Below are 115,343 nucleotides of genomic sequence, written 5' to 3' on the forward strand. Positions count from 1 at the left end.
CCCCACCGCGCTCGCCGCGGCTTCGTCGGCGACCCGCTCCACGGCCAGCCGGATGACGTCCCGCACCCGCCCCAGCGCCGGATGGCAGTGGGCGGCGAGCTCGGCCGCCGCGAGGAAGTAATGGTGACCGCCGGCGTTGTGGGCCCGTTCGTGGGCGAACAGCGCCTCCCGCTCGGCCCCGTCCAGGCTGCGCAGCATCCCCGTGGTGACCACGATCCGGTGCGGCCGTCCGGGCAGCGCGTACGCGTCCGCACCCGGCGAGTCGACCACGCACAGGTCACCCGCGGCGGGCCCCCGCCCGGCCGCTGTGCGGGCCGCACGGAACGCACGGATCTGCCGCAGCGCCGACCGCGTGAAGGTCCAGGCGCACACGGCGAGGCCGCCGACCGACACGACCGCCAGCGGCAGCACGAAGCGGTCGGAGGCGGTGTGCAGCGGCCGGATCAGCTCGCCCAGCGCGGCGAAGAAGGGCAGCTGGAGCAGCCCGGTGAGGACGAACGCGCCGAGCGCGGCCAGGGTGCACCCCGCGAGGGCGACGGCCGAGCCGGTGACCGTCCAGAGCGCGACCGCGGGCGTCAGCCGGTCGAGGGCCCGCCGGGCCAGCGCCGGCAGGGCGAACGGCACGAGGAGCGGCAGGATCAGCAGCGCGGTCATCATCCACCGGGTTGCTCGTCGGCTTCGAGCAGCTCGCGCAGGATGCGCTCGTCGTCGGGGCCGAGCTGGGCGACGAAGCGGGCCAGCGCGGTCTCCCGGTCGCTGTCCCGGTCGAGTTCGCTGTGCATCCGCTTCGCGGTCAGGCCCTGTGCGTCCTGGACGGGGACGTAGGCGAAGCCGCGCCCCTGCCGGTGCCGGTGGACCACGCCCTTGTCGTGCAGACGGGTGAGGATCGTCGTCACGGTCGTACGGGCCAGGTCCGTGCCGAGGCTGCGCTGCACCTGTCCGGGGGTCTGGGGCGCGCCGGCGGCCCACAGCGCCGCCATCACGCTCGCCTCGAGTTCGCCGGCGGGCCTGCGTTCGTCCTTCGCGTCGGCCATGGAAGGTTCCTCACCCCTTCTTCGTCGAGTCCGGCAGACCGTCTACGGCAGTGTAGTCAACCGGGTGGCGGCCACCGCCCGTCAGCCCATTATGGAAGGGGCCGCCGTCGCCGGCGGATGAGATGTCCCACCCTGACCGGTACTGGAGACCTAGGGCGCGGGCCCGAGGTGCGGGACGGACCCGGCCGGTAGTTTCGCGGCCATGAAGATCACGGACCCGCCCCGTTCCGCCGAACGGCGCAAGGACGACGTGCTGTCCCGGCTGGAGCGGGAGACCGACATCTGGGTGGCCACGGCCGACGACGCCGGGCTGCCGTGTCTCGTGCCGCTCTGGTTCGTCTGGCACACGGAGGCGGTGTGGCTGTCGACCCGGATCACCAGTCCGACCGGCCGCAATCTGCGGGACGGCGGCCGTGCCCGGCTCGCGCTCGGGGACACCCTCGACGTCGTCCTGCTCGACGGGGAGGTGGCCGTCTTCGCCCCGGCCGACGTGCCGGAGGCGGCGGCCGGGGCGCTGCGGGCGAAGACGGGCTGGGACCCGCGCGGGGACAGCCCGTCGTACGCCTTCTTCCGGATCCGGCCGTATGCGGTGCAGGCCTGGCACGGGGAGCACGAACTGCGCGGCCGGCACCTGATGCGGGACGGGGCGTGGGTGGTGTGATCCAGGCGGTCAGCCCGCCTCGGTGTGCAGGGCGTCGAGCCGGGTCAGCTCCTCGTCGGTGAGCCGGACGGCGCCCGCCGCCACATTCTCGGTCAGATGGTCGGGGTTGCCGGTACCGGGGATGGCGAGGACATGCGCGCCCTGGTGCAGGGTCCAGGCGAGGCGGATCTGGGCGGGGGAGGCGTCGTGCGCCCGGGCTACGGCAAGGACCTCGTCGTCGTGGTCGTCGGTGGCACCGTGCGCTCCGGCGTCGCCCGCGACGGCGAAGAACGGCACGAAGGCGATGCCGCGTTCGCCACAGATGCGGACGACTTCGTCGGTCACCGGGTTCGTCGCGTCGAGTCCCCAGCGGTTCTGCACGCACACCACGGGGGCGATGGCCAGCGCCTCGTCGAGGTGGCGCGGTTCGACGTCGGAGACGCCGAGGTGCCGGATCAGGCCCGCCTCGCGCAGCTCGGCGAGAGCGCCGAAGTGCTCGGCGATCGAGTCCTGCCGCATCCGACGGAGGTTGACGACGTCGAGGTGGTCGCGGCCGAGCTGGCGCAGGTTCTCCTCGACGTGCCCGCGCAGCTGGTCCGGCCGGGCGGGAGTGCCCCACTCCCCCGAGTAGTCCCGGTACGGGCCGACCTTGGTGACGATCACGAGGTCGTCGGAGTACGGGGACAGCGCGGTGTTGATGAGTTCGTTGGCGGAGCGCAGGGCCGAGAAGTAGAAGGCCGCCGTGTCGATGTGGTTCACGCCGAGCTCAACGGCCTTGCGCAGCACGGCGATCGAGCGGTCGCGGTTGCTCGGGGTGCCGTGGTGGAAGGCGGCGCTGCCCGTCAGCCGCATCGCGCCGAAGCCGAGGCGGTGGACGGGCAGGTCGCCGAGTTTCCAGGTGCCGGAGGCGTCCGCGGTGATCGTTTCGGAGGTCATCGGCGGAGTCTGGCACACGACCTCGACGCAGGGGTCAGCAATAGAGGTTGTTGCCGGTCGGAACGCCGAGGATCTGGGTGAACCTCTGGTAGGCGCTGACCCGGCTCTGCACCTGCGCGGGGTTCTTGCCGTCGCACTCCAGGGAGCCGTTGATGCTGCGGATGGTCTGGCCGAAGCCGGCCTGGTTGACCATGGCGTTGTGGCCGGTCATGGTGCCGGGGCCGGTCTGGGTGTGTCAGTACCACAGGCCGGTCTTCCAGGCGACGGCGGAGTTATTCTGCACCTGCCAGGGGTTGTCGAGCAGGCCGATGCCGAGCGCGTCCCCGGCGGCCTTGTAGTTGAAGTTCCAGCTGAGCTGGATGGGGCCGCGCCCGTAGTAGGCGGACTGTCCGGCGGGACAGCCGTACCACTGGCTCCAGTCGCAGTAGTGCGGGTAGTTGGCGGTGTTCTGCTCGACGATGTGGACCAGCCCGCCGGTCTCGTGGCTGACGTTGGCGAGGAAGGCGGCGGCCTCCTGCTTCTTGACGGTGTCGCTGCCGGCGTTGGCGAAGCCCGGGTAGGCGCTGAGCGCGGCGGTGAGACCGCTGTAGCCGTAGAAGGAGTTCCGGTTCGGGAACATCTGGTTGAACTGCGCCTCGCTGACGACGAAGCCGGCGGCGGAGGCCGTGGGGGCCGCCTGGAGCACCAGGACGGAGCTGCCTATGGCGAGCGAGGTCAGGAGTGCGGCGATACGGCGCCTCAACACGGATCAACTCCTTTGCGGAGCACGGCCGCACCCCTGGAAGGGGGAGCGGCCGCGGTGGGGGGTGCGAGGCACACTCAACTGCTTTGGTCTGTACCAGTCAAGGGTGTAGACCAGTCATTCGGGTGCCGGCCCCCGATCCGGGACTCTCTCAATTGCGGTCGGAAACAGAGAAGTCGGACCCGCTCCGGACACCCGTCGGGCCCGGTCGCGTCACAACGCGGCCGGGCCCGGCGGGTGTCGGCAGATCAGCTCAGCGGCTTCGCCAGGACCGCCTTGCGGTGGCTGAACGTCTCGATGGAGTAGCGGCCGTGGTAGCTGCCCATGCCGCTCTCCCCCACCCCGCCGAACGGCAGGTCGGAGACGGTGAGATGGGCGACCGGGAGGCCGTGGCCCAGGCCGCCGGAGGAGGTCTCGGCGGCGATCCGCTCCCGGGTGTCCGCGGACTCGCTGAAGACGTAGAGGGCGAGCGGCTTGTCGCGGTCGTTGATGAACCCGATCGCGTCGTCCAGGTCCGCGACGGTGACGACGGGCAGGATCGGGCCGAAGATCTCCTCCCGCATCACCGGGGACTCGGGGTCGACGTCGGCGAGCACGGTGGGCGCGATGTACTTGGCCGCACGGTCGGTGTCGCCGCCGACGGCCACCCGGCCCGAGCCGAGCAGTCCGCTGAGCCGGTCGAAGTGCCGCTCGTTGACGATCCGCCCGTACTCACCGGACTCCTTCGGCTCGGCTCCGTACAGCGCCTCGATCGCCTTGGCCAGGGCGGGTTCCAGGGCGGCGGCCGTCTCGGGGTCGGTCAGGACGTAGTCGGGGGCCACGCAGGTCTGCCCGGCGTTGAGGAACTTGCCGCGCGCCAGCCGGTCCGCAACCACCGCGAGGTCGGTGTCGCGGTCGACGAACGCCGGGGACTTGCCGCCGAGTTCGAGGGCGACCGGGGTGAGGTGCTCTGCGGCGGCGCGCATGACGATGCGGCCGACCACGCCGTTGCCGGTGTAGAAGATGTGGTCGAAGCGCTCGGCGAGCAGGGCCGTGGTCTCCGGGACACCGCCCTCGACGACGGCGACGACGTCGGTGTCGAGGTAGGCCGGGAGCAGCCGGGCCAGCACGGCCGAGGTCGCCGGGGCCAGCTCGCTGGGCTTGACGACCACCGCATTGCCGGCGGCGAGGGCACCGGCCAGCGGGCAGAGCAGCAGCTGGGCCGGGTAGTTCCACGGCGCGATGACGAGGGCGACGCCGAGCGGGTCGTACTGCGTCCAGGCGGTCGCGTCCGCGCCCAGGTGCGCCGGGACCGGGGCGGGCTCGGGGCGCAGCCACTCCTCCAGGTGGTCCAGGGTGTGGTCGATCTCCCGGACGGTGAAGTCGATCTCCGTGCGGTAGGCCTCGCCGGAACTCTTGCCCAGGTCCGCGTGGAGGGCGGCGGCCAGCTCCTCGCCGCGTTCCGTGAGCATGGCGCGCAGCCGGCGCAGCTGGCCGGTGCGCCACTCGACGGGCTTGGTGCGGCCGGTGCGGAAGGTGGCGCGCAGCCGGGCCACGATGTCGGCGGGCTGCTCGGGGGTGGACTGGTTCACGGATGCCTCGCTGGTGGTGCGCACGGGCCATGCGGCCCGACTGCGGTCTCGACAGTAAGATGCATATTGCAACCATTCTTGGGCCGAAGTAAATTCCGGCGCATCGAAACCACGTCGCTTGACGAAGGTCACATCCGCTCAACCGGTGAGTTCGGACCGCCGCCGGGCGAGGTGTGCCCGTTCGGGCAGGCTGTCCGCGAGGCCGATGGCCGCGTCGTACTCGGCCACCGCCTCGGCGTCCCGGCCGAGGCGGCGCAGCAGATCGGCGCGGACGGCGTGCAGCACGTGGTACCCGTCGAGATCGAGCGCGTCGACCAGCTCCAGGGCCGGGCCCGGGCCCTGCACCTCGGCCACCGCGACCGCCCGGTTCAGCGCGACGACCGGGCTCGGGGCGACGGCCGTGAGCTGGTCGTACAGCCGCAGGATCTGTCCCCAGTCGGTGGCCCCGGCGGTCGGTGCGTCGCTGTGTACGGCGTTGATCGCGGCCTGGATCTGGTACGGGCCGGGGCGGTTGCGGCGCAGACACCGCCGGACCAGGTCCTGCCCCTCCTCGATCAGTTCCCGGTCCCACCGGCCGCGGTCCTGCTCGGGCAGCGCCACCAGATCGCCGTCGGCCGGCTCCCGGGCGGGCCGGCGGGCCTCGACGAGCAGCATCAGCGCGAGCAGCCCGGCGACCTCGGGCTCGTCCGGCATCAGCCCGTACAGCAGCCGTCCCAGCCGGACGGCCTCGGCGCACAGGGCGGGATCACCGCCGTACCCCTCGTTGAAGATCAGGTAGACGACGGCCAGTACTCCGCTCAGCCGGTCGGGCAGGTCGGCGTCCTTCGGTACCCGGTACGGGATGCCCGCGTCACGGATCTTGGCCTTGGCGCGCACCAGGCGCTGCGCGAGGGTGGCCTCGGGGACCAGGAAGGCGCGGGCGATCCGGGCGGTGCTGAGCCCGCCCAGCAGGCGCAGGGTGAGGGCGACCCGGGACTGGAGGGCGAGCGCGGGATGGCAGCAGGTGAAGATCAGACGGAGCCGTTCGTCGCGCACGGGGCCCTCCTCGGCCGGTGGGACGGGCGCGTGCAGCCGGGCGGCCTCGGCGTGCCGGGCGTCCCGGGAGGACTCGCGGCGCAGCCGGTCGAGCGCGCGGTTGCGGGCGGTGGTGATGATCCAGCCGGCCGGACTGGGCGGCACCCCGCTCTCCGGCCACCTGTCCAGTGCCGTGGTGAAGGCGTCCTGGACCGCTTCCTCGGCGAGGTCGATGTCGCCGAGGAAGCGGACCAGGACCGAGACCGCGCGCCCGTACTCGGTACGGAAGACGGCCTCGACGTCGGCGGGGTCCGCCATCAGTGCTGCCCCATGAAGGGCCGCACCTCGATGGGGAGGGTGGTGGCGAGGGCGCACTTGCGGCCCCACTCCAGGGCGGCGTCCAGGTCCTCCGCACGGATCAGGCAGATCCCGCCCAGGTATTCCTTGCCCTCGGCATAGGGCCCGTCGGTGATCAGCACGTCGCCGTCCTTGGGCCGCAGCACGGTGGCCGTCTGCGGGCCGTGCAGACCGTCCGCGAACACCCAGGCGCCGGCGGCGCGCAGCTCGTCGTTGAACGCGTCGACGTCGCGCATGATCTCGGCGAGCCGGGCGGGCGAGGGCGGGGTGCCGTCGGCCGGCTGGACCACACTGAGCAGGTAGTGCTTCATGATGTTCTCCTCGGTCGTCATGGGACGTCATCGGGGGTGTCTTCGCCTTCTACACGAACGGAAGACCCCCGGATCGACACCTCACCCGGGGAAACCGAAAGAATCTTGTCCATGACCGTCACCGCACATCCGCTCGTCACCCGCGCCCGGGAACTCGCCGACGGCCTGCTCTCCCCCGCCGCGGAACGCGTCGACCAGGACGGGGTGCCGGCGAGCCACATCGAGGCGATCAAGCACTCGGGCCTGCTCGGATTGAACGCGCCCGTGGAGTACGGCGGCTCGGCGGCGCCCGTGGCCGTCGTCCGCGAGACCGCGGAGATCCTGGCCGGGGCGTGCTGCTCGACCTGGTTCGTGCAGACGCAGCACCACACGCCGGTGACGACCCTGACGGCGACCGGACTGCCGGTGCGGGAACGCCTGCTGGGCCCGCTGGCGCGCGGTGAGCTGCTTTCCGGGGTGGCGTACGCGCATCTGCGCTCGTATCCGCGGCTCCCCGTGCGGGTGAGGCGGCAGGCGGACGGCTGGCACTTCCGGGGAACGGTCCCCTGGTACACCGGCTGGGGCCTGAACGACGTGATGCTGCTGGCCGGGGTGACCGAGGACGACGAGGCGCTGTTCGCCTTCACCGAGGCACGCAAGCAGCCGGGCCTGGCCGTGTCGGAGCCGATGCGGCTGGCGGCGCTCACCGCCTCCCGGACGGTCTCCCTGCGCCTGGACGGCCTGCGGGTGCCGGAGGAGGCGGTGGCGCTCCGGCTGCCGTTCGGGGACTGGGCGGCGACGGACCGCCCGAAGACCCGCAACGCCAACCCGGCGGTCTTCGGCATCACGTCGGCGGCACTGGAACTGGTGGAGGAGGAGTACGCCGCTCCGCTGCGACTCCGCCTGGAGGGGATCCGGCACCGGGCCTACACGCTGGCCGATCATCCGGTGCCGCATGAGCATACGGAGGAACGCCTGGCGCTCCGGGAAGAGGCGTTCACGCTGATGCGTACGACCACGACGGCGGCCGTGGTCTCCGGAGGCGGCCGCGCCATGTCCGTGGGCAACCGCGCCCAACGCCTCGCCAGGGAGGGCCTTTCCCTCCTGGTCCAGGGCCAGACCGGCGAATCACGCACGGCACATCTGCAGCGACTCGCCGAGCGACCCCGCTGACCCACCGGGGCCAGGACCGCAATCACCGCTTCCCACGTGCTCGTCAACGGCCGCTGCACGGTCGTCTTCCGATCCGCTTCGCCGAGGACCGCCCACATGAGCCGGCTCCCGTGCTGTTCGAAGGCGCGCAGGAGATCAGCCGCCGGATGGGCTGCCCGGGCTGAGACTTCCGCTTTCCGCGGGCGGAGAACGGCGTGGGCTCGGGGCCGTTCTCCGCCAGGGGCGTGCTCAGCGGGTTCGAGCGGGGTCCGCGTTCCTCTCGGCGGCCTCGACGACGTTGGCGAGCAGCATCGCCCGGGTCATGGGGCCCACTCCTCCCGGCATGGGCGCCACCCAGCCCGCGACTTGAGCGGCCTCCGGGTGGACGTCGCCCGCGAGGCCGTGCTCGGTGCGGGTGATGCCGACGTCCAGGACGGCCGCGCCGGGACGCAGCATGTCCTTGGTGATGAGTCCGGGCGAGCCGGCGGCCGCGACGACGATGTCCGCCTCGCGGACATGCCAGGCCAGGCCCTTGGTGCCGGTGTGGCAGAGGGTGACGGTGGCGTTCTCGGAGCGGCGGGTGAGGAGCAGCCCGATCGGCCGCCCGACGGTGATGCCCCGGCCGATCACGCAGACCCGCGCTCCGGCGATCGGCACCTCATGGCGACGGAGCAGTTCGACGATGCCGCGTGGGGTGCAGGGCAGGGGCGCGTCGACGCCGAGGACGAGCCGCCCCAGGTTGACCGGGTGCAGTCCGTCGGCGTCCTTGGCCGGGTCCATGCACTCCAGCACGGCGTTGGCGTCCAGGTGGCGCGGAAGCGGCAGTTGGACGATGTAGCCGGTGCAGTCCGGGTCGGCGTTGAGCGCGTCGACGACGTCCTCGACCTGTTGTTGCGAGGCATCGGCGGGGAGTTCCCGGCGCAGGGAGGCGATACCGACCTGCGCACAGTCCCGGTGCTTGCCGGCGACGTAGGAGTGACTGCCGGGGTCGTCGCCGACGAGCACGGTACCGAGCCCCGGCGGACGCCCGCCGTCGGCGGTCAACTTGGCGACACGTTCAGCGAGTTCACGACGGATGAGGGCGGCGGTCGCCTTCCCGTCCAGCACTTGTGCGGTCACCGACGGTCCTCCTTCCGAGAAGCTGAACCACAGCGCCCCGTCAGGGGCGCGGGGCTGTATCGATGTGCGGCTACCGCCGCGTGGGCGCGACCGGCCACGAAACGGCCGCAGACGAACAACGACAGATCGCGGCACTCTCCTCGAAACACTCACCCACGAAGCCGGGTCATCGCCGGGTCGAACAACGGCTCTTCGGCCACGACCGCCTCCACCCGCTGGTCGAAGTAGCCGATCTGCAGCGCCGTCCCCGGCACCGCCAACTCCGCCGGCAGCCACGCGTAAGCGATCCCCTTGCCGACCGTGTAGCCGTACGCCGCGCTGGTCACGTAGCCGACGGCCCGCTCTCCGTCGTACACCGGCTCCTTGCCCATGACGACGGCCCGCGGGTCGTCGATGGTCAGGCAGCTCAGCCGGCGCCGTACCTCGCCCTTGCGCCGCTCCAGTGCCGCCTTGCCGACGAAGTCGCCCTTGTCGAGCTTGACGGCGAAGCCGACACCGGCCTCGTAGGGGTCGTGCTCGTAGGTCATGTCGGTGCCGAAGGAGCGGTAACCCTTCTCCAGGCGGAGGCTGTTGAAGGCGCCCCGGCCGGCGACGATCCCGCCGAGCGGCTCGGCGGCCTGCCACAGGGTGTCCCAGAGCTTCTGGCCCTGGTCGGCGGTGGTGTACAGCTCCCAGCCGAGTTCGCCGACGTACGACAGCCGCATCGCGGTGACCGGCACCGAGCCGATGTAGGCGCGCTTGGCGCGGAAGTACTTGAGGCCGTCGTTGGAGAAGTCCTCGTCGGTGAGCGGCTGGAGGACCTCGCGTGCAAGGGGGCCCCACAGGCCGATGCAGCAGGTGCCGGGGGTGATGTCGCGGACCTGGACCGTGCCCCCGGCCGGGAGGTGACGGCTGAACCAGTCGAGGTCCAGGTTGCCGTTGGCGCCGACCTGGAAGAGGTCGCGGGCGAGGCGGGCGACGGTGATGTCGCTGCGGATGCCGCCGTCGTGGTCGAGGAGCAGCGTGTACGTCACCGAGCCGACGGACTTGGCGACCTTGCCGGTGACCAGGCCCTCCAGGAAGTCGGCGGCGCCGGGGCCGCTCACCTCCAGGCGTTTGAGGGCAGTCATGTCGTACATCGCGACGGTCTCGCGGGTGGCCTGGGCCTCGGCGCCGACGATCGGGGACCAGTAGCGGGCGGCCCAGTCGTTGGGGGTGGGGATCGAACGGCCCTCGACCAGGCCCGCGTTGGCCTCGTACCACTGCGGGCGCTCCCAGCCGTTCGCCTCCAGGAAGAACGCGCCGTGTTCCTGCTGGCGGGCGTGGAAGGGGCTGGTGCGGATCGGACGCGGCTTCCCGGACGGCTGGAGCGGGTGGAGGATGTCGTAGACCTCGACGAAGTTCTGGCAGTCGCGGGCCAGGACGTACTCCGGGGAGAGCTGGTGCGGCTCGAAGCGGTTGACGTCGCACTCGTGGAGGTCGAAGGAAGAGCAGTGGCCGTCGACCAGCCATTCGGCGACCGCGCGGCCGACGCCCGCGGAGTGGGTGACCCAGACGGCTTCTGCGACCCAGAAGCCCTTGACGTCCGGGGACTCGCCGAGCAGCGGGTAGCCGTCGGTGGTGAAGGAGAACAGGCCGTTGATGCCCTCCTCGACCTTCGCCTCGCGGGTCGCGGGGAGGAGGGACTGCGTCTCGGTCCAGGCGTCCTCGAAGTCCTCCTCGGTGAACTTGAGGACGGAGGGCATCTGTTCGGCCTCGTCGACGGAGAGGATGTCGTCGGCGGAGATCGGCATGGGGCGGTGGCCGTAGTAGCCGATGCCGATGCCGTCGAAGCGGTCGCGGTAGTAGAGGTCGGCGTCCTGGTGGCGCAGGATCGGGCGGACGGCCTCCTCGGTCTGGCCGGCGAGGGCGGGGACCGGGCCGGTCCAGGCGAGTTGGTGGCCGAGCGGGGTGAGCGGGAGGTTCATGCCGACCATGCGGGCGATCCTCGGGCCCCAGATGCCGGCGCAGCACACGACGATGTCGGCGGGGAGCTCGCCCTGGTCGGTCAGCACGCCGGTGACGCGGCCCTCGCTCTGCCGGACGTCGAGGACCTCGTGGCGGGCGAGGAAGCGCACGCCGCGCTCGGTGGCCCGGCGGATCTGGGCCTCGACGGCGAGGACGGCCTTGGCGAGGCCGTCGGTGGGGACCAGGAGGCCGCCGAGGACCCGGTCGCGGTTGACCAGCGGGTGCTGCTCGACGCACTCGTCGGGGGTCAGCAGACGGGCCTCGATGCCCCAGGCGGTGATCCAGCCGTGGCGGCGGTGGAGTTCGGCGAGGCGCTCGGGGCTGGTGGCCACTTCGAGGCCGCCGACCTGGAGGAAGCAGGGCTTGCCGTCGACGTCGAGGGAGCAGAACTTCTCGACGGTGTACCGGGCCAGCTCCGTCATGGTCTTCGAGGGGTTCGTCTGGAAGACCAGGCCCGGGGCGTGCGAAGAGGAGCCCCCGGTGGCCGGGAGGGGGCCCTGGTCGACCACGGTCACCTCGGTCCAGCCGCGTGCGGAGATCTCGTCCGCGAGGGCCGCCCCCACGACACCCGCTCCGATGATGACCACTCGGGGTCCCGCCATCGCCCAACCTCCGAACTTGAGACCGGTGCAGTTGCTGTGTACGCAACTTGATTCAGGTTGCGCAACTCAATGTGCCCGTCCCCGAGGAGAGGTGTCAAGGGGGCGGTGACATCGGAGAACAGCCCTGCGAACGGGCCCTGGAAATGGCAACGCCCGGTGGGCGGCGCACAGCTGCGCGCCGCCCACCGGGCGTGTTCGGCCGTCTGCCGGCTCTCGGCTACTTCAGCCAGGCGTCGACCTTGTCCTTGTTGGCGTCGACCCACTTCTTCGCCGCCGCGTCGTCCGACAGCTTGTCCTGGGCGATGTACTTGGCCACGGTGTTCTGGTCGTCGTTGGTCCAGTTGAAGTTCTTCACCAGCTTGTACGCCGGGCTGTCCGACTTGGCGAAGCTGGTGCTGACGATCTTGTCCAGGTCGTAGACGGGGTAGTCGCAGGCGACCTTCGCCGCGTCGGCGTCGCAACCCGTCGTGTACTTGGGCAGGTTCACCTTCACCAGCGGTACCTCGGACAGGAACCACTGCGGTTCGTAGAAGTAGCCGATCAGCCACTGCTTGTTCTTCTCGGCCGTGCGGAAGGCCTGGATGAGCGCGGTCTCGCTGCCCGCGTACACCACCTTGAAGTTCAGCTTCAGGTTGGTGACCAGGGCGGCGTCGTTGGTGACGTACGACGGGTCGCCGTCGAGGAGTTGACCCTTGCCGCCCGACTCGGACGTCTTGAAGTTGGCGGCGTACTTGTTCAGGCTCTCCCAGTTGGTGATGTCGGGGTGCGCCTTGGCCAGCCACGGCGGCACGTACCAGCCGATGATGCCCTTGTTGCCGGTGGAGCCCGCCTCGACGGCTGTCTTCTGGCCGGTGATGTACTTCTTCTTCAGGTCGTCGTGGCCCCAGTTCTCCAGGACGGCGTCGACCTCGCCGGTCCCGAAGCCCTGCCAGGCGATCTCCTCCTTCAGGTCCTTCTTGTTGACCGTGCAGCCGAGGTCGTGCTGTGCGACGTACGCGACGACCGCCGCGTCCGCCTCGTAGCCGACCCACGGGTTGACGGCCAGGTTGAAAGTGCCGCACTTCCCCCCGGAGCTCTTCGAGCCCGCGGAGGAGCTGTCGCCGACCTTCGCACCGCCGCACGCCGTGAGGGTGAGGCCGAGGACGGCCAGGCCGGCCGCGCCGGCTCGCCAGTGTCTTGACATGGTGTCGCGCTCCTTATGCCCTGGTGCGTCGCGCCGCAGCCTGAGTGATCCGGTCGAACATGACTCCGAGCAGTACGATGGCGAGCCCTGCCGCCAGGCCCTTGCCGTACAGCTCGCCCTGCGAGAAACCGGCCACAACGTCGTAGCCGAGAGCGCCTGCGCCAACCAGGCCGCCCAACACAACCATCGACAGCACGTAGATCAGGCCCTGGTTGGTCGCGAGGGTCAGGGCGCTGCGTGCCATCGGCAGCTGGACCTTGGTGATGATCTGCCAGGAGTTGCACCCGGCCGAGGTGGCCGCCTCCACGGTGGACTCGGACACGTTCCGCACCCCGTCCGCGATGATCTTGATGGCGACGGGGGCCGCGTAGACGACGCCCGCGATGATCGCGGTGAAGCGGGTGGCGCCGAACAGCGCCAGGAACGGCACGAGATAGACGAACGGCGGCATGACCTGCGCGGCGTCCAGAGTGGGCCGGATCAGCCGGTCCGCCAGCGTGCTGCGGCCCATCCACACGCCGAAGACGACGCCGGCCAGCATCGTCAGGATCGTGGCCACGACGGTCGAGGCGAGGGTGGTCATGCTGTCCGACCAGAGTCCGGTACCGACCAGCAGCCCGACACACACGGCCGCCGTCACCCCGGCCCGCCGGCCGCCGAGGACCGCGCCGAGCGCGACCAGGACAGCGCCGACCAGCCACCACGGGGAGTCGGTGAGCAGGGTCTGGAAGGGGTTGAGCAGGCCGTTGGTGACGGCGTCCCGCAGGGCGTTGGTGAGGCCGAAGAGATGGTCCTGCAGCCACGTGGACGTGGTGTCGGCAGCGCTCGCTATGTGGCTGCCGACGGTGCCGTCACCGGGGAACTCGGCCGCCCAGACGTAGGTGTGGGACAGGTAGACCAGGACGAGGGCCGCGACCCCGCCCGCCCCCAGCAGCGGGCGGCGCCACTTGGCGAACCGGCCCTCGCCCGTACGGCGGCTCTCGGTGCGTACGGCAGCCGCCGTGGTGACCCGGTCGAGCACGATGGCCATGACGACGATGGCGAGGCCGGCGTTGAAGGCGGTGCCGACGTCGAGCGACTGGAGAGCCTGGACGACGGTCTTGCCGAGGCCGGGCGCGTCGATCAGGGCCGCGATGGTGACCATGGCCAGGGCGGCCATGATGGTCTGGTTGACCCCCACGACGACCGTGCGCTTCGACATCGGCAGCAGCACCTTCACCAGTTGCTGCGCGCGGGTGGCGCCGAGTGAGTCGGCCGCCTCGACGGTGGTCTCGGGGACCGAGCGGATGGCGTACGCGGTGATGCGGATGGCGGGCGGGGCCGCGTAGATGACCGTGGTGATCACGGCGGAGGCGCCGCCGATGAGGAAGATCAGGGTCAGCGGGGCGAGGTAGACGAAGGTCGGCATCGTCTGCATGAAGTCCAGGAAGGGCGTCATGATCCGGTTGACCCGGTCGGAGAGCCCGGCCCAGACGCCCAGCGGGATGCCGATGACCAGCGCCACGAGCACCGCCGACAGGGTAAGCGCCAGGGTGTCCATGCTCTCCTGCCACAGGCCCTGCAGCCCGAAGAAGGTGAAGCCGGCCACGGCCAGCAGCGCGACCCGCCAGTTGCCCACGGCCCAGGAGACGTAGCCGACGAGTCCGACGACGCCGAGCCAGCCGATCTGCGGGACTGGGCGGGAGCCGCTGGGCTGGGAGATAAGCGACTGGACGAAGGTCACCAGGTTGTCGATGACCAGCCGGATCTCGTTGAAGAAGTACAGGAAGACCGGGTTGGAGTTGCGGTTGGCGCCGATGCTGTCGTTGACGTCGTTCAGCCAGCGGTGCAGACCGGTCAGGTCGGCCGCGGCCAGGGTCAGCGTCTGTCGGCCGCGCAGCACGGCGAAGAGCAGCAGCCAGAGGACCAGGATCGCGGCCACCACCATCGGGCGGCTGACCTTCTGCCGTATGGACGCGACCGGCGCGGTGGCGTCGGCGACGGCGGCCATCAGGCGCCGCCTTCCTGTCCGGCGACGACGGAGAGGATCTCCTCGTCGCCGACGATGCCGAGCAGCTTGCCGTTCTCGACGACCTTGACCGGCTTCTCGGCGGCGAGCACCGCCCGGGTGGCCTCGCGCACGACGACGTCGGGGCCGAGCTCGGGCCCGTCCAGTTCGTCGCCGTCCGCCGGCGGGCGCATGATCCAGCGCAGGGTGAGGACGTCGCCGCGCGGCACGTCCTTGACGAAGTCCCGGACGTAGTCGTCCGCCGGCGCGCCCACGAGTTCGTCGCCGGTGCCGCACTGGACCATCTTGCCGTCCCGCATGATCAGGATGCGGTCGCCCAGCTTGAGGGCCTCGGAGAGGTCGTGGGTGATGAACACCATGGTCTTGCCGACCTCGTGGTGCAGGCGGATGACCTCGCTCTGCATGTCGCGGCGGATCAGCGGGTCGAGCGCGGAGAACGGCTCGTCGAAGAAGAGGACGTCGGGGTCGCCGGCCAGGGCGCGGGCGAGGCCGACGCGCTGCTGCATACCGCCGGAGAGCTGGTCGGGGTAGGAGTTCTCGTAGCCGGCGAGGCCCACCAGTTCGACGGTCTCCATCGCCCGTTTCATGCGTTCGGCCTTGCTCATGCCCCGGATCTCCAGGCCGAACGCCACGTTGTCGACGACCCTGCGGTGCGGCAGCAGGCCGAAGTGCTGGAAGACCATGGAGAACTTGCTGCGCCGCAGCTCGCGCAGCCGCCGGGCGTCGGCGCCCCGGATGTCCTCGCCCTCGAAGACGATCTCGCCGGCGGTGGGTTCGATCAGCCGGGTGAGACATCGCACCAGGGTGGACTTGCCGGACCCGGACAGGCCCATGACGACGAAGACCTCGCCGTTCGACACCTCGAAGTTCACGTCCCGTACGGCGGCGGTGCAGCCGGTGCGGTCCATGAGTTCGCGGCGGGTGAGCCCGCACAGTTCCTCGGATCCCGGCACCTCGTCGGCCTTGGGTCCGAACACCTTCCACAGCCGGCGCACGGAGATGACCGGGGTGCGATCCTGAGGGTCCTGGGACGTGTCGCGCCGCTGCGACACCTCGGTGGCTGGGGTCATGATCGGCCTCTTTTCGGCGTCAGCCGCTGAACCAGCGCTGCGGCCGGGGTTGGATGTTCTGCCAGATGTGTTTGGGCTCTCGGTACTCGTCCAGGCCGGTCGGTCCCAGCTCCCGGCCCACGCCCGAGTGCCCGAAGCCACCCCATTCCGCTTGCGGCACATAGGGGTGGTAGTCGTTGATCCAGACGGTGCCGTGGCGCAGCCTGCGCGCGACCCGCTGCGCCTTGCCCGCGTCCTGTGTCCAGACGGCACCGGCGAGGCCGTACTCCGTGTCGTTGGCGATGCGGACGGCGTCGTCCTCGTCGCGGAAGCGTTCGACGGTGAGCACGGGCCCGAAGGACTCCTCGTGCACCACGCGCATGTCCTGCCGGCACTCGTCGAGGACGGTGGGCGGGTAGTAGAAGCCGTTCGCCAGCGCGGGATCGTCGGGGCGCGTACCGCCGCAGCGCAGTACGGCGCCCTCGGCGATCCCGGCGGCGACGTACGCCTCGACCTTCTCGCGGTGCTGTGCGGAGATCAGCGCGCCGGTCTCGGCCTCGGGGTCGAAGGGGCCGCCGAGACGGATGAGCCGGGCGCGGCGTACGACCTCGTCGACGAAGGCGTCGTGGATCGAGTCCTCGACGATCAGCCGGGCGCCGGCCGAGCAGACCTGCCCGGAGTGCAGGAAGACGGCGGTGAGCGCGAAGTCCACGGCGGTCTCGAAGTCGGCGTCGGCGAAGACCACGTTCGGGTTCTTGCCGCCGAGTTCGAGGGCGACCTTCTTCACCGTGGCGGCGGCGGTGGCCATGATGTGCCGGCCGGTGTGCAGGCCGCCGGTGAAGGACACCATGTCGACCTCCGGGTGGTCGGCCAGCGGTGCGCCCGCCTCGGCTCCGGCGCCCAGCACCAGGTTGGCGGCGCCGGCAGGTAGCCCGGCCTCCTCCAGGGCCTTCATCAGGAGGATCGAGGTGGAGGGGGTGAGCTCGCTGGGCTTGAGGACGATCGTGTTGCCCGCGAGCAGCGCCGGGGCGACCTTCCAGGAGGCTTGCAGCAGCGGGTAGTTCCAGGGGGTGATCAGCCCGCAGACGCCGACGGGTTCGTAGGTGACCCGGCTGAGCGCGTCGTCGCGGCCGGTGTCGACCACGCGTCCTGCGCTGGTGCCGGCGATGCCGCCGTAGTAGCGGAAGCAGGAGACGACGTCGGCGATGTCGTACTCGCTCTCCACCAGGCGCTTGCCCGTGTCCAGGGACTCGGCGCGGGCGAAGTCCTTGGCGTCCCGCTCGATGATGTCGGCGGTGCGCAGCAGCAGTGCGCCGCGCTCACGCTCCGGGGTGTGCGGCCAGGGGCCCTCGTCGAACGCGCGCCGGGCCGCGGCGATCGCGGCCTCGGTGTCGGGGCGGCCGGCCTCCGAGACCGTCGCGACGAGTGCGCCGTCCGCGGGACAGCGGATCTCGCGCTGGCCGCCGGCCACCGCGGCGCGCCATTTTCCATCCATGTACAGATCTGCCACGGCCGCGCCCTTCGAGCCCGAAATCGTTGCGCATTGTGCATTGGATTGCTTGTGGTGGAACACCCTGGCCGAATGGACTGATGCACGTCAAGGGGTTCGCGGGTCCCGATTCGGCCGCGGAATCGGCGCCCCCTCATGGGGTGTCAGCCAGCCGGTCCAGCAGGGCGCGGCGCCATCGCTCCGTCTCGGCGACCTGGTTGAAGGTGAACAGGTGCAGGCCCGCCACGCCCGCCGACGGCCCGGTGAACGCCGCCGCGCCGCGTGCGAGGAGCCGTTCCGGGTCGTAGCCGCCGGGCGCCGCGAAGCGCAGGAACCAGGACGTGTGCCTGGTGAGGAAGCGGGTCGACTCCCCCACCCCGATCTTCGTCGCCATGGCCAGCAGCTTGGCCCGCTGCACGGGCCCGGCGACGCCGATGTATACGGGCAGGACGACGTCACGGGCCCGGATCCGGGTGATCCAGTCGCCGAGCACGCGCGCGTCGAAGCAGAGGTTGCTGACGATGTACGTGGCGTGCGCCCGCTTGTCCCACATCGCCTGGATGGTGAGGTCGTCGTGGATGAGCGGATGGCTCTCCGGGTAGCCGGTGATGCCCGTCCCGGCGAAGGGGCTGCCCAGTTCGGTCAGCCGGCGCAGCACCGGCAGCGCCCCGTCGTACGGCCCGGCGGGCGGATCGGCGTCGCCCGCCGGGACGAAGACGTCGTCGACGCCTGCCGTGAGCAGTCGCTCGGTGACGTCCTTCAGGTGGGTTTCGTCCCGCAGCAGCCGTGCCGGGACGTGCGGGACGACCCGGTACCCGTGCGCGGTGAGCCGTTCGGTGAGTGCGAGGGTCGGTTCCAGGCCCTTGGCCGGCGACGCCGTGACCGTGACCACGACGTCGCGGGGCACCTGGGCCAGGACCTTCTCCTCGGTCGCCCTCGCCGGCAGCACCTCGTAGCGGACGCGGGCGAGCAGCGCCCGCAGGGCCTCGGCCCCCATGTCCGCTACCCGGCCTGTTTCTGGGCGTCGCGGTGCCGGTAGTAGACGGCCTTGGAGGGCTCCAGCGGCTCCTTGCCGAGGATCAGGTCGGCGGCCTTCTCGGCGATCATCATCACCGGTGCGTAGATGTTGCCGTTGGTGACGTACGGCATCACCGACGCGTCGACGACCCGCAGCCCGTCCACGCCGTGCACCCGCATGCTCGTCGGGTCGACTACGGACATCTCGTCGGTGCCCATCTTGCAGGTGCAGGAGGGGTGCAGGGCGGTCTCGCCGTCCTTGGCGACCCAGTCGAGGATCTCCTCGTCCGTGGCCACGGACGGACCGGGCGAGATCTCGCCGTCGTTGTAGGGGGCCAGCGCCGGCTGGTTGAGAAGGTTGCGGGCGACCCGGACCGCCTCGACCCACTCCCGGCGGTCCTGTTCGGTGGAGAGGTAGTTGAAGCGCAGTGCCGGGTGTTCGTTCGGGTCCTTGCTCTTGATCTTCACCGAGCCGAGGGCGTCGGAGTACATGGGGCCGACGTGGACCTGGTAGCCGTGGCCGCCGGCGGGCACGGAGCCGTCGTAGCGGACCGCGATGGGCAGGAAGTGGAACATCAGGTTGGGGTAGTCCACGTCCTCGTTGCTGCGGCAGAAGCCGCCGGCCTCGAAGTGGTTCGTCGCGGCCGGTCCCTTGCGGAAGAGCCACTGCAGGCCGATGAAGGGGGCGCGCCACTTCGCCAGGTACGGCTGCATCGAGACGGGCTGCTTGCAGCCGTACTGGATGTACACCTCCAGGTGGTCCTGGAGGTTCTCGCCGACGCCCGGCAGGTCGTGGACGACGTCGATGCCGAGGGCGCGCAGTTCCTCGGCGTTGCCGACGCCGGAGAGCTGGAGCAGCTGCGGGGAGTTGATCGCGCCGCCGCAGAGGATGACCTCCTTGGCACGGACCTGCTGGAGGGCGCCCTTGCCGCGCCGGTACTCGACGCCGACGGCCTTCTTGCCCTCGAAGAGGACGCGGGTGACCAGGGCGCGGGTCTTCACGGTGAGGTTGGGGCGCTTGCGGGCGGGCTTGAGGTACGCCTTGGACGCCGACAGGCGCCGGCCGCGGTGGACGTTGCGGTCGAACTTGGCGAAGCCCTCCTGCCGGTAGCCGTTGACGTCGTCGGTGGGCGCGTAACCCGCCTCCTCGGTGGCCTTCAGGAAGGCGGAGAAGAGCGGGTTGGCGGCCGGGCCGCGCTCCAGCACGAGGGGGCCGTCGTGGCCGCGGAACTCGTCGTCCGGGTCGGCCGCCAGGCAGTTCTCCATCCGGCGGAAGTACGGCAGGCAGTGGGCGTAGTCCCAGGTCTCCATGCCGGGGTCGGCGGCCCAGCGCTCGTAGTCCATGGGGTTGCCGCGCTGGAAGATCATGCCGTTGATGCTGCTGGAGCCGCCGAGCACCTTGCCGCGGGCGTGGTAGACGCGGCGGCCGCCCATGTGGGGCTCGGGCTCGGACTCGTACTTCCAGTCGTAGAACCGGCTGCCGATGGGATAGGTCAGCGCCGCGGGCATGTGGATGAAGACGTCCCACGGGTAGTCGGGGCGGCCCGCCTCCAGTACCAGGACCCGGTTGCCGGGGTCGGCCGAGAGCCGGTTCGCCAGTGCGCTGCCGGCCGATCCGCCGCCGACGATGACGAAGTCGTACTGCAAGGGAGCCATGGTGCCTCGTCTCGCTCGCGCCGTCGATGTGCGCGGCATGCTAGTACGGGTATCGCTATACGCACCAGGTTGCGAACAACGCAACTTGTAAGATCTTTGTTCACATCGCGTTACTTGGAGTGCGTTGTTTACTGCGCGTATAGTTTCGCTATGAGCAACTACAGTCCGGATACCGAAACGAACGGCTCATCTTCTGGCGGCGTGCAGTCCGTCGACCGCGCCATCAGCGTCCTGGAGATCCTCGCCCAACGCGGCGAGGCGGGCGTCAGCGAGGTGGCCGCCGAGATCGATGTTCACAAGTCGACCGCGTTCCGCCTGCTCGGCGCCCTGGAGGCGCGCGGTCTCGTGGAGCAGTCGGGCGAGCGGGGCAAGTACATGCTCGGCTTCGGCATCGTACGCCTCGCCGGCGCCGTCACAGGACGCATCGACGTCACCCAGCAGGGCCGGCAGGTGTGCGAGCGGCTGGCCGAGGAGATCGGCGAGACGGTCAACATCGCGGTGATGCAGGAGCACTACGCGATCAACCTGTACCAGGTGCGGGGCACGGCCGCCGTCACCGCGCACAACTGGGTCGGCCAGCTGACCCCGCTGCACGCGACCTCCAGCGGCAAGATCATGCTGGCCCATCTGCCCGCCAAGGAGCGCGCCGCGCTGATCTCGGACGGCGGCCTGAAGAAGCTCACCCCGCACACCATCTCCACGAAGGCGAAGCTGGAGAAGAACCTCGCCGAGGCCCGGGAGCGCGGGTACGCCTGGACGCTGGAGGAGCTGGAGATCGGGCTGCACGCCATGGCCGCGCCGATCCGCGACCGGGACGGCGTGGTCATCGCGTCGATCAGCGCCTCCGGGCCCTCCTACCGGTTCACCGAGGAGCGTATGCACGAGCTGGCTCCGGTGCTGGTCAAGGGCGCGGAGGAGATCAGCCACCGCATGGGGTACCTGGGCTGATCAGTACCCGCGCCCAGCAGTACCGGGGCCTGGCGCCCGCAGGACGACCGCCGTAGGGCCCGCGTCCGCATCCCGCGCGGGCCACGGGCGTCCCTCTCCCGCGTCACTCCGGCTGCCGCGTCCCGAGCCGCTCGTGCACCCAGTCGTGGAAGGCGCCGATGTGGTGCTCGCTGGGCACCAGCACCCCGCCCTTGGCGTACAGCCGTGAGCTCATCCCGGGCTGTGTGCGCTCGCAGGCGTCGAAGTCCTGGCGGTTGACCCGGTCGAAGAGCTCCACGGACCGGCTGACGTCCTTGCCGCTCTCCACGACGTGCGGGAGATACAGCCAGTCGCACTCGACAATGGTCCGGTCGACGGCCACCGGGTACATCCGGTGGAAGATCACGTGATCGGGCACCAGGTTGATGAACACCTGCGGTTTGACGGTGATCGCGTAGTAGCGCCGGTCCTGGTCCTCGGAGACTCCGGGGATGCGGTCGAGGCCCTCGGAGCCGTCGACGGTGAAGCCCTGGATGTCCGTGCCGAACTCGGCGCCGTGGCCCACGTAGTACTGGGCGGCGTAGCCGTCGGCGAACTCGGGCAGCACCTCGGTGAGTTCGGGGTGGATGGTGGCGCAGTGGTAGCACTCCATGAAGTTCTCGATGATGAGCTTCCAGTTCGCCTTGACGTCGTAGACGATCCGCTTGCCGACGGAGAGGTTCTCGACGCCGTAGCGCTCGATCGACTCGACGTCGCCGAGGCGTTCGACCGCCGCCCCGATCACGTCCTCCTCGAAGGAGGGCGGGTTCTCGGCGAGGCACACCCACACATAGCCGAGCCATTCGCGCACCGCCACGCCCACCAGGCCGTACTCGGTGCGGCCGACGTCGGGCATCTTGGTGAGGTTGGGGGCCGCGACCAGCTTGCCGTCCAGGTCGTAGGTCCACGCGTGGTAAGGGCACTGGAAGGCGCGTCTGACCTCGCCGGTCTCCTCGGTGCAGAGCTTGGCGCCGCGGTGCCGGCAGACGTTGAAGTAGGCGCGGATCGAGTGGTCCCGGGCCCGGGTGACGAGGATGGACTCGCGGCCGACGTCGACCGTGCGGAACGCGCCGGGCTTCGGCAGGTCGGCGGCGCGGGCGACGCAGAACCACATCGTCTCGAAGATGCGCTCCTGCTCCTGGGCGAAGATCCCGGGGTCCGTGTAGGCGGAACCGGGGAGGGTGGCGATCAGGCTGTCCGGCAGGCTGGTCGAGGTCACGGTGCACTCCTCGGAGAACGTCGTGGATCGGTGGGGTGGCGCGGACGCCGGGTCAGGACGCGGCGGTGCCGAACTGCTTGCGCGCGCGGGTGAACAGCCGCGGCTGGTTCATGCCGAGCACGGCGACCTGCCGGCCCGCCCGCCGGTAGACGGCGAGGAAGCTGCGGTCGTCGGTGGAGCCCTCCTCGACCGTCACGCTGTCGGCCCCGGCGGCCTGGCCGACGAACTGGATCTTCACGCCGTACTGGTCGGACCAGAAGTACGGGGCCCTGGGGACGCCGGGTTCGGTCGCGCCGTGGGCGAGCAGGGCGGCGACGGCGGCGGCCGGCCGTTCCAGCGCGCCGGTCCAGTGCTCGACCCTGCGGTGGGTGCCGGTGTGCGGGTCGTACCAGTTGGCGCAGTCGCCGACGGCGACCACCCCGGCCAGGCTGGTGCGTCCGTCGGCGCCGCACTTCACGCCGTTGTCGAGCGTGATGCCGGAGCCTTCGAGCCAGTCGACGCAGGGGCGTGCGCCCACGCCGACGACGACGGTGTCGGCGGGCACGCTGCGCCCGTCCTCCAGCAGTACGGCCTCCACCTGGCGCTCGCCGCTCAGCCCCTTGACCCCCACCCCGCACAGCAGCCGTACGCCGTGGTCGGTGTGGAGGGCGGAGACGACGGCGCCCATGGTCTCGCCGAGCGGTCCGGCCAGCGGGGTCGGCGCCGCCTCGATCACGGTCACGTCGAGGCCGAGTGCGTACGCCGTGGAGGCGACCTCGGCGCCGACGAACCCGCCGCCGATCACCACCAGGCGGCCGCCCCGGGCGAGGTCGTCGCGCAGGGCGCGGGCGTCGTCGAGGGTGCGCAGCACATGGACCCCGGCGAGGCCCTCGGCGCCGGGCAGGGTGCGGGCGGCGGCGCCGGTCGCGATGACCACGCCGTCGGCGCGGACCTCCCGGCCGTCGGCGAGCCGGATCGCCCTCGCGGTGCGGTCGAGCCCGGTGGCGCGGGCCCCGAGCAGCCACTCCGCGTGGAGTTCCTCGTCGTCCCGCTCCAGCGCGAGGTCCGCCTCGCCGATGGTGCCGGCCAGGAACTCCTTGGACAACGGCGGCCTGTCGTAAGGGCGGTGGGACTCCTCGCCGATGACGACCAGCCGGCCGTCGTACCCGCGCTGCCGCAGCGAGCGCGCGGCCGACAGCCCTGCCAGCGAGGCGCCCACCACGGCCACGGTCCTCACGCGGCGCCTCCGGCGAGGCGGGCGCTGATGCACGGCGGCAGGTTGGGGGCGTCGGCGGAGAGCCGGACGTGGACCATGCCGTCCTCGACGACGACCTCGTGGGTGCGGACCGGGAGCTTGGCCGGGGGTGCGTCCACGGCACCGGTCCTGAGGTCGAACTTGGAGGCGTGCAGGGGGCATTCCACCTCGCAGCCCTCCAGCCAGCCGTCGGCGAGCGAGGCGTCCTGGTGGGTGCAGGTGTCGTCGATGGCGAAGAGCTCGCCGTCGTCGGTGTGGAACACCGACACGGGCGGCTCGATGTCGAGCCGATGGGCCTCGCCTCGCGGCAGATCCGCGAGACGGCACGCGGGAATCATCATGACACCTCGGTGCGTATAGCGAAACGGATTGCGATTAGCGCAACGCCAGTTTGAGGGCCGCTCCGAAGCGTTGTCAAGGAGTTCATCCGCCGGTTTACGCGGGCTGCGGCGGGGGTCGCCCGGGCACGCCGAACTGCCCTCTACAGCTCCGGTGAACAGGGGAAACGGCGTCTCTTCGGATGCCGCAGCGGCCCTGCCGCGGTGGTGTCACCGGGGCAGGGCCGCTGCGTCGCGGGGCGGTCAGAAACCGCGGTCGAGCCATTCCTGGAGATGCGGCGCCTCGGCGCCGATGGTGGTGGTCTCCCCGTGTCCGGTGTGCACGAAGGTGTCGTCCGGGAGTGTGAGGAGGCGTTCCCGGATCGACTCGACGATGGTGGGGAAGTCGCTGTACGAGCGCCCCGTCGCCCCCGGCCCGCCGGCGAACAGCGTGTCGCCGCTGAAGAGCGCGGAGAGGTGCGGGGCGTGCAGGCAGACGGCTCCGGGGGCATGGCCCGGGGTGTGCAGCACGGTCAGCTCGGTGCCCGCCACCTCGATGCGCTGCCCGTCGGCCAGTTCGGCGTCGGGCAGCCGGTCGGGATGGGTCTGCTTCCACAGCGGCAGGTCGTCGGGGTGCAGCAGGATCGGGGCGCCGGTGCGGGCGGCGAGATCGGGCGCGGCGTCGATGTGGTCGTTGTGCGCATGGGTGCACACGATGGCGCGCAGGGTGCGTCCGCCGAGGGCCCCGAGGATCGCTTCGGCGTCGTGGGCGGCGTCGATGACGACCGCCTCGTCGTCGTCCCCCACGATCCACACGTTGTTGTCGACGTCCCAGGTGCCGCCGTCCAGCGAGAACGTCCCCGAGGTGACGAGGTGTTCGATGCGGGCGCCACCCGTCACAGGATCACCACCGAGCGCAGGACGTCTCCGTGGTGCATGCGTTCGAAGGCCTTCTCGACCTCGTCCAGGGCGATGGTCTCGGTGACGAAGGCGTCCAGGTCGAGGCGGCCCTGCAGATAGAGGTCGATGAGCATCGGGAAGTCGCGGGAGGGCAGACAGTCGCCGTACCAGGAGGACTTGAGCGCCCCGCCCCGGCCGAAGACGTCCAGGAGCGGCAGTTCCAGCTTCATCTCGGGGGTCGGAACGCCGACCAGGACGACCGTGCCGGCGAGGTCCCGGGCGTAGAAGGCCTGCTTGTACGTCTCCGGACGGCCCACCGCCTCGATGACGACGTCGGCGCCGAAGCCGCCGGTGAGTTCGCGCACCGCGTCGACCGCGTCGGTCTCCTTGGAGTTGACCGTGTGCGTCGCGCCGAGCCTGCGTGCCGTCTCCAGCTTGCGGTCGTCGATGTCCACGGCGACGATCTTCGCCGCGCCGGCCAGGCTCGAGCCGAGGATCGCCGCGGCGCCCACGCCTCCGCAGCCGATGACGGCGACACTGTCCCCGCGCCCGACGTTGCCGGTGTTGATGGCGGCGCCCAGGCCGGCCATCACCCCGCAGCCCAGCAGTCCGGCGGCGGCCGCGGACGCGGCACGGTCGACCTTGGTGCACTGCCCGGCGGCGACCAGCGTCTTCTCCGCGAAGGCGCCGATCCCGAGGGCCGGGGAGAGTTCCGTGCCGTCGGTCAGGGTCATCTTCTGCTTGGCGTTGTGGGTGTTGAAGCAGTACCACGGCCGTCCACGCAGACAGGCCCGGCAGTTCCCGCACACGGCACGCCAGTTGAGGATCACGAAGTCGCCGGGTGCCACATCGGTGACCCCGTCGCCGACCGCCTCGACCACTCCCGCGGCCTCATGCCCCAGCAGGAAGGGGAAGTCGTCGCTGATCCCGCCCTCGCGGTAGTGCAGATCGGTGTGGCAGACCCCGCAGGCCTCGATCTTGACCAGCGCCTCGCCCGGCCCGGGATCGGGCACGACGATCGTTTCCAGACTGACGGGGGCGCCCTTGCTCCGCGCGACGACAGCACGGACCTGCTGAGACATGGCCACTCCTCGGCTGACAGAGGGCGAGATGTTGCCCAATACGGCACGCATCTCGTGTAACGCAACACAGCATCGCCGAGGCCGAAGCGGCGGTCAAGAATCCGTCGCGCTGTCGATCCTCACTCGGGGCCGGGCAGTCGCCCGGTGCGCCGGAGCGGTCACCGGGTCCGCGGGTATCATTTGTTACGAAAATGACATATACATCCCACATCCCTAGTCCGGCACGGATGTGCTCGAGGTGAGGATGCGCGACATCACCTTCCGCGGCGGCGGTGAGCTCCCGGATCCCGGGGGCGAGGCGGAGGCGCTGCTGGATGCCCACGCCCGGGTGGTCGCCTGGGGACCGGGCGCCCGGCGGCTGCTCGGCCGTCCGGCGCGCGACGTCCTCGGCCGGCGCGCGGACGAACTGCTCCACGGCACCGCCGACGCGGCGGACCTCCTGCGGCGATGGAAGGAGGGTGCGCGCCAGGCGTCGGTGAGACTACGGCGGCGTGACGGACAACCGCTGGACGCCGAGGTCTGGGCGCGCCCGCTCACCTCGGTGAACGGTGAACGCCAGTGGCTCGTCCAGGCGGCCGGCGCGCGGACGTTCCGCACCTACGAGTTCGGGCGTGCCCTGCTCAAGGGGCTGTTCACCGACACCCCTTTCCACATCGACCTCTTCGACACACGGCAGCGGTTCATCGCCCAGAACCTCACGGAGCGCCGTGCCGGGGTGTTCCGGCGGACCGGGTACGCCGGGCACACGATGCGTGAGATGGCGCCGCCCGGACTGCTGGACTTCGACGCCCTGGAGGCACGGCAGCGGCAGGTACTGGAGACGGGCGAGGCGCTCCTCGGGACCGAGGTCGACGGGCACCCCGTACCGGGATCGCCGCTCGAGTACGTGTGGTCGGAGTCCATCCTGCCCCTCAGGGACCCGTCCGGAACACTGATCGCCCTGGCCCATGTGGTCTCCGACGTGACCAAGCAGGTGCGCTCGCGCGAGCGGCTGGTCCTGGCGAACGAGGCCGGTGCGCGTATCGGCACCTCCCTGGACCTCTGGCAGACGGCCCGGGAACTGGCCGAGGTCGCGGTGCCGCGGTTCGCCGACGTCTGCCGGGTCGACCTGCTGGACTCCGTGTTCGCCACCGGCGAGCCGAGCGAGGACGGGCAGCCGGCGACCCCGCTGCTCCGCCGGGCCGCCGCCAGCGGGCCGGACCCGGGTCCGGCCGGGGCGGTGACCGTGCCGGTCGGCGACCTCGACACGGCGGCGACGGCGCCCGGCTCACCGTTCCTCGAAGCCCTGGAGAAGGGCGAGCCCCTCCTCCTCGCGGACGAGCGGCTGTCCGCCTGTCCGGACGCCCTGCGCGACGGCGGGCCGGACGTCCACTCCTGGCTTCTCGTCCCCATGCTCGCCCGGGGTGCCGTGCTCGGCACCGCGGTCTTCATGCGCTCGCGCACGCCCCGCCGGTTCGAGCCCGACGACGTGCTGCTGGCCGAGCAGATCGTGAACCGCACGGCGGCGTGCGTCGACAACGCCAGCCGGTACCACCGGGAGCGGACGACGGCACGGACCCTGCGGCGCAGTCTGCTCCCCCAGCGACTGCCGTCGCCGTCGGCGGTCCGGACGGCGTCCAGCTATCAGCCGGCCAGCGAGCACACCGGGCTGGGCGGGGACTGGTTCGACGTGATCCCGCTGTCCGGTACCCGGGTGGCACTGGTGGTGGGCGACGTGGTCGGACACGGTCTGCAGTCGGCCGTGGTCATGGGCCGGCTGCGCGGCGCCGTACGCACCCTCGCGGATCTCGATCTCTCCCCCGGCGAGCTCCTGACCCACCTGGACGACCAGATGAACCGCGCCCTCGACGAGCGCGGCGACGAGGTGTCCCTGGTGACGGGAGCTACCTGTCTGTACGCGGTGTACGACCCGGTGTCGCGCCGCTGCCGGCTGGCCCGCGCCGGTCATCCGCCCCTGGCGGTGGTGTCGGCGGACGGCGCTGTCGACTTCGTCGACCTGGCCGGCGGTCCCCCCCTGGGCCTGGGCGGTGTCATGTTCGAGGAGCGTGAGATCGCCCTGGACGACGGGGATCTGCTGGTCCTCTACACCGACGGACTGCTGGAGTCACGCACGCAGGACGTCGACACCGGGCTGCGCCGGCTGCGCGGCGCCCTCTCCCGCACCCCCGCGTCGGCCGCACCGCAGGAGGTGTGCGACATGCTGGTCCGTGAGCTGCTGCCGCCGGGACACCAGGACGACGTGGCCGTGCTGGTGGCCCGGGTGAGCGGCCTGGCCCCGGACTCGTATGTGACCTGGGAGATCGAGACGCAGGACCGGATGGTCGGCCGGGCGCGGGAGCTGACGGCACGGCAGCTGGCGTCGTGGGGGCTGGCGGAGGAGTCCTTCACCACCGAGCTGATCGTCAGCGAGCTGGTGACGAACGCGCTGCGCTACGGCGGCGAGCCGATCACCCTGCGCCTGATCCGGGACCGGAACCTGATCTGCGAGGTGTCGGACGGCAGCAGCACCTCTCCGCACGTGCGGCGGGCCCAGGACACGGACGAGGGCGGACGCGGCCTCTACCTCATCACCCAGCTCGCCCAGAACTGGGGGACGCGGTACGGCGAACGGGGCAAGACCATCTGGGCCGAGCAGCCGCTGTCCGGCTGACGCGCGTACGACCGGGCCTACGGGGGGGTCAGTCGTCGTCCGGGCCCGAGACCACGACCAGGAAGGCGTCCGTGTTCAGGTCCATCACCACGGTCGCCGGCTCGCCCTCGGCACGGCGCTTCGCCGCGTACTCCTCGGCAGGCCAGGACCCCCGGGGAGCCCCGGCGGGAAATCGCTCCAGCACCCTCGCGCCCATAGTGGCCCGTCACCTCCCGGGTCGGTGTCCGTCGTATCCTGCGGCTGCCCCGGATCGACGCGGACATGCCCGAAACGCGGGAAGAGCGCCGGTGGCCGGTCCGTGGCACGGACCCGGCGGAGTGGGAGCGTGGGGGTTCGTACCCCTCCGTACCGCTCCCGGAGTCGCACCATGAACGCCTCGGTCGTCCTGTTCACCGCCGATCTGCGCCTGCACGACCATCCGCCGCTGCGGGCGGCCCTCGACGGCTCGCGCGAGATCGTGCCGCTGTTCGTACGGGACCCTGCGGTGGACCGGGCCGGATTCGCCGTGCCGAACCGGCTGGCGTTCCTCGCCGACTGCCTGCGCGACCTGGACGCGGGGCTGCGCGAGCGCGGCGGCCGGCTGGTGGTGCGCTCCGGCGGCCTGGTGGAGGAGGTGTGCAAGGTGGCCGCCGAGGCGGACGCCGAGGCGGTGCATGTGGCGGCGGACGTCAGCGGGCATGCGCAGCGCCGGGAGGAGCGGCTGCGGCGGGCCCTGGAGGCGGACGGCCGGCGGCTGCAGGTGCACGACGCGGTGACCGCGGCGGTCCCGGCGGGTGCGGTGACGCCTGCCGCGTCGGACCACTACGCGGTGTTCACGCCGTACTTCCGGCAGTGGTCGCGGCAGCCGCTGCGGGATGCGGTGGCCGCGCCACGCACGGTACGGGTACCGGACGGCGTCGGATCCGAGCCGCTGCCCGGCCGCGACCGGCTGTCCGGGGTCTCGCGGGGCCTGGCCGCCGGGGGCGAGACGGAGGGCCGCAGGCGGCTCGCGGCCTGGCTGCGGGCGTGCATCGCCTCGTACGAGGAGCGCCATGACGATCTGGCCGGGGACGCGACCTCCCGGCTCTCGCCGCATCTGCACTTCGGCACGCTCTCCCCCGTCGAGCTGGTGCACAGGGCCCGGCGGGCGGGCGGCCCGGGTGCCGAGGCGTTCGTACGGCAGCTCGCCTGGCGGGACTTCCACCGGCAGGTGCTCGCCGCACGGCCGGCGGCGGCCACGGCCGACTACCGTACGAAACACGACCGTTGGCGCACCGAGCAGACCGCCGCCGAGGACATCGAAGCGTGGCGCACGGGCCGTACCGGCTATCCGGTCGTCGACGCGGCGATGCGCCAGCTGCTCCACGAGGGCTGGATGCACAACCGCGGCCGGCTGCTGACGGCGAGCTTCCTGGCCAAGACGCTGTACGTCGACTGGCGGGTGGGCGCCCGGCACTTCCTGGAGCTGCTGGTCGACGGGGACGTGGCCAACAACCAGCTGAACTGGCAGTGGGTGGCGGGCACCGGCACGGACACCCGCCCCAACCGCGTCCTCAATCCGCTCGCCCAGGCGAAGCGGTACGACCCCGACGGTGCGTATGTGCGGCGCTGGGTACCCGAGCTGGAGCGGCTGGCGGGCTCGGCGGTCCATGAGCCGTGGAAGGCGCCCGCCCCGGACCGGGCGACGCTCGGATACCCGGAGCCGATCATCGACCTGGCCGACGGTCTGGACCGCTTCCGACGGGCTCGGGAGCGCGGCTGAGCGCACCTGAGAGCCACGCGCAGAGCTACACATAAAGAGGAAATAAGAGCAGAATGATAGTAAGCGGCGCATACCGCACGCTTCAGACGCGGTCAGGCCTGCAAGTCAAAGGAGACGAGTCATGGCCAACGTCTCGCACGGCAGAAGTGACATAACAAGCCACCCTGATGTCACCGAAATGCGGGAACGCTACGCCCGCATGCTCGGCGGTCGCGATGTGGCACTCGTGGACGGACCGGTGTTCCTGCTCGGTCTGTACTGCGCGGCGTCCCCGTGGATCGTCCACTACGCGGCGAGCCAGCCCGCACTCACGACCCACAACCTGATCATGGGCATAGCCATCGGCCTGCTGGCACTCGGATTCACCAGGGCCCCGGAGCGCATGTACGGCCTGAGCTGGGCCATGTGCGCCATGGGTGTCTGGCTGATCATCGCGCCCTGGATCGTCGGCAGCAGCCCGGACAAGGGCGTCATCATCAACAACATCGTCATCGGCGCCATCGCCCTCTGCCTCGGGCTGCTGTGCGCCGTCACGACGGCCAGGCGAACGCCCATGACGTAGGCACACCGAGCGCCCCCCTGAAGGGAGGACGCGGGGCCGGTCCGGTGACGGCGGACCGGCCCCGTCGCACGGTCAGCGGCCGGGCACCAGCCAGGGCTCCTGCGGAAGCGGGCTGCCGGTCTCGATGAGGGACTTCAGGTTGGACAGCACAGCCGGCCAGCCGGACGACACGTCGCGCAGTTCGCCCTCGTCGTTGAGGTCCTCGTGGGTGACGGTGAGCTTGACGATGTCGGCGTGCGGCCGGATGTCGAAGGTGACCCGGGAGTGCCTTTCCCGGTCGCCCTCGTTCTCGGGCGCGGCCCAGGTGGCGACCAGGCGCGTCGGGCGCTCGCTCTCGACGACGGTGCCGACCACGTCGGCGATGCCGGAGCCGTCGGTGCGCCGGTGCTCCCAGCGGGATCCGGGCCGCCAGTCGGAGACATTGGCGTGGCCCCAGTAGACGGCGGTCAGGTCGGCGTCCGTGAGAGCGTCCCAGACCTTCTCCGGGGTGCTGGCGATATAGGTGACGTAGACATAGCTGGGCTGGTCGGCCATGGCTTCCTCGGCTCGTCGCTTCAGGTCGCCGAGCGCACGCAGGCGCGGGCGCTCGAACTTGTCGATCCACCGCTCCTGGATCTCGTGGAGCGGCACGGGGTTCAGGTAGTGCAGCTTCTCCCGCCCTCGCCGCACGGTGCTGATCAGATTGGCGGCCTCCAGGACGGCCAGGTGCTGGGTCACCGACTGCCGGGTCATCGCGATGTGCTCGCACAGCTCGCCCAGCGTCTGCCCGTTCAGCTCGTGCAGCCGGTCGAGCAGCCGTCTGCGCGTGTCGTCGGCCAGCGCCTTGAAGACCCTGTCCGTCCCACTGTCGTCCTCTGATCCCACACTCAAAGTTATGCAGGTATCTGCCTGCATGTCAAGGAGTGCCCGGCCCCGGGAGCAGTACGGCGATGGACAGGCCGCCTTCGGGGCGGGCGCCGGTGATGAGGGTGGCGTGGTGGGCCCGGGCGACGGCGTCGACTATGGCGAGACCGAGGCCGTAGCCCTCGCCGTGCCGGTCGGGGGCCAGTTTCCGGAAGGGCTGGAAGAGCCGCTGGACTTGGTCGTCGGGGATGACCGGCCCGCTGTTGGTGATCGTGAACGCCACCTGTGTGCCCGCGTTCCGAGTGGTGATCTCCACCTGCCCGCCCGGGTGGTTGTGGCGGATGGCGTTGTCGACGAGGTTGGTGACGAGACTTTCGATCAGTCCCCGGTCGCCGACCGTCACCGCGGGCGTCAGCTGTTCGGCGAGGTCGATACCGCGCTGCGCCGCCCGGTCGCGGCGGGCCGCGAGCACTCCTTCGGCCACCTGGGCGAGATCCAGCGGGTCCTGGCGGGAGAGCCCGCGCTCGCTGGTGGCGAGGGTCAGCAGCGCCTTGACGAGCCGTTCCTGGTGTCCGCCGAGGGCGAGGGCCTCCTGGCAGACCGAGCGCAGTGTGCCGGCGTCGGCATCGGGGTCGGCGAGGGCGACTTCGAGGAGGGTGCGCAGGCCGGCGAGCGGGGTGCGCAGCTCGTGGGAGGCGTTGGCGACGAAGTGGCGCTGGGCGTCGAAGGAGGCTTGAAGGCGGGCGAACAGGTCGTCGAGGGTCTGGCCGAGCTCGGTCAGTTCGTCCGCGGGCCCGCCGAGGTCGAGGCGCCGGTGGAGGTCGCCGGCCGAGATGATCCTGGCGGTGGCGGTGATGGCGCGCAGCGGGCGCAGGAACCGGCCGGCGACGAACCAGCCGAGAGCCAGGGCGACGGGAACCAGTACGACCAGGGCCACGGCGGATCCCGTGAGGAGCAGGGCCGGGCTGATCCCGTTCCCGGTTCCGGTGATCCCGCCCGGTGCCGGGGCGCCGCTGGGTTTCGCCGACCGGACGCCGGCGAGCGGGACGGCGACGCAGAGGAGCACGAAGACCCCGGCGGCGTAGATGCCTGTCGCGTAGGCGAGGGCGAGCCGGGTCTGCAGGGACCTTCTGGCGGGCTGCCGGCGGAAGGAGAGTTGCCGGAGGACGGTCATGACGGTCCGATCCGGTAGCCGCCTTCGCGGACGGTCTCGATCACGGGCGGGTCGCCGAGCTTGGCCCGCAGCCGGTGCATGGTGTGCTTCACGGCGCTGCTGAAGGGGTCCGCGGCCTCGTCCCAGACGCGTTCGAGCAACTCCTCGGCGGAGACGACCAGTCCGGGTGCGGCGAGCAGGCATTCGAGGAGGGCGAACTCCTTGGGGCTCAACTCCAGGCGCCGGCCGGCCCGGAACACGGTGCGCCGGGCCGGATCGAGGGTGATGTCCCCGTAGGCCAGGATGGGCGGCAGCGGCGGGGTGGCGCGGCGAGCCAACGCCCGGACGCGGGCGACCAGTTCGGCGAACGCGAAGGGCTTGGGCAGGTAGTCGTCGGCGCCGAGGCCGAGCCCGTGGACCCGGTCCTCGACGGTGTCGGCGGCGGTGAGCATCAGTACGCGGGTCTCGCACCGGCCGTGGGCGAGTCGCCGGCAGATCTCGTCGCCGTGGACACCGGGCAGGTCGCGGTCGAGGATCACCACCTCGTAGCGGGTGACGGCCAGCCGGTCGAGGGCGGCGGTGCCGTCCAGGACGACGTCGACGGCCATGCCTTCACGGCGCAGGCCGGTTCCGAGGGAGCGGGCGAGGATCTCGAAGTCCTCGGCGACGAGCACCCTCACCGCCGCTCACCGCGGGTCGTCGTACGGACAGGGCGGCCGGACCGGCCGTCGGGTCGAGATGCCATGCCCCGACGATGCCAGATCCCCGGTCGCAGCCGGGTCGCGGCCGCCGGGGCGCGGACAGGCCGCGGACGCCGGGTCGCGGGCGCTGAGTCGCAACCGGACAACGGATGTTGCGCCGCGGGCCATGGGTCGCAGCCGGGTCGCGAGCACTGCGACCGGGCCGGAACCGGGTGCCGCGTACAACCGTCGGCATGAGTCCATTTCGAACAGTCGGCTCACCGCGGTGAGCGCCCCGGGGATCGTCGTCGCGGGACTGCACAAGCGGTACGGCGCGACCCTGGCCCTCGACGGCATGTCCTTCTCCGTCCGTCCCGGGGTGGTGACCGGCTTCGTGGGGCCGAACGGGGCCGGAAAGTCCACCACCATGCGGGTGATCCTCGGCCTGGACGCGGTGGCGGAGGGCACCGCGCTCATCGAGGGGAAGCCCTACCGCAGTCTTCGGCACCCGCTGAACCATGTCGGTTCCCTGCTGGACGCGTCGGCACTGCACCCCGGCCGCAGTGGCCGCAACCACCTGCTGTGGCTGGCGCATTCGCAGGGCCTGGCCGCGCGCCGGGTGGACCAGGTGCTCGAACGGACCGGCCTGGCCCCGGCGGCCCGGCGCAAGGCCGGCGGCTACTCGCTCGGTATGCGGCAGCGGCTCGGGATCGCCGCGGCCCTGCTGGGCGACCCTCCGGTCGTCATGCTCGACGAGCCGTTCAACGGCATGGACCCCGACGGCATCATCTGGATGCGCGGCTTCCTGCGGTCGCTGGCCGCCGAGGGCCGCGCCGTGCTGGTGTCCAGCCACCTGATGAGCGAGGTGCAGGACACGGCCGATCATCTCGTCGTCGTCGGGCGGGGCAGGGCCGTCGCCGACGCGGGTGTGGCCGAGCTGATCGCGGCCGTGTCCGGGAACCGGGTGAACCTGCGGACCACGGCCGGGACGGCAGCGACCAGGGTGCTCACACAGGCCGGCGCGACCGTGACCCGCGCCGGCGGCCGCGACACCCTGGTCGTCTCCGGCCTTCCCGCGGACCGGATCGTGACGCTGCTCGGTGAGAGCGCGGTTCCGTTCTCCGAGGTGTCGGCGCACCGTGCCGGACTGGAGGAGGTCTACCTGGAACTCACCCGCGATGCGGTCGAGTTCCGCGCCATGACGCCCACGGAGGCGGCGCGGTGACCGCCGGTGTCGCGACGTCCCGTTCCGGCAGGTGGGCCGGGCCGAACGGCTTCGCCCGACTGGTGCACGCGGAGTGGACCAAGTTCCGGACCGTCCGCGGCTGGGTGATCGGCACGGTGGTCGCGGCGCTGTTGCCGGTGCTGGTGGCCGTGCTGGCCGGGGTCAGCAGCGATCAGAGAGGATCGCAGACCGTTCCGGTCGGACCGGGCGGCGAGCCGGTCACCGACAGCTTCTACTTCGTGCACCGGCCGCTGGCGGGAGACGGCGGTATGACCGTCTCCGTCTCCGCGCTCAGCAGCAGCATCCCCAGCGGACCGGCGGACCTGGAACCCGGCACCGTGCCATGGGCGAAGGCCGGGCTCGTCATCAAGCAGAGCACCCGTCAGGGATCGCCCTATGCGGCGATCATGGTGACCGGCGGCCACGGCATACGGATGCAGAACGACTACGTCGACGACACGGCCGGCCCTCCCGGCCCCGCCTCCGCCGCGACCGTCCGCCGGCTGCGGCTGGACCGCTCGGGAGACGCGATCACCGGCTACGCATCCGCCGACGGCACGCACTGGACCAAGGTGGGCACCGTGCACACGAGCGGGCTCGGACCGGCCGTGCAGGGCGGGCTGTTCGTCGCGTCCCCGCCCGCCGTGGACGGCAGGGGCACCCGCGGCAGTGTGTCCACGGCCGTCCTCGGGGATCTCCGGGGCCAGGGGAACTGGGCCGGTGGTGACTGGACGGGCACTCAGGTGGGGCCCGAATCCCCCACCTTCGCCGGGTACCCGCGCAACACATCGGGTTCGTTCACGGGAGCCGCCGGCCGTCTCACGGTGACCGGCGCCGGCGACATGGCACCCGCCGTTCGCGAGACCCTGCCCACCGGTGGCACCCTCGGCGACCTCCTCACCGGCACGTTCGCCGCGCTGATCGTGGTGGTCGTCGTCGGGACGCTGTTCATCGCCACGGAATACCGGGAGAACCTGATCCGCGTGACGCTCGCCGCCGCCCCCGCACGGAGCCGGGTGCTGCTGGCCAAGGCGGCGGTGCTGGGAGGCGTCACCTTCGTCGCCGGGCTGGCGGGAGCGGCCGTCGCGGTCCCGCTCGGCGAGCGGCTCGCCCGGTCCCACGGCGTGTACGTCTTCCCGGTGACGGCTTCGGCCGAACTGCGGGTGGAGTTCGGGATGGCGGCGCTGCTCGCGACCGCCTCGGTGCTGGCCCTCTCCGTCGGAACTCTCTTCCGGCACAGCGCCGGCGCGGTGACCACGGTGACCGTGGCCGTCGTACTGCCCTACGTCCTGATCGCCAACCCGTTCATGCCCGCGAGCGTGGCGAACTGGCTGGCCCGGGTGACCCCGGTCGCGGCCTTCGCCGTACAGCAGACGCTTGTGCGGTATCACCAGGTCACGAGCAACTACACGCCGTACGACGGCTATTACCCGCTGGCCCCGTGGGCCGGGTTCACGGTCCTGGCCGGCTACGCGGTGGCGGGCCTGGCCACCGCCGCCCTCCTTCTGCGGCGGAGGGACGCATGAGACAGGCCCTGCGCGCGGAATGGACGAAGACACGGACCGTCAGCGGCCCGCTGTGGCTGCTGCTCGGTACGGTCGCGCTGACCGTGGCCCTGAGCGCCTGCGCGTGCTCGGTGGTGAGCTGCGGGTCCGCCGGCTGCGGTGACATGACCAGGCTCAGCCTGGTCGGCGTCCAACTGGGCCAGGCGCCGGTCGTCGTCCTGGCCGTACTGGTCGTCGCGGGTGAGTACGGCACGGGCATGATCCGCACGACCCTGACGGCGATGCCGCGTCGCGCCACCGTCCTGGCGGTCAAAGCCGTCACGCTCACCGGGATCGTGGCCGCGGCCGGGACCGTCGCGGTTCTCGGCTCGCTGGCGTCCGGGCGGCTTCTCCTGCCCGGCCGTGCCTTCATGGCCGCCCCCGGCCATCCGCCCCTGTCCCCGACCGAGGGCCCCACGCTCCGTGCGGCCCTCGGATCGGTCCTCTACCTGACCCTGATCGCCCTGCTCAGCCTCGGCGTCGCCACCGTCGTACGGGATTCGGCGGCCGGTATCGGAATCGTCCTCGGCCTGCTCTACCTGCTCCCCGTCGTCTCCGCGACGATCGGCGATCCGCACTGGCAGCGCCTGCTCCAGCGGATCGGGCCGATGGACGCCGGGCTGGCCGTCCAGGCCACCACCGACATCCACAGCCTGCCCATCGGCCCCTGGCCCGGCCTCGGCGTGACCGCCGGATGGGCCACCGCGGCACTCCTGACCGGCGGGCTGACGCTGCGCATCCGTGACACCTAGCACTGCCGGCCTCCACTTCGACGCCCGGCCCTCGGCCCGCCGCCTCACCCGGTCTCCGGCCCGTCGCCTCACCCGGTCTCCGGCCCCTCGCCTCACCCGGTCTCCGGCCCCTCGCCTCAAAGTAGCTCCACACGTCCGGCGGCAACTCCGGCCGGTCCGGTGCCCGGATGCCGGACGAGGACCTCGCGGAGCCAGATGCACTGGTCCCGGTCATGCACAAAGCCTCATCCGGCGGGAGTCGACCGCGCCGGATGAGGCTGACGTGCGTACCGCCGGATTCACCCCGCCACGGCGCTCTCGGGTGTCAGATAGTCCTCCTCGATCTCCCTCTCCCCGAACGGCCACACCTTCTCCAGCCGCGCCCAGACGAGGAACGCCACGCAGCCGAGGGCGAGCCAGGCCAGGGACCACTCGATGGGATGGCGGCCCGGGGAGTTCCTGTCGGCGTAGCCGTAGATCACGCACCAGCCGGCGAAGGCGAGGATGCTCGGCACGGGGTAGAGCCACATCCGGTAGGGCCGTTTCAGCTCCGGCTGCCGGTGGCGCAGCACCGTGAGCGCCACGATCTGGGCCAGCGCCTGGACGATCACCATCACGGTGGTGAGGAGTTGGATGAGCGTGGCGAGGTCGGTGTGACGGCCGATCAGGAAGCCGACGGCGGTGATCACGCCCATGGTCGCGAGGCCCAGCATGGGGAAGCGGTGCTTGGGGTGTAGCTTCTCGTACGGCCGGAAGAAGACCCGGTCGCGGGCCGCGTCGTAGGGCACCCGGGAGCCGCCGAGCAGGCCGGTGAAGACCGAGGCGAAGGCCGTGATCAGGATCAGGACGGTGACCGTGTCGGCGGCCCCCTTGCCCCAGGTCTTCTCGAGGACCGCCGAGGCCACGGAGGTCGACGCGATGTCGGCCGGGTTCGTCATGCGGTGCCAGTCGATGACACCGAGGGTGCCGATCTGGAGCAGCAGGTAGATCGCCATGATGCCGAGGATCGAGAAGAGGATGGAACGCGGCAGGACGCGGCCGGGGTCCTTGATCTCGGCGCCCATGTAGGCGGTGGTGTTGTAGCCGAGGTAGTCGTAGATGCCGATGGTCAGGCCCGCGGCGAAGCCGAGCCAGAAGTGGTCGCTGGTCAGGTCGAAGGCGCGCGCAGGGTAGGTGAAGGCCAGGTGCGGGCTGAAGTCGCTCGCCGCGGCGACGATCACCAGCAGCACCGAGGCGATCATCACCGCCCACATCACGGCGGTGATCCGGGCGATGTGCTCGATACCGCGCCAGAGCAGGAGCACCACCAGGGCGATGACGCCGAGCCCGATCAGGTCGCCGGAGGTCTGGCCGAGGCCGGGGGCGAGGTAGCCGAGGTACTGGACGAAGCCGACCACGCCGGTGGACATGATCAGCGGGATGAAGAGCATCGCCGTCCATACGAACAAGAACGGCATCAGGCGTCCGGTGCGGTACTGGAAGGCCTGGCGCAGATAGACGTAACTGCCGCCGGACCCGGGCATCGCGGCGCCGAGTTCGGCCCAGACCAGGCCGTCGCAGAGGGCGAGCACCGCGCCCGCGACGAAACCGATCACCGCCTGGGGGCCGCCGAACGCGGCGACCATCAACGGGATGGTCACGAACGGGCCGATGCCGCACATCTGGCTCATGTTGATGGCGGTGGCCTGGAACAGGCCGACGCGCCGGACGAAGCCGCCTTCGGACGGCGGACTACCGGGACCGAGGGGACTACCGGGACTACCAGGGCTACCGGACATGGCGGGGCTCCTGAGGCAGGGACGGGGCGAGCAGGACGAGGAGGACGAAAAAGACAAGAAGGACAAGGAGAACGAGGAGGAGCAGGCGTCGGCCGACAGGGCGGGATGGCCGATAAAGTTAAGGAGCCTTACTAGATGCGTCAAGTATGCGACGGGAATCGGTGAGAATGGTCCGATGGCCGCCAGCGATGTCGTAGAGCAGCAGGAACAGCCCTGGAGCCGGCAGCGCCTGCGCAGCACCAACGAGCGGCTGCTGCTGGACCGGCTGCGCGCGCTCGGCTCCGCGTCCCGGGCCCAACTGGCCCGCGAGACAGGGCTGTCGAAGCCGACCGTGTCGAGTGCGCTGGCGTCGCTGGAGTCGGCGGGGCTGGTCCACGAGGTCGGCACCCATGCCCCGGAGCGCGGCCGCACGGCCGTGCTGTACGCACCCGACCCGGCGGCGGGATACGCGCTCGGCATCGACGTCGGGCGCGGCTGGCTGCGGGTGGCGGTCGCCGACCTGGACGGCACCCTGGTCGCCCGCTCCGACGTGCGCAACCGGGCCCGCGGCTCGGGTGCCATGGCCGACCTGCTGGTCGGCACCGCACGACAGGTCGTCGCGAACTCGGGGGTGGACCCGGCCGCGGTGGTGCACGGGGTGGTGGGCACGCCCGGGGTGTACGACGAGCGGCAGCGGCGGGTGCGGTACGCCATGCATCTGCCGGGCTGGGGCCGGGCGGGGCTGTTCGACCGGATGCGCGCGGAGCTGGGCGTTCCGCTGGAGGTGCACAACGACGCCAATCTCGCGGCGCTGGGCGAGTACACGTACGGCGTCGGTGCGGGCAGCCGGCTGTTCGCGTACATCATGATCGGCACCGGCCTGGGGATGGGGGTGGTCAGCGAGGGCCGGCCGTTCACCGGGGCTCATGGGCTCGCCGGGGAGATCGGGTTCCTGCCCTGGCCCGGACAGCAGCGGAAACCGGAGCGGCTGGAGGACGCCGTGTCGGGGGTGGCCGTGGTGGAGACGGCGCGGCGGCTCGGGATGACCGGGCAGCTCACCGCGAAGTCCGTGTTCGACGCGGCGCGTCAAGGTGACCAGGCGGCTGTCGAGGCGGTACGCCTCGAGGGCGAGCGGATCGCGCACACGGTGGCGGCGGCCGCGGCCGTGCTCGACCCCGACCTGGTGGTTCTGGGCGGCGGGGTCGGCCACAGCGTCGATCTGCTGCTGCGCCCGGTACGGGATCACCTGCGCACTCTCACCCCGTTGCGCCCGAAGCTCGCGCCCAGCCGGCTGGGTGAGGACGCGGTGCTGCTCGGCGCGGTGGCCACGGCCCTGGGGACCGCCCGTGACCTGGTCTTCGAGCGCCGGTCGGTCGCCTCCTGATTCCGGCGCCGCCAACTCGCCCGGGCGCCACGGTGATTGACACGTCCCTCTCGGGACCCTAGCTTGAGCCAGGTTAGTAAAGTTTCCTAACTTTACGAGCCTGGAGACCATCGTGTTCCCTCGCCCCGCCCCCGGATACCGCCTCGGCGCGGCCGCCGTGACCCTCGGCCTGCTCGGTTCACTCAACACCAGCGCCTGGGCCGGTGCCCGCGACCCGGCCCACGGGCACGCCCGGGTCACCCGTGTGCCGTCGGTCGCCGGGTCCGAGACCCCGCTGTCGGGCTTCGCGATCCAGTCGACGGCGAAGGTGGGCGACTCCGCGTCGGCGGTCTCCTCCCCCGGCTATCCGGCGAAGGGCTGGTATCAGGCCGGGTCCCGCTCCACGGTCCTGGCCGCGCTCCTCGCCGACGGGGTGTACGACGACCCGTTCGTCTCCACCAATCTGCAGAAGATCCCCAAGTCCCCCTTCCAGGTGCCGTGGTGGTACCGCAGCGACTTCACGGTGCAGGACACCGCGCAGCGCACCTACCTGGACTTCAGCGGGGTGATCTCGGCGGCCGACGTGTACGTCAACGGCCACCGGGTCGCGACGGCCGCCGACGTCACCGGCGGCTACACCCACCACGAACTGGACGTCACCTCACTGGTGAGGTCCGGGACGAACACGGTCGCCTTCCGTATCCAGCCGAACGATCCGAACAAGAACTTCACCATGGGCTGGCTCGACTGGCTCCAGCCGCCGCCCGACCAGAACATGGGCATCGTCCGTGACGTCCTGGTCCGGCGCGGCGGCCCGGTCGCGCTGCGCGACGCGCACGTGGTGACGAAACTCGCGGTGCCGTCCCTGGCGACGGCCGACCTGACGGTGAAGGCGCAGGTCCGCAACGACTCGGACACGGCAGTCACCGCCGGGGTCACCGGCACGGTCGCCGGAGTGACGCTCACCAGGTCCGTCCCGCTCGCCGCCCACCAGACGAGGACCGTCGCCTTCACCCCCGCCGACACACCCGGTCTGCACCTCACCTCCCCGAAGGTGTGGTGGCCGGCGGGCATGGGCGGCCAGCCGCTCTACGACCTCGACCTCACCGCGTCCGTCGCCGGCACGGCCTCGGACACCACCCAGGAGAGCTTCGGCGTCCGGGACGTCCGGGCCCCCTTGAACTCCGACGGCGCCCGCCAGTACTCGATCAACGGCCGCCGGCTGCTGATCAAGGGCGGCGGCTGGTCACCGGACGAGTTCCTGCGCTGGGACCGCACCTATGCCGAGGACCGCCTGAAGTACGCCCTCGACCTGGGCCTGAACGCCATCCGGCTGGAAGGCCACATCGAGCCCGACGAGTTCTTCGACCTCGCCGACCGCCTCGGCGTCCTCACCCTGCCCGGCTGGGAGTGCTGCGACAAGTGGGAAGGGCAGGTCAACACGAGCGAGAGCGGACAGAAGTGGACCGCCGCCGACTATCCGGTCGCCCAGGCCTCGATGGCCGCCGAGGCCGCCCGGCTGCGTGACCACCCGAGCGTGGTCTCCTTCCTGATCGGCAGCGACGCCGCGCCCGACGCGAAGATCGAGAAGAACTATCTGGACGCCCTGGGCGCCGCCGACTGGGCCGTCCCGGTGGTTCCCGCCGCCTCCGACAAATCCGCTCCCCAGCTGGGCAGTTCGGGCATGAAGATGACCGGCCCCTACGACTGGGTGCCGCCGGGCTACTGGTACGCCAAGCGCGAGGGCGGCGCCGCCGGCTTCAACTCCGAGACCAGCGCGGGCCCGGACATCCCCACCCTCGACACCCTGCGCCGGATGATGACCCCGGCCGAACTCGACACCCTCTGGAAGGACCCGGACGCCAAGCAGTACCACCGCTCTCCGTCCGCGACCTTCGGCACCCTGAAGATCTACGACGCCGCGCTCACCGGCCGCTACGGCGCCCCGACGGGCCTGACCGACTACGTCCGCAAGGCGCAGCTCGCCCAGTACGAGAACGTCCGCGCCCAGTACGAGGCGTACGGACGCAACCAGACCGACGCCTCCAAGCCGTCCACCGGGGTCGTCTACTGGATGTTCAACAGCGGCTGGACATCCCTGCACTGGCAGCTGATGGACCGTTACCTCGACCAGGGCGGCGCCTACTTCGGCGCGAAGAAGGCCAACGAGCCCCTGCACATCCAGTACTCCTACGACAACCGCGCGGTCGAGGTGGTCGGCAACCGGCCCGCCCCGGCGTCCGGGCTCACCGCACGGGCGACGTTGTTCAACCCGGACGGCACCCAGCTGTACGACAGGACCGTCCCGGGCCTCTCCGTCACCGGCGGCGGAGCGCACACCACCGCTCTCACCCTGCCGGCGTCGGTGAGCGGGCTGTCGTCGACGTATCTGGCGCGGCTGGTCCTGACCGACGCGGACGGCAGGGAGGTGAGCCGCAACGTCTACTGGCTCTCCACCAGGCCCGACACCCTCGACTGGGCGAAGTCCGACTGGTACCACACACCTACGACGGGCTACGCGGACCTGACGGGGCTGTCGTCGATGGCCGAGGTCCCGGTGACGGCGTCGGCGTCGACGACGGACTCGGACGGCACCTCCACGACCACGGTCACGATCCGCAACACGGGCACGGGCAGGACCCCGTCCCTGCTGACGGACGTCCATCTCGTCGACGCGCAGGGCAGGCCGGTGCTGCCGGTGCGCTGGTCGGACAACGAGGTCAGCCTGTGGCCGGGCGAGTCCGCGACCCTGACGGCCACCTACCGGACCGCCGACCTGCACGGCTCAGTGCCCCAAGTGCGGGTCTCCGGCTGGAACGCGCGGGAGCGGACGTACGCGGCACGATGAGCGGACGGCCCGGCCGAGAGATCCGGCCGGGCCCCGGTCCCTCAGCTCACGTTGAGGGCCGTGTCGTCGATCACGAAGGACGTCTGCAGGGTGGATCCCTCGGCGCCGGTGAACTTGAGCGTCACGGTCTGGCCCGCGTAGCTCGCCAGGCTGAAGCTGCGCTGGGTGTAGCCGCTGGCGGCGTTGAGGTTGGAGTAGGTCGCCAGGGTGCTCAGTACGGTGCCCGAGCTGTTGAGGACCTGGACCTTGAGCGTGTCGTACGCCGTGCTGGTGGAGGTCTCCGCCGTGTCGATGTGCAGATAGAAGCTCAGTGCGGCGGTGGTGCAGGCGGACGGGATGGTCACCGACTGGGAGAGCGTGTCGGTGTGGGAGGAGCCGTAGCCGTCCAGCCAGGCGTAGTACGAGCCGGTACGGGCCGACTCGCTGCTGGAGTTGGTGATGACACCGCTGGTGGCGCTCCAGGTGGTGTTGCCGGACTCGAAGCCGTTGTTGCCGAGGAGCTGGGCGGCGGTGCAGGTGCCGGTGCCGCCACCGCCGCCGCCTCCGCTGCTGCCGCTGCTCGCGCCGGTCAGCCAGGCGGTGGCGTTCAGGGCGAGGGCCGCGTTGGTGGCGCCGGAGTCGTTCCAGCCGTCGTACAGGGTGTTGCCGGACTGGCCGGTGCCGTCGTCGATCGGCGAGCTGTCGCCCCAGAAGGCGACGCGGCCGCTACCGAAGGTGCTGGTGAGGAAGAAGGCGCCGGTGTTGCCGGAGTAGCCGCTGCGGTACACCAGACCCTTGACGTTGGAGTTGTCGGAGGGCTTGAGGGTGGCGGTCGTGCCGTCGGCGATCAGGCTCTTGGTGACGGTGCCGAAGGAGCCGTTCAGCACCGGGTCGGTGCTGTCGCTGATCGCGGCCGGGTAGCCGGAGCTGATGTCGAGCGAGTCGATGGAGAAGCCGAACGGGTCGGACGAGTCCACGCTGTTGTTCGTCATCAGGTCGTTGAGGATCTTGACCGCGTCGTAGCCGTCGTTGTTGCGGTCGGCGCCGGTGTGGTCGGAGATCATGAACAGCCCGCCGCCGTTGTTCACGAAGTTCATGATGGCCGTCTTCTCGGCGGTCGTGAACAGCGTGTTGGGCTCGGGCAGGACCAGTGCGTCGAAGTTCGACAGGTCGGTCGTCGACGAACCGCCGTATGTGAGGGCGCTGGTGGCGGTCTTGAGGCTGTAGCTGCCCGTCTTCTGCAGGTCCACGCCCCACGACGACAGCGCGCCCGTCCAGTCCGTCTCCGAGGACGGGGAGGAGTCCTCGGCCAGCGGATCGGGCTTGCTGGTGGAGATGATCCAGTCCGCGTTGCCTGCCTCCTCGGCGTGGCCGTCGTCGAACAGGACGCGGTAGGTGGTGGCGGCGTGGGCGGGGGCGGCCCCGGTGCCGACCTGGAGGGCGGCTCCGGTGGCGAGCAGTGCGAACCCGGCGAGGGCGGTGGTGAGTCTGTGGCGGGATCTGCTGGATCCAAGCATCCGGCGAACCTCCATGAGGGGTGGGGTAGAGGCGGTGCGGGCGCCAACTCTGCGCGCGTAGAACCTGCTTGAGATTTCTACACGCGTCAACTCATTGAAAGGTACATGGCATGTCCGGTCGGTGAACAGAAAACCGCCGTAACAACCGGACGGGACTGGCTCCGGTCTCAGCGGGCAGATTGGACAGCAGTGGGGTACCGACGAAGAGGGGCGGACATGGAGATCTCGGGCATCATCAGTGCCATTGTCATCGGCGCCATCATCGGTGTCCTGGGGCGCCTGGTCGTCCCCGGCCGCCAGCACATCGGCCTGCTGTGGACGATCGTCGTCGGCATCGTGGCGGCGCTGCTGGGCTCGGCGATCGCGGCGGGCTTCGGCGTGGCTGACACGAAGGGCCCGGACTGGATCGAGTGGTTCATCCAGATCGCACTGGCGGCGGTGGGCGTGTCGGCCCTGGACCGCGCCAAATCACGCCGGTGACTTCACAGCGCCCCGTCAGGGGCGCTGGGGGTACCCCCGGCCGAAGGCTGAGGGAGGAACTGCGGGACCAGCCACAACCGGCCCGCAGCCGGCCTACGGCGCGTAGACGTACGGCGTAGTCGTACTCAGCGCATGGAAACCGAGCCGTTCCAGGATCGGCCGGCTCATCGGCAACGCATCCACCTGCAGATACCGGTACCCGTGGTCCGCGGCGACACGCGCACGGTGAGCGACCAGGGCGCGGTACACCCCGCGCCCCCGCCACCCCTCCACCGTGCCGCCGCCCCACAGGCCGGCGAACCGCGTCCCCGGCACCAGCTCCATACGCGCGGCGCTCACCGGCTCGTCCCCGGCCAGCGCCACGACGGCCACGACGGTGTCGGGCCGCTCGGCCAGCTGCGCCAGCAACCGGTGCCGCAGCCGGGACCCGTCCGTGCCGAAGGCCTTCTCGTGGACGTCCACCACGAGATCGACGCCTGCCGCGTCCGTGGCGGGTACCACCCGTACGCCGTCCGGAAGTTCGGCCCTGTCGACGGTCTGCCCGGCGGCCTCGGCGATCATCAGCGTCTCCTTGGGCTCCGGCCGCAGCCCGGCCGCGACGAGCCGCGCCCCGAGGTCGCACGGGAGATCATGACCGTAGAGCTTCCACTCGAACTCGAGGCCCAGCCCGCCGAAGTGGTCGATCTGCTCGGCGATCGCGCCATCCGCGGTCGTCTCGTCCAGGTCCGACCAGAGGACCGCGTTCCACCCTTCGGCGCCCGCGACCTGTCGCACCACCCCGCCGACACGTTCCACCCGGGCACCGGGGCCGTCGGGCCGGGCGCCCTCGCGCATGTCACGGTCGTACAGGGCGAGCACTGCTTGATGATCCATACCGGCACTTCAGCATCCCCGCCCCATGGCGGCAACGCATTTACGAAGGGTCAGCCGAGTTCGAGTGTCGTGACCCCGAAGACCCGCTCGCGGGCGTGGTCGCGGACCGGGCCGGTGTACATGCGGGCGGTCTCGAACGAGGCGGTGAATCCGGCCTCTTCGGCGAGGGCGACACCCGCCGCGCTGGTCTCGGGCACGTCGATGGCGACCTGACCGCCGGCCGCCTCGGCGGTGAGGGCGGCGAACAGGGCGCGGGCGTCCTCGGCGGTGTCGGCGAAGAGGGGGCCGATGCGCAGGGTGTCGCGGCCGGGGCGGAGCACGCCGTAGCCGGTGAGGCGGTCGCCGTCGTGGCGTACGAACGCCTGGTGACCGGTGCCGGTCAGCCAGGCGGCGAGAAAGCGCGGCCGGTCGGCCGGGTAGCAGGCGCTGTCGTACGCCGTGATGTCCGCGACGTCGGCGGGATGCACCGGGCGGATGCCCGACGGGGGCTCGACGGCCGGCGCGGCGCCCGTGAACCGTATCGTGCGGTAGGCGAGTTCGAAGCCGGACTGGCGGTAGTTGTCCTGCTGGGCCACCACGCCGTCCAGGCCCACGGTGCGGTTGCCGGCGTGGGCGAGGGCGGTCTTCCAGGTGGTCAGCCCGTGGCCGCGGCCGCGCAGGTCGGGGCGGACCAGGTAGCAGCCCAGGAAGGCGTAGTCGGCGCCGTAGTTGACGACGGAGATCGCCGAGACCGGTTCCCCGTTGACACGGCCGATGAAGAACCCGTCGGGGTCCTGCGCGAAGAAGGCGGGGCCGTCCGACACGCCCGGATTCCAGCCCTCGTCCGCGGCCCAGCCGCTGATCACCGGCCAGTCGTCGAGCGTGGCCCGGGTGACGACGAGGTCCGCGGGGGCCGGAGAGGTCATCGATGCGCTCCCTTGCGTGGCTGGGTCGGGCGGCGCGGCGACCGGCACCGCGCCCGCAGCATCCTTCCCGATCACCGGGCGCGGCGCCACGCCTGGATCAAGCCGCCGGCGTGCTCAACAAGCCGTTTCCGGGAACTCGTTGACCCGACACGGCCCGGGTCTGCCGGAACCGGACATGGCGAAGGCCCCACCGGTCGGGGTCCGGTGGGGCCTTGTCCATGAGAACGGCGGCGCCCCGCCTCGGCTATCACGGCTGCCGGTCAGCGCTTCCGGCCGGGCCGGAAGCGCCGGTGCAGGGCGGTCCCGGTGAGCAGGAGTGCCGCGCTGCCCGCGACGGCGGGACCCGCGAGGTCCGTGCCGGTGTGGGCGAGGGTGGACGTGGTGGGCGGTTCGGCGGGGGGCCGGGTCTTCGGCCCGGGGTGGGTCTTGACCGGGGCCGGCGGCTCGGGAGCGGGCGGCTGGGAGGGGGGCGGCTGCACGGGGGGCGGCTGCGGGACATGGGTCTCCGGCGGACTCGGGTGGTCGCCGGAGGTGTTCACACAGGTGTTGCCGGCCGCCGGGTTGAGGAGCCCCGCCGCGTTCACGGTGTTCCCGCACACGTTCACCGGGACCTGTACCGGCAACTGGATGCCGTTGCCGGAGAGCACCCCGGGCGAGTCCTTCTCGACGCCCTGCGCGGACGCGCCACCGGACGTGGCCGAGCCATCGGACACGGCCGAGTCGCCGTGCGCGGACCCGTCGCCGTACGTGTCGTGAGCAGCGCCGCCGCCCTTGTTCACACAGGTGTTGCCGGCCGCCGGGTTGAGCAGCCCCACCACGTTCACGGTGTTCCCGCACACGTTCACCGGGACGTGCACCGGCAACTGGATGCCGTTGCCGGAGATCACCCCGGGCGAACCCGCCGCGATGCCGTTCGCGCCGGAGTCGGCCCAGGCCGGGACCGCCACGGCCATCGCCCCGGAGGCGGCGGCTACGGCGATCACACCGTTTCGGGTAACCCGTTTCATAGGTTCCCTGCCTTCCAGACATGATTGCGGGCGCTCGCCCGCAACGGTTAAAACGCAGACGAACCATCTGAGTTATGGCTTGTCCCTCTTTCACCCCATCGAGTGACACCGTTGTCGAACCGGGAGCAAAACTGTGCAAGGGATCCGAAGCAGGTGACCGAGCGGGGGCCGGCGGCACAGTACGGCGCCCCGGTCCGGTCCGCTCGCCGGGAGGCGTGCTCCCCGGGGCCCGCTTATGGTGATCGAAAGCCCCGGTCACGGAGCGTCCCTGGAGGCCCTCGATGCCGGCCAATCCCCGAACCCGGCCCGCCGTGCGACGCTGTGCCGGAGCCGGAGCCGTCGCCCTGACCCTGCTCGGCGCGGGGCTGCCGCCGGCCGCGGCGGCCGGCGGCGGTGAGCCGGACCTGACCCGGTTCTACCGGCAGAAGGCCCGGTGGGCGGTGTGCAAGGACGTGGAGCTGCCCAAGGACATGCAGTGCGCCGAGGTGACCGTCCCGCTCGACTACGCGAGACCCGCCGAGGGCACCATCGACCTCGCGCTGTCCCGCTACCGGGCGACCGGCAAGTCACGGGGCTCGGTGCTGCTGAACTTCGGCGGCCCCGGCGGCTCGGGCGTCAGCCAGCTCGGGCTGGCCGGCAAGGACTTCATGAGCCTGACCAACGGCTACGACGTGGTCGGCTTCGATCCGCGCGGGGTCGGCCGCTCCTCCCCCGTCAGCTGCGGAGAGGGCACCGGCGGGGCCGCGGACGACGCCGGGAGCACGGACGACGGAAGCACGGACGACATCCCCGACGCCGGCCGTCCGCAGGCCCTGCTGAAGGCGCTGAAGCAGCTGACGGTCCGGTGCGCCGCGCACTCCGGCCCCGTGCTCTCCCACATAGGCACCGTGAACGCCTCCCGGGACCTGGACGTCATCCGCCAGGCCCTCGGTGACGAGAAGCTGAACTACCTGGGTTTCTCCTACGGCACCAGGCTCGGCGCGGTGTACGCGGCGCAGTTCCCCGACAAGGTGGGCCGGATGGCGCTGGACGGCGTGGACACGCTGACCGAGTCGGCGGCCGAGCAGGGGATGGCGGGTGCCCGCGGACAGCAGACGGCGCTGGACGACTTCCTGGACTGGTGTGTCACCGACGTGGCATGTCCGTTCGGGCAGGACCGGCGCAAGGCCGGGGACGCCGTCGTCCGGCTGGTGCGCTCGCTGGACGGGCACCCGGTCCTGTCGGACTTCGGCGGCCCCTTCTCCGGTCAGGACCTGGTGGGTGCCCTCGGGCAGGGCCTGTACGGCAAGGAGCTGTGGCCCCGGCTGGAACGGGCGCTGGCCTCGCTGATCGAGGACGGGGACACGCGGGGGGTGCAGAACTTCGCGTCCGGCGGCTACGCCGTCCCGCTCGGGCCGCCACGGCACGGCGGCCTGGTCGGCAGCGCGGACATCCCCGCGGACAACCTGTCGGCGGCGCTGATGGCGATCAACTGCGCCGACGACCCGGACCGGCCGAGTGCCGAGCAGCTCACCCGGGACGTCGCCCGGCTGGACGAGGCGTACCAGCGGGCGTCGCCGGTCTTCGGCCGGTTCCGGCTCACCCAGGTGATGCTCTGCTACGGCCGGCCGCGCGGCACGGACTTCATCCGCGACAAGGTGAAGGACGTGGACTCCGCGCGGATGCTCCTTGTGGGCACGCGCGGCGACCCTGCGACGCCGTACGCCTGGACGATCGAGACGGCGAAGCGGCTCGGGCCGTCGGCCGTGGTGCTGGACAACAGGGGCGACGGCCACACCGGGTACTCGTCCTCCAGGTGCGTGCACGGCAAGGTCGACGACTTCCTGTTGTACGGCACGCTGCCGGCCGACGGCAGCTCCTGTCCGGCGGACGACGACCGCGGCGCCGTCACCGACTCGCCGGACTGAGGTTCAGGCGAGGGTCAGTTCGGGGGTGTAGAGGTCGAGCCAGTGGGCCAGGTCGAGGGTGCGTTCCAGGCCGCGCCGGGCGGCCTGGGTGCTCAGCCCGGTCCGGTGGGCGGCCCGATTCACCTTCTCCCGGTCGACGATGTCGAAGACCCGGTGGTCCGGCCGGGCCAGCAGGTCCTTGACCTGCACTTGGAGGGCGCGGCCGTACTCCGGGTCCTGGGTGGACGGGTAGGGGCTCTTGACCCGGTCGTACACGGACCGCGGGAGGACGTCCTTGGCGGCCTCCCGCAGCAGGGTCTTCTCGCGGCCGTCGAAGGACTTGAGGGCCCAGGGGGCGTTGTAGACGTACTCGACGAGCCGGTGGTCGCAGAACGGCACCCGGACCTCCAGGCCGACGGCCATGCTCGTCCGGTCCTTGCGGTCGAGCAGGATGCGTACGAACCGGGTGAGGTGCAGATAGCTCATGCGGCGCATGCGGTACTCGAAGTCGCTCTCGCCGTCGAGGCGCCGGATGCCGGTGAGGGCGGAGCGGTAGGACTCTGAGATGTACGACTCCAGGTCGAGGCTCTTGGCGAGGTCCGCGCGCAGTACGTCGGCGTCGTCGCCGAAGTGCCGGGCGAACTGGACCAGCCAGGGAAAGGTGTCGGCGTTGCGGGCCTGTTCGTCGAAGAACTGCAGGTAGCCGCCGAACACTTCGTCGGCGGACTCGCCGGAGAGCGCGACGGTGGACTGGTCGCGGACGGCCCGGAACAGCAGCAGGAGCGAGGCGTCCATGTCGCCGAACCCGGTCGGCAGGTCGCGGGCCCGGATCACCCGCTCGCGGACGGCGGGGTCGGCGAGGCTGCCCGAGTCGAGGACGATGTCCTGGTGGTCGGTGCGGGCGAGCCGCGCCACGTCGTGCACGAAGGGCGTGTCGGGGGTGCCGCGCAGTTCGTCGGCGACGAAGTTGTCGGTCTGGCCGACGAAGTCGACGGCGAAGCTGCGGACCTTCTCGCCCTGTGCGGCCAGCTGCCGGGCGGCCAGGGCGGTCATCGCGGAGGAGTCGAGGCCGCCGGAGAGCAGGGTGCAGCGGGGCACGTCGGCGACCAGCTGGCGGCGCACGATGTCGTCGAGGAGCTCACGGACGGTGGCGACGGTGGTGTCGCGGTCGTCGGGGTGCGGGCGGGTCTCCAGGCGCCAGTAGACGCGGGTGTGCAGACCGGAGCGGTCGACGGTGACGACCGTGCCGGGCTCGACCTCGCGCATGCCCTCCCATACGGCGCTGCCGGGGGTCTTGACCATGGTGAACAGCTCGCGCAGGCCGTCCAGGCCGACCCTGGGACGGACCAGCGGGTTCGCCAGGATCGCCTTGGGTTCGGAGCCGAACAGGACGCCGTCGGGGGTCGGGTACATGTAGAAGGGCTTGATGCCCATGCGGTCGCGGATCATCACGAGCTTGTCGTGGCGGCCGTCCCAGACGGCGAAGGCGTACATGCCGTTGAGCCGCTCGGCGACGGTGTCGCCCCACTCCAGATAGCCGTGCAGCACCACCTCGGTGTCGGAGTCGGTGGTGAACTCATGGCCGCGGTCGGCGAGTTGGCGGCGCAGTTCGGTGAAGTTGTACGCCTCGCCGGAGTAGACCATCGCGACGGAGCCGTCCGGGGTGCGCACGCTCATGGGCTGGCGGCCGCCGGGCAGGTCGATGATCGCGAGCCGGCGGTGCCCGAGGGCGGCGGGCCCCTCGCTCCAGGTGCCCCGGTCGTCGGGGCCGCGGTAGGCCATGGTCTCGGTCATCGCATCCAATGCGCGCGTCTCGGTGGTGAGATCACGGTCGAAGGAGACCCAGCCGGTGATGCCACACATGCGTTACCTCCTGCTGCCGGTCGGCCGGGCGCGGACGTCACCTGGGCTTCCATCGGGAGTTCGATTGCCCGAGCTAACCACTTGTATTCGGCACCTATATAACGAGCGTGCGCCCGGGACTCCGGCGGGTCAACCTGGACGTAACACGGACGGTCGATCCCCCTCACTCTTTCGGCCGCGCTTTGCATGCGCGAGGGCCATGGCCGCGCTCCGCATCGGGCCCGGCCCGCCCGGAACCGGCCAAGCGCAAAAAGTTCCCCAAGCAAACCGGCGCCGGGCTTTCCGCCCGGCGCCGGTCACCAGCCGCTGTCGCCGCCTCGCACCACGCTTTCGCCGGCGCTTCGCCGTCACTTCACCGACACGAACCGGTCGATCGTCGCCGTCAGCTCGGCCGGCCGCTCCACCGGGAGCTCGTGTCCCGCGTCGATGATCCGGACCTCCGCGTCCGGGTAGGCCTTGGCCATCCGCAGCATCTGCCCCACCGGCAGCTGGATGTCGTGGTAACCGTGCACCATCAGGGTCGGGGCGGTGATCTCAGCGGCCCTGTCGAGGACGTCGAAGGCCCGCATGGCGCCGTACAGCGTCATGACGACCTCGCGCGGGGTGGCGGCGGAGGCGCGGATGTACTCGCGTATCTCCTCGCGGGGATGTCCGGGGGCGAAGGCCCGCTGGATGTTGGTGGCGACGAACATCTTGTACGGCACCAGGGTCGAGGCGGCCATCAGCAGACCGCGGCCGCGGCTGTATGTCATCCGGCCGATGGAGTTGACCAGCACCATCCGCTCGACCCGCTCGGGGTGGGCGAGCGCGAGGGTCTGGGAGATCATGCCGCCCATGGAGTGACCGACGGGGACGAAACGATCCACCTCCAGATGGCCGAGGAGGGCGACCACGTCCTGGGCCAGCTCGGCGACCGTCCGCACGCCGGCCCCGGTGCTCTCGCCGTGGCCGCGCAGGTCGAGGCGGATCACCCGGCGATGCCCGGCGAAGTGTGCGATCTGGTGGTCCCAGCGGTGCCGGTTCGCGGTCCAGCCGTGGATGAACACCAGGGGCGCGGCAGCACCGTCACGGGGCCCCTCGTCGTCGTACGTCAGCGCCGCTCCGTCGACTTCGAGCTGCGGCATGGGGGCCTCCTGGGGCACGATCCGGTTACTGCCGGGTACGGTAACCGGCCGCATCGCCCGCCGTCACCGGGAAGTCGGCCTCAACAGGGTTACAGAGTGCGCCGGATGGCCTGTACGGCGGCCTCGGCGTCGTCGTCGGACACCGCGAGCCGCGCGAAGGGCGCGGACCTCGCCAGGTCGACCAGGACGACGGGGCCGTGTTCGTGGACGGCGACGAAGTCCCGGCCGCCGGGGTACTCCCACGCGCCGACGCAGAACCGGTCGGGGAGCCAGTGGCCGTGGTGCGGCTCGCCGCGCAGCACCCGCCACCAGTCGGGCTCCACCGAGGCCGAGCGCACCTGCGCGAGCGGCACCCGCACCCGGCGGCGGTGGGCGAGCAGCATCTCCGGCCCGCTCAGACGGACGACGACCTCGCCGTCGTCCACGGTCAGCCGGGCCATCGCAGCCACCTCCTCCACTCGCAAGAGAATTACCCCAAATGCCCCCGTCGCGAATCGGCCCTATGGTGCTGATATGGAGCACGCACTCAGTCCAACGTCCCTCGCCGAGCTGCGCCGCCCGCGTCCCTACCCGGCCGTCTCCGTGCTGACGCCGACGCACCGCCGCGAGCCGGACAACGCCCAGGATCCCGTCCGGCTGCGCAATGTCGTGGCCGAGGCGAAGAAGCAACTGGAAGCCGATCCCTCGGTCACCCGGGAGCGGCGTTCCGATGTCGTCGACCAGCTCGACCGGGCCCTTGCCGAGGTCGATCTGGCCCATGCCGAGGACGGTCTGGTGATCTTCGCCGCGCCGGGCGAGCACCAGGTGTGGTCACTGGCCCGCAGCGTGCCCGAGCGCGTGGTGCTCTCGGACACCTTCCTGACCCGGAACCTGGTCTCGGCGCACGCGGCCGAGCGGCCGTTCTGGGTGCTGTCGGTGTCGGCCGACCGCATCACGCTGTGGAACGGCGGTGTCGACCGGGTCACCGAGAGCCGGGCCGGCGGGTTCCCGCTGACGCGCAGCCAGCAGAACTTCGACGCCGAGCGCCGGGAACAGATCGGCGACATGCCCAGCACCTTCCGCGACGAGGACACCAAGCACTTCCTGCGGGACGCCGACACCGCGATGGCCGCGCTGCTGCGCGAGGATCCACGGCCGCTCTACGTCACGGGCGAGCAGGCGGCCCTGGCCCTGTGGGACGAACTCGGCAACGTCGCCAGGGAGAGCACTCCCGTGCGGCACGGCGGGCTCGCGCAGGCCGGTCCGGAGGCCGTGTGGCAGGCGATCCGGCCGCATCTCGACGCGGAGTCCCGCCGGAGTACCTCGTCGGTGACCCGCGAGCTCGAATCCGCGCGCGGTCACAAGACGTTCGCGGCCGGTGTGGACGAGGTCTGGCAGAACGCCCGTGAGGGCCGCGTCCGGCTGCTGGCCGTCGAGGAGAACTACCGCACCACGGTCCGCGACGACGGCGACCACCTGGTCCCGGCCGTGAGCGGCGACCTCGACTCCCGCGACGACATCGTGGACGAGATCGTCGAGCAGTGCCTGGAGACCGGGGCCGAGGTCCGCTTCGTCCCGGACGGCACCCTGGGCGACGAGAACGGCATCGCCGGCGTGCTGCGCTACTGATGAGCCCGCTCTCGGCCGACGTCTACGCTACTCAGTGATCGTCGGCGTCGGCTGAGAGGGAGTGCGAGCGTGGCTGAGCTGCTGGGCGTTGCGGTACTGGGTGCCGGACACATGGGCGCCGACCACATACGACGGCTCGACCAGGTGGTGAGCGGTGCGCGGGTGGCTGCCGTGGCCGACCCCGACCTCGACCGTGCCAAGGAGGCGGTGGCGGGGCTGGACGGCGTCACCGTCCACGCCGATCCGTCGGCCGCGCTGGACGCGCCCGGTGTCGAGGCCGTGCTGATCGCCTCCCCCGGCCCGGCGCACGAGGAGCCGCTGCTCGCGGCCTTCGAGCGCGGGCTGCCGGTGCTGTGCGAGAAGCCCATGGTGCCGGACTCCGCCGGTGCGCTCCGGGTGGTGGAGGCCGAGGCCCGGCTCGGGCGGCGGCTGGCCCAGATCGGTTTCATGCGCCGCTACGACGCCGAGTACCGGCGTCTGAAGTCCCTGCTGGACGGCGGCGGCCTGGGCCGCCCGCTGATGCTGCACTGCGTCCACCGCAACGTCTCCTCACCGCCCGGCTTCACCAGTGCCATGCTGGTGAACAGCTCGGTCTCGCACGAGATCGACGCGGCCCGCTGGCTGCTCGGCCAGGAGCTGACCGCGGTCACCGTGCTGCGGCCGCAGCCGTCCTCGGGCGCTCCCGAGGGGCTGCTCGACCCCCAGCTCGTGCTCTTCGAGACCGACGGCGGCGCCCTCGTCGACGTCGAGGTCTTCGTCAACTGCGGCTTCGGCTACCAGGTGCGCTGCGAGGCCGTCTGCGAACGGGGCAGCGCCCGGATCGGCGAGGACCGCGGCATGCTGGTCACCACGGCCGGCGGCGCCCGCGAGGAGGTGGCCCAGGACTATCTGGTGCGGTTCGCCGACGCCTACGACCGCGAGGTGCAGTCCTGGGTCGACGCCACCCGGCAGGGCCGGGTCACCGGGCCCAGCGTCTGGGACGGCTACGCGTCCTCCGTCGTCGCCGAGGCCGGGGTCCGGGCGCTGGAGTCCGGCGGCCGTACGACCGTCGGACTCGCCCCGCGCCCGGACCTGTACGCGGACGTCAGCCGCTGATGCTCGCGGCGCCCGTCTCCAGATGGCCGGTGAACCGGCGCGACCAGGTCGCGTCGGAGTCCACCGTCACCGTGAAGTCGTACCAGCCGTCCTGGTGGGCCACGGCGTTGAAGTAGTCCTCGGTGGCGGCACCGGCCGCGACGGTGTACGTCCAGGGCCCGTCGGTGCGGTAGTTGTTCGAGGCGATGGTGAACTTCACGGACGCCGAGCCCGAGTTGGTCATCCTGAACCAGACGGCGAGCTTGCCGGTACCGGGCTCCACGGCGTAACGGGTGCTCACCTCGGCCGACTTGCCGGCCTTGGTGGCGTCGCCCTGGAAGCGGCGCAGGAAGCGGTTGGGGCCGACCATGGTGAGGTCGTACTTCCCGGCGCCGTACCCGGTGCCGATGTCGAAGTAGTCGGAGACCGTGCCCCCGGCGTCGACCGTGTACTGCCAGGGGGTGGTGTCCCGGTAGGCGCCCGGGTGGATGGAGAGGTGCGCCGCCCGGGTCGCCGGGGTGCCCTGGTTGGCCATGGTGAACCAGGCGCGGATCGCGCCGGCCGTCCCGAACTCCAGGTGGTCCAGGTAGCCGTTGGGCTGGTAGGGCAACGCGCGGGCCGGGCGGGTGCCGGTCTCCTGGGCGGGCAGGGTGTTGGTGGTGGGCACCGGGTTGGGCAGCGGGGCACAGGTGGCGATGCCGATGACGCCGGTGGCGGGCAGCGGGACGGCGCCGCGGACCGGGTTGGCGAAGTCGAAGACACCGGTCAGGTCGCCGCTGACCCTGCGCCGCCAGTCGCTGATGTTGGGGCACTTCGCGGGCGTGCCCAGCGCCGCGGTCCAGGTCTCCAGGAAGCGCAGCACCGAGGTGTGCTCGAAGACCTCCGAGGAGACCCAGCCGCCGCGTGTCCAGGGCGAGACGACGATCATCGGGACGCGGAAGCCGAAGCCGTAGGGCACACCGTTCAGGAACTCCCCGGCCGTGCCGGCGGGCGGGGCGGGAGGCGGGACGTGGTCGAAGTAGCCGTCGTTCTCGTCATAGTTGAGGAACAGGACGGTGGAGTCGAAGACGTGGGGGTCGGCGGCGAGGGCCTGGTAGACCAGGTTGACGAAGTGCGCGCCGTCGCCGGGCGGGGCGTAGGGGTGTTCGGAGAAGGCCTGGTTGGGGACCACCCAGGAGACCTGCGGGAGGGTGCCGGCGACGACGTCGGCCCTGATGGCGGCGGCGATGTCGTCGGGGGTGGAGCCGGTCACCGCCGGGACGGAGGACATGCCCCGGTCGTGGAGGGGGTTGCCCGCCTTGGCGCCGGCGAAGTTCTTGAAGTAGGCGCAGCCGTTGTCCCCATAGTTGTCCTGGGCGTTCTGGTAGACCTTCCAGGTCACTCCGGCGTTCTGCAGCGCCTCGGCGTAGTTCTGCCAGGTGAGGCCGGACTCGTCACCGCCGTCGTAGCTGGCGGGGTCGACCTTGCCGCTCCACAGATAGGTGCGGTTGGGGCCCGTGGCGCTGAGGGTGGAGCAGAAGTAGGCGTCGCAGATCGTGTAGTTGTCGGCGAGCGCGAAGTGGAAGGGGATGTCGGTGCGGTCCAGGTAGCCGAGGGACCGGACGTTGCCGACGCCCGCGACCCAGTTGTCGAGGCGGCCCTTGTTCCAGGCGGAGTGCTGGGAGGACCAGGAGTGCGGCAGGTCGCCGTTGCACTGGGCGAGGGTCTCGCCGTCCTTGCCTGCCGCGCCGGGGGTGGCGCTGAGCTTCCACGGGTACTGCCGGCCGGAGCCGTTGGGCTGGTTGAAGACCGGGTACCCGCCGCCGAGGGTGATTCCGCTGCGGTCGGCGAAGCCGCGGACGCCCTTGAGGCGCCCGAAGTAGTGGTCGAAACTCCGGTTCTCCTGCATGAGGATCACCACGTGCCTGACGTCCGAGATCGTGCCGGTCGCCGTGCTCTGCACCGCGGCTGCCGTGCTCTGCACCGCGGCTGCCGTGCTCCGGACCGCGGCCACCGGCCGTGGGCCGGCGGCGCCCACCGCCATGCCCGCCGCCACGGAAGCGCCCAGTCCCACAAAGCCTCTTCGGCTGATCGGTGTCATTCGCCCCGTCCTCGTCACCGGTGTGCCGCTGTGACACACCGCGCGAGAGGGTGCCCAGGACTGTCATCGGAGTCCGGGCCGAAGCGATGAGGCGGGAGTGAACAAAGGCCGAAGTTCGGGCAGGTCGCCCCGCCTGCCTCACACGCCCCCGAACAGCGCGCTCAGGCCACGCTCCACGACCGCCTCGACGTCCTCCTCCCCGGGGGAGACGACTTCGTAGGTGCGCTGCAGAAAGCGGAACAGCGCCTGGGTGTCGAACTGGAGCAGCGCCAGCCCGTGCGGCGAGTGGAACTCAACGGCCGTACGGCCCCGGCCGCAGGGCCAGATGTGCACGTCCCCGCGCCCGGCCGGGGCACCGATACCCTGATCCAGCAGGGAGCGGGCGAAGGTCCAGGTGACCTCCTCCCCGCCCAGGGTGACCTCGGCAGGGAAGTCGACGAACACGGCCAACGGATCGCCGGACGTGTAGCGGAGCGTGGCGGGGACCGGGACCTCCTGGTCCTCGGCGGTGATCAGCCGCGCGCGTGCGGGTTGCTCGAAGGTGATGTCCATGCCTGTAGGACTCCGTTCGGCCGCTTCGCATGACGCGAAATCCGGACAGAGTTGCCACGGTTGGCCGAGACCACCACACTGCGAACACGAGCACGTCGAACAGTCGCCCGAGCGCGACACGAATAGCTCGAAAAGTAAGCCAAGTCGCGTAGTCCGCCTACGACTTGCCACACCCGGCCGCGTACGTCTTTCATAGCGGTCGACCAGCCCGTGAAGACTCTGGCATATGCCAGAAGCACCACCGTATCGTGTGTTGCCAAATCCCTTACAGGGCGTCGCGGGCTGTGCAACAGTCGTAACCGGTCCCACCGTCCGCCTTGGCCGTACAGTCCCCATCGGAGTGCGTCATGCCGTCCCATGTCTCCGCGGACCGCCCCGCGGCCCAGCCGCCCGGACGCGGCTCGGTCGAGGCGTTGATATCGCAGACGCGACGGCTCAAGGGCGACGTGGACGCCGTACGACGGGACACCCGGAGCGACGGTTCGGACCCTCAGGAACGGTGGCAGCGGGCGCTGTACGACCTGGCGCTGCATCAACTCAACGACCTCGACGAGCACTTGGCCCAGCTTCGGGACGGACCGGCGCCGCTGTCGGCCGCGGCCGACGACGGTGGGTCCCCGGCGGAGCTCCGCCCGGAGCCGGCCGGCGTCCCGCACGGCTCGCTGCTCAGCCGGGTCGGCAGCGCGGAGTGGAACCTCCTGACGGACGAGGCGGGTTGGTCCGGTGAGCTGTACCAGATCCTCGGCCGCGACCCGGCCACTCCCGCGCTCACGCTCGACGAACTGCCTTCCCTGGTACTGGACGAGGACCGGCCCGGGCTGACCGCGATGGTCACCGACTGCCTGGTCGACGCCAGACCGATCGACGGCGAGTTCCGCGTCGTACGGCCCGACGGGCGGGTACGGACCGTGCACATGATGGGCGAGCCCGTGCTCGGCGGCGACGGCAGCACCGCGTCGATGTGGGCCGTGCTGCGGGACGTCAGCGAACTGCGGCGCAGCCAGCGCACGGTGCGCGAGAGCCGTGACTCGCTGCAGCTCCACCGCCGGCAGACCCGGGCCGAGCAACGGCTCGCCGTCGAGCTGCAGGAGGCCGTGCTCCCGTCGGGGCGGGGTGCGCTACGGCTCCCGCACCGGGGCCCGGGCACGCTCGAGCTCGCCGCCCGCCATCTCCCGTCCGGGAACGACACCCTGCTCGGCGGCGGCTGGTACGACGCGCTGGAGCTGTCCGACGGTGACACGCTGCTGAGCGTCGGCGATCTCACCGGGCACGGTGTCGGCGTCACCTCGGGCATGACGATGCTGCTGGGCGCCGTACGCGGGATGGCGATGGCCGGTGCCCAGCCGGGGCATCTCATGTCCCTGCTCAACCAGTTACTCGACGCCACCGTGCAACCCGCGCTGGGCAGCGCCGTCTGCTGCCGCTACCGGCCCGCCACCCGCACCCTGACCTGGGCACAGGCAGGACACCCCGCCCCGCTGCTGTACCGCGACGGGACGGGGTGCGTGCTGAGCGCGCCGGACGGTGTACTGCTCGGCGCCACCTCGGGAGCCGGCTACGGGCAGGTCGAAGTGACCCTGGAACCTGGCGACCTGCTCCTGCTGCACACCGACGGACTGGTGCCCGGGCGGTGGGGGTACCCCCGCTCGGGCGAAACCGAGAGTGGGGAAGGAGCGGACTCCCTGGACTGCCTCCTCGGCCTGGCCCCGCGGTTCGGGACGGCAGGCACCGCTCAGGACTGCGTACGGGCGGTGGTCGAGGAGTTCGGCGAGAACGGGCGCGAGGACGCGGCCTGCGTGCTCATCGCCAGGGTGAGTGCCCAGGTGAGTGAATAAGGGCAGCCGGAATCGCCGGACGGCCGGCACGACCGGAACGTTTGCCGGGCGGTTCAGCGCTTGTCGAGCGCACGGGCCCCCTATGCCTGTGCGCTGTTGCTGCCGCCCCTGCTCTTGGGCTTGGGCAGGGCGAGCTGGATCTCCTCCCGCAGTTCCTGGATCCTCGGATAGCTGGAGTATTCGGCGGTGAGCCGGTACATCTCGCGCAGCCGGTCCCAGGTGCGGTGGGACGAGTTCGACCCCATTGACATCAGGGCCAACCGAGCGTATCGGTCCGCCTGTTCGGGGTCGTCCGCGATGAAGCAGGCGGACGCCATGGACAGGAAGTCGAAGATCTTCGACCGCTGCCGGCCGTCGACCCGCAGCGCCAGGGCCTTCTCCGCGTAGTGCTGGGCGTGCGTGGCCGCGCTCGGGTCGTGCTCGGCCAGGGTGCGGTAGGCCAGGGCCTGCATGCCGTACAGATCCTCTTCCTTGAACATCTGCATCCAGCTCGGCGGCGGCACGTCGCCCCGGTCGGAGACGAAGAGGTCCTCCGCCTGGCCGAGGGTGCGGCGCATCGCCTGGCCCCTGCCCATCGACGCCTGTGCCCAGGCCTCGATGGTGTGCAGCATCGCCCTGGTGCGCGGCAGCACCTCGTCGCCCGAACCGGACTTGGCGAGCTTCATCAGATCGAGCGCGTCGTCGGGCCGGCCGAGGTGCACCATCTGGCGAGCCGCCCGTGAGAGCGCCTCCCCGGCACGCGGCCGGTCACCGCCCTCACGGGCCGCGTGGGCGGCGATGACGAAGTACTTCTGGGCCGTGGGCTCCAGGCCGACGTCGTGCGACATCCAGCCCGCGAGGACGGCGAGGTTGGCGGCGACGCCCCACAGGCGCCGCTGGAGGTGGTCGGGGTGGCGGTAGGCGAGCATGCCGCCCACTTCGTTGAGCTGTCCCACCACGGCCTTGCGCTGCAGCCCACCGCCGCGGGCCGCGTCCCAGGCGCGGAACACCTCGACGGAGCGCTCCAGTTCCTCGATCTCCTCGGACCCGATGGGGGCGGCCTCATAGCGGTCGAACCCAGCGGGGTCGGCGTGCAGAGGGTCGTCGAGGACGGGGGCGTCGGCCTTGAGCGTGGGGTCGGTGTGCAGCCAGTCGTACATGGCGCTGCTGAGTACGGATCCCGCGGTGAGCGCGGCACCCGCGCCCACCAAGCCGCGTCGGTTGAGCATGAGGTCCATTCCCGTGAATTCGGTGAGGACCGCGGCGGTTCGTTCGGGCGCCCACGGCATGCCGTCGGGATGTTCCACGTTCCCGTCGTCCGGCCGTTTTCCCGTACGCCCGTGCCGTACCAGACCGAGGTCCTCGATGGTCACGACACGGCCGAGACGCTCGGTGAACAGGGCCGCCAGCACCCGCGGCACCGGATCGCGCGGGATCTCTCCCGTGTCGATCCAACGCCGCACCCGAGAGGTGTCGGTCGACAGCTGGGGGTGGCCCATGGCCGCCGCCTGCCGGTTGACCAGCCTCGCGAGTTCGCCTTTGGACCAGCCGGCCAGGCCGAACAGGTCCGAGAGGCGGGTGTTGGGTTGTCCGCTCACGTCAAGCCCCCAGGTTCTCGGCTGAGTTGACAGTAGACCCGTGACGGTTGCCGGGCGACTATTCGCCACGGTTCGCCAGGGTGCGCCAGATGGTGTGCCACTGGGCGACGGGTGTCAGGTAGGAACGCGCCACCCCGACCCGGTCGCCACCGAACGGGCACACTCCCCAGGGTGTGCCCGGGCGGCCGGGACGGGTTGGCCACGAGAGCCTCTCCACAGGACTTCTCAGGCAGGCACCGCAGGTACACGAAGGGATCTGTATCGCCCATGTACGCAGCATCGTCCTCCGTGTCCGCCCCGCCCCGGCCGCTGCGCCCCCGTCCGGCGGGCAGCGGACCCTATCTCGACCCCGCCCGTACGGGGGCCGCCGTTCCGGTCGTGGGCCGGCAGCGGCGCGGCGCGGGTCTCGGCACCCAGCCCCTCAGCGGGAGACTCGACCTGTCCGGCCCCCAGGGCGCGCAGTTGCGCACCGCCATCGCGTCGGTGCACCGGATCTGCCCGGAGTTCGCTCCGGTGCAGGTGCTGCGCCGCACCGGGCGGTCCGTGATCCTCGTCGGGACGACGGGGCGCAGCACGGCCGTGGCGAAGTGTCTACTGGACCACTCCCCCGCCTGGGCGGAGCGGACCCGCCACGAAATAGCCGCATACCGCTCGTTCGTCCGGCACCGGCCGCCGATCCGGGTGCCGAGGCTGATCGCGGCGGATCCGGACAACTGCACACTGGTGATCGAGCGGATGCCCGGCCGGGTGGCGGCGATGCAGCGCCATCCGGTGGAGGCCCCGCCCCGGGCGGACATCCGGGCCGCCCTGGGCGCGATCTGCCGGCTGAACGCATGGCGGCCACCGGCGGGCACCTTCGACGCCCCGGTCGACTACGCGGCCCGGATCTCCCGCTACCACGAGCTGGGTCTGCTCACCGACCGGGACATGGGTGACCTGCAGAAGCTGCTGCACGGCATCGCGGTCGCGGCGGGACGCCAGGGGATGGGCCAGTTCTGTCACGGCGACGCCCTGCTCTCGAACATCCTGTTGTCACCGGCCGGTCCAGTGCTGGTGGACTGGGAGCACGCGGGCTGGTATCTGCCGGGGTACGACCTGGCGACGCTCTGGTCGGTCCTCGGCGACGCCCCGGTGGCGCGCCGTCAGATCAGCCAGATCGCGCAGTCGGCGGGGCCCGCGTCACGTGACGCCTTCCTGGTGAACCTGATGCTGGTCCTCACCCGGGAGATCCGGACGTACGAGACCGCCGTGCAGCGTTCGATGCACGACGCGACCCCGGCGGCACCGGGTACGGCCCACCCGGGCGCCGCGCCGACCGGCGAGGAACAGCGGCTGCTGCTCCGGCGGCTGCACGACGACTGCCAGCTGGCCCGCCGGGCCGTACGTGCGGCGGTCGGCACTCGCTGACGGGGACAGAGAATCCGCGGTGCGCTCCGGGCATGAGCGCCCCGCGGATTTCTTGTGTGGCCACGCGGGCCCGACGCCTACGGCGCGAAACTCCCACGATCATCGTATGACATAGGAAATCACCCTCCTCTGGGCATGATTGACGGATCGTCGGCAAGCCGGTACCACTGAGCCACGCTCAGCCCCGCACGCCCCGCCGCGCTCAAAACGCCCCAGGAGGCCGCATTGCGAGGACCCGTCACCGAGCCAGCATTCGCCCACCGCGGCAGACGTACGCGCAGGACGGCCGGTGCCGTCGCCTCCGCGGCCCTGTTGCTGCCGTTGCTGGGCGCGGCTCCGCCCCCGAACGCCACCGAGTCCGCCGCCGGGCTGCTCCAGCGCGCGTTCGCGTCCGCCGCCACCGAGTACCACGTGCCGCAGAGCGTTCTGCTGGCCGTCTCCTATCTCCAGTCCCGCTGGGACACGCACGGCGGCGCGCCGAGCGTCTCCGGCGGCTACGGCCCGATGCACCTGACCGACGCGCGCACCGCGCTGGCCACCGCGACCGAGCACTTCGCCGACGGCACCGAGGACGCCCGCGGCGACGGCGCCCGCCCCGCCCTGCACCCCCGTGTCGAGGTGCCGGCGGAGTCCGCGCTCCCGGCCCGTCTCAGGACGCTTCCGAAGGCCGCCGAGCTGACCGGCATCACGGCCGCGGAGCTGCGCACCGACGCGACGGCCAACGTCGCCGGCGGCGCCGCCCTGCTCGCGGCAGCGCAGAAGAGCCTGGGCGAGCCCCTCAGCGCCGATCCGGCCAACTGGTACGGCGCGATCGCCCGCTTCTCCGGCGCCGACGACGCGGCGACCGCGGCGGCGTACGCGAACGACGTGTTCGACGTCCTCCACACGGGCGAGGAGCGCACCACCGACGAGGGACAGTTGGTCGCGCTCGCCGCCCAGCCGGGCCTGAAGGCCGACACCGCGCAGCTGAAGCTCACCGGGCTGCACACGGTGGCGGCAAACGACACCGAATGCCCGACAACGGTGTCGTGCGAGTGGATCCCGGCACCGTACTCACAGTTCGGAACCAACGACTACGGCAACCACGACCTCGGCGACCGGCCGGCCTCCCAGAGCATCAAGTACATCGTCATCCATGACACGGAGGGCTCCTGGGACACGACGATCAAGCTGGTCCAGGACCCGACCTATGTGTCCTGGAACTACACCATCCGCTCGACCGACGGCCTGATCGCCCAGCATGTCAAGGCGAAGGACGTGGCCTGGCATGCCGGCAACTGGTACATCAACTCCAAGTCGATCGGCATCGAGCACGAGGGCTTCCTCGCCTCGCCGGACGCCTGGTACACGGAGGCGATGTACCGGTCCTCGGCCCGGCTGGTGAAGTACCTCTCCGAGCAGTACGGCATCCCGCTGGACCGGCAGCACATCCTCGGCCACGACACCGTGCCCGGCCCGACCACCTCCACGATCCCCGGGATGCACACCGATCCGGGCCCGTACTGGGACTGGCGGCACTACTTCGAGCTGCTGGACCACCCCCTCAAGCGCACGGCCGGCAAGAAGGGCGGCCTGGTCACGATCCTGCCGGACTACGCCACGAACCAGCCGGCGTACACCGGCTGTGTCACGAAGGGGCAGCCGTGTGCCGCGCACGGTTCCGACGAGGTACGGCTGTACTCCGACCACGACGAGAGCTCGGCCCTGATCAAGGACATCGGCCTCGGTACGGCCCCGACGACCGACGTGAACGATCTCTCCTCGCGGGCCTCCACCGGTCAGCAGTACGCGGTGGCGGACACCTGGGGCGACTGGACGGCGATCTGGTACCTGGGGCAGAAGGCCTGGTTCAAGAACCCGGCGACGGCACCGACGGCGGTGAGCGCGGCCGGGCTGGTGATCACGCCCAAGGCGGGCCTGACCGGCATTTTGGTGTACGGCCGCGCCTATCCCGAGGCGGCCGCCTACCCCTCCGGAGTACCGGCGCAGTCGATCTCCCCGCTGCCGTACACGATCCCCGCGGGCCAGCAGTACGTGGTCGGTGACGAGGTGCCGGGCGAGTACTTCTACGCGGTCACCTTCGACACCGGCTCGCACCGGGTCGTGGTCGGCAAGGACATGTACTACGAGATCCAGTACGGCCACCGGGTCGAGTTCGTCCGCGCGGCGGACGTGGATGTGGTGCCGTCCTCGAAGGCCGGACGGCACCACCGGAGGTAGCCCTTCTCAGCCCTGCTGGAAAAGCTCCGCCGGGAGCGGCTTCAGCAGGGCGTACAGGTCGTCGGTGATGGGGCGGTCCCAGGCGGCGATGGTCACGAGGACGCCGTCGCTGCGGTCGAACTGGACGCAGGAGATCCGGCTCTCGGAGAGCTTGAGCCGGCGCACGATCAGCAGGTTGTCGCCCTGCAGGACCGGCATGTCCTCGGTGCCCACGACGGTGACGTCCTCGTCGTTCTCCAGCGCGAGGAGGAGCTGGCCGACCTCGAACGGGATCTCGCCCTCCTCCACCTCGCGGGCCGGGGAGCCCTCGGGGAGATTACCGATGATCATCGCGGGGCCGCGGCCGCCGAAGAGGTCGTAGCGCAGGAAAACGCCCTGGCAGGTGCCGTCGGGGGCGGGCAACAGCCCGGCGCCGAGGTTGCCGGGCCAGTCACCCGGGTCCATGGCCAGTACGTCGAATTCGGGGCCGGCGGGAGTGGCACTGCGGCGACGGAGGAACGACATGCGGTCCATGGTACGGGGCCGGGGTGGTGGGGCGGGGATCAGTGCCGGTGTGGGTGAGCGCCGGGTGTGGGTGGGCCCGCCCGCTTCCACCGCCATCCCCCTTCTCCACCAGCGCTCCCTTTTCTACCGGCGCCCCCCTCTTCTCCACCGCCGCTCTCTTCTCCACGCCCCCTCTTCTCCACGCCCCCCTCTTCTCCACCGCCGCTCTCTTCCGCACCAGCGCCCCCCTTCTCCACCGGCGCTCCCTTCCCCACCGCCGTCCCCTTTTCCTCCGCCGCAACGGTGCTCGGCCACGACGGTGGAGTTCGGCGGTGCCGTGCCGGGCGGATGTCGCCGTGGTGGGTGACGGTTGTTCGAGAGGTGCGGGCCGTGGGGGCTGGTCGCGCGGTTCTCCGCGCCTCTGGGGTGTCGGTGCCGGCGCCCGCTACAACGACGCCCTTTCCATCTCCGCCAGTTCGGCGCGAGCCTGGGCCGCCAGGCCGTCCGCCGCGCACTTCTCGGCCGTTTCGAGGCCCCTGCGGAGGTGGGCGGTGTCGTGGAGTTCCGTGCCCAGGGCCACCAGCGCGCATGCCAGTTCGTAGGCCGCGGGGGAACGGTCCAGGTGGGCCACGGCCTCCTCCAGGTACGACACGCGTGCCGAACCCGTCGAGACCTCGGCCGCCGCGCGCAGCGCCTGGCCGATGGTCGACGGGGCTCCGAACTGGCGGGCGCGGGTCACCGCTTCCAGGGCCGTCGTCAGGGCGCGTTCCGGTGCGTCGTGGGCTTCGGCCCGGGCCAGGTGGAGCTGCCAGGGGCACCACGCGGGGTTGCGGATGCCGCGTGGTTCGAGGCGGCGGCCGGCCGCGGAGAGCTCGGCCGCCGCGGCCTTGGTGAGCCCACGGGAGAGGAGCAGTTCACCGTAGACCGTCTGGGCGTCCGGGAAGACGACTGCCGCCGGGAAGGGCTCCCGGAAGGAGTGGTCCTCGGCCAGCCTGGTGGCCTCCTCGGTGCGGCCGCGGGCGATGAGGGTCTGGATGAGGGTGCCGAGGGCGTACCAGTGGGCGGGGGTGCCGGGTCCGACGCGTTCGGCAAGGCGCAGTCCGGAGCGGACCAGGTCCTCCGCCTCGGCGAGCCGGCCGCGCCGGTAGCGGACGTAGCCGAGGAGCGTGTAGGCGAAGGAGAGGTGCCCACCGCGCCAGCCCTGGCGTTCGTAGTCGGCGATCCCGGCGGCGAAGAGTTCCTCGGTGCGGTCGGGCCGGTCGGCGTACATGAACGCAAGGGAGACCAGGACGGGCACCTCGAAGCCGCGGTCGGCCTCGGCCCAGCCGAGCCCGCCGGCGAGGGCGCGTTCGGCGTGGTGGAGGGCGACGTCGGCGGGTTCGCCGCGCTGGATCGCGTCCCAGGTGCGCAGGCCGATGATGTACCGCTCGGTGAGGTCGCGGCCGTGCAGGCGGTCGGCGAGCCTGGCCAGCCGGCGGGAGCGGGAGGGGTGGTCGGGTTCGTCGGCGCGGAACGCGTCCCACATGAACTGCTCCGAGAGCATCCGCAGCCGGACCCGGGCGTCGCCGGTCACCCGGATCTCGTGGGCGAGGGTCTCGGAAGCCTCGGCGAGGCGGTCGCTGTGGGCCAGGACCTGGGAGAGCCGGTAGACGATGTGGTGGCGCAGGGCGGGCTCGGCGATGGGCTCCTGGAGGGCCGCGCGGAGATGGTTGACGGTGGTGGCGGGTTCGGTGAGCAGGGAGGCGCTGCCGAGTTCGTGGAGGACGGCGGCGCGTTCCCTGGCGGGCGGGGGTTCGCGCAGGGCGCGGGCGAGGTAGCTGCGGGCGGTGTCGGGGGCGCCGGCCCGGAGGGTCTCGCCGGCCGCGGCGCGCAGCTGCTGTACGACCCAGGCGTCGCCCTCGGGGTGGGTCTCCAGGAGGTGGCGGGCGGCGGCCGTGGCGCCCTGCCCGTCGTCGATCACGCACCAGGCGGCCTGGCCGTGCAGGGCGACGCGGGTGGCGGGCGGGATGGCCCGGTAGACGGCGGTGGCGATCAGGGGGTGGACGAACTCCAGGGTCTCGGCCCCGGTGAGGATGCGGGCGCCGCGCAGGGCGTCAGCGGCGTCGGCGGCCTCCTCGTGGCCGAGACCGGCGACGGCGGCGGCGAGCGCGGGATGGATCTCGGTGCCGAGGACGGCGCAGGCCCAGGCGAACCGTACGGCGGAGGGGCCGAGGCGTTCGAGCCGGGCGATCAGTCCGCTGCCCTTGACGGCGGCGGCGAGGTCGCGCAGCAGGGGTGCGCCGGCCTCGGTGGGGTCCAGGCCCCGGTCGTGGACCTTGGCGGTCAGTTCGACGATCTCGAAGGGGTTGCCGGAGGTGACGGCCCAGGACTCGTGGCAGAAGGCGTCGTCGGCGTGTTCGCCGAGGCTCTCGCGTACCAGGCCGGCGACGGCGTCGGCGCTGAGCGGTTCGAGGTCGTGCGGGCGGCCGCCGGCCCGGCCGGGCAGTCCGCGCAACGACTCGGCGTGGTCCGGGAGTTCGTCGGGACGGTACGCGACGACGATGAGCAGCGGGAGTTGCTCGGCGCGGGGTGCGAACGCGGCGAGCCAGCCGAGGGATTCGGGGTCGGCCCAGTGGGCGTCGTCGAGGGCGAGGACCATCGGGGCGCGGCGCACGGCGAGGTGGGTGAGTACCCAGTCGAGGCCGTCGCGCAGGCCCTGCTGGTCGGGCGGGGCGCCCTCGGTGGGGGCGCACAGGCCGAGGGCGGGGCCGACGATGTCGTACCAACTGCCCAGTGAGGCGCGGAGTTCGGCCTCGGGTGCGCCGGCGAGGCGGGGTTGCAGGAGCTGGCGGGCAACGTGGAAGGCGACGCGCTGTTCCTGGTCGCCGCCGCGTGCGGAGAGCACCGTGCAGCCCAGGGCGGCGGCCCGGCGTCGGACCTCGGCGAGCAGGGTGGTCTTGCCGATTCCGGCGCGGCCGGCGAAGGCGAGCAGCGCGCCCAGCGGCCGGTCGGCCGGTGCCGTCCCGTCCGCGCTCAGGCCGGTGAGTTCCTCCAACGCCTCGTCGACGGCGGTGAGTTCACTCTCGCGTTCGTACAGTGTCCGTCGGTTCCGCAGGACCCGCTGTCCCATGACCACCCCCTGCCACGGTGATGCGCGAGCGCGGGGGGCGGGCGCGCACCGTGGCTTGCAGGCAGCTCAGCGTACGCCCCACGCGGGTGATCCGCTCCCTACTGTCGGTTACTGGCCCAAGGGCCTTGACATCACTCCTCGGACGGTGTCGGCGGGACCACCGCGATCGGGGCGGCCGCGTGCAGCAGTACGGCGTGGGTGACGGAGCCCAGCATGCGGGCGGGGGCGAGCAGGCTCCGGCGGTGTCGGCCGACGACGACCAGCTCGGCGCCTTTGGAGGCGGCGACCAGCAGACCGGCCGCGTCGCCGGGCAGCGCGAGGGCGTCGGCTCGCACGTTCGGGTGATCCTTCAGATGCGGGGCCAGGAAGCCCTCGGCGAGGGTGCGGGTCTCCTGCTCGACCTCGTCCTGGTCGATGACCGGCGGGACCGTCTCCCCGGCCGCGACCCAGGACTGCAGCGGCCAGGGGTAGGCCGCGATCGCCTGGAGCCGGGCACCGCGCGACGCGGCCTGCGCGAAGGCGAAGGTGAGGGTCGCCTCGTCGGGGCTGTCCACGTCCAGCCCGACGACGACCCGCGGCCCGGGCCCGGCGGGAAACCCGTCGTCGACCTGGCGGCCGGGCCGGGGTACGACGACCACCGGGCAGCGGGCGTCGCGGGCGGCGGTCATCCCGTTGGACCCGAGCAGGAGGCTGGCGAAGCCGCCGCGGCCCCTGGAGCCGAGCACCAGCAGCTGGGCGTCGGAGCCCAGTTCGGGCAGGAGCGCGGCCGGAGCGCCCTCCAGGGCGACGTACTCGACGGTCAGTCCGCCGGCGCCGGCGTGCAGCCGGTCGCGGACCTCGTCGAGCACGGGGTCGCCCGCGGGGGTGTCTTCACTGGCGACCAGGACGTCCGGCTGTCCCCAGGCGGCGTACTGGCGTACATGCACCACGCGCAGCGGCGCGGCCCTGCGCCGGGCCGCGTCGGCGGCCCAGTCCAGGGCGCGCAGGCTGTCGTCCGAACCGTCCACCGCGGCGATGACCGGCGCAGTGCTCATCGTTGCTCACCTCCGGAATACGACCTTCCCTGTCCGGGGCCAGCCTGTCTCAGGCGGCGGCCCCGGAAGGGCGCTGCTGGTCACGTGTCCGGAAATCCTTGTGGAACACCCCCCGGTTCACCACTCTGCCGCGGAACCGGGGAAACACTCAGGTCAGATCGAACTCGCCCTCCCGGGCCCCCGACACGAAGGCACCCCATTCGGCGGGGGTGAAGATCAGGGAAGGGCTCTCCGCGCGGCCGCTGTTGCGCATCGCGATGAATCCCTCGACAAAGGCGATCTGGACATCCCCCAGGCCACGGCTGCTGGACTGCCACTCGGCCCCGCTGAGGTCCAGCTCCGGCTTGTCCCAGCCCAGTACCGGCTGCTGCTGGATGGTGCTCTCGGCCACGTCCGTGCTCCTCCCGACTCGTCGTCCGCGGCCAGCCTAGCGATCGGTTCCGGCACTCGACAGGCCACGTGAAGCGGTCCTTTCAGGAGTCCGGGGCCGCGGCGCCGACGAGCCACATCGAGAAGAACTGGGAACCGCCGCCGTAGGCGTGTCCGAGGACCTTCCTGGCCCTGTCCACCTGGTGTTCTCCGGCTTGGCCGCGCACCTGGAGGGCCGCCTCGGCGAAGCGGATCATCCCGGAGGCGCCGATCGGATTGGTGGAGAGCACTCCGCCCGACATGTTGACGGGGAGGTCCCCGTCCAGTTCGGTGACACCCGATTCGGTGAGTTTCCAGCCCTCGCCCTCCTCGGCGAAGCCGAGGTTCTCCAGCCACATGGGCTCGTACCAGGAGAACGGCACATACATCTCGACGGCGTCGATGTCGCGGCGCGGGTCGGCTATTGCGGCCTGCCGGTAGACGTCCGCCGCGCAGTCCTTGCCGGCCTGCGGTGACACGGCGTCCTTGCCGGCGAACAGGGTGGGCTCGCTGCGCATGGCACCGCCCAGCATCCAGGCCGGTGGCCTCGGGGAGCGCGCGGCTCCCGCCCGGTCGGTGAGGACCATGGCGCAGGCGCCGTCGGAGGAGGGGCAGGTCTCCGAGTAGCGGATGGGGTCCCACAGCATGGGGGACGCCTGGACCTTCTCCAGGGTGATGCCGTGCTCGTGGAGGTGGGCGTACGGGTTCTTCAGCGCGTTGCGCCGGTCCTTGTAGGCGACGAGCGAGCCGACCGTGTCGGGGGCGCCGCTGCGCCGCATGTAGGCCCGCACGTGGGGCGCGAAGAAGCCGCCCGCGCCCGCCAGCAGCGGCTGCTGGAAGGGGATGGGCAGGGACAGCCCCCACATGGCGTTGGACTCGGACTGCTTTTCGAAGGCGAGGGTCAGCACGGTGGAGTGGACCCGGGAGGCGACGAGGTTGGCGGCGACCAGTGCGGTCGACCCGCCCACCGAGCCCGCCGTGTGGACCCGCAACATGGGTTTGCCCACCGCCCCCAGCGCATCCGCCAGGTACAGCTCGGGCATCATCACGCCCTCGAAGAAGTCGGGCGCCTTGCCGATGACGACGGCGTCGATGTCGGCCCAGCCCAACTCTGCGTCGTCGAGGGCGCGTCGCGCGGCCTCGCGGACGAGCCCCGCGATGGACACGTCCCGCCGGGCCGCCACGTGTTTGGTCTGGCCGATCCCTACGACGGCCACGGGCTCCTTGCTCATCGCGGATCCCCTTCGAGTACGGCGACCAGGTTCTGCTGCAGACAGGGCCCGGAGGTGGCGTGGGCGAGGGCTCGGTCGGACTCGCCCCGGTGGATACGGGCGGCGGCCTCGCCGATGCGGATGAGTCCGGCGGCCATGATCGGGTTGGCGGCGAGGGCCCCGCCGGACGGGTTCACGCGGACCTCGTCGCCGAGCCGGAGCGCCTTGCGCAGCACGACCTCCTGGGAGCTGAACGGCGCGTGCAACTCGGCGGTGTCGACGGGCCGATCGAAGGCACCGGCCTTCTCGGCGGCGAGCCGGGTCGACGGCGAGTCGGTGAGGTCCCGGACGCCCAGGCTGTGCGCCTCGATGCGGTGGTCGATGCCCCGGATCCAGGCCGGGCGGCCGCACAGTTCCCTGGCCCGCTCCCCCGCCGCGAGGATCACGGCGGCGGCGCCGTCCCCGATGGGCGGGCAGTCACCGGTACGGAGCGGACGTACGACGTAGTCCCCCTGCGCCACCGAACCCCTGAGCTGGGCATGGGGGTTGGAGCCGGCGTCCGCTCTGCTGCGGGCGCCGACGGCGGCCAGCGCGGGTTCGTCGGTCTCGCCCGCGTCGACGAGGGCCTGCGCCTGGAGCGCGGCGAGGGCGACGGAGTCCGGCCAGAGAGGGGCCACGTAGTAGGGGTCGAGCTGCCGCGTCAGCACGTCCCGCACCGAGCCGGGTGAGGACTTGCCGTAGGAGTAGACGAGCGCGGTGTCGGCGTCCCCGGTGAGCAGCTTGGTCCAGGCCTCGTACAGCGCCCAGGCGCCGTCCATCTCGACATGCGACTCGGAGATCGGCGGCCAGGCGCCGACGCCGTCGAGGGCGAGGGTGAAGGAGAAGGCGCGGCCGGCCAGGTAGTCGCTGGAGCCGGAGCAGGTGAAGCCGATGTCGGCGGTCTTCAGGCCGGTCTGTCCGAGCACGTCGTGCAGCACCGGCATGAGCATCTCCACCTCGGAGAGCTCCTCGCTGGTGCGCCGGTGGTCGGTCTGCGCGAAGGCGACCAGTGCTATGTCACGCATCACAGCAGCTCCTTGTACATGTCGTAGTCCGCATCGGGTTCGCCGGTGGGCCGGTAGTGGTCGGGGTAGCGGGCCCCCTCGGTCCACACCGGCTCCACCCGCAGCCCCATCCGCACCTGGTCGTAGGGGATGCCGCCGATCCGGCCGTGCAGGGCGAGGCCTGCGCCGTCGAGGGCGATGTGGGCGTAGACGTACGGCACCTCGATGTCGAGGTTCTTCGCCTTGATGTTGACGATGCAGAAGGTGGTGACCGTGCCCGCGGGTCCCACCTCGACCTGTTCGGATGTGGCCACCCCGCATGTGGGGCACGCACCCCTCGGCGGGACGTACACCTTCCGGCAGGAGGGGCAGCGCTCGCCGAACGTCCGCTGGGACGAAAGGGCGTTGATGTACGCGGTCTGGGCGCGGCCGGGCGAGTAGGTGTAGTCGAGACGGGCGTGGGCGACGATGCCGTGGACGGCGTCCTCGAACGCGCCGTCGTGCCCGCCGGGTTCGACCGCCTCACCCTCGTAGGGCTCGAAGCAGGCGATGTCGGTGATGGCGCCGGTGCGCTCCTCGGCCCAGCGGATGCGGACCCGCATGCCGGTGTGCACGGCATCGGGTGCGGGTGCGTCGAGGGCATGCAGCAGGGCGGTGTCGGCACCGTCGAGGCGGACCAGGACCCAGGCGAACGGGGTGTCGAGGGGCTGGCCGCGGCGGGGTTCGTGGTTCCAGGCCCAGGTGGTGACCGTGCCGGTGGGGGCGACCTCGACGAGGTCGCGGATCTCGTCGGCGGTGACCGGGTCGTACTCGACGGGCGGGACGAGGGTACGGCCGTCGCCGGTCTTCACCCCGAGGACGACGCGTTCGCGCAGCCCGGTGAGAAAGGCGCTCTGGACGGGGCCGAGGGAACGGGTGAAGGGGAACTCGACGACAAGAGGGGCTTTGAGGACTTCGGGCATAGCGGGCTGGCCTCCTTAAGGTCGGTGAGGGTGGCGCCCCGCCTTCAGGGGCGCGGGGCTGTGACATATGCGGCTCCGCCGCGTGGGCGCGACCAGCCACATGCGGCCCGCAGCCTCCGACGCACCCCGGTCATCACTCGCGCTCGTACACAGCAGGTCGTTTCTCCGCGAAGGCACGGGCTCCTTCCCTCGCGTCCGCCGTGTCGAAGATCGGCCACCCCCGCTTCAGCTCAGCAGCGAGCCCGTCGGCCTCCGTCATCTCCGCCGTCTCGTACACCGACGCCTTGACCGCCTCGACCGCCAGCGGCCCGCACGCGTTGATCTGCTCGGCGATCTCCAGCGCCTTGTCGAGCGCACCACCGTCGGGGACGACATGCCCGACCAGCCCGATGTCGGCGGCCTCGCGCGCGCTGTACGGCCGTCCGGTCAGCAGCATCTCCAGCGCATGGGTGCGCGGGATCTGGCGTTGCAGTCGGACCGTGGAGCCGCCGATCGGGAACAGCCCCCGCCGGACCTCGAACAGGCCGAACGTCGCGGACTCGCCCGCGACCCGGATGTCGGTGCCCTGGAGGATCTCGGTGCCGCCCGCGACGCAGTACCCCTCGACGGCGGCGATCACCGGTTTGCGCGGGCGATGGTGGCGGAGCATCGCCTTCCAGTGCAGATCCGGGTCGGCCTTCAGCCGGTCGCGCAGGTGCTCCCCCTCCATGCCCTTCCCGGCCAGCGCCTTGAGGTCCATCCCGGCGCAGAAGGCACCCCCGGCCCCGGTGAGCACGATCGAGCGGATGCCGTCGTCCTCGTCGGCCTCGATCCAGCCGTCGTACAGACCGACGAGCATGGAGATCGAGAGCGCGTTCTTGGCCTCGGGCCTGTTGAGCGTGAGCACCAGTGTGGCGCCCTCGCGCCGCACGGTGAGGTGTTCCGTCCCACCCATGGACCGTCTCCCCTCTGAAAGAACGAGAACAGGTTGCAGTAGGGCGGGAGGCACTTCAAGGGTTTTCTGACAGACAGTCAGATTTCTTCGCGCGAACCCTTCCCACTTGCCGCGCCCTTTGCTCTGATGACCGGCGAACCGACAGTTGCGCCTTTCTTCGTCATGGTTGCCGGGGTCAGGAGGAGCGGTGGAGTACAACCTTGCCGATCTGTTCGAGTCGGTCGTCGACGTGGCCTCGGACCGCGAGGCGCTCGTGTACATCGACCACCCCGGCACGGGTGCGGAGCGCCGGCTGACCTACGCGGAGCTGGACGCCGCCGCCAACCGCATCGGCCATCACCTGATCGACAGCGGGATCCGCCCCGGCGAGCATCTCGGGCTGCACCTCTACAACGGGGTCGAGTACCTCCAGACCGTGTTCGGTTGCCTGAAGGCGCGGGTCGTGCCGGTTAACGTCAACTACCGCTATGTCGAAGAGGAGTTGGTGTACCTCTACCGGGACGCGGACCTGGTCGCGCTGGTCTTCGACGCGGAGTTCGACGACCGGGTGGCGGCGGCGCTGCCCAGGGCGCCGAAGTTGCGGCACCTGGTGCGGGTGGGTGAGCCGGCTTCGGGACTCAAGGCCCTGCCCTTCGCGGAGGCCGAGGCCGCCGGGTCGCCCGGGCGCGGGTTCCCGGCGCGCTCGGGCGACGACCAGTTCATCATCTACACCGGCGGCACCACGGGAATGCCCAAGGGTGTGATGTGGCGTCAGGAGGACCTGTTCTTCGCCGGGCTGGGCGGCGGCGCACCGACCGGTGAGCCGGTGAAACGGCCGGAGGAGCTGGCCGAGCGGGTGGCGGCGGGCGGGACCGGGATCACCTTCTTCCCCACTCCCCCGCTGATGCACGGCACGTCGACGCTCACCTCCTTCATCGGCTTCAACTTCGGGCAACGGGTGGTGATCCACCGCAAGTTCGTGCCCGAGGAAGTGCTGCGGACCGTCGAGAAGGAGAGGGTCACCAGCATGTCGCTGGTCGGCGACGCGATGCTGCGTCCGTTGATCGACGCCCTGAGGGGGCCGCTGAAGGGCACCGACTGCTCCGCCATGTTCAGTGTCTCCTCCTCGGGCGCGATCCTCTCCGAGACCGTCCGCCGCGAGTTCAGCGAACTCGTCCCGAACGCCATGCTGCTGAACAACTTCGGGTCCTCCGAGTCCGGCTTCAACGGCACCGCGACCGACGACTCCGGGGCCGGCAGCGGGTTCCGGGTCCGGGTCAACTCCCGCACCCAGGTGGTCGATCCGGCCAGCCATGAACCGGTGACGACGGGCGAGATCGGCCGGGTCGCGCAGAGCGGACACGTACCGCTCGGCTACTACAACGACCCGGGGAAAACCGCCGAGACCTTCTTCGAGAAGGACGGCCGCCGCTGGGTCCTTCTCGGCGACATGGCGACCGTCGACGAGGACGGCGTGGTGACCGTGCTCGGGCGGGGCTCGCAGTGCATCAACACCGGGGGCGAGAAGGTGTATCCGGAGGAGGTCGAGCAGGCGCTGAAGTCGCACCCGGACGTCTACGACGCACTGGTGGCCGGGGTGCCGGACGCCAAGTGGGGCAACCATGTGGCGGCCGTGGTGCAGTTGCGCGAGGGCGCGGCACCGCTCTCCCTCTCCGACGTCCAGACGCACTGCCGTACCCGGCTGGCCGGGTACAAGGTCCCCCGTCAACTGGTGATCACCGAGGCCGTCCAGCGGTCGCCGAGCGGGAAGGCGGACTACCGGTGGGCGCGGGCGGTGGCGGTGGCCGCTGACCGGTAGGGGCGGCCGCGCGAGCAGCACGGGACCGGCCGGGCGTACTCTTTGCGCGCGGTTGACCTGGGCTGTTGAACGCGGGGTTACGCGGGGCCGTACGCGAGGTTGGCGGTCCTGGCCTGCGGGTCCGGTCTGCCGTGCCATCACCGGGCTTCGCATGGAAGGACGTACGGGTGTCGCACCTCCCGCCCCCTCGCCAACTGCTGGACACGGACGCGGACGCGCCGGCCGCGGACCGGACGGAGGGAGCATCGGCCGCAACAGCGGAACCCGGCGCCGGGTCGAACACCGAGGCGGAGGCACGCCCGACGGTCGACGAGGCCGGGACGAACGAGCCGGGGAGAGGTCCCGAGGCGGCCGAAGAGGCCGGCTCGGGCACGAACTCCGGCGCGGAGGAGCCGGCGGACGAGGCGACCGGCGACGAAGAACGCGGCCCGGCGGCCGAGGAGTCCACCGCCCCGCACAGCGCTGCCGCCGACAACGAAGGCACCCCAGAGGCCGCCGCCCCACACACAGCCCCGGCTCCCGCGTCAGCAGGGGCCCGCCCCCAGGACACCGACGCCGAGACCGACGCCGACGCCAAGCCCGAGGCCGAGAACGACTCCGACGCCGACGCTGATGCCAAGGCCGACACCGGGAACGACACCGGTGCCAAGGCCGGGGCCAAGGCCGACACCGGGAACGACCCCGCCCCTGAGGCCGAGGCCGAGAACGACGCCGATGTGAAGGCCGAGACCGACGCCAAGGCCGACGCGAAGGCCGACACCGGCACAGACGCCGAGGCCGACGCGAAGGCCGACACCGACACGGACGCCGAGGCCGACCCCGAGGCCGGCGAGGCGACCGAGTCGCACGCGGACCCCGCCGCGGTCGGGGACGAGACCGGGCCCGCCGCCGACGCCGTCATATCCGGCCGGCCCGGCTGGTTCGGCTGGCGCCGTCGTTACCCCCGCACCGCAGCCGCCGTGCGGGTGGGCACCAGTGTCCTGGCCGGTGCGTTCGTGATCGTCGCGATCGTCGTGCCCGACCGCCTCGACCGGCTCACCGTGCAGTCGGTCCTCCGCCTTCCCGTCGAGGCGATCTTCCTCGCGATCGTGCTGCTCGCACTGCCGATGAAGGCGCGGCGGATCGCGGCCGTCGTCGCGGGCGCGTTCCTCGGGCTGTCCACCGTCCTGAAGCTCGTCGACATGGGCTTCTACCAGACCCTGGCCCGGCCGTTCGACCTGGTCTTCGACTGGCCCCTGCTGACCGACGCGGCGGACTGGATGAAGGACTCCTTCGGGCGCGCCGGCGAGGTGCTCGCGGTGGTCGGGGTGCTCGTCCTGCTCGTCGCCGTGATCGCGGTGAGCGCGCTCGCGGTGCTGCGGCTGGCCGACCTCATGGCCCGGCACCGCCCCGTGGCGGCGGGCACCACGCTCGCCCTCGGCACCGTGTGGATCACCTGCTTCTCGCTGAGCCTGCAGTTCGCCAGTGTCCCGTTCGCGACCAAGGGCTACAGCGACTTCCTCGCCCACCGCGTGCAGTACGTCCGTGACGGGCTGGGGGACGCCAAGGTCTTCGCCCAGCAGATGCACGTCGACAAGTTCGCCCAGACCCCGTCCGACCAACTGCTGACCGGGCTGCGCGGCAAGGACGTGATGTTCACCTTCATCGAGAGCTACGGCCGGGTGGCGATCGACGATCCGGCGATGGCACCGGAGATCGACGCGACGCTCGCCGAGGGGAACGCCCGGCTCAAGGCGGCCGGTTTCGCGGCGCGCAGCGGCTGGCTCAGGTCGCCCGTGACGGGCGCCGGCAGCTGGCTCGCCCACTCGACGTTCCTGTCCGGTCTGTGGGTCAAGAACCAGGAGCGGTACCGGACCCTGACCACCAGCGACCGCGCGACCCTCACCAGCTACTTCCAGAAGACCGGCGCCTGGCGCACGGTCGGCATCGTCCCGGGCGTGCGCGCGGCCTGGCCCGAGGGCAAGTACTTCGGCCTCGACCACATCTACGACTCCACGCACCTCGGCTACGAGGGCCCGTACTTCAGCTGGACGCCGGTGCCGGACCAGTTCAGCCTGGAGGCCTTCCAGAAGCTGGAGCACGGGAAGAAGAACCGCGACCCGATCATGGCGGAGATCATCCTGGCCTCCAGCCACAACCCCTGGTCCCCCATCGCTCACATCATCGACTGGAAGGACCTCGGGAACGGCAAGATCTTCTACAAGATCAAGAAGGAGGGCACCAACCCCACGGAGGTCTGGAAGAGCGCGCAGCGCGTGCGCACCGAGTACCGCAAGGCGATCCAGTACTCCCTGGACAGCCTGACCCAGTGGATGCAGCGCTACGGCGACGACAACACCGTCCTCGTCTTCCTCGGCGACCACCAGCCCGTCCCGACGGTCACGCGCGGCAGCGCCAACAGGGACGTGCCGGTCACCATCGTCGCCCGCGACCCGAAGGTCCTGGACCGGGTCTCCGACTGGGGCTGGACGGAGGGGATCAAGCCCGCGGACAACGCCCCGGAGTGGACCATGGACAAGTTCCGCGACCGCTTCCTGACGGCGTACGGGCCGCGGACCTGAGCCACCGGCTCCGTCCTACCGGTCGCCGACCGGTAGGACGCGTGGGTGTGCCACCGCCGGAGGGACGGTGTGGGGATCGTACTCTGTGCGCACGATATGGCATCGATCATGCACACAGAGTCACGACAGCCGCATGGAAGGACCTCCGGTGTCGTACCCCACCCCTGCTCGGCCGCGGAGACATCCGCGTGTCGTCCGGACCGTCACGGTGGGGACGACGGTGCTGGCCGCCGCCCTGCTGCTGGCCGCGCTGCTGCTGCCGAACCAGCTCGACCAGCTCGGGCCGAAGGCGTTCCTGCGCCTCCCGGCCGAGGGGATCGCGCTGGCGGCCGTGCTGCTGGTGCTGCCCGGACGGGCGCGGCGCGTCACGGCGGTGACGGCGGGCGCGGGGCTCGGGGTGCTGACGCTGGTGAAGTGCCTGGACATGGGCTTCTACTCGGTGCTGCAGCGCCCCTTCGACCTGGTGCTGGACTGGATCCTGCTGGACGACGCGGCGGACTATGTGCGCGAGTCGTTCGGCCGGACCAGCCAGGTGCTCGCCGTCGCCGGGGCCGTGCTCCTGGTCGTGGCCGTGCTCGCCCTGAGCACGCTCGCCATGGTGCGGCTCGCCGACCGGATGGCCCAGCGGCGCCCGCCCGCGGGCGGTACCACCCTGGTTCTGGCCGTCGCCTGGGTCACCTGTGCGGTCTTCGGTCTCCGGGTCGGCGGTGCCCCCGTCGCCTCGACGCTCGACGCCCAGCTGGTCCACGAGCGCCTCCACGCGGTCCGCGCCGGGCTCAGGGACGCACGCGTCTTCCGGCAGGAGGCCGCCGTCGACTCCTTCGCGAAGTCCCCGCCGGACCGGCTGCTGACGGGCCTGCGCGGCAAGGACGTGCTCATCACGTTCGTCGAGAGCTACGGCCGTACGGCGATCGAGGACCCGGCGATGGCGCCGCAGGTCGGCGCGGTACTCAAGGAGGGCGGCGCCTCCCTCAGGGCGGCCGGGTTCGAGGCGCGCAGCGGCTGGCTGCGGTCCCCGGTGATCGGGGCGGGCAGCTGGATGTGCCATGCGACGCTGCTGTCCGGGCTGTGGATCGACAACCAGCAGCGCTATCGCAACCTCGTCTCCGGCGACCGGATGACCCTGGCCAAGTACTTCCGGAAGACCGGCGCGTGGAGCACGGTCGGCATCGTCCCGGGCGTCCGCACCGCCTGGCCGGAGGCCGGTTTCTTCGGCCTCGACCGCAGCTACGACTCCACGCATCTCGGTTACCACGGCCCGTACTTCAGCTGGACGCCGGTCCCGGACCAGTTCACCCTTCAGTCCTTCGAACGTCTGGAGTACGGGAAGAGGAACCGGCGCCCGATCATGGCGGAGATCATCCTCGCCTCCAGTCACCAGCCCTGGGCGCCCCTGCCCCGCATGATCAACTGGAATGGCCTGGGCGACGGCTCGGTCTTCGGGCGGATCGAGAAGGAGGGCAAGGACCCGGCGGAGGTCTGGAAGGACAACGAGCGGGTGCGCACCGAGTACCGGACCTCCATCGAGTACTCCCTGCACAGCCTGTTCGGGTTCATGCGGCGCTACGCCGGCAAGGACACGGTCCTCGTCTTCCTCGGCGACCACCAGCCGCGCCCGGAGGTCGTGGCGGGCAGCCCGCGCAGGGACGTTCCGATCACGATCGTCGCCCGCGACCCCAAGGTCCTGGACCGGGTCGCCGGCTGGGGCTGGACACCGGGCATGAAGCCGGCCGGGGACGCCCCGATCTGGGCGATGAACGAGTTCCGCGACCGCTTCCTGACGGCGTTCGGACCGCGGGCCTGAACTCGGCTCAGCCGTCGAGGAATTCGACGGTACGGCGGACGAACCACTCGGGGTCGTCCAGCCAGGGGTAGTGGGCGGCGCCGGGCTGGACGGTGACCTCGGCGTTCGGGAAGGCTTCGGCGGCGCGCCGGGCCAGTTCGGGGCTCGGACCGCCGTCGAGTTCCCCGGCGTACACCAGGACGGGGGCGGTGAGGGTGCGCAGGGCGGCCCGGGTGGCGTCCGGGGTGAAGGCTCCATCGGCGAAGTAGCGGTCGCCCGCCTCGAAGTTGCTCTGCTCCTCGGTGGCCGCGACATGGGCCTGGGCGACGGCGTCCCAACGGCCGTGGAAGAAGGGCAGGAACGCCTCGTCGAAGTCCCCGGCGCCCGTCAGCCACGCCTCCAGCAGGGGGAACGCCTCCTCGTACCAGGGTTCCGCCGCCCGCAGCCGGGCCGCCGCGAGCCGCTCCTCCGGGGTGGCCCGCAGGCCCAGGGCCGAGGGATTTCCGGTGATCAGCGCGAGCCGCCGTACCCGGTGCGGATGGGCCGCCGCGTACAGGATCGCCAGACTGCCGCCCGCCGAGTGCGCCAGTACGTCCATGTGGTCGAGCCCTATGTCGGCGCGCAACACCTCCACGTCGTCGACCAGTCGGTCGCAGCGGTACGACGCCGGGTCGGCGGGCGGCGCAGAGTCGCCGGTCCCCCGCAGGTCGAGCAGGATCAGCCGACGGCGGGCGGCCAGTCCGCCGAGGTCCCCGAGATAGGCGGAGGCGCGCATGGGCCCGCCCGGCAGCACGAGGAGCGGTTCGCCCTCGCCTCTGACGTGGTAGGCGAGGCGGGTCCCGTCCGATGCGGTGAAGGTGGGCATGGGACTGATCGTCGGGGACGGTGACGCGCAATCGCAACGGAATTCGACGGCGGCCCCGGCGTCGGGGCGGGTGGCCGTGGCGTCAGGCGGGCGGGCCCGGCTTGCGCACCCGGAACGCGAACTGCCCGCAGAACGTGAGCTTGCGCAGGTTCACCAGGGCCGTCTTGCGGCCTCCCTTGCGTGCCCAGGTGTCGATCTCCGTGTTGAGCGGCGACTCCTTGCGCCAGAACCGGCCGTACTCCCGCATCCGTGTGCCGTGGTAGGTACGCATGATCAGTGTCACGCCGTCGAGCGAGGGCCGGATCTCCTCCAGGGCGAGCCCGGCCGCCTCGACCAGCACCCGGAATCCGTACGGCGTGTAGTTCCACAGGCTGAAGGAGTGGTACGGCTCGAACTGGGAGGTGCTGCCGATGAACAGCCCGCCCGGGCGCAGCACTCTGCCCACCTCCGCGAGCAGTTCCCTGGGCCGGGCGACGTGCTCGAAGACCTGGTGCGAGTAGACCAGCGGCACGGTGTCGGAGCGGAACGGCAGGTTGACGCCGTCGAAGTGCACCACGGTGTCGGCTCCGGCCCGGTGCTGTGCGGCCTCCGGGGAGTCGCGGATGTCGACGCCCACCCAGCGCACGGCGGAGTCGTGTCTGCGGAAGAGCCCGGCCGACGTGCCCCGTCCGCATCCGAGGTCGACCACCCGGTCCGGTGCCCGCGGGGAGCGCATGGCCTGGTCGAGGTAGTAGCGGGAGGTGACCTGGCGGGCGTGGTCGCCAGGGATGCAATCGTGCATGAGTTCCCACAGGGTCGACATGCCCCCAAGCTACGGAGGTGCCGTTCCCCGGGCCACATCCGGTGGCGGGTTCGGCTTGCCTGTCATCCCTTGGGGCGAACGGGGCATCGCGGACGGCGGCCCGAGGCGGCCGATGCCGGACAGGTCGCGGGCGGTCACGCTGTTGCGGTCGGCGACGGTGCGGCCGAGCGCGTGGTGGGGCCACAGTCCCCCGGCCTGCCGGCGGCTGCGCTCGTTCCATTCCAGGGCCTCGGCGGCGCGTGCCCGGAAGAAGTTGAGCGCGTAGCCGCCGGAGTGGATCCGCAGCAGGAAGAATCCGCCCGGGTACTCCTTGGCGGCGCCGACCTCCTGCAGGGTCACCTGCGGGGCGAGCGGCACATGGGTGCGCTTGTTGCGATGGGTGTGGCCGACATGGTGGAGGAACACACCCGGGGCGGCGGCATAAGCCCGCAGGATCGCGCGGGCCTGGCGGCGGCCCAGTCGCTGTCCGGGGCTCACCGGGAAGAGGGCGTCCCTGACGGTGAGCGGATGGTGTCCGAAGACGACGGTGGGCTGTTCCCTGTGGGCGCGCAGGCGGCTCCGGAACCAGGACAGCTGCTCGGAGCCGAGGCCGCCGGCGTCACCGCCGTTGCCGCGCTTGTCGTAGGTGTCGAGCCCGATGATCCGCAGTCCGGCCACGTCGTGCTCGAACCAGCCGGGACGGTCCTGCCCGCCGAACACCCGGTGGAAGGCGTCGCCGTCCCGCGCGCGCCGGTCGTGGTTGCCCCGTACGACGAAGTAGTCCCGTGCATGGGTGCCGAAGCCGTCCAGGATGCGTCTGGCCTCCGCCAGGTCGCGCGGTCCGCCGCCGGCGGAGATGTCGCCGGCGGCCAGCAGCAGCTGGGCTCCACGGCGGCGGGCCTCGTCCACCACGGCGCCGCTCATGAGCTCGGGGTACGGGGCAAGCCCGGCCCGCTGTGCCACTCCGCGCAGGAAGGGGACGCCGGCCACCAGACCGGCGACGGTCTCGCCGATGTGCAGGTCGTTGCAGAGGCCGAGGGACAGGAGGTGGCGGCCGGGTGGGGGCTGTGGGGTGGTGAAGGAGTAGGGGCCGCCGGGCGAGCCGAGGCCGTGCCGGGAGGTGCCGGCCGCGTTGCCGCGCACCAGGTGCAGCGCGGTGGGTGTGGCGGGCACGCCCCTGGAGTGGGCCTGGTAGTAGTACGTCTGCCCGGGTTCCAGGCCGGTGAGCTCGATGTGGTGGTGGGCGGTGGGCCGGTCCTCGCCCGCGGTGCGGTTGAGGCGGGCGGGATGGGTGCCGTAGCGGACCTCGCCCTCGGTGACGGCGGGCAGCATACGGCCGGTGCCGTCGTCGGTGCCGGGCTGGGCGGTGTGCCAGGTGATGACGGCACGGTCCTCGGTGAGGGTGACCAGTTCCAGGTGGACGGCGGCGAGGGATCGGGGGTGCCGGGGGCGGGCGGTGGGGAGTGCGGAGCGGAGCAGGGCGGGGGCGAGCAGGAGACCGGAGCGCAGCACCTCGCTGGGGCCGGGTATGCCCGCGAGTGCGCCGAGGGGGACGGGGAGGCAGCAGCGCATGTCTGCTATGTGCACGCCCCCGGTGAACGGCGGAGGTGGAACCGGAAGCCGCACACGGTATGGAACCGGACTTCTTGGCTCCTCACGAGGAGGCGCTGAACCGGTCCCGCAGCTCGCGCTTGAGGATCTTCCCGCTGGCGTTGCGGGGCAGGGCGTCCACGAACAGGACCCGCTTGGGTGCCTTGAAGCCGGGCAGGGTCTCCTTGACATGGGCGATCAGCCGGGCCTCGTCGGCCTCGCCGCGCGGCACGACGACCGCCGTGACCATCTCGATCCACTGCTCGTCGGGCAGGCCGATCACGGCGGCCTCGGCGACCGCCTCATGGGTGTAGAGGGCGTCCTCGACCTGCCGTGAAGCGACCAGCACACCACCGGAGTTGATGACGTCCTTCACCCGGTCGACGATCGTGAAGTAACCGTCGGCGTCGCGCACCGCGAGGTCACCGGAGTGGAACCAGCCGTCCCGGAAGGCCTCTTCGGTCTCCTCGGGCTTCTCCCAGTAGCCCTCGCACAGCTGCGGTGAGCGGTAGACGATCTCACCGGGTGTGCCGTCGGGCACGTCCTGGCCGTCCTCGCCGACCACGCGTGCCTCGACGAACAGCACGGTACGGCCGCAGGAGTCCAGCCGTCCCTTGTGCTCCTCGGGCGCGAGCACGGTGGCCAGCGGCCCGATCTCGCTCTGCCCGAAACAGTTGAACAGGGCGAGTTCCGGGAGCCGTTCACGCAACCGCTCAAGAACCGGTACCGGCATGACCGACGCCCCGTAGTACGCCTTGCGCAGCCCGCCCAGGTCGCGGGTCGCGAAGTCGGGCCGGTTGGACAGCCCGATCCACACGGTGGGCGGCGCGAACAGGCTGTCCACACGGCCGGTCTCGACCAGGTCGAAGAGGGTGTCTCCGTCGGGCCCGTCCAGGATGATGTTCGTGGCCCCGACCGCCAGGTACGGCAGCAGGAACACATGCATCTGGGCGGAGTGGTAGAGCGGCAGCGCGTGTGCGGGCCGGTCCCCGGCGCTCAGGTCGAGGGCGGCGATCGCGCTCAGGTACTCGTGCACCAGCGCCCGGTGGGTCATCATCGCGCCCTTGGGCAGCGCGGTGGTTCCCGAGGTGTAGAGCAGCTGGACCAGTTCCTCGGTGCGCGGTTCGGGTCCGTCGTACGGCAACGCGTCCGCGAGTCGGGCGAGAAGCGAGCCGTCGGCGTCCCGCAGCGGCAACACCCTCGGCACGTCGGGAAGTCGGCCGGTGAGGTCCGGGTCGGCCAGCACCAGTGCGCTGCCCGACTGGCCGAGGATGTACGCGAGGTCGTCGCCGGTCAGGTTCTGGTTGACGGGGACGTGCACCAGGCCGGCCCGGGCGCAGGCGAGGAAAGCGATCAGGTAGGCGTCGGAGTTGTGGCCGTAGGCGCCGACCCGGTCGCCGCGTTCGAGGCCCTGGTCGAGCAGGACGGTCGCCGCCCGTGAGACGGCGTCGTCGAGTTCCTCGTACGTCCACCGGCGCTCGCCGTACTCCACCGCCACCCGCGCGGGGGTACGCCGGGCGCTGCGCCGCAGCACCCCGTCAACCGTGCTGCCCTGTCCCTGCGTCATGACTCATGATCCTCGGTCCCCGGGCGGGGCAGGTCAAGCACCACCGGAACCGCACACCCGCGCCCGCGCTCAACTTCCTCTTCCCGCAACGACGTTGGGAGGCACGGATGCGCACCACCCGTGTGCGACGGCTGTTCGTCACAGCCGTCGCGCTGCTCACCGCATCGGCCGCGTTACCGACCGCGGCGGCCGGGTCGCGAAGCCATCAGGACCAGCCGTCGCACGGCGGTCTGTCCGCCGTCATCCGCTACACCGAGTACGGCATCCCGCACATCCTCGCGAAGGACGACGCGGACCTCGGCTTCGGCACCGGCTGGGCGCAGGCCACCGACCAGGTCTGCACCCTCGCCGACGGCTTCCTGACCGTACGCGGCGACCGTTCGCGTTTCCTCGGCCCGACCGCGGCCACCGACTTCTCGCTCTCCTCGGCCGGCGACAACCTCTCCAGCGACCTGTACTTCCGTGGCGTACGCCGGTCCGGCACCGTGGCGAAGCTGCTCGCCGAACCGGCTCCGCTGGGCCCGAGCCGGCAGGTGAAGGACCTGATGCGGGGCTTCGCCGCCGGGTACGACGCCTGGCTGGCGCGGAACCGGATCACCGACCCGGCCTGCCGGGGTGCCGCCTGGGTGCGGCCCATCAGCACGCTTGACGTGGCCACCCGCTACTACGCCCTCTCCGTGCTCGGCGGCCAGGGCGGTGCCGTGGACGAGATCACCGGGGCAAAGCCGCCCACCGGCGCCACGGCGCCCGGGCGGAGTGCCGACGCCGAGGCTCTGGTCAGGGCCGTACAGGCGCGGTCCGGCACGGCCGACATGGGATCGAACGCGGTCGCGTTCAGCGGTGCCACCACCGCGAACGGCCGTGGTCTGCTGCTGGGCAATCCGCACTACCCGTGGCAGGGCGGACGCCGGTTCTGGCAGTCGCAGCAGACCATCCCGGGCGAGCTGAACGCCGCCGGGGCGTCGCTGCTCGGCACGCCGACCATCGCCATCGGCTACAACTCACGTGTGGCGTGGAGCCACACCGTCTCGACCGGTGTCCCCTTCGACCTGACCCGGCTGACGCTCGATCCGTCCGACCCCACCGTGTATCTGGTGGACGGCAGACCGGAGCGGATGACCAGGCGGACGGTGACGGCCGCGGTCAAGGGCGGCGCTCCCGTCACCCGCAGCCAGGGGTGGACGCGGTACGGCCCGGTGGTCGCCGACCCGGACGGCGATCCGCCGCTGCCCTGGACCACCACGACGGCGTACGCCTCCAGCGACCCCAACGCCGCGAACTTCCGGTTCGCCGACACCTCGCTCGGCTTCGGCAGAGCGCGCTCCACGGCGGACGTCCTCGCCTCCCTCGACCGGCACCAGGGGCTGCCGTGGGTGAACACGATCGCCGCGGACTCCGCCGGGTACACCCTCTACACCCAGTCGCAGGTGCTGCCCCGGATCACCGACGACCTTGCGGCGCGCTGCTCCACCGACCTGGGCAGGATCACCTATCCGCAGGCGGGGCTGGCAGTCCTCGACGGCTCGCGGTCCGACTGCGCGCCGGGCAGTGACGCCGACGCCGTCCAGCCCGGCATCTTCGGGCCCTCCCGCATGCCCACCCTCAAGGACGCCCCGTACGCGGAGAACTCCAAGATCATGATCAAGGCGTGATTACTGACCTTGGCGTTTTAGGGTCAGTTCGGTCTGTCGAGGGCGAGGCCCGTCCCGGCGAGGAACCCGCCGAGGATGGTGTGCCGGTACTGCAGCGCCTTGAGACGCCTGCGGAGGAGGGTCTCCAGCTCGCTGAGGGTGCGGGCGGCGAGGTTGGCCAGGCTGCGCTTGATATGCGCCCACAGGCCTTCGACCGGGTTGAGCTCGGGCGCATACCCGGGCAGCAGGATGACGGTCAGCCATTCCCGCTCGGCCACGAGTGCCTTCATCGTCTTGGAGATGTGGGTGCTCAGCCGGTCCCACACCACAATCAGCGGGGCCTTGAGCAGTTGGTGGGCACCGTCGAACAGGTGGATGTAGTCGCTTTCGCCGAGCGAGCGGCGCTCGCCCCTGCGGCCGGTATGCCGACGCAGCCGGTAGCACAGGCGGGCGGGCAGGCCGGGCCGGTAGCACAGCAGCCCGGCCGCCGAGAGCCGTCCCCGGCTGCGGCCGGATACCTTGACTCTCGGGGTGATGCCGCGTCGGCCCCAGGTGCGGCCCTTGGGCGGACGGCCGGTCACGCCCGCTTCGTCCTCGAAGCAGACGAACGCGCCGGTCGCCGCCCGGAGGGTTTTACGTCCTGCCAGGTCGCCTCCCGCCATGCGGTGATCGCGTCCTCGTCACGTTCGGCGGCGGGCCGGGCGGGCATCTGCACGCTGTAGCCCATCCGGTGCAACAGCGGGGTGACTCCGGAGGCGCTGTAGGAGAGGTGAAACTTCCGCCCGGTCAGCGTGCGCACCCGTGCGGCGGTCCACACCTGGTCGTCCGACCAGCCGTGCGCGGCCGGCCCTTCTTCCAGCCAGGCGGCGAGCTTGGCCTGCAGGCCGGGACGGAGTCGGCAGTCGTAGCCCGGGGGTCCCTGGGACCGCAGCGCTTCCCGCCCGCCCGACGCCCAGGCACGGCGCCTCTGGTAGACCGACTTCTCACTCACCCGTAACTCCCGGGCGATGCACGGGACTTTTACGTCCTCCTCGAAGAGGTCAGCGGCCCGCATGCGTACCTCTTCGCGACGCTTGCGCCGCTCGGCGGTCAGCCCGCCCCCGTCCGGATACCGCATACATCCGAGCTACCAGCCAAGAGGGACCCTGTCACCAGTTCCGACGACGTCCCAGACGCTATAACGCCAAGGTCAGTAAGGACATGGGCCCGGAGGTGAGGGCATGTCGGGCAGACAATGCTTACGAGCCGGGCCGAGTCCGCGTACATGGAGGCATTTCAGCCTTCGAATGCACAGTCCCCGGGGTTGCAGTGATCCGGTGGACCTGCTCGATGCTGAGCGGGGCTACAGAAGCCCGCGGAGTGAGACTTCGGCTTTGTCCACGGCTTCGGTAAGGGTGCGCATGTGGGCTTGCGGGAGGTTCCCTGCACCGAGCCTTGACGCGGTGAGTACGGCGTCGAGTTGCCGTCTCTGCTCACCGCTCAGGCAGGAGGGCGCGGCGGGGTGGTCCAGGACGTCGCGGGCGGCGTAGGCGTCGAGGCTCGCCACATCGGCGACGGCTTGCGGTAGGAGGGCGTCGTGGTGGCTGGTGTGGTCGCGGGCGAGTTCGAGCGCGGTCAGTCCGACGCGGGCCTGGAATGCGGCGGTCTCGGGGTCGGGCGGGGTGAGCAGCGCGAGGGCTTCCTTCAGGGCAAGGTCGAGCTCTGGCTGCCGTGGGGGTGAAGTCGCGGGCCGGCAACAGATGCGCAGAAGACTCGCGACGGTGTTTTCCCACGGTTCTGTGGGGGTGGTGGAGTCGATGGTGTCGCGGGCCTGCTGGATCAGGCCGCGTTCCATCAGCGACATGATCTTGATTTGGCGTCCGTCGAGGAGGCGGTTGCCGATGCCGCGGTGTGCGGTCATGGCGTCGGCGGCTTCAGTCCAGCGGCCGATGCGGGCCAGAGCCCTGGCGCCGTCGACGAGGACGGTGACCCACAGCTCCTTGCAGATGGTCTGGTGGTCTGCGTCGGTGTTGATCAGCGTGGACAGGTCGATGGTGTGGCCGCGGATCTCGGTGGTGCCGCGTTTCTGGGCGGCGCGGTAGAGCCGTGTGAGTACGTCGTAGGCGGCTTCGCCGTCGCCCTCGCGGGTCAGCAGCCGGGAGATGTTGATGATCGGCATGAGCGACATCACGGCGATGTCGCCGGTGTGCTGTCCGGCGTCGGCGAAGACCTCGTGCTGCCTCCAGCACAGGTCGGCTGCGAGGGCGGGCATGCCGACGTCGGAGGCGATCAGTGCGGCGTAGTTGAGGACCGAGCAGGTGCGGGCCACCAGGTCGTGGTGGGCCGCACCTGTGGGCGCGACAGTCAGCCGGTTGAGGAGGGTGAGGCATTCGTCCAGCGGTAGCGCGGGCTTCTTGGCACGGCGGACCAGCGGGATGCGGCTGGCTATCGGCGGGATCATCGGCTCAGTCCTTGCGCGGCCAGTCGACGACGAGACGGCTGTAGGCCTTGTCGATCACGAAGCGCGGCTCGGCCGCGGTCAGTCGGTCGCGGGCGTCGCCGACGGCCATCCGGAAGTCGGGCTCCGGCCCGTCGTTGCCCCAGCCGCGGTGCCACTCGCCGATCTCCGTCACGACGTGGTCGGCGAGCTCGGCGGCGCGCGAGCCGTGGCCGGTAACGCCGACCTCCCAGAACTTGCCCTGCTCGTCCTCGCCTTCACGTTGGGTCAGGTAGGCGAGCGTGTCACCGTCGAGGGCGGCCATGGCCCCCCAGCCGAAGCTCGGGGCGTAGCCGGGCCGGGAGCCGGGCATGCGGGACAGGCCGTTGGGCAGCACGCACGCCAGGTACAGGTACATCCACTCCCAGGGGGCGCCCTTGCGGAACCGGACTCCGGTGTAGACGGTGGTCTGCGGCTGGTCCAGGACGGTGCGCATCGCTTCGCGGTCCACCTCCTGTTCGCTGAAGGTCTCCAGGCGCACGTTGCCCTCACCCTCGTGGGGCACGAGGGTGTAGATGTCGTCGCAGACCCCCTTACGCAGGGGCACGAACGTCGCCATCTCACACGAGACGGTCTTCCAGGTGTCGCCGTCGCGTTCGAAGGCGAAGGAGCGGGAGATGCTGCCGCGGATCCGCATCGGCAGGACCAGGCGTCCGCCGGGGGCGAGCTGGTCGAGGATCCGCACGGGGACGTCGCCGGCACCGACGGTGAACTGGATGCGGTCATAGGGGGCGTGCTCGGGAAGGCCTGCCGCGCCGTCGCCCAGCACGGCGGTCACGTTCGTGGCCCCGGCCTCGGTGAGGTTCTTCTGGGCTCCGTCGACGAGGTCCTGGTCGACATCCACGGTCCACACGTGGCCGCCGGGCGCTACGAGATGGCCGAGGAGGGCGGCGTTGTAGCCGGTGGCCGCGCCGGCTTCGAGGATCTTGTGCCCGGGTTCGGCGCCGACCTGCTCCAGTTGGGTGGCGACGATCGAGGGTGCGGAGATACAGGAGATCATCAAGCGGCTGACCGAACGCGGAATCCTGGTCGAGACCGAGCAGGGCTTGTTCACCCAGCCGCGGCCGTACCGCCTGGCGACGCTGCGGCCGGCCCGCCCCCCTTCCGGAAGGGCGAAACGGACGTTGAATCACGTACCGACCTCTTGGAATCATGCCCAGCCGCGAACTGGACGGACAGCTGCAATACACCGCAAATCGTGTGAATGTATGCTCATCGTGTGCTGGCTGAACGTGACCCCTGCACCCGGTGCGCCCCCCGCGACGCGGTCTCACCCGGGGGTGGCCGACAGGTGGCCCCAAATGGTCTCCTCGGCAGGAACGACGAGACACGCTTCCTGGCCGAGTTCATCCAGCACGCTGCGGATCACGGGAACGTGATTGTCATGCTGGGTGAGGCTGGCATAGGGAAGACGACACTGTTGCGCGCTGCGGCGGAGCATGCCAGGGCCGCCGGGCTGCGGATCCTGGAAGCCGTCGGGGTGGAAGCCGAGGCGCCGTTGCCCTTCGCCGGCCTGCATCAGCTGCTTCGTCCGGTCATCGGTGCCGCCAGTGCCTTGCCAGCCATGCAGCGGCACGCCCTGTCTGCGGCCTTCGGTGACGAGGAGGGGCCTCCACCGGAACCCTTTGTGATTGCACTGGCGGCGTTGAACCTTCTGGCGGACGTAGCGGCGCAGCAACCCGTGCTCCTGGTGGTTGATGATGTGCAGTGGCTCGACCGGCCCAGCCAAGAGGTGCTTACGTTCGTTGCCCGTCGTGTGAGCGGCGGGCCGATCGCCATCGTCGGTACCGTGCGCAAGGGCCACGCCTGCCCCTTCACCACCGCAGGCCTGACCGTACTGGATGTACTCGGGCTGGACGACGAGTCTTCCCGGGGCGTTCTCTCGGCGAGTGCCGGCTACCTGGGCCACGCGGACCGGGAACGGATCCTCCAGGAGGCCATGGGCAACCCGCTCGCACTCGTTGAACTGCCGGTCGCATGGCGGACGACACGCGGGCAGGCTCTGGGACTCCTTCCGCCGTACCTTCCCCTGACCGCTCGGCTCGAGCGGTCGTTCGCAGGCCGTATCGCAGAGCTGCCCGCACCGACCCGTGACTCCTTGCTCGTCGCGGCGGTTGATCACGGCGACGAGTTGCCGGAGATCCTCACTGCCGCCTCCTTGCTGGCCGGACGGCGGCTGACCGTCGACGCCCTGGACAGAGCAACGACGGCCGGTCTGCTGCGCTTCGACGAAATGCACGTGCACTTCAGGCACCCACTGGTGCGGTCTGCAGTCCTGCAGTCCGAAACCGTGGCCCGCCGACAGGCGGCCAACGCCGCGCTGGCAGCCGTACTCGTCGAGGAGCCCTACCGCCGCACCTGGCACCGGGCGCACTCCATCGTCGGCCCCGATGACGAGATCGCGGACGAACTCGAGACCAATCACACGATCGCTCTTCGTCGCGGCTCGGTGCCATCAGCCATTCAAGCCCTCGAACGGTCGGCGCAACTGACGACCGACCCCGCGAAGCGGGCCGGCAGACTGCTCATGGCTGCCGAGCATGCATTCGGCTTGGGCAGCGTCGACCTGGTCGACCGGTTGCTGACGGCGGCGGCGCGCCACTCACTGTCCCAGCTGGATCGGGCACGGATGGAGTGGCTCCGCGAGATCTTCAACGACGGCGTGCCGGGTGATGCGGCGCGCGTCTTCGAGCTCTGCGACATTGCCGAACGGTCGGCCCGAGCGGACAACTGCGACCTCGCGCTCAAGCTGGTGTTGGGGGCTGCTCTGCGCTGCTGGTGGGCCGATACCGGCCCGGACGCCCGCGCGCGCGTGGTCGCCGTCACCCAGAGCATCCCGGGAGTCGAGGACGACCCGCGTTATGTTGCGGCACTGGGGGTCGCCGAACCCGTGCTGCAGGGTGAAACCGTCGCCGACCTGCTTTCCCGGGTCACCATGGAGAGCGTTGACGACGCCGACGCGCTACGGCTGCTGGGAATGGCAGCGCACGCAATCGGCGATTCCGTACGCGCCGCCGATTTCCTCGACAGAGCCGAGACCAAGCTCCGTCAACAGGGACGCCTCGGACTGCTTTATCACGTGCTCGGGATGCAGGCCCCGGTCCGGCTCGCGATCGGAGACTGGGAGCGCGCCGCCGCTGCCTCAGAGGAGGGGCGACGCCTCGCGGAAGAGACAGGTCAGCCGATCTGGACCACCGGAAACATCGTTGTCGACGCGATGGGGCGTGCGCTGCGCGGCAGGCCGGAACAGGCTCTGGCTCTAGCCGCCAGGGCCGAGCAGTCGGCCAAGCGCGGTCGTCTGAACGACCTGCTGGCGTGCGCCCGACTGGCCCGGGGCTGTGTGTGGATCAGCACAGGCCGCTACGCCGAGGCCTACGAGGAACTGCTACCCCTGTTCGACCCGGCGGATCCGAGCTATCACCAGCGGGAACTGTTCTCCGGCGTGATGTTCCTGGCGGAGGCCGCCGTCCACACCGATCGGCGGGAAGACGCCCGGGGTGTGATAGCCGGACTGGAGCAGGTCGCCGCCATTACACCCTCCCCGATCCTGCACGTCCACCTGCTCTACGCCCGAGCGGTCCTGGCTGACGAAGCCGACGCGGAATGTCTCTACCTCTCGGCCCTTGGACAGAACCTGACCCGCTGGCCCTGGGTCAGAGCACGCATCGAGCTGGCCTACGGCAGGTGGCTGCGCCGCCAACGACGCGTCTGCGAGTCACGGGCACCATTGCGCGCCGCCCTGACGACCTTCGACCTCATCGGGGCCACGTCCTGGGCCGACCAGACCCGCACAGAGTTGCGCGCCTCCGGCGAACGCGCATCCGCCCCATGCGCCGCCGACTGCGACGCGCTGTCGGCGCAGGAGCTCCGGATCGCCCGGCTTGCCGCCGAGGGCCTGTCCAACCGGGAAATTGGACAGCGGCTGCATCTCTCACCCCGGACCGTGGGGTCGCATCTCTACCGAATCTTCCCGAAACTCGACATCACCTCACGGGCCCAGCTGGCCTCTCGCCTTGGCGCTGCCTGACGGATGGGCCTGGTTGCCCGACGCTGACGGAGGCACGTAGGGGCGCTGCGCCGGACCAGCAGCAACACGTCGCGGCAACGAGGCATTGATTGCACCAGATAAACCGGATTGAGTCAGATGACCCAAGCTGAGGCAGTTGACCGAATCCTAGGGTCAACCTTGATCGCGGACCGCCTGCGCATCCCCGGCGCATCGAGCGGAAAGCCCGCCCGATCACGCTCCGCCCAGTCTCCTCAACGTACCGAGACCGGCCACCCCTCAACGCAGCCCGACGTCAGGGACACGATGACCACGAACCAGACGACCACGAACCCGACCAACAACCCGTATGAGTTCTCGTCCCATCGGCTCGCACCGGCCGACCAGCGTCAGCTGGCCCGAGAACTCCAGCAGATGATCCAGCCCCCTCGCGACACCACGAACAACGTCGACGGCATGCGGGTGGCCGCGCGATGCCTGAGCGCCGACCCGATGCTGCGCGTCGGTGGCGACTGGTACCTGTCGATGCCCCTGCCCGACGGAGACCTTCTACTCGCGGTCGGAGACGCCGTCGGTCACGGCTTGTCCGCTGCGGCTGCGATGGTTCACCTGCGGTACGCAATGGCGGCGTTCGCTGCCGAGGGCCACACTCCCGGCGCCGTTCTGGCCAGACTCAATGCATTGCTGTCCCAGAGGCACGCGGAGTCGATCGCCACCGCGGTCGTGGCTCGGTACCGTCCCTCGACCGGCTGCCTGACCTGGGCACGGGCCGGTCACCACCCGATGCTTCTGGCCGACCGGTACGGCGTGGAACCGTTGCCCAACCCACGCGGCGCTCTGCTCGGAGCCTTTCCGTGTGCGACCTATGAACACGCCACTCGCAACTTGCTCCCCGGCGACTTGGTGGTCATGTACACGGACGGGATGTTCAAACGCGGACAGTGCATCGACCAGGGGATGAACGATCTCGCCGATCAGGTGCGCCGCGCACGCGAGTGTCCGACCTCATTTCTGGATCAGCTGGACTACCACGCCTCAGGGGACGACGCGTGCGTTCTGGTTGCCGAGCGGGTGCGCTGAATCCCGGCCGGGCGAGCCGGCGGCTCGCGGCCGGGCACCGTCGACGTCTTAGCTCAGCCCCCTGAGACTTGGGCCGGCCGACAGAGATCGTCAACGGCTGCAGCAGCGCCGTCCGCAGGGGCTCCGGCGTCTGCCCGGTACAGCCGACAGGGACGAGGACGGCGTCCGCGGCGACGTTCGACTTCCGGTCCAGCTCGTTACGCCGTAGCCGTCCCGTTGATTGCCGCGGTGATGGGCGCGTCCTCGACGAACGCGTCGAAGCTCAGGAGTTTGCCGTTCCTCACCGTCCAGAGGTGAACGATCTCCGCGTCGAAGTGCTGACCGCTCCCAAGCCCGATGCCGCTGGTGCGACCGATCGCCACCACCTGGTGCTCGCCGATCGTGAACATGTGGTCGATCTCGATCCGGCTCTTGATGAGCGTGAAGGTGTTCTTGAAGAGCTCCAGAAACCCGGACGGGCCCTGGTAGTCGCCGCCGTAGGCGAGCTCCTTGGTCACGCGGATTCTGATGCTGGGGTCGATGAGGCTCTGCAGCGCGTCGCGATCGGACCGAAGCATGCCCTCGTATACGGCCTCGACGACCTCGCGGGGCGTCATCGTGTCGGCGTTGGACGGCTGAGACATCTTAGTACTCCTCGGTTGGGAAACGGGCTTGGCGGACTACAGGCAAGACGCCTGATGTCAATAGTTAAAATATCAACCATCAGGGAAGGGAGGTGATCAGCTGACAGTGACCAAGATCATCTCAGGGAAGGCTCGATCTGCATTTGCGCCGGTCACGTCAACTTGCGGGGCCCGGAGACGAGCGGATCGGCGAGGTGCCCGGTTTGGGCTGCCGTCCTCGTTTGCCGAGCGACAACTGTCATCCGGTGAGGTTGTGAGCGAAGTTCCGCAGTCCGGCCCGGGTCTGCGCGCCGGTCAGGCGGCGGAGGCGGGTGCAGCGGAACCCGAAGCCGCGCCTGAGACGCTTGGCCGTGATCGAGGGTGCCACGCCCCCTGTCTGGCAGGCGCCAGACAACTGCCGCGCCGGCAACAAGCGCGGATGCATCAAGTCCCGGTCGGTGAACGCGGGTTACTGCGGACCCGACCCTGCGACCCGGTCGCGCGTTCTTCCTCAGGTCCCCGGTCCGGACCGTACCGGCACCGGTGCGAGCAGCGCGGAGATCAGCGATCCGGCTGTGCCCCTCAGTCGGTCCGGGTCCTGGTAGACGCGCTCCATGACGACGGTGCCGCGGGTCATGGTGATCACCACTCTCGCCGCCTCGGCAGGCGGGATCACAAGCCTGGCGGTGGCATCCTCCAAGGAGAGGCGCTCCTGGAGGACCCGCTCGAGGTTGTCGAGCAGGCTGCGCAGTGCGGCTTGGATCCGCTCCCCGTCCGCTCTTTCGTCGGTCGCCGTCTTGGTGGTCAGGCACCCCCGTGTGGGGGTGCCCGCGGTCATGGACGTGATGGTGAAGTCGAAGAACCTGCGGAGCGCCTGCTCGGCATCCGGATGTGCGAGCGCGTCGACGGCGTCGGCCAGGAACTGGTCTGCGTATCCCTGGAAGGCGCGCAGAAACAACGTCTCTTTGTCGCGGTACGCGTTGTAGAGCGATCCGCGCTGTACGCCCGTGGCGGTAGCCAGGTCCTGCATGGATGTCGCCCCGTAACCCTTGTTCCAGAAGGTCTCGAGGACTCGGTCCAGGGTCTGCTTTTCATCGAATTGGCGCTGTCCGACCATGGCGCGACCCTAATCCATTTTTGACAACACCGTCAAGCTATGCAAACCTGCCAAACATGACGCCACTGTCAAGAATGGCGGCATGGCGTCGCTGGGCGCGCGAGACGGGCCCCGAGACCCTCACCTGGTTCCTGCAGGGAAGCGCCCGATACGGAACGGACCCGAACGTATGACGACCGCACCTCTCTCCGGCCCTGGGAGCCCCCACGACTTGGGACCCTCGCCGTGGCGGGCCATCACGGCTGGGGCGAGCGCAAGCTTCGTGGGAATCGGGCTGGCGCGCTTCGCCTACACGCCACTGCTGCCCTCCCTGATCGACGCGCACTGGTTCACGTCCTCGGCCGTCGTCTACCTCGGCGCGGCCAACCTGGCCGGCTACCTGATCGGCGCGCTGCTCGCCCGCCCCATCGCCCGGCGGATCTCCGACCGCAGCGCGCTGCGCTGGATGATGGCGCTGGCCAGCATCGCCCTGCTGGCCTGCGCCGCGCCCCTCTCAGTCGGCTGGTTCTTCGCCTGGCGACTGGCCTCGGGTCTGGCCGGCGGCACCATCATGGTCCTCGTCGCGGGCACCGTACTGCCGCACATCCCCGGACAGCGCCGCGGACTGGCCGGCGGAGCCATCTTCATGGGCCTGGGCCTTGGGATCGCAGCCTCGGGCACGATCGTCCCCCTGCTGCTCCGGGCCGGGCTGAGCCAGACCTGGGCAGGCCTGGCCCTCCTGTGCGCGATGCTCACCGCGTTCAGCTGGAACGGCTGGCCCCGGGCAGCCCTGGCCGCCGCCCATGCGGCACAGGTCTCGGACCAGCCGGCCCCCGGCGCCCGGCTGAGGCTGAACATCGTCTTCGGGCAGTACGCCCTGCTGGCCGTCGGCCTGGTGCCGACCATGGAATTCCTCGTCGACTTCGTCACCCGCGGCCTTGGCGAGAGCGCCGGGGTCGGCTCCTTCTTCTGGATCCTCTACGGCCTCGGCGCCATCGCCGGACCCGCCTCCTACGGACTTCTCGCCGACCGCCTGGGATTCGGACCGGCCCTGCGGATCGTCGTGCTCGTCCAGGCCATCGCGGTGGGGCTCATTTCCGCCACGGACAACGCGGTTGCCGTGGGCTTCCTGAGCGTTGTCATCGGCACCTTCCCGCCCGGGATCGTCCCCGTGGTCCTGGGCCGGGTCCACCAGGTCCTGCCGGGCCGCCCGCAGGAACAGAGCGCCGCATGGGGACGCGCCACGACGGTCTTTGCACTCTTCCAAGCGCTCGCGGGCTACACCTACTCCTACGTCTTCGCCCACAGCGGCGAGGACCACCAGTTGCTGTTCGCCATCGGAGCCGGTGCTCTGGCACTGGCCCTGGTCGCCGACCTGGTAGCAAGGTCGGCCAGGGCGGAAGGCCCAGCTGAGAACTTGGCCGTGGCACCCGCCAAGGACACCACGAACGCCCTGTGACAACTGGTCCGACTGAGGCCGCACGCTGCGGGTGCTGGTGTGAGCGGGCGGACGCAGAGCTTGCCCCCCCGGCTCAGTGCTCAGCCGGTGAGGGTGGCGTTTCTTCTTGAGCGATGGTGCTGTCGTCGACGTGTCGGTCGGGGCGGTCTTCTCGTTTGCGGTGGCTGGTTGATCGGCCGGCGTGGAGAGGCGGCCCGGGTGGGCTGCGACGAGGGGCTGGCCCGACTGTCCACGGCGTGTCAGGTGGTCGGCGAACTATCGAGAGTGCACGTCCCGGCCGCTTCTGCCCGGCCCAGGTCCCCGGTCCGCGTGTCGAGTCCGTCGGTGGGCGGGCACAGGTGGAGGACGTGACCGCGGTGTTCGCCGAGCGGGTGCTTGGGGTGCTCGCCGGCCATGCGGGCCCGGTGCGGTGCAAGGGTGTGGTGGAGGGGCTGGGTCCGGAGGTGACGGCACGCAATGTCGAGGGGGTGCGTCACCACGTGAAGAAGGCCGCTGCCGCTGGGCGGGTGGTGCAGACGCCTGGAGCCTGTTCACCCTGGCGCGTGCGCGGAGCGCGACGGGCGGGTGAAGCGGTGTACGCAGAAAGGTCTTCTCCTTGCTGGTCTGGTTGAACCACCTGACCGGGCAAGGAAGAAGACCTGGTGGCATCCTACGCGCAGCAGCCCGTCGAAGCGGGTGGCTTTGCCGCCACACACACCCGCATGGAGGAGATGCTCTGCCCACCTCTCCGGGCTGGCGATGATGTCCTGCACCCAGGAGACGCTGGAGGACTTCATCACCGCCACCGGGCGGGAGCTGCTGCGGCAGATGATGTCCATCCCCTCGCAGCGTCGGGAGTCTCTGGGCTGCGAGGGGATGGACAGGGCAGCCCTGCCGATCGCGCCGACCAGGTCGGCGGGGCCGGTGGGCAGGATGCCGCTGGCGGTGATGACCAGGTCGGCGGCTGTCTGCAGGGGGACGGTGAAACCGATCCGGGCCAGCCGGAACACGTCGTCGTACGCGAGGGCGGCGACCGGGGTCGAGGTCGCAGCCGTGACGCAGTACGACGGCGACGAGCTAGCCGGCGGCGGCCGGGACGCCGGTTCGCACCAGCGAGGTGAAGACGTTCACTCGTTCCACGCAGGCTCCGTATGACTCTGACGCCGTCCCGGGGCCGTCTGCCTATCGATTAACGAGGTTGCCTGATCGAGTAAGAGTCCTGAGAGGGTGATCGTGGTGCGGTCAGCGCACGAAGGAAGGTCTCACCGCCGCAGAGCCCTGAAGTTCGGTTTGAAGTGCGAGTGAGGCGGCGCCGCCCTCTGACAGCCCATCTCAATTGGCGGTCAGAGGTCGGCGGTAGGGGCGGCGGAGTGCCGCCCCTACCGCGCTTCGCGAAGGCCCGCGGGCGACTTAGGCGCGCATCACGCTGCAGCGCTCAGGGAGGCGGCGATGGCGACGGAACCCTTGCGCACGGCGGCCTCGATCTGCTCAGGCGTGTTGCCGTGGACCGCGATGAACTCCACGTCCGTGATGCCGAGGAAGCCGAGGACTCCCCGGAGGTAGGGGCCGTAGAAGTCCATGGGAGCAGAGGCGGGCGTGCCGAAGTCGCTGCCACTGGATCGTACAACCACGACCTTCTTGCCGGAGAGCAGGCCGCGGGGGCCGTTCTCGTCGTAGGCGAAGGTGCGACCGGCCATGCAGACCTGGTCGATCCACGCCTTGAAGGAGGCGGGAACGCCGAAGTTGTACGTGGGCACACCGAGCACCAGGACGTCCGCAGCCTCGACCTCCCGGATCAGGACCTCCGAGGCCTCAACAGCTTCCTTCGACTCGGCAGTGTGGGCCTCCGCGGGTCCGAACACGCCCGTGATCCAGTCCGTGCTGACGAGGTTCGGGGTGTCCCGGGCCACATCCCGATGAGTGACGGTGCCCTGCGGGTGCTTGGCCTGCCAGGCTGCGACGTATTCGGCGGAGAGCTGCCGGGTGAGCGAGCCAGCAGTACGGGCGCTGGAGTCAATGTGGAGGAGATGCATGGTTCTTCTCGCTTTCATATGGATTGTTCAATCCAGAATTTGAACGGCCAACGACACAAGGCGGCGGCAGGGTGCAACCGGGGCACCGCTCCGCTCCAGGCGCTGAAGGGATACTCACAAGGTAGGGGCAAATTGTTGAATGGTCAACCACCCTTCGGCTCGGCGTCCTGCCTCACGGAGCAGCCCGGGCGACGATCTCTTCACCACGCCGTGATCGTCTAGCAATGCCGCCGGGTGACGGACCGGGCCGGGGTCGGTAGCGCCGAGATTGCCCAGCCCCCGGCCAACTCGTCGCGGCTGAACCGCTATAGACCGCCTTGCCGCGCCGCCGGCCGTCGTGCAGCACACGGCCGACACCTTCGCGGCCCGGAACGCGGGACAGGGAGCGGCTTCGCGGGAGGGGTGCCCTTGACGGCAACCGCATCGATCGAGTTCGCCGCTGCGATGGTGGACCCACCTCCGTCAAACGCTGCCCGCATGCCCACTCCCCTCGAGGGCCAGGCTTGTTGTGTCGCAGGTGTCCATGGCGGTTTGCCTGTCGGAGACGGAAGCGGATGCACGGAATTCTTGCTCGTCCATTCCAGAAAAGGCTATGGTGACTCCATGGCGCGAACCCGGGAGTTCGACGTCGACCAGGCGGTCGATCGCGCGATGGACCTGTTCTGGCGCCGCGGCTACGCGGCGACCTCGATGCAGGATCTTATTGCGGAGCTCGGCATCGGCAGCGGCAGCCTGTATGCGGCGTTCGGCTCCAAAGAGAGGCTCTATGCCCTCGCTCTGGAGCGTTACTGCTCAGCCAATGCCGGGTCGCTCGTTGCGCACCTGGAGTCCGCGCCTGAAATCCGGCCGGCCCTGCATGCGGCACTGACCGCCATGGCCCAAGCGGATCTCCGGGATCCCGAGCGCGGATGCCTGCTGGTCAACGCGGCCACCGAACGGCCCTGCGACACGGTCACCTCGGACCGGGTCACGGCCACCATGCGCCTGGTGGAGTCGACGATCGCCGGCGCGTTGGATCGGGCGAAGGCCCGCGGAGAGCTGTCCGCGGACAAGAGCTCCGGGGAACTGGCCCGGTTCCTCACCACCTTCATCCAGGGTCTACGGGTGATGGGGAAAGCCCGGGCTGGGCAGGCGTTCATCGAGGATGCGATCAACGCCGCCATGCGCGCCCTGGACTGACGGGCCCGTTTCACTCCGGTTGCCCGCCAGGCGGTGGGCTCGCCGTAAAGGGTGGCTCATGCATCTGCATCTGCGGGACGAAAGCGTCGTCGTCACCAGGGCCAGCCGCGGCATCGGCCTGGCGAAAGCCAGGTCTTTTGCCGGCGAGGGAGCCCGCGTGGTGAAGGGCGCCGCGCCCGCAATCCCGGCACCGCGCTGGGGCGCTTGCCGCCACGCACGGCCTGGTTCCCGTAGCGGGGGCCAGATCGGGACCGCGATGGAAGCGTTCGGCGCAATCGACGTCCCGCGGGCGCGGTGTCCCGCCGGTCCCCCCTCGGCGCGATCTTCGGTCCGCTCGGCGTCCTGCTGGGCTCGATCTTCACGCTGGTGATGGGCAACGCCACGAGCGGCGGGGTCTTGCCTCCGTCCTTCCTGCCGGGCTGACTGCCGGGCTGGCTGCAACCGCTGGCCTCGGTGATGCCCGCGGGCGTCGGGGGGCGAGCCATCAACGGCCTCGCCTACTTCCACAACGACGGCGTCGGGGACGGCATGGTGATGCTCTCCGTCTGGGTCGTGTTCTGCATCGGAGCCATCTTCAGCCTCGACAGGATCGCCGCCTCGACGGTCATCGTCCACGTCGCCCACCGTGGAAAGCTCCCACGAGCGGGCGCCTGAACGGCCGTCACCCGGACCTCGATCAGTTGGAACTGGGCTCCTCATAAGGGATGCGACTCAAGTGCAGAACCTCGCCCAGAGTGCCCCATTCGTCGCCGCCGAGCTTGGTGAGCGGGCGCAGCAACTCGCTGTTGGGTCGGTCATCGACGATGTAGTCCTCGTCCGCGGCGGCATGGACCACCCGTCCGAAGACCAGGGTGGAGTTGCCCATGCGCAAGGTGGTGTGCGAACGGCACTCCAGGACCACAGGGGATGCGGCCACTCTGGGCGGACGCACACACCTGCTGGCTTCGCGCTCGACACCCGCGGTGTCGAATTCGCTGACTGCCCGAGGGAAGTCGATGGCGGTGGCGTTGATCAGCCCAAGGAGCGGTTCGGAAGAGAAGTTGACGACGAACTCCCCGGTGTCCTCGACGTTGCGCAGAGAGTCCTTGCGGCCGATCGAGGTGAACTGGACGATCGGAGGATCGGTGCTGGCGATGCTGAAGAAGGAGTGCGGGGCCAGGTTCTCGGTGGTTCCGTCCGATGTGACGGTGGAGACCCAGGCGATCGGCCGTGGAACGACGGCTGATGTCAGGAACCTGTAGAAGGCCGTCCTGCTCATTGCCTCAGGGTCGCATTCGACGCGCATGAGGTTCAGTATCGAACCCGGGCACGGATTGAGCGTGTCACAGGCCACGAGCGCGTGTCGGGCGCAGGTCGATCGAGCACCACTCCGGGTCCGTGCGCGAGCGATGAGCAAGTGCAGTCGGCAGACGGCCGGTTCGCGAGCCAATGGATCAAGGCTGTTCGGGACCAAAACGGGCCCTTGCTGGACAAGGCCCCCCGATGGCCTTCTGGTGGGCCGGCCTGGCTCAGGGCACGCATGCCTCGCCGACCGTGGATTTCGACGGACAGGGCGCCGGAGCCACGCCTGGGCCCGCTCACCGGGCGAGAGGAGCGGGCGCAGGCGGTGTGGTGGTTGATCAGAGTGTCTTGATGAGACCGCCGTCGATGGTGAAGTCGGCGCCGGTGATGTTGGCGGCGCGGTCGCTCGCGAGCATCAGGACGAGGTCGGCGACCTCGTCGGGGCGGGTGAAGCGACCCGTGGCGAAGCCACCGAGACCGTCGATCATCTGGTCCACGGCCTCCTGCCGGTCGACGCCCATGGCGGTCGCGAGGGTGTCGGCCATGCCCCCGGGCCCCATCCACAGGGGGGTGGTCACCGGACCGGGTGCGACGCTGTTGACGCGTACGCCCAGCGGGGACACCTCCTTGGACAGAGCCTTGGAAAAGTTGGTCAGGGCCGCCTTCGAGGCCGTGTAGTCGATGACGCCGGGGTCGGGCAGGAAGGCGTTGACCGAGCTGATCGTGACGATGGAACCGCGCGAGGCGAGCAGCGCGGGAAGAGCCGCGCGGGAGGCACGCACCGCGCTCAGCAGGTTGACGGTCAGGGTCTCCAACCATTGTTCGTCGGTGACGGAGGCGAAGCCACCCAGCCGCGGCTCGGCCTTGCCGACGTTGTTGACCAGGACGTCGATGCCGCCGAGCCGTTCCACAGCGCTCTCGATGAGCGTTTCCACACCGCTCGCCGTCGCCAGGTCGGCGGTCACCGGGATCACGGATCCGGTGGCGGCCAGCTCGGCGAGTTCGGGGCTGGTGGTACGGGCGCCGGCCACGACGCGGGCGCCTTCCTCGACGAAGGCCTGGGTGACGGCGAGTCCGATGCCGCGGCTTGCGCCGGTGACGACGACGGTCTTGTCCTTCAGGTGCAGATCCATGATGGTCTTCCTTGTTCGTGCGATGCGTGTGGGTGGTGGACAGAAGGAGTGGTGCCGGCGGTCAGAGGCCGGCTGTGGCGGACTGGCCGGTGATGCCCTGGCGAGCCAGCCAGCCGAGCGCGCAGTCGGCGACAGCCCGCCAGCCCTGGTCGACGACCAGGGAGTGGCCGCGGTCCGGGAACTGCTTGAGGTCGGTCGCCGCCGTCGAGTCGCCGTAGAGCTTGTAGGCGGCGCGGGTGACGATGTCCGGCACGGTGTGATCGCGCTGGCCCGACATCAGCAGCAAGGGCCCGCGACGGGTGTTGCCGGTGACGACTGCGGCCGGTGACCTGCGTGAGAAGTTGGCGAACGCCGCTTCGAACAGGGGCCGCCCCGGGGCGGGGATGGAGTATTCCTCGAACAGGGCATCGGATTCCTGCTGCGGAATCGCGTTGCCGAACGCGTAGCGGAACTGCGCCGCCGTGAGGGAAACCGCACGTGACCGGTTGGCCGGGTCACGGAGAACCGGGAAGGCCGAGCGCAGTTGCGTGAACGGCAGGGGCTTGACCCCCTTGATCGGCGCCGGGTCGATGGCCACGGCGGCCCGCCCGAGTCCGAGACCGAGGAGCTTCTGGGCGATCAGACCGCCGAAGGAGTGCCCGATCAGCACAGGCTCGGCGGGCAGCGCCTTGATGAACGACGCGTAGTGCTCGGTGACGTCGTGGATGCCTGCTCCGGCCATGGCCTGCGGGCGCGACCGTGCGTCGGGCACGTTGTCCGGTTCGCCGGGCCAGCCGGGGGCGAGGGGGGCGAATCCCTCGGCGTGCAGCAGCTCCGTCCAGGGGTGCCAGGAGGAGGAGTGCAGCCACAGCCCGTGGATCAGGACGATGGGGGTGCGCTGGTCCGTCATGAGAGCCTCCTTGCGCCGGAGGACCGCCCGATGCGATCTCCTGTGGTGCTCTCCAAGGTGCCGTCAGCGTCATCGCGGTCGGCTCAGTCAGATGACGCAAATGGTGGGGTCGGGACAGGCCTGAGGGGCCAAGGGCAGGCGTTCCCGCACCTTGCGGTGGCGCCGCTTCAACGGGTCGGCACCGTCTGCGGTGCGCGGGTCTGGACGCAGGACGGCGTCGGGCGAGGTCACACCTCGTCGGACGGAGCGGCGCGTGTGTCGGCGTCGAGGGCGTCGCGGAGCGCGGCGCGGCTGGTGATGCCCAGTTTGGGGAAGATGCGGTACAGGTGGGAGCTGACCGTGCGGGGTGACAGGAACAGCTTCGCGCCGATCTCCTTGTTCGTCAGGCCGGTCGCCGCGAGCTGGGCGATCTGCCGCTCCTGCACGGTCAGCGACTGCCATCCCTCGCCCCGCGCGCCGAATGCGGCACCGGCGGCGGCGAGCTCCGCACGGGCCCGCTCGGCCCAGGGGAGCGCGCCGAGGTCGGTGAGGACGCGCAGGGCCTCCTCGAGTTGCTCGCGCGCAGCCCTTGTCTCGTGGTCACGGCGCAGTCGCTCACCGTAGGCGAGGCGGATGCGGGCAGTCTCGAACGGGAACAGGGCGGCACCCGGCAGTGCGAGGGCGTGCTCGTACAGGCTGGGTGCGTCGTCTTGTGCGGTCATGGCCTGTGCCGCCGCAGTGACGAGCGCCAGGCGGGGGGAGAGAGCGGGCAGCCCGGCGGCCAGGGCCGTCTGCGCGTGGGCGCGGGCCTGATCGAGGTGTCCGCTGTGTACGGCCGCTTCGACGAAATCCAGCAGGGTGCGCGGTGCCTGCTGGGTGTGGGCTGCGAACTCGCCGGGTGCCGTGATGTTGGTCGCGAAGCGGTAGGCGATCGCATAGTCGGAGCGAGCCAGTGCCGCCGTCATGCCTACGGCATCCGCGTACTGGGTCAGGTAGCCGATTCCGCGTGGCCGGGCCCAGGCCTCCACTGCCCTGCGGTGACCATCGGCCGTGTCGCTGTCGCCGCGGCAGGCGGCGACCATGGCGAGAAAGGCGCGGAACTGATGGGCGAAGAGCGCGTAGCCGTGCCGGGCGGTCATCTCCAGACCGCGGCGGCCCGCCTGCTCGGCGTCGGCCCAGCGGCCTGCCCCCATGTGGTCCAGCATCACGAGCTGGAGCAGGGTCATGGCGTTTCCGGCGGCGCCCGCCTCTCCTTCCCTGGCAACCAGGCGCGCCAGAAGGGTGCGGAACTCGTCGAGTGTGTCGAGATAGTAGGCGCTGACCAGCAGCCGCATGGCATCCCACGGCCGGTCGGACGTGGCCCGGACGAACTGTCGGCGCAGGCGTTCCAGGCCGCCCACGCCCCGGCGGACCACGTCACCCCACGTGTCCCGGTAGAGGAGACTGGCCGAACCCGTCGGATCGGCCGGGTCGCAGAAACGGTCGACACAGGACTCGGTGATCGTCCAGGTGGCGCTGTCGGCCGCGAAGAGGGAGATCACCAGCAGGAGGTTGATCAATCGCTCCATCGTTGGCTTGTCCCGGACAGGGTCCAGTCGTTCCAGGGCGGCGACGACCTTACGATGCGTGGTGCGCACTTCGCCGTCCTGGTACAGGGCTGCGTAGCACTCGGCGATGATCACGTCGGTATCGGCCGTGCCCGCGCTCTCCGACAGCTGTTGCGCCCGTTCGAGCTGGGCCGACTGCCCGGCGACGAAGGCCGCCTCCGCCAGCCGCCGGGAGCGCTGGTCCGGCGTCTCGCTGAGCTGCGCGGCCCGCTCCAGCCAGCTCACCGCGACGGAGGAGGCTCCTCGCCTGGTCGCTGTTTCAGCAGCTTGCTCCAGCAGCGCGGCGACCTTCTCGTCGGGGTCCACCGTCGCCTCGGCGAGGTGGCGCGCCCGCCGCTCCTGGTCGTCGGGATAGAGCGCGGCGAGTTCGGCGTGGGCCGCCCGTCGGCGGTTGGGCGTGGCGAGCTGGACGACCGCGGAACGCACGAGCGGGTGCCGGAAGCCGAGCTGGCCGGTGACCGGGTCGATCACCAGAAGTCCGCGGCCGATCGCCTCGTCGACATCGCCCAACCGCCGTTCCAGCGCGGGGCGACGGGGACCGGCCACGGAGGACAGGCCGTCGAGGGCGGCCAGCAGGAGGGCCTCCTGCGCGGAAGGCGTCAGTTCGGAGATCCGGTTCCCGTACAGGCTCTCCAGGCGGCGCGTGAGGGGCAGAGGCGATGCCTGCCCTGAGGGAGCCGCAGGCACACGCCCGGCCGTCTTCGGCAGCTCGATCAACGCCAGCGGGTTGCCCTCGGCCCAGTGCAGCACGCGCTCACGGGTGAGCGGGTCCAGATGGGCGCCGGTGCGCTCCAGCAGCGCTGCCGCTTCCAGTCTGCCCAGCGATCCGACCTCGATCTCCTCGAGCCCGGCGTCGTCGAACACGGACGGTGCGTCCGCCCGCACGGTGATGACGCCCCGACCTCCGACCGCACCGGCCCGGCGCATCACGAACGTGCAGACCCTGGCACTTTCGTTGTCGAACCAGTGCGCATCGTCGACCGCGAAGAAGAGTTGCCGATCGTCCGCTGCCGCGGCGATGAGCGAGAGCATCGCGCCGGCGACCTCCGCCACGCCCGGAGCCGCCCCCGCGCGCAGTCCCGTGACCTGTTCCAGGACCGCGCGCGATACGTCGGGGAGTTGGGCACCGTAGGGAAGAAGCGGCAGGAGCAGCTGGTGCAGGCCGGCGAACGGCAGTTCGGACTCCGCCTCGACACCGGAGGCACCCACGATGCGTAGTCCCGCCTCGCCGGCCAGGGCCACGGCTACCTGAAGCAGTGCGCTCTTGCCCGTGCCGGCTTCGCCGCGCAGCACGGCGAACGCGTGGTGCGTGGGAACCGCCAGCACCCGCTCCAACCGCGCGAGCTCCTCCTGTCGCCCGATGAGCCGATGCTCGCCCTGAGCCACCTGTCACCGTCCCGTCCGTGTTCACTCCCGGCCACATACGTTGCCATCGCCGGTGGTCAGGACACGTTAGCGTGGGGCGGGGCCGTGGCCGTACGACGGCCTGCGGCGATCGGAACACCCCCGGTCTTCCAGGAAGTCAGCGACACCACGTCCTCGGCGGTCTCCCGAACACCGGCCGTCCGTAGGGCATGTCGCCGCCGTCCGCCGGCACTCAGAGCGGCCTGGGGCCGCAGGATCTGCTGGAGTGCATCAGCGATGAGGCGCTCGCCGCTCTGTACCTCAGCTGCCCAGCGGACGTGACAGGCACGGGTAACGGGTCACCGGGCTGTCGTACCTGTGCCCCAGGACCTCCCGATTCAGGCGACGCTGTTGTCCTCGCTCACCCGGATCACGATCTTTCCGCGGGGATGCTCCGACTGCAGGGCCTCGTAGGCGGCACGGGTCTCGGACAGGGGGACGACACGGTCCACGACCGGAGTGAGGCCGCCGTCGTCGATCAGCTCGGTGACGGCCTCCAGACCGGTACGGTCCGGCTCGACGACGAAGAACACCCCGCGTGCTCCGCGCGAGGCGGCGTCAGCCGGATTCGGGGGCTGCACGATACTGATCAGGGTGCCGCCCGGGCGCAGCACCGCCCATGAGCGGGCCAGTGTGTCGCCGCCGACTGTGTCCAGCACGACGTCGGCGCCGTCCACGCGGTCCTCGAAGCGGTCGCCTGCGTAGTCGATGACCTGGTCTGCGCCGAGCCGTGCGACGAATTCCCGGTCTCGTGCGGAAGCCGTTGCCGTCACTCGCGCGCCGAGCGCTGCGGCGATCTGCACGGCGAAGGAGCCGACACCCCCGGCCCCGCCGTGGACCAGGACGTGCTGCCCGGCCGTCAGCGAGGCATGGCCGACGAGTGCCTGCCAGGCCGTGAGGGCCGCCAGCGGGACGGCCGCCGCACCGGCATGGTCCAGCCGGGACGGCTTGGCTGCCAGTGCGTCCGCGGGAACGGTGACGTACTCGGCAGTTGCTCCGTCACGCGTGAACGGGATCAGCCCGTACACCTCGTCTCCCACGGCGAGGCCGGTAACCGCCGAGCCGAGTTCGGCCACGACTCCGCTGACCTCGTGCGAGGGAACGACCGGTGTCCGGTCGCTGCCGGTCCCGTCGAAGCTGTCGGTCCAGGTGGCGTCCCAGGCGAGTTCGCCGTTGGTGATGGAGGCGGCGTGCACGGATACGAGTACCTCGCCCGCGGCCGGTGCGGGACGTGGCGCGCTCTCGTACACCAGCTGCTCCGGACCGCCCCGCTTGTGGGCTCGAACAGCTTGCATCGTGGTCATCGGTCCATCACTCCTTGCGATGAGGGCGGTGTTGCGACCCACCCTGGCCCCGGGCCCACCTGACTTACTGCGGGCGTCTGGTTCCTGTTCAGGATGCGAGCGGCCAGAACGGGCGGCTTCCGTCATATGACTCAAACTGGTTGTGGGGACCGGTGCATGATCGCCTCGCGGGCCGCCTCTTGCGGGTGATCCGGGCCTCCTCGGCGGCCCGGCCGAGTTCGTCCAGCCGTGCGGTCAACCCCGCCAACTCCAACGACAGCGCCTGGCTGACCAACCTGGACCGGCCGCTGACCGGGTACGAGCGGATCTTCGGCACGGTCGGGACGCCACGCGGGCTGCGGACCCGGGGTGCGGTCGAGGACGTGGCGGAGATGGCGAAACGGGGCGGGCTGACCGTCCGGGACCTCCAGGACCAGGAGTTCGCGAACCGGGTGCCCGCCGGTGCCCTGGCGGCGGCCGACGCGGCGAAGGCGTGCGCCGCGCTGCCGGGCGGGACGGCAACGGGCAGCGACGGCACGGCGGTCGACGTCTCGGCGGCCTGCCCGGTGCTCGCGGCCTGGGACCGCACCATGGACACCGGCAGTCGCGGCGCTCTGCTCTTCGACCGTTTCTGGCGGAAGCTGACAGCTGCGGTCTCGCCCGCCCGGCTCTGGAAGGTGCCGTTCTCGGCGGCCGACCCGGTGCACACCCCGAACACGCTCGACACCGCGGCACCCGGCTTCGCCACGGCCCTCGCCGACGCCGTCGCCGAGTTGCGCACCGCGGGCATCCCGCTGAACTCCGCGCTCGGCGACCACCAGTTCGTCATACGGAACGGCCAGCGGATCCCGGTGCCGGGCGGCACGGAGGCGCTCGGTGTGTGGAACAAGATAGAGCCGGTGTGGAACGCGGCGCAGGGCGGCTACACCGACGTGTCGTTCGGCTCCAGCCACATCCAGGCGGTGGGCTGGGACGGCAGTCGCTGCCCCGTGGCCCGCACCCTGCTGACGTACTCCCAGTCCTCGAACCCGAACTCGCCCCACTACAGCGACCAGACCCCGCTGTTCTCGGGCGAGAAATGGGGGACCGCGCGGTTCTGCGAGAAGGACGTCCTGTCGTCACCCGCGTTGAAAACGGTTCGAGTGCACGAACACTGAGCCTATGTGGTCCCGCGCCATGTGGGGCGGGACCACACTCATGGGGCACGAGAAAATCACAGTCGATGCGATATGCATCAATGGTCGCTCACCGAATGCGACATGTGCTTCACCGTGCCCCCGTGCGCCCCTTTGAAGAAGGCTTTCTGGAAACCGAATGCCGTTCAACTGGGCAGGACACGTCTCGCACTGGGCAGGAGGTTTCCATGCACCGTGCTGCGCCTGAACAAAAACGAACGTGGACGACAGGTACTGCTCCCGGCATATTCCCTCTCCTCGGTCACGGTATCGCCTTATACCGCCGGCCGCTGGCGTTTCTGAATTCTTTGCCCGCGCACGGAGATCTGGTCGAGATACGGCTGGGCCCCCAGCGTGCCTGGATGGTGTGCCACCCGGAGCTGGCCCACGAGGTGCTCATGGATCCGCACACCTTCGACAAGGGGGGCCCGCTGTACGACAGGCTGGGGAACCTGATGGGCGACGGACTCGTCACCTGCCGCCAGGCGACGCACCGGGAAAAGCGCCGACTGCTGCAGCCCGCCTTCCGTTCCTCCCACGTCTCCGTGTACACGGACCTCGTCGCCGAGGAGGCCGAGGCGGTGTGCGAGGGGTGGCGGACGGGGCGGGCCGTTCCCGTCACCGAGGCGATGATGACCCTCACGACCCGTGTGATCAGCCGGGTCCTGCTCTCCGACTCGCTGGACGACGCGACGGCCGCCGAGGTGCGGAACTGTCTCTCCGACGTGGTCCGCGGGCTCTTCGTCCGCACGGTCGTACCGATCGACGCCCTGTTCCGCCTCCCCACCCCCGCCAACCGCCGCTACCGGCGCGCCCTCGCCCGCCTGCACGCCGTCATCGACACGGCGATCGCCGAGCGCCGCCGGGGCGAGGACCGCAACGACCGAGACGACGTACTGGGAACACTGCTGGCGGCGGCGCGCGGCGACAGCGGCCCGACGGCGGTCACGGACCAGGAGATCCACGACCACCTGATCACGCTGCTGCTGGCGGGCGCCGAGACCACGGCGCTGTGCCTGGCCTCGGCGTTCAGCCTGCTGGCCCGCCATCCGGAGGCCGAGCGCCGGCTGCACGCCGAACTGGACACCGTCCTCGCCGACGGCCGCCGGCCCGGCCCCGCCGATCTGCCGCACCTCGGCTACACCCGGTCCGTCGTCTCCGAGACGCTGCGTCACTCGTCGCCCGGCTGGCTCTTCACCCGCGTCACCACCAGGGAGACGGAACTCGCCGGGCGCCGGCTGCCCGAGGGAGCCACCGTGCTCTACAGCCCCTACCTCCTGCACCACGATCCGGCCTCGTTCCCCGATCCCGAGCGCTTCGACCCCGACCGCTGGTCGCCCGGGCGGCTCACCGCCGGACAGCGCCGCGCGATGATGCCGTTCTCCGCGGGCAACCGCAAATGCGTCGGCGACGAGTTCGCCATGGTGGAGGCCACCCTGGCGCTCGCGACCATCGCCGGGCGCCGGCGCCTGCGCCATCTGCCCGGGTACGTCGAACGGACACCGCGGCCCGCGATCACCCTGGGGCCGCGATCACTGGTCATGGTCTGCGAAGCCCGTCCCACGCATGGCACTTCACACCCCCGAACGGCAGGTGATCACGTTGTCGACAACACATGAGGAAAGCGCCGTCGGCGTCCTGGACGCATCCCAGGTCTCCGATCTCAGGGATCTGATCGACACCCACCTCACCATGCCGTTCCCGTTCGCCCGCAACCCTCATGAATCCGAGGCCGCGGCCGGTGTCGACGCGTGGCTGAGGGTGTGGGGGCTGACCGACGAACCGGGCGTGGCGACGATGATCGCGCGTACCCGCCCCGCCGAGCTCGCGTCCTGCACCAGCGCCGCCGTCGACTCCGGGCTCCTCCAGATCGTGGCCAATCAGATCGCCTATCAGTTCGTCTTCGACGACCGTGCGGAGGACGTCGGGCGCTACTCTCCCGGCAGGCTGATACCGATGCTGTGCGAGAGCGTCGCGATCCTGCGGGACGACCGGCCGCCCAGCACCCCGCTCGGAGCGGCCCTGGCCGACCTCCACCGGCAGGTCCGGGAACGGTGCACACCCGCACAGGCCGCGCGCTGGGCCTGGAAGAGCCGTGAATACGTGCACGGCCTGCTGTACGAAGCGGTGGCGCAGGCGCAGCCCTTCCCCTTGCGGCCGGGCGACTGCACCTCCATACGGTCACTGACCGCCGGAGTCGAGCCGTTCTACCCGTTGTACGAGGCCGCCCAGCCGCACGAGATACCCCTTGCCGAACTCCACCACCCCGCCATGGAGCGGCTCACCCGGCTGTCGGCCGACGCGGCCGTGTGGACGGCCGACCTGTTCTCCGCGGTGAAGGAACAGCGTGCGGGCGAAATGATCAACCTGGCCCTGGCCTATCAACGCGAACACCAGTGCTCTCTCCAGGCTGCCGTCTTCCTGGCCGTCCAGCGGGTCAACGGCACGATCGAAGAGTTCCTGAGGCTGTACCGGACCATCGAACCGGAGTTGAGCGCCGCCGGTGTTGGTTACATCGAAGGCATGATCGGCTGGATCCACGGGTGCTACCAGTGGTCCCGCACCGTGCCGCGCTACTCGGACGTGACCTCAATACCTGCCGTGCCATAAGGACTCCGCAGTAAACCTCCACCGGAGGTGTCCATCCAGGTCCTCGTACCCAGCGAGCAGGCATTCTCCCATCTGTCAGTTTCTGATTCACCCTATAGTGCTCAATCCGGCCTATCGCACCTCGACGGGGCGTACGCTCGGCTGTCCCGTAGGCCGAACGACAGAAAGCGGTACGGCTCATGGCAACGGAGCTGCGGCAACCGATCACGGACCAGGAGACGTTGATCGAGCGCCGGGGGGAACTCCATGCCCTCGATGCCGCGTTCCAGGAGCTGCGACGCACCGCGGACGGCACGTCGCGAGCAAGGCGCAAGGGACTGCTCGCCTTCACCGGGTCGGCCGGATTGGGCAAGACAGCACTCGTCACGGAAGCACGTGCCCGGGCCGCGGCACACGGATTCACCGTGCTGTCGGGCCGTGGCGGCGAGGCGGAACAGGGTTCGGCGTTCCGCGTGGTACGCCAGTTGATGCAGCCGTCACTGGCGAGGATGGACGAGGCGGAGCTCCACGCCTTCCTGGGAAGTTGGTACGACACCGTCGCCGGCGTGCTCAGTCTCGAGGCGAAGGGACCCGCCCCCGCACCGGATCCGACCGGTGTGCGCGAAGGTCTCGACTGGGTCATGACGCGCCTCACGGTGAAGAAGGCTCCCGTCGTCCTGCTCGTGGACGACCTGCACTGGACGGACGCCGAGTCACTGACCTGGCTCGCCTCCTTCGCACCGCGCGTCGACGACCTTCCCCTGCTGATCGTGGTCACCTACCGGCCCGACGAGCTGCCCGCCGAGGCCGGCGGACTCCGTGCGTTCATGGGCGACCATGGGGACCGCCCCCACAACCTGGCTCTGCTCACCACCGAGGGAGTGGCGCAGATCGTCAGGAACGAGATCGGCGAGGCGGCGGAGGACCGGTTCTGCAAGGAATGCTGGTCGGCCACCGGAGGGAGCCCCTTCGAGGCGGTGGAGCTCGCCATCGGACTCGCCGAGCGGAGGCTGATCGGCACCGACGACGACCTGCCGGCGATGCGCGAGCTTGCCGCGGCGATCAAGGGCCCGGGGCTGATCGAGCGTCTGGAACGGCTCGGAACCGCGACCGTCCGCTTCGCGCACACCGCTGCTGTGCTTGGTTCGCCCTTCTCGCCGCAACTCGCGGCGACCATCTCGGTGCTCGGCGACGAGGCCGTCGCCGAGGCGACCGAGAAGTTGCGCGCGGCCCGGATCCTGGCCAACGGCCACGGCCCCGAGGGCGAGCTCGAATTCGTACACCCGCTCATCGCCACGACGATCTACCGGTCCATCCGCACGGGTTTCCGGACCGGTTTGCACAACACCGCCGCACAGGCGCTCCTGACCGCGGGGTACGGCCCCACCGCAGCCGCGCGGCATCTGCTGGAGGTCCCGTGCGAGGACCGTCCCGAAACGGTCGCCTGTCTGCGCGAGGCCGCTCGCGAATACCTGCGTGCCGGGGCCACCGACGCGGCCCGGCGGCTGCTGGCCCGCGCGCTGCAGGAGCCGCCTCTGCCCGAGGACCATGCCGCGGTCCTTCACGAACTCGCGTGTGCCACGTTCCTGATCGAGCCCACCGCCACGGTGAGACATCTGCGCCAGGCGCTGGCACAGCCCGACGTCGACCCCGAGCTGCGGGCCTCCGTCGTCTACCGGCTGACGACGGCTCTGGCCCATACCGACAAGTTGGCCGAGGCCGTGGCCGTGGCCGCCGAAGAGGCGCGGAAGGCCACGAATCCTCGCGTCAAACTCCGCATGCAGGCCGATCAGTTCGTCTGGAGCATGGTGCGTTCCGACGATCGCGACTCCCCGGCCCGTTCTCGGACGCTGGCGCGTCTGGCCGAGCAGTTGCCCGGCCGTAGTCTGGAGGAGCGCTACATCCTGGGGCTGCGGGCCTGGGACGCCGCCATACGCGGCGAACCGAGGCAGACCGCCCTCGCGTACGCCGAGAAGGCCCTGCGCGGTGGTATGAGCTGGACCGACGAGAACCGGGGATTCGAGGTACCGCTTTCCGTCGCCCTGGTCTTCATGTACGGCGACCAGCCACAACGGGCCGAGGAGCTGTTCAACCAAGGTATCGCCGAATGCCTGGCCAAGGGGTGGCACGGCTCCCACCTGGCCTTCGGCCAGACCATCGCCGGTTACATCCGCTACCGCCGTGGCTGGCTCGCCGAAGCCGAGAACGCCGTACGGGAGGGTCTGCGCATCGCCGACAAGGTGGACGGGGTCGTGGCCGCCGAGTGGTTCGGCGTGAGCATCCTCATCAAGACCCTGCTGGCCCGCGGGCGTGTCACAGAGGCGCGCTCACTCGCCGACGAGCACCACTTCGACGAGACGGCCCTCAACACCGTCATCTACCCCGACCCCCGCACCGTCTACGCCGAACTCCTCCTCGCGGAGGGCCGTCATGCCGAGGCGGCCCGGCTGCTGGCCGCGGTCGGGGAGTGGCTGGACGGGCGGGGCTGGCGCAATCCGGCCTGGTGCCCGTGGCAGCTGCGGCTCGCCTCCGCGCTCGCCCCGACCGCCCGGGACGAGGCGGTCGGGCACGCCCAGGACGCCGTGCGGCGGGCCCGGGACTTCGGCGCCGCCGCCACCATCGGCCAGGCCCTGCACACGCTCGCCGAGGTGACCGGTGGGACGGCCGCGGTCGACCTGTACGCGGAGGCCGTAGGCCACCTGGAACAGTCCCCGGCCGCCTATGAGCTCGCCTGCGCCCAGATCGGCCACGGCGCCGCGCTGTCCCGCAACGGCCGGCTGCAGGAGGCCGCCGACCGGCTCTACCAGGGCCTGGAAGGAGCCGTCCACTGCGGCGCCGAGGCCCTTGCAGCCCGGGCCAGGGAGGAGCTCTCGGCGGCCGGGCTGCGTCCGCTGCCGCTGCGTTATGTGCAGGCGGACACGCTGACCGCGCCGGAACTCCGCACCGCCGAACTGACCGTCCAGGGGCTCCCGGTGGCGGTGGTCGCCAAGGAGCTGCACCTCACCGAGCAGGGGGTACGGCAGTTGCTGTCCCGTGTCTATCGCAAGATCGGCACGGACGCCGCCGGCCTCGCCGGGTTCCTGGAGACCCGTCATCGCCCGCGTCCCTGAGGACGCGGGACGTGGTCACACCGGCCGGGTGCGCCCCTGCCAGTAGGGGTCCCGCAGCCGCCGCTTGTACAGCTTGCCGTTGGGGTCGCGGGGCATCTCGGTGATGAAGTCGACGGTCTTGGGGCATTTGTACCCCGCCAGCCGCTCGGCGCAGTGCGCGAGCAGGGCGGCGGCGAGGTCCGGCCCCGGCTCGTGTCCGGGGGCGGGTTCGACCACAGCCTTGACCTCCTCGCCCCAGTCGTCGTGCGGGATGCCGAAGGCGGCTGCGTCGGCGACGGCGGGGTGGGCGAGGAGCGCGGACTCGATCTCGGCGGGGTAGATGTTGACCCCACCCGAGATGATCATGTCGATCTTGCGGTCGCGGAGGAAGAGGTAGCCGTCCTCGTCGAGGTAGCCGAGGTCGCCGACGGTGAAGAAGTCGCCGATGCGGTTCTTCTCCGTCTTGGCCTCGTCCTTGTGGTAGGAGAAGCCGCCGGTGTTCATCTTCATGTAGACGGTGCCGAGTTCGCCGGGCGGCAGCCGGTGGCCGTCGTCGTCGAAGACCGCGAGTTCGCTGATGGGCCAGGCCTTGCCGAC

Annotated in this window: 91 protein-coding genes and 3 pseudogenes (2 of these 94 cut by a window edge); 33 read left to right on the top strand and 61 right to left on the bottom strand. The window is 70.8% G+C overall.

Features of this window, described 5'->3' with window-relative positions; translation table 11 throughout:
- Together EDD90_RS02595 and EDD90_RS02600 are read right to left on the bottom strand one after the other, a co-directional pair.
- A protein-coding gene (locus EDD90_RS02595; RefSeq protein ID WP_123980802.1) for a M56 family metallopeptidase crosses the window boundary here: on the bottom strand, positions 1–654 show its 5' portion. It extends 276 nt beyond the left edge of the window; 654 of the gene's 930 nt are visible here — the first part of the coding sequence; its start codon is at positions 652–654; its stop codon lies beyond the left edge, outside the window.
- Entirely contained in the window at positions 654–1,034 is a 381-nt protein-coding gene (locus EDD90_RS02600) for a BlaI/MecI/CopY family transcriptional regulator (protein ID WP_123971532.1), read from the bottom strand. Before EDD90_RS02600 ends, EDD90_RS02595 begins: the two co-directional genes overlap by 1 nt.
- 202 nt (positions 1,035–1,236) lie before the next feature.
- Here EDD90_RS02600 and EDD90_RS02605 point away from each other — a divergent pair, with 202 nt between their 5' ends.
- A complete protein-coding gene (locus EDD90_RS02605) occupies positions 1,237–1,695 on the top strand; it encodes a pyridoxamine 5'-phosphate oxidase family protein (RefSeq protein WP_123971533.1) in 459 nt (152 codons plus the stop codon).
- A 9-nt stretch (positions 1,696–1,704) separates the two neighbouring features.
- On the opposite strand, the gene EDD90_RS02610 is transcribed toward EDD90_RS02605, so the two are convergent.
- From EDD90_RS02610 to EDD90_RS02630, 5 genes and pseudogenes are all read right to left on the bottom strand, one after another.
- Entirely contained in the window at positions 1,705–2,610 is a 906-nt protein-coding gene (locus EDD90_RS02610; protein ID WP_123971534.1) for an aldo/keto reductase, read from the bottom strand.
- Between the two features lie 34 nt (positions 2,611–2,644).
- Positions 2,645–3,265 (bottom strand): annotated as a pseudogene (locus tag EDD90_RS02615) (chitinase); the annotation flags it as partial.
- Positions 3,266–3,600: 335 nt separating this feature from the next.
- Positions 3,601–4,947, bottom strand: a complete 1,347-nt coding sequence (locus tag EDD90_RS02620) for an aldehyde dehydrogenase family protein (RefSeq protein ID WP_123971535.1) — start codon at positions 4,945–4,947, stop codon at positions 3,601–3,603.
- 114 nt (positions 4,948–5,061) lie between these two features.
- Positions 5,062–6,255, bottom strand: coding sequence for an RNA polymerase sigma factor (locus tag EDD90_RS02625; RefSeq protein ID WP_123971536.1), 1,194 nt, complete (start codon positions 6,253–6,255; stop codon positions 5,062–5,064).
- The gene (locus tag EDD90_RS02630; protein ID WP_123980804.1) at positions 6,255–6,605 is read right to left on the bottom strand and encodes a YciI family protein; all 351 of its coding nucleotides are present in this window, start codon (positions 6,603–6,605) and stop codon (positions 6,255–6,257) included. The genes EDD90_RS02625 and EDD90_RS02630 overlap by 1 nt, the downstream gene beginning before the upstream one ends.
- A 111-nt stretch (positions 6,606–6,716) precedes the next feature.
- On the opposite strand from EDD90_RS02630, the gene EDD90_RS02635 reads away from it, so the two are divergent.
- Positions 6,717–7,757, top strand: a complete 1,041-nt coding sequence (locus EDD90_RS02635) for an acyl-CoA dehydrogenase family protein (protein ID WP_123971537.1) — start codon at positions 6,717–6,719, stop codon at positions 7,755–7,757.
- Positions 7,758–7,985: 228 nt separating this feature from the next.
- Here EDD90_RS02635 and EDD90_RS02640 read toward each other — a convergent pair whose 3' ends face one another.
- The 8 genes from EDD90_RS02640 to betA all read right to left on the bottom strand — a co-directional run bounded on the left by EDD90_RS02640 (position 7,986) and on the right by betA (position 19,845).
- Positions 7,986–8,855 carry a bifunctional methylenetetrahydrofolate dehydrogenase/methenyltetrahydrofolate cyclohydrolase gene (locus tag EDD90_RS02640; protein WP_123971538.1) on the bottom strand — a complete coding sequence of 290 codons (870 nt, stop codon included), beginning with the start codon at positions 8,853–8,855 and terminating at the stop codon, positions 7,986–7,988.
- Positions 8,856–9,004: 149 nt separating this feature from the next.
- Positions 9,005–11,443 carry an FAD-dependent oxidoreductase gene (locus EDD90_RS02645; protein WP_123971539.1) on the bottom strand — a complete coding sequence of 813 codons (2,439 nt, stop codon included), beginning with the start codon at positions 11,441–11,443 and terminating at the stop codon, positions 9,005–9,007.
- A gap of 217 nt (positions 11,444–11,660) precedes the next feature.
- The gene (locus EDD90_RS02650) at positions 11,661–12,626 is read right to left on the bottom strand and encodes an ABC transporter substrate-binding protein (RefSeq protein ID WP_123971540.1); all 966 of its coding nucleotides are present in this window, start codon (positions 12,624–12,626) and stop codon (positions 11,661–11,663) included.
- Between the two features lie 13 nt (positions 12,627–12,639).
- Positions 12,640–14,616: a proline/glycine betaine ABC transporter permease gene (locus EDD90_RS02655; protein ID WP_123971541.1), complete on the bottom strand. Its 1,977-nt coding sequence runs from the start codon at positions 14,614–14,616 to the stop codon at positions 12,640–12,642.
- On the bottom strand, positions 14,616–15,704 hold the full coding sequence (locus EDD90_RS02660; protein ID WP_123971542.1) for a glycine betaine/L-proline ABC transporter ATP-binding protein: 1,089 nt from the start codon (positions 15,702–15,704) through the stop codon (positions 14,616–14,618). Before EDD90_RS02660 ends, EDD90_RS02655 begins: the two co-directional genes overlap by 1 nt.
- 19 nt (positions 15,705–15,723) lie before the next feature.
- On the bottom strand, positions 15,724–17,193 hold the full coding sequence (locus EDD90_RS02665) for an aldehyde dehydrogenase family protein (protein ID WP_123971543.1): 1,470 nt from the start codon (positions 17,191–17,193) through the stop codon (positions 15,724–15,726).
- A 133-nt stretch (positions 17,194–17,326) separates the two neighbouring features.
- Entirely contained in the window at positions 17,327–18,169 is an 843-nt protein-coding gene (locus EDD90_RS02670) for a 5,10-methylenetetrahydrofolate reductase (RefSeq protein WP_123971544.1), read from the bottom strand.
- 5 nt (positions 18,170–18,174) lie between these two features.
- Positions 18,175–19,845: a choline dehydrogenase gene (gene betA, locus EDD90_RS02675; RefSeq protein ID WP_123971545.1), complete on the bottom strand. Its 1,671-nt coding sequence runs from the start codon at positions 19,843–19,845 to the stop codon at positions 18,175–18,177.
- A gap of 150 nt (positions 19,846–19,995) precedes the next feature.
- Between betA and EDD90_RS02680 the strand changes: the two genes are divergently transcribed.
- Positions 19,996–20,793 carry an IclR family transcriptional regulator gene (locus EDD90_RS02680; protein WP_123971546.1) on the top strand — a complete coding sequence of 266 codons (798 nt, stop codon included), beginning with the start codon at positions 19,996–19,998 and terminating at the stop codon, positions 20,791–20,793.
- 103 nt (positions 20,794–20,896) lie between these two features.
- Here the strand turns inward: EDD90_RS02680 and EDD90_RS02685 are convergent, their stop codons facing one another.
- From EDD90_RS02685 to EDD90_RS02705, 5 genes are all read right to left on the bottom strand, one after another.
- Entirely contained in the window at positions 20,897–22,030 is a 1,134-nt protein-coding gene (locus EDD90_RS02685) for an aromatic ring-hydroxylating dioxygenase subunit alpha (protein ID WP_123971547.1), read from the bottom strand.
- Between the two features lie 52 nt (positions 22,031–22,082).
- Positions 22,083–23,246 (bottom strand): NAD(P)/FAD-dependent oxidoreductase, encoded by a 1,164-nt coding sequence (locus EDD90_RS02690; RefSeq protein WP_123971548.1) that lies wholly within the window; start codon positions 23,244–23,246, stop codon positions 22,083–22,085.
- Positions 23,243–23,605, bottom strand: coding sequence for a bifunctional 3-phenylpropionate/cinnamic acid dioxygenase ferredoxin subunit (locus EDD90_RS02695; protein ID WP_123971549.1), 363 nt, complete (start codon positions 23,603–23,605; stop codon positions 23,243–23,245). Before EDD90_RS02695 ends, EDD90_RS02690 begins: the two co-directional genes overlap by 4 nt.
- Positions 23,606–23,845: 240 nt before the next feature.
- Positions 23,846–24,481 (bottom strand): MBL fold metallo-hydrolase, encoded by a 636-nt coding sequence (locus EDD90_RS02700; RefSeq protein ID WP_123971550.1) that lies wholly within the window; start codon positions 24,479–24,481, stop codon positions 23,846–23,848.
- Positions 24,478–25,563, bottom strand: a complete 1,086-nt coding sequence (locus EDD90_RS02705; protein ID WP_123971551.1) for an S-(hydroxymethyl)mycothiol dehydrogenase — start codon at positions 25,561–25,563, stop codon at positions 24,478–24,480. Before EDD90_RS02705 ends, EDD90_RS02700 begins: the two co-directional genes overlap by 4 nt.
- 244 nt (positions 25,564–25,807) lie before the next feature.
- Between EDD90_RS02705 and EDD90_RS02710 the strand changes: the two genes are divergently transcribed.
- A complete protein-coding gene (locus tag EDD90_RS02710; protein ID WP_123971552.1) occupies positions 25,808–28,213 on the top strand; it encodes a SpoIIE family protein phosphatase in 2,406 nt (801 codons plus the stop codon).
- Positions 28,214–28,241: 28 nt separating this feature from the next.
- Here the strand turns inward: EDD90_RS02710 and EDD90_RS55065 are convergent, their stop codons facing one another.
- Positions 28,242–28,409 carry a hypothetical protein gene (locus EDD90_RS55065; protein ID WP_185148884.1) on the bottom strand — a complete coding sequence of 56 codons (168 nt, stop codon included), beginning with the start codon at positions 28,407–28,409 and terminating at the stop codon, positions 28,242–28,244.
- A 171-nt stretch (positions 28,410–28,580) separates the two neighbouring features.
- Between EDD90_RS55065 and EDD90_RS02715 the strand changes: the two genes are divergently transcribed.
- Positions 28,581–29,954 carry a deoxyribodipyrimidine photo-lyase gene (locus EDD90_RS02715; RefSeq protein ID WP_123971553.1) on the top strand — a complete coding sequence of 458 codons (1,374 nt, stop codon included), beginning with the start codon at positions 28,581–28,583 and terminating at the stop codon, positions 29,952–29,954.
- A 121-nt stretch (positions 29,955–30,075) separates the two neighbouring features.
- Positions 30,076–30,516 carry an SPW repeat protein gene (locus tag EDD90_RS02720; RefSeq protein WP_123971554.1) on the top strand — a complete coding sequence of 147 codons (441 nt, stop codon included), beginning with the start codon at positions 30,076–30,078 and terminating at the stop codon, positions 30,514–30,516.
- A 72-nt stretch (positions 30,517–30,588) separates the two neighbouring features.
- On the opposite strand, the gene EDD90_RS02725 is transcribed toward EDD90_RS02720, so the two are convergent.
- Genes EDD90_RS02725 through EDD90_RS02735 form a run of 3 tightly spaced genes read right to left on the bottom strand, consistent with a single transcriptional unit; the run spans position 30,589 to position 33,192 of the window.
- Positions 30,589–31,380 (bottom strand): metalloregulator ArsR/SmtB family transcription factor, encoded by a 792-nt coding sequence (locus EDD90_RS02725; RefSeq protein ID WP_260327533.1) that lies wholly within the window; start codon positions 31,378–31,380, stop codon positions 30,589–30,591.
- A gap of 31 nt (positions 31,381–31,411) precedes the next feature.
- Positions 31,412–32,533, bottom strand: a complete 1,122-nt coding sequence (locus EDD90_RS02730; protein WP_123971556.1) for a HAMP domain-containing sensor histidine kinase — start codon at positions 32,531–32,533, stop codon at positions 31,412–31,414.
- Positions 32,530–33,192 (bottom strand): response regulator transcription factor, encoded by a 663-nt coding sequence (locus EDD90_RS02735; protein ID WP_123971557.1) that lies wholly within the window; start codon positions 33,190–33,192, stop codon positions 32,530–32,532. The genes EDD90_RS02730 and EDD90_RS02735 overlap by 4 nt, the downstream gene beginning before the upstream one ends.
- A 286-nt stretch (positions 33,193–33,478) precedes the next feature.
- Between EDD90_RS02735 and EDD90_RS02740 the strand changes: the two genes are divergently transcribed.
- Genes EDD90_RS02740 through EDD90_RS02750 form a run of 3 tightly spaced genes read left to right on the top strand, consistent with a single transcriptional unit; the run spans position 33,479 to position 36,713 of the window.
- Positions 33,479–34,417, top strand: a complete 939-nt coding sequence (locus tag EDD90_RS02740; protein ID WP_398923883.1) for an ABC transporter ATP-binding protein — start codon at positions 33,479–33,481, stop codon at positions 34,415–34,417.
- Complete coding sequence (locus EDD90_RS02745; RefSeq protein WP_123971559.1) at positions 34,414–35,943, top strand: hypothetical protein; 1,530 nt, start codon at positions 34,414–34,416, stop codon at positions 35,941–35,943. The genes EDD90_RS02740 and EDD90_RS02745 overlap by 4 nt, the downstream gene beginning before the upstream one ends.
- Complete coding sequence (locus EDD90_RS02750) at positions 35,940–36,713, top strand: ABC transporter permease (protein ID WP_123971560.1); 774 nt, start codon at positions 35,940–35,942, stop codon at positions 36,711–36,713. The genes EDD90_RS02745 and EDD90_RS02750 overlap by 4 nt, the downstream gene beginning before the upstream one ends.
- Before the next feature lie 278 nt (positions 36,714–36,991).
- On the opposite strand, the gene EDD90_RS02755 is transcribed toward EDD90_RS02750, so the two are convergent.
- Positions 36,992–38,470: an APC family permease gene (locus EDD90_RS02755; RefSeq protein ID WP_123971561.1), complete on the bottom strand. Its 1,479-nt coding sequence runs from the start codon at positions 38,468–38,470 to the stop codon at positions 36,992–36,994.
- 175 nt (positions 38,471–38,645) lie between these two features.
- Between EDD90_RS02755 and EDD90_RS02760 the strand changes: the two genes are divergently transcribed.
- Together EDD90_RS02760 and EDD90_RS02765 are read left to right on the top strand one after the other, a co-directional pair.
- On the top strand, positions 38,646–39,833 hold the full coding sequence (locus tag EDD90_RS02760) for an ROK family transcriptional regulator (protein ID WP_123971562.1): 1,188 nt from the start codon (positions 38,646–38,648) through the stop codon (positions 39,831–39,833).
- 112 nt (positions 39,834–39,945) lie between these two features.
- Positions 39,946–42,660, top strand: coding sequence for a glycosyl hydrolase 2 galactose-binding domain-containing protein (locus tag EDD90_RS02765; protein WP_123971563.1), 2,715 nt, complete (start codon positions 39,946–39,948; stop codon positions 42,658–42,660).
- 41 nt (positions 42,661–42,701) lie between these two features.
- Here EDD90_RS02765 and EDD90_RS02770 read toward each other — a convergent pair whose 3' ends face one another.
- Positions 42,702–44,156: a hydrolase gene (locus EDD90_RS02770; protein WP_123971564.1), complete on the bottom strand. Its 1,455-nt coding sequence runs from the start codon at positions 44,154–44,156 to the stop codon at positions 42,702–42,704.
- Positions 44,157–44,372: 216 nt separating this feature from the next.
- Between EDD90_RS02770 and EDD90_RS02775 the strand changes: the two genes are divergently transcribed.
- A complete protein-coding gene (locus tag EDD90_RS02775) occupies positions 44,373–44,636 on the top strand; it encodes a GlsB/YeaQ/YmgE family stress response membrane protein (protein WP_123971565.1) in 264 nt (87 codons plus the stop codon).
- A 93-nt stretch (positions 44,637–44,729) separates the two neighbouring features.
- Here the strand turns inward: EDD90_RS02775 and EDD90_RS02780 are convergent, their stop codons facing one another.
- From EDD90_RS02780 to EDD90_RS58490, 3 genes are all read right to left on the bottom strand, one after another.
- A complete protein-coding gene (locus EDD90_RS02780) occupies positions 44,730–45,509 on the bottom strand; it encodes a GNAT family N-acetyltransferase (protein WP_123971566.1) in 780 nt (259 codons plus the stop codon).
- Positions 45,510–45,559: 50 nt separating this feature from the next.
- Positions 45,560–46,414 carry a GNAT family N-acetyltransferase gene (locus EDD90_RS02785; RefSeq protein WP_123971567.1) on the bottom strand — a complete coding sequence of 285 codons (855 nt, stop codon included), beginning with the start codon at positions 46,412–46,414 and terminating at the stop codon, positions 45,560–45,562.
- Positions 46,415–46,674: 260 nt separating this feature from the next.
- Positions 46,675–47,421, bottom strand: a complete 747-nt coding sequence (locus EDD90_RS58490; protein WP_123971568.1) for a chaplin — start codon at positions 47,419–47,421, stop codon at positions 46,675–46,677.
- Positions 47,422–47,702: 281 nt separating this feature from the next.
- Between EDD90_RS58490 and EDD90_RS02795 the strand changes: the two genes are divergently transcribed.
- A complete protein-coding gene (locus EDD90_RS02795; RefSeq protein WP_123971569.1) occupies positions 47,703–49,328 on the top strand; it encodes an alpha/beta hydrolase in 1,626 nt (541 codons plus the stop codon).
- A 3-nt stretch (positions 49,329–49,331) separates the two neighbouring features.
- On the opposite strand, the gene asnB is transcribed toward EDD90_RS02795, so the two are convergent.
- The 3 genes from asnB to EDD90_RS02810 all read right to left on the bottom strand — a co-directional run bounded on the left by asnB (position 49,332) and on the right by EDD90_RS02810 (position 52,734).
- Positions 49,332–51,170, bottom strand: coding sequence for an asparagine synthase (glutamine-hydrolyzing) (gene asnB / locus EDD90_RS02800; protein ID WP_123971570.1), 1,839 nt, complete (start codon positions 51,168–51,170; stop codon positions 49,332–49,334).
- A 347-nt stretch (positions 51,171–51,517) separates the two neighbouring features.
- Complete coding sequence (locus tag EDD90_RS02805) at positions 51,518–52,294, bottom strand: alpha/beta fold hydrolase (protein WP_123971571.1); 777 nt, start codon at positions 52,292–52,294, stop codon at positions 51,518–51,520.
- Positions 52,295–52,383: 89 nt separating this feature from the next.
- Positions 52,384–52,734, bottom strand: coding sequence for a hypothetical protein (locus EDD90_RS02810; protein WP_123971572.1), 351 nt, complete (start codon positions 52,732–52,734; stop codon positions 52,384–52,386).
- Between the two features lie 73 nt (positions 52,735–52,807).
- On the opposite strand from EDD90_RS02810, the gene EDD90_RS02815 reads away from it, so the two are divergent.
- Positions 52,808–53,902: a chemotaxis protein gene (locus tag EDD90_RS02815; RefSeq protein WP_123971573.1), complete on the top strand. Its 1,095-nt coding sequence runs from the start codon at positions 52,808–52,810 to the stop codon at positions 53,900–53,902.
- 69 nt (positions 53,903–53,971) lie between these two features.
- Positions 53,972–54,997, top strand: a complete 1,026-nt coding sequence (locus EDD90_RS02820; protein ID WP_123971574.1) for a Gfo/Idh/MocA family protein — start codon at positions 53,972–53,974, stop codon at positions 54,995–54,997.
- Here the strand turns inward: EDD90_RS02820 and EDD90_RS02825 are convergent.
- Both EDD90_RS02825 and EDD90_RS02830 read right to left on the bottom strand, forming a co-directional pair.
- A complete protein-coding gene (locus tag EDD90_RS02825) occupies positions 54,987–57,056 on the bottom strand; it encodes a phosphocholine-specific phospholipase C (protein WP_123971575.1) in 2,070 nt (689 codons plus the stop codon). The genes EDD90_RS02820 and EDD90_RS02825 overlap by 11 nt on opposite strands.
- Before the next feature lie 138 nt (positions 57,057–57,194).
- A complete protein-coding gene (locus tag EDD90_RS02830; RefSeq protein ID WP_123971576.1) occupies positions 57,195–57,608 on the bottom strand; it encodes an SsgA family sporulation/cell division regulator in 414 nt (137 codons plus the stop codon).
- A 347-nt stretch (positions 57,609–57,955) separates the two neighbouring features.
- Here EDD90_RS02830 and EDD90_RS02835 point away from each other — a divergent pair, with 347 nt between their 5' ends.
- Positions 57,956–59,443, top strand: a complete 1,488-nt coding sequence (locus EDD90_RS02835; protein WP_123971577.1) for a PP2C family protein-serine/threonine phosphatase — start codon at positions 57,956–57,958, stop codon at positions 59,441–59,443.
- 80 nt (positions 59,444–59,523) lie between these two features.
- On the opposite strand, the gene EDD90_RS02840 is transcribed toward EDD90_RS02835, so the two are convergent.
- Positions 59,524–61,020, bottom strand: a complete 1,497-nt coding sequence (locus tag EDD90_RS02840) for a hypothetical protein (protein ID WP_123971578.1) — start codon at positions 61,018–61,020, stop codon at positions 59,524–59,526.
- 267 nt (positions 61,021–61,287) lie between these two features.
- Here EDD90_RS02840 and EDD90_RS02845 point away from each other — a divergent pair, with 267 nt between their 5' ends.
- Positions 61,288–62,427, top strand: a complete 1,140-nt coding sequence (locus EDD90_RS02845; protein ID WP_123971579.1) for an aminoglycoside phosphotransferase family protein — start codon at positions 61,288–61,290, stop codon at positions 62,425–62,427.
- Between the two features lie 225 nt (positions 62,428–62,652).
- The gene (locus EDD90_RS02850) at positions 62,653–64,647 is read left to right on the top strand and encodes an N-acetylmuramoyl-L-alanine amidase (protein ID WP_123971580.1); all 1,995 of its coding nucleotides are present in this window, start codon (positions 62,653–62,655) and stop codon (positions 64,645–64,647) included.
- A gap of 6 nt (positions 64,648–64,653) precedes the next feature.
- Here the strand turns inward: EDD90_RS02850 and EDD90_RS02855 are convergent, their stop codons facing one another.
- The 8 genes from EDD90_RS02855 to EDD90_RS02890 form a co-directional block, all read right to left on the bottom strand.
- Entirely contained in the window at positions 64,654–65,151 is a 498-nt protein-coding gene (locus EDD90_RS02855) for a hypothetical protein (RefSeq protein WP_093507815.1), read from the bottom strand.
- A 424-nt stretch (positions 65,152–65,575) separates the two neighbouring features.
- A complete protein-coding gene (locus EDD90_RS02860) occupies positions 65,576–68,239 on the bottom strand; it encodes an AAA family ATPase (protein ID WP_123971581.1) in 2,664 nt (887 codons plus the stop codon).
- Positions 68,240–68,370: 131 nt separating this feature from the next.
- The gene (locus EDD90_RS02865; RefSeq protein ID WP_123971582.1) at positions 68,371–69,273 is read right to left on the bottom strand and encodes a universal stress protein; all 903 of its coding nucleotides are present in this window, start codon (positions 69,271–69,273) and stop codon (positions 68,371–68,373) included.
- Between the two features lie 148 nt (positions 69,274–69,421).
- Complete coding sequence (locus tag EDD90_RS02870) at positions 69,422–69,664, bottom strand: DUF397 domain-containing protein (RefSeq protein WP_123971583.1); 243 nt, start codon at positions 69,662–69,664, stop codon at positions 69,422–69,424.
- Between the two features lie 82 nt (positions 69,665–69,746).
- Entirely contained in the window at positions 69,747–70,913 is a 1,167-nt protein-coding gene (locus EDD90_RS02875) for a thiolase domain-containing protein (protein WP_123971584.1), read from the bottom strand.
- Complete coding sequence (locus tag EDD90_RS02880; RefSeq protein WP_185148886.1) at positions 70,910–71,956, bottom strand: thiolase domain-containing protein; 1,047 nt, start codon at positions 71,954–71,956, stop codon at positions 70,910–70,912. The genes EDD90_RS02875 and EDD90_RS02880 overlap by 4 nt, the downstream gene beginning before the upstream one ends.
- Positions 71,956–72,897, bottom strand: coding sequence for a Zn-ribbon domain-containing OB-fold protein (locus tag EDD90_RS02885; protein ID WP_123971586.1), 942 nt, complete (start codon positions 72,895–72,897; stop codon positions 71,956–71,958). The genes EDD90_RS02880 and EDD90_RS02885 overlap by 1 nt, the downstream gene beginning before the upstream one ends.
- A gap of 133 nt (positions 72,898–73,030) precedes the next feature.
- Positions 73,031–73,831, bottom strand: coding sequence for a crotonase/enoyl-CoA hydratase family protein (locus tag EDD90_RS02890; protein WP_123971587.1), 801 nt, complete (start codon positions 73,829–73,831; stop codon positions 73,031–73,033).
- 187 nt (positions 73,832–74,018) lie between these two features.
- Here EDD90_RS02890 and EDD90_RS02895 point away from each other — a divergent pair, with 187 nt between their 5' ends.
- From EDD90_RS02895 to EDD90_RS02905, 3 genes are all read left to right on the top strand, one after another.
- Positions 74,019–75,629 carry an acyl-CoA synthetase gene (locus tag EDD90_RS02895; protein WP_123971588.1) on the top strand — a complete coding sequence of 537 codons (1,611 nt, stop codon included), beginning with the start codon at positions 74,019–74,021 and terminating at the stop codon, positions 75,627–75,629.
- 716 nt (positions 75,630–76,345) lie between these two features.
- On the top strand, positions 76,346–78,190 hold the full coding sequence (locus EDD90_RS02900; protein ID WP_260328676.1) for a sulfatase: 1,845 nt from the start codon (positions 76,346–76,348) through the stop codon (positions 78,188–78,190).
- Between the two features lie 133 nt (positions 78,191–78,323).
- On the top strand, positions 78,324–79,994 hold the full coding sequence (locus EDD90_RS02905) for a sulfatase (RefSeq protein ID WP_398923895.1): 1,671 nt from the start codon (positions 78,324–78,326) through the stop codon (positions 79,992–79,994).
- A 7-nt stretch (positions 79,995–80,001) separates the two neighbouring features.
- On the opposite strand, the gene EDD90_RS02910 is transcribed toward EDD90_RS02905, so the two are convergent.
- The 4 genes from EDD90_RS02910 to EDD90_RS02925 form a co-directional block, all read right to left on the bottom strand.
- On the bottom strand, positions 80,002–80,838 hold the full coding sequence (locus tag EDD90_RS02910) for an alpha/beta fold hydrolase (protein WP_123971589.1): 837 nt from the start codon (positions 80,836–80,838) through the stop codon (positions 80,002–80,004).
- An 82-nt stretch (positions 80,839–80,920) separates the two neighbouring features.
- Complete coding sequence (locus EDD90_RS02915) at positions 80,921–81,640, bottom strand: class I SAM-dependent methyltransferase (protein ID WP_123971590.1); 720 nt, start codon at positions 81,638–81,640, stop codon at positions 80,921–80,923.
- Between the two features lie 9 nt (positions 81,641–81,649).
- Positions 81,650–83,206 (bottom strand): metallophosphoesterase family protein, encoded by a 1,557-nt coding sequence (locus EDD90_RS02920; RefSeq protein ID WP_311737195.1) that lies wholly within the window; start codon positions 83,204–83,206, stop codon positions 81,650–81,652.
- A 67-nt stretch (positions 83,207–83,273) separates the two neighbouring features.
- Positions 83,274–84,776: an acyl-CoA synthetase gene (locus tag EDD90_RS02925; RefSeq protein ID WP_123971591.1), complete on the bottom strand. Its 1,503-nt coding sequence runs from the start codon at positions 84,774–84,776 to the stop codon at positions 83,274–83,276.
- A 107-nt stretch (positions 84,777–84,883) separates the two neighbouring features.
- Between EDD90_RS02925 and EDD90_RS02930 the strand changes: the two are divergent.
- Positions 84,884–86,407 (top strand): annotated as a pseudogene (locus EDD90_RS02930) (penicillin acylase family protein); the annotation flags it as partial.
- A gap of 44 nt (positions 86,408–86,451) precedes the next feature.
- On the opposite strand, the gene EDD90_RS02935 reads toward EDD90_RS02930, so the two are convergent.
- From EDD90_RS02935 to fxlM, 4 genes are all read right to left on the bottom strand, one after another.
- A complete protein-coding gene (locus EDD90_RS02935) occupies positions 86,452–86,988 on the bottom strand; it encodes a transposase (RefSeq protein WP_260327544.1) in 537 nt (178 codons plus the stop codon).
- Entirely contained in the window at positions 86,985–87,524 is a 540-nt protein-coding gene (locus EDD90_RS02940; RefSeq protein WP_185148888.1) for a winged helix-turn-helix domain-containing protein, read from the bottom strand. The genes EDD90_RS02935 and EDD90_RS02940 overlap by 4 nt, the downstream gene beginning before the upstream one ends.
- A gap of 225 nt (positions 87,525–87,749) precedes the next feature.
- Positions 87,750–88,847 (bottom strand): hypothetical protein, encoded by a 1,098-nt coding sequence (locus EDD90_RS02945; protein WP_123971594.1) that lies wholly within the window; start codon positions 88,845–88,847, stop codon positions 87,750–87,752.
- A gap of 4 nt (positions 88,848–88,851) precedes the next feature.
- Complete coding sequence (fxlM, locus tag EDD90_RS02950; RefSeq protein ID WP_123980814.1) at positions 88,852–89,883, bottom strand: methyltransferase, FxLD system; 1,032 nt, start codon at positions 89,881–89,883, stop codon at positions 88,852–88,854.
- Between the two features lie 291 nt (positions 89,884–90,174).
- Between fxlM and EDD90_RS02955 the strand changes: the two genes are divergently transcribed.
- Positions 90,175–92,910 (top strand): LuxR family transcriptional regulator, encoded by a 2,736-nt coding sequence (locus tag EDD90_RS02955; protein WP_260327551.1) that lies wholly within the window; start codon positions 90,175–90,177, stop codon positions 92,908–92,910.
- A gap of 285 nt (positions 92,911–93,195) precedes the next feature.
- Entirely contained in the window at positions 93,196–93,969 is a 774-nt protein-coding gene (locus EDD90_RS02960) for a PP2C family protein-serine/threonine phosphatase (protein WP_185148891.1), read from the top strand.
- 197 nt (positions 93,970–94,166) lie between these two features.
- Here the strand turns inward: EDD90_RS02960 and EDD90_RS02965 are convergent, their stop codons facing one another.
- The 3 genes from EDD90_RS02965 to EDD90_RS02970 all read right to left on the bottom strand — a co-directional run bounded on the left by EDD90_RS02965 (position 94,167) and on the right by EDD90_RS02970 (position 95,688).
- Complete coding sequence (locus tag EDD90_RS02965) at positions 94,167–94,592, bottom strand: nuclear transport factor 2 family protein (protein WP_123971597.1); 426 nt, start codon at positions 94,590–94,592, stop codon at positions 94,167–94,169.
- Positions 94,593–94,830: 238 nt separating this feature from the next.
- Positions 94,831–94,959, bottom strand: a complete 129-nt coding sequence (locus tag EDD90_RS56730) for a hypothetical protein (protein ID WP_260328826.1) — start codon at positions 94,957–94,959, stop codon at positions 94,831–94,833.
- A 123-nt stretch (positions 94,960–95,082) separates the two neighbouring features.
- Entirely contained in the window at positions 95,083–95,688 is a 606-nt protein-coding gene (locus tag EDD90_RS02970; protein WP_123971598.1) for a TetR/AcrR family transcriptional regulator, read from the bottom strand.
- Positions 95,689–95,950: 262 nt separating this feature from the next.
- Between EDD90_RS02970 and EDD90_RS02975 the strand changes: the two genes are divergently transcribed.
- Positions 95,951–97,126, top strand: a complete 1,176-nt coding sequence (locus tag EDD90_RS02975; RefSeq protein ID WP_260327558.1) for an MFS transporter — start codon at positions 95,951–95,953, stop codon at positions 97,124–97,126.
- Positions 97,127–97,867: 741 nt separating this feature from the next.
- Positions 97,868–98,260, top strand: coding sequence for a hypothetical protein (locus EDD90_RS02980; RefSeq protein WP_123971600.1), 393 nt, complete (start codon positions 97,868–97,870; stop codon positions 98,258–98,260).
- Positions 98,261–98,526: 266 nt separating this feature from the next.
- Here EDD90_RS02980 and EDD90_RS02985 read toward each other — a convergent pair whose 3' ends face one another.
- Complete coding sequence (locus EDD90_RS02985; RefSeq protein ID WP_185148893.1) at positions 98,527–99,138, bottom strand: FMN-dependent NADH-azoreductase; 612 nt, start codon at positions 99,136–99,138, stop codon at positions 98,527–98,529.
- Between the two features lie 603 nt (positions 99,139–99,741).
- On the opposite strand from EDD90_RS02985, the gene EDD90_RS02990 reads away from it, so the two are divergent.
- The 3 genes from EDD90_RS02990 (at position 99,742) to EDD90_RS03000 (ending at position 100,971) form a co-directional block, all read left to right on the top strand.
- Complete coding sequence (locus EDD90_RS02990) at positions 99,742–100,317, top strand: TetR/AcrR family transcriptional regulator (protein ID WP_123971602.1); 576 nt, start codon at positions 99,742–99,744, stop codon at positions 100,315–100,317.
- A gap of 294 nt (positions 100,318–100,611) precedes the next feature.
- Positions 100,612–100,740: a hypothetical protein gene (locus EDD90_RS56735; RefSeq protein ID WP_260327563.1), complete on the top strand. Its 129-nt coding sequence runs from the start codon at positions 100,612–100,614 to the stop codon at positions 100,738–100,740.
- 33 nt (positions 100,741–100,773) lie between these two features.
- Positions 100,774–100,971, top strand: coding sequence for a hypothetical protein (locus EDD90_RS03000; RefSeq protein ID WP_123971603.1), 198 nt, complete (start codon positions 100,774–100,776; stop codon positions 100,969–100,971).
- 22 nt (positions 100,972–100,993) lie between these two features.
- Here the strand turns inward: EDD90_RS03000 and EDD90_RS03005 are convergent, their stop codons facing one another.
- The 5 genes from EDD90_RS03005 to EDD90_RS03025 form a co-directional block, all read right to left on the bottom strand.
- Positions 100,994–101,602, bottom strand: coding sequence for a flavin reductase family protein (locus EDD90_RS03005; RefSeq protein WP_123980816.1), 609 nt, complete (start codon positions 101,600–101,602; stop codon positions 100,994–100,996).
- 334 nt (positions 101,603–101,936) lie between these two features.
- Positions 101,937–102,731, bottom strand: a complete 795-nt coding sequence (locus EDD90_RS03010; protein WP_123971604.1) for an oxidoreductase — start codon at positions 102,729–102,731, stop codon at positions 101,937–101,939.
- Between the two features lie 61 nt (positions 102,732–102,792).
- Positions 102,793–103,620, bottom strand: a complete 828-nt coding sequence (locus EDD90_RS03015) for an alpha/beta hydrolase (protein WP_123971605.1) — start codon at positions 103,618–103,620, stop codon at positions 102,793–102,795.
- Between the two features lie 227 nt (positions 103,621–103,847).
- A complete protein-coding gene (locus tag EDD90_RS03020; protein WP_123971606.1) occupies positions 103,848–106,592 on the bottom strand; it encodes a LuxR family transcriptional regulator in 2,745 nt (914 codons plus the stop codon).
- Positions 106,593–106,948: 356 nt separating this feature from the next.
- Positions 106,949–107,914 carry an NADP-dependent oxidoreductase gene (locus tag EDD90_RS03025; protein WP_260327566.1) on the bottom strand — a complete coding sequence of 322 codons (966 nt, stop codon included), beginning with the start codon at positions 107,912–107,914 and terminating at the stop codon, positions 106,949–106,951.
- 245 nt (positions 107,915–108,159) lie between these two features.
- On the opposite strand from EDD90_RS03025, the pseudogene EDD90_RS03030 reads away from it, so the two are divergent.
- The 4 genes and pseudogenes from EDD90_RS03030 to EDD90_RS03045 all read left to right on the top strand — a co-directional run.
- A pseudogene (locus EDD90_RS03030) lies at positions 108,160–109,050 on the top strand (penicillin acylase family protein); the annotation flags it as partial.
- 206 nt (positions 109,051–109,256) lie between these two features.
- A complete protein-coding gene (locus EDD90_RS03035; protein ID WP_123980820.1) occupies positions 109,257–110,687 on the top strand; it encodes a cytochrome P450 in 1,431 nt (476 codons plus the stop codon).
- Positions 110,662–111,678, top strand: coding sequence for a (-)-alpha-amorphene synthase (locus tag EDD90_RS03040; RefSeq protein ID WP_123980822.1), 1,017 nt, complete (start codon positions 110,662–110,664; stop codon positions 111,676–111,678). Before EDD90_RS03035 ends, EDD90_RS03040 begins: the two co-directional genes overlap by 26 nt.
- Positions 111,679–111,857: 179 nt before the next feature.
- Positions 111,858–114,767 carry an AAA family ATPase gene (locus EDD90_RS03045; RefSeq protein ID WP_123971607.1) on the top strand — a complete coding sequence of 970 codons (2,910 nt, stop codon included), beginning with the start codon at positions 111,858–111,860 and terminating at the stop codon, positions 114,765–114,767.
- 15 nt (positions 114,768–114,782) lie between these two features.
- Here the strand turns inward: EDD90_RS03045 and EDD90_RS03050 are convergent, their stop codons facing one another.
- Positions 114,783–115,343, bottom strand: partial view of an acyl-CoA synthetase gene (locus EDD90_RS03050; RefSeq protein ID WP_123971608.1) — the end only. Its footprint extends 993 nt past the window's final position; only the last 561 of its 1,554 coding nucleotides appear in the window; its start codon lies off the right edge, out of view; its stop codon occupies positions 114,783–114,785.

The organism is Streptomyces sp. Ag109_O5-1 (genome assembly GCF_003814875.1).
Taxonomy (GTDB): Bacteria; Actinomycetota; Actinomycetes; order Streptomycetales; family Streptomycetaceae; genus Streptomyces; species Streptomyces sasae.

Coding starts and splice junctions, on each gene's coding strand:
- EDD90_RS02600 (WP_123971532.1), bottom strand. CDS start 1,034: ATGGCCGACGCGAAGGACGAACGCAGGCCCGCCGGCGAACTCGAGGCG.
- EDD90_RS02605 (WP_123971533.1), top strand. CDS start 1,237: ATGAAGATCACGGACCCGCCCCGTTCCGCCGAACGGCGCAAGGACGAC.
- EDD90_RS02610 (WP_123971534.1), bottom strand. CDS start 2,610: ATGACCTCCGAAACGATCACCGCGGACGCCTCCGGCACCTGGAAACTC.
- EDD90_RS02625 (WP_123971536.1), bottom strand. CDS start 6,255: ATGGCGGACCCCGCCGACGTCGAGGCCGTCTTCCGTACCGAGTACGGG.
- EDD90_RS02630 (WP_123980804.1), bottom strand. CDS start 6,605: ATGAAGCACTACCTGCTCAGTGTGGTCCAGCCGGCCGACGGCACCCCG.
- EDD90_RS02635 (WP_123971537.1), top strand. CDS start 6,717: ATGACCGTCACCGCACATCCGCTCGTCACCCGCGCCCGGGAACTCGCC.
- EDD90_RS02645 (WP_123971539.1), bottom strand. CDS start 11,443: ATGGCGGGACCCCGAGTGGTCATCATCGGAGCGGGTGTCGTGGGGGCG.
- EDD90_RS02650 (WP_123971540.1), bottom strand. CDS start 12,626: ATGTCAAGACACTGGCGAGCCGGCGCGGCCGGCCTGGCCGTCCTCGGC.
- EDD90_RS02655 (WP_123971541.1), bottom strand. CDS start 14,616: ATGGCCGCCGTCGCCGACGCCACCGCGCCGGTCGCGTCCATACGGCAG.
- EDD90_RS02660 (WP_123971542.1), bottom strand. CDS start 15,704: ATGACCCCAGCCACCGAGGTGTCGCAGCGGCGCGACACGTCCCAGGAC.
- EDD90_RS02670 (WP_123971544.1), bottom strand. CDS start 18,169: ATGGGGGCCGAGGCCCTGCGGGCGCTGCTCGCCCGCGTCCGCTACGAG.
- betA (WP_123971545.1), bottom strand. CDS start 19,845: ATGGCTCCCTTGCAGTACGACTTCGTCATCGTCGGCGGCGGATCGGCC.
- EDD90_RS02680 (WP_123971546.1), top strand. CDS start 19,996: ATGAGCAACTACAGTCCGGATACCGAAACGAACGGCTCATCTTCTGGC.
- EDD90_RS02695 (WP_123971549.1), bottom strand. CDS start 23,605: ATGATGATTCCCGCGTGCCGTCTCGCGGATCTGCCGCGAGGCGAGGCC.
- EDD90_RS02705 (WP_123971551.1), bottom strand. CDS start 25,563: ATGTCTCAGCAGGTCCGTGCTGTCGTCGCGCGGAGCAAGGGCGCCCCC.
- EDD90_RS02710 (WP_123971552.1), top strand. CDS start 25,808: ATGCGCGACATCACCTTCCGCGGCGGCGGTGAGCTCCCGGATCCCGGG.
- EDD90_RS55065 (WP_185148884.1), bottom strand. CDS start 28,409: ATGGGCGCGAGGGTGCTGGAGCGATTTCCCGCCGGGGCTCCCCGGGGG.
- EDD90_RS02715 (WP_123971553.1), top strand. CDS start 28,581: ATGAACGCCTCGGTCGTCCTGTTCACCGCCGATCTGCGCCTGCACGAC.
- EDD90_RS02720 (WP_123971554.1), top strand. CDS start 30,076: ATGGCCAACGTCTCGCACGGCAGAAGTGACATAACAAGCCACCCTGAT.
- EDD90_RS02730 (WP_123971556.1), bottom strand. CDS start 32,533: ATGACCGTCCTCCGGCAACTCTCCTTCCGCCGGCAGCCCGCCAGAAGG.
- EDD90_RS02750 (WP_123971560.1), top strand. CDS start 35,940: ATGAGACAGGCCCTGCGCGCGGAATGGACGAAGACACGGACCGTCAGC.
- EDD90_RS02755 (WP_123971561.1), bottom strand. CDS start 38,470: ATGTCCGGTAGCCCTGGTAGTCCCGGTAGTCCCCTCGGTCCCGGTAGT.
- EDD90_RS02760 (WP_123971562.1), top strand. CDS start 38,646: ATGGCCGCCAGCGATGTCGTAGAGCAGCAGGAACAGCCCTGGAGCCGG.
- EDD90_RS02770 (WP_123971564.1), bottom strand. CDS start 44,156: ATGCTTGGATCCAGCAGATCCCGCCACAGACTCACCACCGCCCTCGCC.
- EDD90_RS02775 (WP_123971565.1), top strand. CDS start 44,373: ATGGAGATCTCGGGCATCATCAGTGCCATTGTCATCGGCGCCATCATC.
- EDD90_RS02780 (WP_123971566.1), bottom strand. CDS start 45,509: ATGGATCATCAAGCAGTGCTCGCCCTGTACGACCGTGACATGCGCGAG.
- EDD90_RS02785 (WP_123971567.1), bottom strand. CDS start 46,414: ATGACCTCTCCGGCCCCCGCGGACCTCGTCGTCACCCGGGCCACGCTC.
- EDD90_RS58490 (WP_123971568.1), bottom strand. CDS start 47,421: ATGAAACGGGTTACCCGAAACGGTGTGATCGCCGTAGCCGCCGCCTCC.
- EDD90_RS02795 (WP_123971569.1), top strand. CDS start 47,703: ATGCCGGCCAATCCCCGAACCCGGCCCGCCGTGCGACGCTGTGCCGGA.
- asnB (WP_123971570.1), bottom strand. CDS start 51,170: ATGTGTGGCATCACCGGCTGGGTCTCCTTCGACCGTGATCTCACCACC.
- EDD90_RS02805 (WP_123971571.1), bottom strand. CDS start 52,294: ATGCCGCAGCTCGAAGTCGACGGAGCGGCGCTGACGTACGACGACGAG.
- EDD90_RS02810 (WP_123971572.1), bottom strand. CDS start 52,734: ATGGCCCGGCTGACCGTGGACGACGGCGAGGTCGTCGTCCGTCTGAGC.
- EDD90_RS02815 (WP_123971573.1), top strand. CDS start 52,808: ATGGAGCACGCACTCAGTCCAACGTCCCTCGCCGAGCTGCGCCGCCCG.
- EDD90_RS02825 (WP_123971575.1), bottom strand. CDS start 57,056: ATGACACCGATCAGCCGAAGAGGCTTTGTGGGACTGGGCGCTTCCGTG.
- EDD90_RS02830 (WP_123971576.1), bottom strand. CDS start 57,608: ATGGACATCACCTTCGAGCAACCCGCACGCGCGCGGCTGATCACCGCC.
- EDD90_RS02835 (WP_123971577.1), top strand. CDS start 57,956: ATGCCGTCCCATGTCTCCGCGGACCGCCCCGCGGCCCAGCCGCCCGGA.
- EDD90_RS02845 (WP_123971579.1), top strand. CDS start 61,288: ATGTACGCAGCATCGTCCTCCGTGTCCGCCCCGCCCCGGCCGCTGCGC.
- EDD90_RS02855 (WP_093507815.1), bottom strand. CDS start 65,151: ATGTCGTTCCTCCGTCGCCGCAGTGCCACTCCCGCCGGCCCCGAATTC.
- EDD90_RS02860 (WP_123971581.1), bottom strand. CDS start 68,239: ATGGGACAGCGGGTCCTGCGGAACCGACGGACACTGTACGAACGCGAG.
- EDD90_RS02865 (WP_123971582.1), bottom strand. CDS start 69,273: ATGAGCACTGCGCCGGTCATCGCCGCGGTGGACGGTTCGGACGACAGC.
- EDD90_RS02875 (WP_123971584.1), bottom strand. CDS start 70,913: ATGAGCAAGGAGCCCGTGGCCGTCGTAGGGATCGGCCAGACCAAACAC.
- EDD90_RS02880 (WP_185148886.1), bottom strand. CDS start 71,956: ATGCGTGACATAGCACTGGTCGCCTTCGCGCAGACCGACCACCGGCGC.
- EDD90_RS02885 (WP_123971586.1), bottom strand. CDS start 72,897: ATGCCCGAAGTCCTCAAAGCCCCTCTTGTCGTCGAGTTCCCCTTCACC.
- EDD90_RS02890 (WP_123971587.1), bottom strand. CDS start 73,831: ATGGGTGGGACGGAACACCTCACCGTGCGGCGCGAGGGCGCCACACTG.
- EDD90_RS02905 (WP_398923895.1), top strand. CDS start 78,324: ATGGAAGGACCTCCGGTGTCGTACCCCACCCCTGCTCGGCCGCGGAGA.
- EDD90_RS02910 (WP_123971589.1), bottom strand. CDS start 80,838: ATGCCCACCTTCACCGCATCGGACGGGACCCGCCTCGCCTACCACGTC.
- EDD90_RS02915 (WP_123971590.1), bottom strand. CDS start 81,640: ATGTCGACCCTGTGGGAACTCATGCACGATTGCATCCCTGGCGACCAC.
- EDD90_RS02925 (WP_123971591.1), bottom strand. CDS start 84,776: ATGACGCAGGGACAGGGCAGCACGGTTGACGGGGTGCTGCGGCGCAGC.
- EDD90_RS02940 (WP_185148888.1), bottom strand. CDS start 87,524: ATGCGGTATCCGGACGGGGGCGGGCTGACCGCCGAGCGGCGCAAGCGT.
- EDD90_RS02945 (WP_123971594.1), bottom strand. CDS start 88,847: ATGATCCCGCCGATAGCCAGCCGCATCCCGCTGGTCCGCCGTGCCAAG.
- fxlM (WP_123980814.1), bottom strand. CDS start 89,883: ATGATCTCCTGTATCTCCGCACCCTCGATCGTCGCCACCCAACTGGAG.
- EDD90_RS02960 (WP_185148891.1), top strand. CDS start 93,196: ATGACCACGAACCAGACGACCACGAACCCGACCAACAACCCGTATGAG.
- EDD90_RS02965 (WP_123971597.1), bottom strand. CDS start 94,592: ATGTCTCAGCCGTCCAACGCCGACACGATGACGCCCCGCGAGGTCGTC.
- EDD90_RS02970 (WP_123971598.1), bottom strand. CDS start 95,688: ATGGTCGGACAGCGCCAATTCGATGAAAAGCAGACCCTGGACCGAGTC.
- EDD90_RS02980 (WP_123971600.1), top strand. CDS start 97,868: ATGTCCTGCACCCAGGAGACGCTGGAGGACTTCATCACCGCCACCGGG.
- EDD90_RS02985 (WP_185148893.1), bottom strand. CDS start 99,138: ATGCATCTCCTCCACATTGACTCCAGCGCCCGTACTGCTGGCTCGCTC.
- EDD90_RS02990 (WP_123971602.1), top strand. CDS start 99,742: ATGGCGCGAACCCGGGAGTTCGACGTCGACCAGGCGGTCGATCGCGCG.
- EDD90_RS03000 (WP_123971603.1), top strand. CDS start 100,774: ATGCCCGCGGGCGTCGGGGGGCGAGCCATCAACGGCCTCGCCTACTTC.
- EDD90_RS03005 (WP_123980816.1), bottom strand. CDS start 101,602: ATGCGCGTCGAATGCGACCCTGAGGCAATGAGCAGGACGGCCTTCTAC.
- EDD90_RS03010 (WP_123971604.1), bottom strand. CDS start 102,731: ATGGATCTGCACCTGAAGGACAAGACCGTCGTCGTCACCGGCGCAAGC.
- EDD90_RS03015 (WP_123971605.1), bottom strand. CDS start 103,620: ATGACGGACCAGCGCACCCCCATCGTCCTGATCCACGGGCTGTGGCTG.
- EDD90_RS03025 (WP_260327566.1), bottom strand. CDS start 107,914: ATGACCACGATGCAAGCTGTTCGAGCCCACAAGCGGGGCGGTCCGGAG.
- EDD90_RS03035 (WP_123980820.1), top strand. CDS start 109,257: ATGCACCGTGCTGCGCCTGAACAAAAACGAACGTGGACGACAGGTACT.
- EDD90_RS03045 (WP_123971607.1), top strand. CDS start 111,858: ATGGCAACGGAGCTGCGGCAACCGATCACGGACCAGGAGACGTTGATC.